Origin of the sequence: Flavobacterium xinjiangense, from assembly GCF_900142885.1 — a bacterium.
In the GTDB taxonomy this organism is placed as follows: Bacteria; Bacteroidota; Bacteroidia; order Flavobacteriales; family Flavobacteriaceae; genus Flavobacterium; species Flavobacterium xinjiangense.
Genome location: NZ_FRCL01000007.1, coordinates 57,672 through 173,014 on the forward strand (window position 1 = coordinate 57,672; position 115,343 = coordinate 173,014).

Sequence of the window (115,343 nt, forward strand, 5' to 3'; positions counted from 1 at the left end):
ATCCCCCATTTCGATACTATTCAAATAGACTTCCATGATGCGTTTTTTTCCCCAAATGGTCTCTATCAAAACGGTGAAATACGCTTCCAGTCCTTTTCTTAAGTAACTTCTTCCTTGCCAAAGAAATACATTTTTGGCAGTTTGCTGCGATATAGTACTTCCCCCTTTTATTCTTCGACCTCGTTCGTTGCTTTTATATGCTTTTTGCATTGCTGTAAAATCAAAACCATTATGTTTCAGAAAAGTTCCATCCTCACTGGCAATTACCGCTTTTTGCAGATTAATTGAAATATTTTCAAGAGGTTCCCAATCATGGCTGAAATAAACTTCTTTCCCTGCAGCTTTATTCTCAATGGCACGAATGACCATCAAAGGAGTAAGCGGCACAGGTAAAAATTTAAAAAGAACTACGAAGAAAATTGAAAACCCAATGAACCATAATAAAATTTTGAATAGAAATCTACTTAGTTTACTCATAAAAGGAGTTGTGTCTTTTTTTACGGGTTGTTTTGATCTTTTGGGTGTTATTTTCGTTGCCATTATACTAAATCTGCTAATTCTGTTCCTATTAAACTTCCTATTGCCACTCCCATTCCTCCTAATCGTACCCCACAATATACATTTTCAGTCAATTGAGAAACAATTGGATTCTTGCTGTTACCAATACCCATGATTCCACTCCAGCGGTGCGCAATTTCAAATTTTTGATTTGGCAAAATTACTTCTTTTAATAGTTGTTCCAATCTATTTTGTATAATTTCTGTTTGTCCAAATTCGGTTGTGGTTTCCGTATCAAAATCAAGGTTTCTGCCACCACCTAGTAAAATTCGATCACCAATATTTCTAAAATAATAATAACCTCTATCTAAGTGAAAAGTCCCTTTTATATCTAAATTTTCTATCGGTTCCGTAATCAAAACTTGAGCCCTAGCTGGTTTTACTGCTCCATTTGTCAATGCATTTGCAAATCCGTTGGTCGCAAATAATATTTTTTTTGTAATGAAACTAAAGTCACCAAGCGTTACTTCAACCCCATTTCCTTTATCCAAATACGATGTCACCGTTTGCCGATTTAAAATCAAAATATTCTCCGAAAATGCCTGTTTCAATAAAGCCTGCATCATATTACCCGTGTCAATCTGGGCTTCAAATGGATTAAAAATAAGGTATTCACGAATGCCACCAAATCCAAAACGATCTACTTCTTTAGCAAAAACATCGGCTTTAAAAAGGGGCTTTAGGATCTCATTTATAAAAGGTAATTTTCCAACACATTCGGAATAAGCACTTTCATCATCTGCTAAAAACAATTCATAACCACCATAAGGTTTAAAATCAATCGCAGCATCACCAAGCCTTTTTCTTAATAATTGTAAACCACTCCAACGTTTTTGGACAAGATTTACAACTTCCTCTTCCGAATGGGATTTTAAATCATCTATAATTTCTGAAAGACTTCCAAAACAGGCGAAGCCAGCATTTTTAGTGCTCGCTCCTTGTGGCAACATCCCCTTCTCTAAAACCAGAATTTTGCTTTCAGGGAATTTTTCGCGCAAGCGAAGTGCAGCATGCAGTCCCACAATACCACTTCCTACTATAGTGTAATCTACATTTGTAAACCAATTTTTTAATTCCCAATAGCTTAAATCCATGTCGCAATATTTTTTATAAAAATAATATTTTTTACCTCTGATAAACTAACCAATAAAAATAATTATTAGAGATTAGGCAAAGAGTTCTATTCCTAAAACGCTACGAAACTCATTTTAATGCTAGTAACATAAAATTTATATTAAAACCAGCGTTTTACACATATAAATAGGATTTTGTTATAAAATTTCGTTAAAATGATAAATTAATTATATATTTGAAATGTTAAAATACAACCAAAACCCAAATCATTTATGAAAAAAAATCTACTTTCAATTGCAATGATTGCAATTACAAGTTTTTCCTTTGCCCAGGGAGGAACTTTATGGAAATCAACCATTAAAAAAAATACCTCAGCTGTTTTTGAAAACAAATCACAGTTATTGAATGCTAAAATATTCGAATTGGATGTCACTGAATTAAACAAATCTCTTTTAAATTCTCCAAAAAGAAGTGCTCTCACTTCAAAATCTAACACAATTATTTCTTTTCCAAATGCAGATGGGAAACTAGAACGTTACAGAATTTTCGAATCTTCTAATATGGATCCTGCTTTAGCTGCAAAATATCCTGAAATCAAGTCCTACGTAGGAAATGGAATTGACAATCCTACATCTTCAATCTATTTCAGCACCTCTCCTCTTGGTATACAAACGATGGCTATTAATGCAGATAAATCAGCCGTATTTATAGAACCTTACACAAAAGACCTAAGCGCTTATGTTGTGTATAAAAAATCGGACACAGTAGCTTCATTATCTAAATTTGAATGTACGATAATAGCAAATGCTAAAAAAGATTTAAAGAACAATAGTCTTTTAAACAGACCTAACGCAGATGATGGAAATCTAAGAACTTTTAGATTAGCACAGTCTGTGACTGGAGAATATACTACCTATTTTGGCGGTACAAAAGCATTGGCTTTAGCAGCAATAAACAATACTATGACCCGCGTAAATGGAGTCTTTGAAAAAGATTTTGGTGTTCACATGAATCTTATTGCTAATAATGATTTATTAATTTACACAACCGCTTCTACAGATCCTTACTCTGCTTCAGCATCTAAAGCAAATTGGAATCAAGAGCTACAAACTAACCTTACAAATGTAATCGGTAGTGCTAATTATGATATTGGTCACTTATTTGGTGGTGATGGCGGTGGTGGTAACGCAGGCTGTATAGGTTGTGTTTGTAAAAACCCTACTACAGCTGTACCATTAGGAAAAGGAAGTGGATATACTTCTCCCGGTGACGGAATCCCTCAAGGAGATAATTTCGACATTGATTATGTTGCTCACGAAATGGGGCATCAATTTGGTGGAAACCATACGTTTACACAAAGTAATGAGGGAACTGGAGCACAAATGGAACCTGGTTCAGGGTCAACAATTATGGGCTATGCGGGAATTACTGCCTTAGATGTGCAACCACATTCTGATCCTTTTTTCCATGCAATAAGCATCCAACAAGTTACTAATTATGTAAAAACAACTACTTGTCAGACTACTACCCTAACCGGAAATGCAGTCCCAACAGCTAGTGCCGGTTTAGATTACACAATTCCAAAAAGTACTCCGTTTATGTTAACAGGCGCTGGAACTGATGCAAATGGAGACATAATTACTTACCAATGGGAAGAAATGGACAACGGTACTACTTCTGCTGCTCCAAGTGCAACTAAAACAACAGGACCAAATTTCAGATCTTACAATCCTAGTACTTCAACAGTTCGTTATTTTCCTAAAATGTCATCCGTATTGACAGGAGCAACTACTACTGCGGGAACTGAACTTACTGTAGAAGCTTTATCTTCTGTGGCTCGTACATTAAACTTTAGATTAACCGTACGTGATAATCATGCTGGCGGACCTGCAAACAATAGTGACGATGCTATAATTACTGTAAATGCTACAGCTGGACCTTTCACCGTTAGTGCTCCTAACACAGCTGTTTCTTATGTTGGCGGATCATCTCAAACTATAACTTGGAATGTTGCTGGTACAACTGCAAATGGCGTTAACACAGCAAATGTCGATATTCTATTATCTACAGATGGCGGAACTACTTTTCCTGTTACGCTACTTGCTGCAACTCCAAATGACGGTACACAAGCTGTAACAATTCCGAATACTGCCGGAACACTAAATAGAATAATGGTAAAAGGAACTAATCATATTTTCTTTGACGTTTCAAACACAAACTTTACAATTACAGCAGGTTCTACTGATACCGTTGTACCTTCAGCTCCGACCACTTTAGCAGCTTCTGGAACAACACAAACGACTACAAATTTATCTTGGACTGCTTCAACAGATAATGTAGCCGTGACAGGTTATGACGTATATCAAGGGACTACCTTAAAAGCTACTGTAACAGGAACGACTTATAGCGCAACCGGATTAACTGCTTCTACTGCTTATGATTTTTCTGTTAAAGCAAAAGATGCTGCTGGAAATATCTCTGCCGCAAGTAATGTAGCGACCGTTACAACTTTAGCTCCTGTTGCTGATACAACTGCTCCTACAGCCCCTACGGCTTTAACAGCTTCAGGAACAACAACCACAACTACCAGTTTATCATGGACAGCTTCTACTGATAACGTTGGGGTAACAGGCTATGATGTGTACCAAGGTGCTACATTGAAAGCAACTGTTACAACTACTACTTATAGCGTAACTGGATTAACAGCTGCGACTGCCTATACTTTCTCTGTAAAAGCAAAAGATGCTGCCGGAAACATTTCTGCATCAAGTAATGTAGTCAATGTTACAACTGCAACTACTGCAATTGTTTATTGTACTTCGCAAGGTAACAGCGTAGCCGACGAAAAAATTGGAAAAGTACAACTTGGAACAATAATCAATACTTCAACTGGAGGAACTGGCTACACTGATTTCACAGCTATTTCAACTAATCTAACTCTAGGAACGGCAAACACAATTACAATTACTCCGGCTTGGACCAGTACGGTTTACAGCGAAGGCTATTCCGTTTGGATTGATTATAATAAAGATGGTGATTTTATTGATGCAGGAGAACAAGTCTATACAAAAGCAGCTTCAACCGCAACTCCAGCAAGTGGTTCATTCACTATTCCTGCTACCGCTACTTTAGGAGCAACAAGAATGAGAGTTTCAATGAAATACAATGGAATTCCTACTGCTTGTGAAGCTTTCTCTTATGGACAAGTAGAAGATTATACGGTAAATATTGTATCGGCTGCAAAAGAATCTGTAACATCCAGAAACACGATAGCAGAAATTAATTTATATCCAAATCCTGCGTCTTCAGTTATAAATTTAACTTCAGTTTCTGACAATGCCACTTTTAAAGTTTATAACTTATTAGGACAAACGGTTATTAATGGTAAATTATCAAACGGTTCAATTAATGTTTCAAGTATAAATGCCGGTAATTATATTTTAGAAATTACTGATAAAGAAACAACTACCGTAAAACGTTTTATAAAACAATAACAAATAAAAATCATTGCTCCAGTCTCTTCTTGAGAGCTAAGGTGACGACAATTAAAACTAAAAACTATCTCAATTGAGGTAGTTTTTTTTTGGACTTAAATGAGTAATTTTAGCCTTCATAAAAAATCAATTTTTACAATGAAAAAAATACTGTTTACAACCTTAATAATGATGAGTATAAATGCTATGGCACAAAACGTAATGACCCCAGAATTACTTTGGAAACTAGGACGAGTAACTCCATTAGGCCTTTCCAAAGATGGAAAAAATATAGTTTACAAAGTTTCTACTCCTTCTATTGAGGAAAATAAATCAAATTCTAAATTTTACACCCTACCTGTAAATGGTGGAAATCCTACTGAAGTAAAAGATACAAAAGAAGTATTAAAAGACAAGAATATTTCTCCTAACGGAAAGTATATTGTTTATAATGAAGAAGTAAAAATCGACAAGGTCCTTGGAAAAGATTATTATCCTGAATTGGAAAAATCTCAAGTTCAAATCTACAACGGACTTGATTACCGTCACTGGGATACTTGGAATGAAGGTAAATTCAATCATGTTTTTTATAAAGAAAACAAAGAGGGCGCCGTTGGAATCGACATTCTTAAAGGCGAGAGTTTTGATAGCCCACAAAAACCTTTTGGTGGTGACGAAGATTATATCTGGTCGCCTGACAGCAAAAGCATTCTTTACGTAAGTAAGAAAAAAGCAGGAACACAATATGCTATTTCAACAAATACCAATATTTTCGAGTATACCCTGGAAACTGGAAAAACCATAAACAGAACCGAAGAAAATCTTGGATATGACATGGCACCTCAATTTTCACCAACAGGAAATCTGACTTGGCTGCAAATGAAACGTGATGGTTACGAAGCCGATAAAAATGACCTTATTGTCAGTTTCAAAGGAATGAACTTGAATCTAACCGCTGCTTGGGATGGAACGGTAGATCATTTCATGTGGAGTAAAGATGGTGAAAAAATCTATTTTGTTGCACCAATCGATGGAACGAAACAATTATTTGAAGTCAATTTTCCAGGGTTAACAAAAATTGCCATTAATGTTCATCAAATTACTAATGGCGATTTTGACGTAAATGATTTAGTTGGATTTTCTGGAGACAACATTATCGTAACCAGAACCGACATGAATCATGCTGCGGAAATTTTTTCTTACAATCTAAAGAAAAATAGCTGGAAACAATTATCAAATGTGAATACGACAACATATAAATCTTTGGCGTTAAGCAAAACCGAAAGAAGATATGTTACTACAACCGATGGTAAAAAAATGTTGGTTTGGGTAATTCTTCCTCCAAATTTTGATGCTTCAAAAAAATACCCAACGCTTTTATATTGCCAAGGAGGACCACAATCCCCGTTAACACAAAGCTATTCTTTTCGTTGGAATTTCCAATTAATGGCAGCAAATGGTTATGTTGTTGTAGCGCCAAACCGTCGTGGAATGCAAGGTCATGGCGTAGCTTGGAACGAACAAATAAGCAAAGATTGGGGCGGACAAGTCATCAATGATTATCTATCTGCAATTGATGACGTGGCTAAAGAAAACTATGTAGACAAAACAAGATTAGGATGTGTAGGAGCTAGTTATGGTGGTTATTCTGTATTTTACTTAGCCGGAATTCACAACAACAGGTTTAAAACTTTCATCGCTCATGATGGCGTTTACAATACTCAAAGTATGTTTGGGACCACTGAAGAAGTATTCTTTAACAACTGGGATTTTGGCGGTGCGTATTGGGAAAAAGATAATGCAGTTGCCCAAAAAACCTATACAACTTTTAATCCGATGACTATGGTCGAAAAATGGAACACACCTATCTTGATTATCCAAGGAGGAAAAGACTTCCGTGTACCAATAGGACAAGGACAAGAAGCTTTTCAAGCTGCACAATTACGAGGAATAAAAAGCAGATTTTTGTATTTCCCGGAAGAAAACCATTGGGTACTAAAACCACAGAATGCTCAAGTTTGGCAAAAAGAGTTTTACAATTGGTTAAACGAAACATTGTAAGTTATATTTAATTTAAATCCTGAAAAACCTCACTGAAAAGTGAGGTTTTTTGCTTTATTCTAAAACATTCTCAATAACTTAACTTTAAACACTTTTGTAATTTTTACCTTTGAGAAATGAATAGCAAAAAAAATTACATTCCAATCAAAATTTTAATCAGCTACCTGATTCTCGCGACAATGTTTGTTGGAGTAGGTTGGTTTTTATATTCTGAAAGCAACTTTTTTTCGAATACAGAAGGTAAGATTGGAAAAGAAAATAGCAAAATTTTGAAAGTAAGCAATTTACTTTCTAACGTTTATAAGACGGAAAGTTTGGCAAGAATAACAATTCAATCTAATTCAAAAAAAGATTTCCAGAACTACCTCATTAAAACGGACTCTCTAAAGTTGGATATAGACTCTCTAAAACTATTAGTATCCACTCGATATCAAATTACATTGTTAGATAGTGTGAAATTTTTATTATCTAAGAAAACTCAAAACATAAAGGAGCTAAAAGCTATAAAAAACAAAACTGATGATGAATCTTCAGTAAAAAACGCAATCGCCGATTTAACGAAAATGGAAGCTTCATTAAGAAAACTTCAATTAGAAGATTTTGTACAGTATCCTGCGGCGATGGGCGACTACCAAAGAAATATACTTAAAAAATACGTGTCTTACCTGAATGAAAACATTCCTGACGACAGTACAAATACGTTAACTAAAGAAGCTTCAGACTCGATTTTATTGGCTTCTAAAACATTATTGAATCAAGTTAAAAAAGAGACGGCAAAGAAGAAAGAATCACTAAATATTGAAGAAGATAAATTGTTACAAAATGAACTTTCAATATCGGAACAATTGAGAAAGGTACTAAGCATTGTTGAAAACGAAATCATCAAAAACACGGCAAAAAATTATAACGAAAGAGAAAATTCATTAAATAAAACTAACAAAATAGTAACTATCGCTGCTGGAATAGGAACATTATCAACCTTGTTTTTTTTAATTCTGATATTGAATGATTTTTCGAAAAGTCAATCCTATAAAAGGCAACTTGAAGCTGCAAATACAAAAACAAAATCACTGTTAAAAAATAGAGAACAACTCATTACCACAGTCAGCCATGACTTAAAAACACCACTAAGCACCATCTTAGGCTATACAGAACTTTTAGAAAATTCAAATCTAAATAAAAGACAACTCTATTTTGCAAAAAACATAAAAACTTCATCCGAATATATTTCAAAACTGGTTCAGGACTTACTGGATTTCACGCAGATAGAAGCCGGTAAATTAACAATTGAAAATATTCCATTTTCATTAAATGATGTCATTTCTGAAGTTGGAACAAGCATTCAATCAATTTATGAACAGAAACCGATAGCGCTTTTGATTGAAACTGGCAGGGAATTTAATGATTCTCTAATGGGAGATCCGTTCAGACTGAGACAAATTTTGACTAATCTAATAGGGAACGCTTATAAATTTACGGAAAAAGGATTCATAAAAATCAAAGCAAAAGTTGCTGAAAACAATAAAATTCTAATCACCGTTGAGGATTCCGGAATTGGGATAGCAGAAACAAAACAACAAGTAATTTTTGAAGAATTCACACAAGCGAATAAAAACATAGAAAAAAAATATGGAGGAACTGGTTTAGGACTTACTATTTCTAAAAGTATTGCGGAAATTTTAGGAGGAAAACTAAGCCTGAAAAGCACACTAGGAAAAGGAAGCGTTTTTGAAATTGAACTTCCACTAGAATTTGCAACAAGTTTTCCGAAAAAACTATTAAACAATAATCTAAAAACCGAATTAACTGCGATTATTATTGATGATGACATCAATTTATTAAAACTGACTACTGAAATTTTAAAGCAAAACAACTACAAAGTCATTCCGTTTGATAATGCCGCTGCTGCGCTTGAAGCTGCAAGGACAAATCCATTTGATTTTATAATAACCGATATTCAAATGCCGGAAATTGATGGCTTCTTATTTTTAGAAAAATTAAAAAATCCTACAGCATTAAATTATAAAAATCAACCCATAATAGCTGTTACGGGAAAAGCCAATATAGATTTACAAGTATATAAAAAAGCTGGATTCACCCAAGTCGTAAAAAAACCTTATGCTCCAAAAACGCTACTTGCCGCAGTTAATTCCCTTTTTAATACCCTTGAAAATCCAGACACTTCAAATTGTGTAGCTAATCAAATTGAGCAAACAAAACCATATTCTTTAAAATCATTACTGTCTTTTATGGCCGACGATGAAGCCTTGAAAAAATTTTTAATTTCTTTCACGAAAAATACAGCGGAGGATTTAATCCAATTAGAAAATGCCGTTGCTGAACATAATGTTTTTGAAATTAAAGAAATTTCACATCGAATGTGCCCCATGTTTAAACAAATTCAAGCCCACACAGTTAGCGTAATATTAGATGATTTAGAATCGAAAGATCTTACAGTAGAAATAATCATAGCTAATGTTACAGAATTAAAAAAAAGGTTAACAGCTCTTTTTATTCTTATAGAAAAAGAACAAAACTAATCAATATCATATAATTTTAATTTATTATACAGTGTCTTTCTATTGATATTAAGCAGTCTGGCCGCTTCAGATTTATTGTTTTTAGATTGACGCAAAGCCTCAAGAATAGTTCCCTTCTCATTCTCAGACAATGAAAAATCAGTTTCCTTTTTACCTGCTTTTTGAAAGAACTCGACTGGAAGCGCTCCTTTTTCAATAAAATCTCCTTGCGATAAAAGTGTTGCTCTTTTGATACAATTTTGAAGTTCTCTTAAATTTCCAGGCCAGCTGTAGTTTTGAAAAATGGCTATTACTTCAGGAGAAAACCCTATTAATTCTTTGTTCAATTCTTGATTTGCTTTTTCTATAAAAAAATCAGCAAAAATCATCAAATCTTGTTCTCTATCTACCAAAGAAGGCGAATGAATAGAAAATTCATTGATTCTATGATACAGATCCTCTCTAAAATCACCATTCTTTACTGCTTCACGCAAATCCTCATTTGTAGCTGTAATTATTCTAATATCAACATCGATTTCTTTATTACTCCCTACCGGTTTTATCTTTCTTTCCTGCAAAGCTCTCAACAACTGGATTTGATTTTCATACGATAAGTTTCCTATTTCGTCAAGAAAAATTGTCCCTCCATTCGCGGCCTGAAAATAACCCATTTTATCCGCAATAGCTCCTGTAAACGAACCTTTCACATGACCAAAAAATTCGCTTGCAGCCAATTCCTTTGGTATTGCTCCACAGTCAACGGCAATAAAATTATTATCTTTTCTGGAACTTTTTTCATGGATACTTTTTGCAATGACTTCTTTACCTGTACCGCTTTCGCCAATGATCAGAACCGACATATTCGTTGGACTAACCAACTGAATGTATTCCGCAAGTTTTTTTGAAGCTGCAGAAATACCGGAAACAAATTTATTTTTCGATAATATGTTGTTATTTTTAATTTTTGCAACCTTGTTTTTAATGGGGTTTTCAGATGAGGTATGAAGTGCATTGGAAATAACCAATAAAACTTCTTCAGGATTAAATGGCTTAGAAATATAATCTGACGCTCCCTTTTTTATTGCTTTTACCGCAGTATTCACATCAGAATATCCCGTCATAAGAATAACAGGAACTGTTGGATGCGATTCCTTGAATTCTGTCATTAATTCGATTCCATCATAGTTAGGAAGTCTTAAATCTGTTATTATCAGGTCGAATTCTTCATTGGTAATTTTAACTTTTGCATCTTCAGCCGTAAAAGAAGTTGTAACGAGAAATGATTTCTTTAAGAGAAATTGCTCTAACAACTTGCAAAAAGACACATCATCTTCTATCAATAAAATTTTCGACATGGTTTTTTAAACTTTAAATGCTAATGTAAAATTATTAAACTCTAATTTTCATAAAAAATTCGTAAAAAAAAGAGAGATTGTAAAAACAATCTCTCTTTTTAAAAATAATCCACTAAATCCCTCAAACTTATTTATTAATCCATTTTCCATTAGCATCCGCATAGACAGTAGCTTTTTGGTCTCCTGTTTTGATTTCTAGTTTGAATTCCTTCTTTTCATTGACGAAAGCTTTCTCAATTACTGCCTCTGGATACTCTGTTTTCAAAGCTATTTGTATAGGCTCCGGAACTTCCTCCGCCTTAATTTCTGTAAACTTTTCTTCAACCACATTCGTTGCAGTTTCTAATTTATCTACTTTTTTGACTTTTGAAGACTGGGCAAAAGTTGACAAACTACCCAGAACGATTGCTACTGATAAAATTAATTTCTTCATCCTAATTGTATGTTTTAATAATTTAAATTCCCTATTAATATCTAAGATTGTTTTGTGATCCATTTCCCTGCTGCGTCCGAATAAAGCGCACCAACTTTTTCACCTACAGTAACTTGTAATTTATACTCTTTCTTTTCATTTATAAATGCCTTATCAAGGATTGCTGTTGGAAAAGCTTTTTTCAAAGCACTTTTAACAGCTTCTGGAATATCTGCAGCTTGAATTTCGGTGTATTTTTCCTCAACTGCTTGTGTAGTTTGAGTATTCTGGGTTGTTTCTTCCGTTTTTGTAGCAGTAGTTGCTTGCGCAAATGATGATAAACTTCCTAAAAAGATCGCTGCTGATAAGATTAATTTTTTCATAATGTTTTAATTTAATTTAGTACTAATTGTATTGATCATTGGATTTATTTAATCAACTTCCCTGTTGCATCTGCAAAGACAGTATTTGATTTTTTTCCGGCTTTAACTTCCATTTTATATTCTTTTTTGTCATTTACAAATGCTTTTTCAAGTTTACTTCCAGGAAGTGTTTTTAACAATGACACTTTTACTTCAGTAGGTACTTCACCTAATCTTACCTCTGTATAACTATCTTGAGCGTTTGCAGTTGGCATTTCCGTTTTGACGCTAGATGCAATTTTTGTGTTGCTTTCTGTTTCTCCCACCGCAATAGTTGTACTTGCTTGTGCAAATGTTGATATACTTCCTAATAGTATTGCCGTTGATAATAGTAACTTTTTCATATTAATAGATTTTAAATGTTATAATGTTATTTAAACTAAAGAGATAATTATACCAAAGCAATTAACACTCAACGCTAAACACATAATTACCTATATTACAATAAATTATGATTTTCAAAATACAACTTAACGTTTAATAAAGTGTATAACTACAATAGCCAGCTGTATAATAATTATACACTTTTAGACACATTAATGATTTTTTAAAAAATATAACACACAAAAAAACCTTGCATCACTGCAAGGTTTTAAATAAAATTTTTTTTTACTATTCTGGATCATTCATTTTGAAGGTGTCCATAAAAGCAGTTGTATAATTACCTGCTATATATCGAGGGTCATCCATCAACTGTCTGTGGAATGGAATCGTTGTTTTTATTCCTTCAATTACAAACTCGTCTAAGGCTCTTCTCATTTTTGAAATTGCTTCTTCTCTTGATTGTGCAGTAGTAATTAACTTCGCAATCATCGAATCGTAATTTGGAGGAATCGTATATCCTGAGTAAACGTGAGTATCTAATCGAACACCATGTCCACCTGGCATATGAAGTGTCGTAATTTTCCCTGGAGAAGGACGGAAATCATTGTAAGGATCTTCCGCATTAATTCTACATTCGATGGCGTGCAATTGTGGTAAATAGTTTTTACCTGAAATAGGTATTCCTGCGGCAACCATAATTTGTTCCCGGATCAAGTCGTAATCGATAACTTGCTCCGTAATAGGATGCTCCACTTGAATACGTGTATTCATTTCCATGAAGTAAAAATTACGATTTTTATCAACCAAAAATTCTACTGTTCCAGCACCTTCATATTTGATATATTCAGCAGCTTTAACAGCAGCTTCTCCCATTTTTTGACGTAATTCGTCAGTCATGAACGGAGATGGAGTCTCTTCAGTTAATTTTTGATGACGTCTTTGAACAGAACAATCTCTTTCTGAAAGGTGACATGCTTTACCATAAGAATCACCCACAACCTGAATTTCAATATGACGAGGCTCCTCAATTAATTTTTCAAGATACATCCCATCATTTCCAAAAGCAGCAGCTGATTCCTGACGGGCATCTTCCCAAGCTTTCAATAGATCTTCTTCTTTCCACACAGCACGCATTCCTTTTCCACCACCACCAGCAGTCGCTTTCAACATTACTGGAAAACCAAAGTCTCTTGACAACTGTAAAGCCTGCTCATACGATTCTAAAATTCCTACTGAACCTGGAACACAAGGCACGCCAGCTTCAATCATAGTCGATTTTGCGGAAGCTTTATCACCCATTCTATCAATCATTTCAGGAGATGCTCCAATGAATTTGATACCATGTTCCTGACAAATTTTAGAAAATTTTGAATTTTCAGAAAGGAAACCATAACCTGGATGTATCGCATCTGCGTTAGTAATTTCGGCAGCGGCAATAATATTTGACATTTTTAAATAAGACAAGTTACTTGGAGGCGGTCCTATACAAACTGCTTCGTCAGCAAACTTTACATGAAGACTTTCAGCATCAGCAGTAGAATAAACGGCTACTGTTTTGATACCCATTTCCTTGCATGTCCTAATTACGCGAAGCGCAATTTCTCCCCTATTTGCAATTAATATTTTTTTAAACATCTTGTTGAAATTATAAATTTTAAATTTTAAATTTTAAATTATTTGAAGGACACTTAAAATTGCATCATACAAATTCATTATTCAAAATTTCTTATGATGGGTCTACTAAGAATAAAGGTTGGTCAAATTCTACAGGCGACATGTCATCAACCAATATTTTTACAATTTTACCAGATACTTCAGATTCAATTTCATTAAACAATTTCATAGCTTCAATAACACAAAGCACATCTCCTTTAGCAATAGTTTTACCTACTTCAACAAACATTGGTTTGTCTGGTGACGGTTTTCTATAGAAAGTCCCAATAATTGGAGATTTTATAGTAATGTAATGAGCATTTTCTACAACTGGAGCTTCAGCAACTGGAGCAACCGCAGCGATTTGTTGAGGAGCTACTGCTTGTTGAAGCGGAGTATGATTTGGCATTTGCTGTACATACGTCGTCTCAGTTACATTTCCTTCTAAAGTTGTTCTAATAGTGATTTTAACATCATCCATTTCTAATTTAACTTCTGCAACTCCAGAATTAGCTACAAACTTGATTAAATTTTGAATTTCTTTTAAATCCATAATTGTTTATTTTTAGTTTAAATTTATTTTTTGTCGTAAGCCCATTTTAGATAAATGGATCCCCAAGTAAATCCTCCTCCAAAAGCTGCTAAAATAATTGTATCCCCTTTTTTGAATAAATGTTCAAAATCGCTGAGTACTAATGGTAAAGTCGCTGAGGTGGTATTCCCGTATTTTTCAATATTCATTAAAACTTTCGAGTCATCCAAATTCATTCTATTTGCGGTAGCATCAATAATACGTTTATTAGCTTGATGAGGAACTAGCCAATCTACATCTTCATTAGTAAGATTATTTTTTTTCAAAATTAGCTCACTAGCATCGGCCATATTAGTAACCGCATATTTGAAAACAGTTTTACCGTCTTGGATAATATTGTGTCTGTTCTCTGTTACTGTTTCAAAAGAGGTGGGATTAAGAGATCCACCAGCATCAATTTTTAAAAAATCTCTTCCTACTCCATCACTACGTAAATACTCATCTTGCAGTCCTAATCCTTCGTAATTAGGTTCAAATAATACTGCACCAGCACCATCCCCAAAAATAATACAGGTAGATCGATCCGTATAATCAACTATTGAAGACATTTTGTCTGCTCCAATTAAAAGTACTTTTTTATAACGTCCTGATTCTATATAAGCTGCAGCAGTAGACATTCCGAATAAAAAGCTGGAACATGCTGCCTGTAAATCGTATGCAAATGCATTTGTTGCGCCTATTTGTGTGGCTACATATACTCCTGTTGCTGCTACTGGCATATCTGGTGTAGCAGTTGCCATTATCAATAAATCTATTTCTAAAGGATCTATATTTGCTTTAGCTAATAAATCTTGTGCTGCTTTTATAGCTAGATAGGAAGTTCCTTTATCTTTATCTTTAAGAATTCTTCTTTCTTTTATTCCTGTACGAGAAGTAATCCACTCGTCATTTGTGTCAACCATTGTTTCCAGAACTTTGTTTGAAAGCACAAATTCTGGCACATAGGCTCCAACAGCGGTAATTGCGGCCGTAATTGTATTCATTGTATTCGATTATTTCTTATCAAATGTTGCCATTTGAAAATTTTTTAAAAGACTTGAAAATTACAAAAAAAATTTCATTTGCATTGATTTGTAACCTCTTATTTAACGAAAATTATAGACAACAAAAAAACTCTCACATAGTGAGAGTTCTAATATCATTTACAAAAACATATTAAGCAACAGCTACAGATTTATCTATAACAACTTGCCCTCTGTAATACATTTTTCCTTCATGCCAGTAAGCTCTGTGATACAAGTGTGCTTCCCCAGTTATTGGGCAAGTAGCGATTTGTGCTACAGTAGCTTTGTAATGTGTTCTTCTCTTATCTCTTCTTGTTTTGGAGATTTTTCTCTTAGGATGCGCCATTTTACTATATTATTTATCCGTTAATAGTTGCTTTAATTTGTCCCAACGCGGGTCAATATTTTCTTCTTTTTGTACTTCTTTTTTATGCTCTTTTTTCTGTTCTTTTATTGTCAGTTCCTTCAGTTTGGTCAAAGCTTCCGTATTTAAACTTCCATCTTTCACTCCTGGATGAACCCTTCTTAGAGGAACTGAGAGCACTACCATTTCATAAATAGACTGAGAAACATCTATTTCAAATTCACCAAACGGTAAAATTAGCAAATCTTCATTGTCATTATTATACGTTTCACCAAAACGAACTATCAATTTCATCTTACCTTTAATTGGCAAATCAAAATCTTCGCTTGTAAGATCACAAGGTACATTTACAGTACCATAGTGCTTGAAACTTAACTCCAGCATGTTGCTTTTTTTCTCTAAAGCCACATTAACTTTGATATTTGAATTTTGAAATTCATTATAATCAAAGATTTCAAAGAACGCATTATTAATTTGAAATTCAAATTGGTGTTTGCCTAGCTTTAATCCTACGAAAGGAATTAAATATTCTTTTGTCTTGTTCATTTCAACAACAATTTACCCTAAACTTCGGGAGTGCAAAGATATAAAATTATTGCAAATCTAATAATCTTATTCACCTTTTTTTGTTTATAACTGTTTTTCTTTTGTTTTTAGCGGTTTCTCACTGATTTCCTTATATTGATTTCTAGAATTATAAATATCAATCGCCAGATAAACTGCTTCTTTAAATGAATTATAATCTGCCATGCCTTTTCCTGCAATGTCATAAGCAGTCCCGTGATCAGGAGATGTTCTAATTTTATTTAATCCAGCCGTATAATTGACTCCTTTGCCAAAAGACAGTGTTTTAAAGGGGATTAATCCTTGATCATGATACGCAGCAATAATTGCATCATATTTTTCATATTGGCTACTACCAAAAAAACCATCAGCAGCAAAAGGACCAAATACCAAGGTTCCCTTTTCAAATAATTTTTTCAATGCTGGTTTGATCACCAAATCATCTTCTTTACCAATGACTCCGCCATCACCGCAATGTGGATTCAAACCTAAAACAGCAATTTTGGGTTTATTTATACTGAAATCTTGAATTAACGATTGTCTTACCGTTTCAATTTTCTTTATAATCAACTCTTCAGTAAGCTTCGATGCCACTTCGCTTAAGGGAATATGATCCGTCAACAACCCAACTCTTAAATTATCCTGAACCATTAACATTAAGGCATTACCCTCTAATTCCTGATCCAAATAATCTGTATGCCCCGGAAACTTAAATGTTTCTGATTGTATATTATATTTATTTATGGGTGCAGTTACCAACACATCAATAACACCTTCTTTCAAAGCTTTAGTGGCAGCAACAAATGATTTTATCGCATATTGCCCAATTTTCTCATCGTTTGTTCCCGGATTCAAATCAACCCCTTCTTTCCAAAGATTAAAAACATTAATTTTCCCTATAACAATTTGATCTAATTTATCAATTCCATGTAGCATTGAAGTTGATTCAAAACTCTTTTTTACAAACGACAATATTTTCACATTCGCAAAAATAACCGGCGTACAAAGCTCTAACATTCGTGAATCTTCGAATGTTTTTAAAACAACTTCGCTTCCAATACCGTTTAAATCTCCAATTGAAATCCCAACGATTATATTTTCTGCTTTTTTCATCATGATCTAACGTTATTTATTGCTAATTTTGAAGTGCAAATTTAGTAAAATAAAACAAGAAATGTTTACAGGAATAATAGAAACCCTTGGCATAATCCAAGAAATAAAAAAAGAGAAAGACAATATTCATATTACAATAGATTCTTCTATTACAAGCGAACTTAAAATTGACCAAAGCGTTGCTCATAATGGAATCTGTTTGACTGTTGTAGCTTTAAAAGACACTCTTTATACAGTAACGGCCATTGACGAAACAATTAAAAAAACAAATTTATCGTCTTGGAAAACAGGGGACAGTGTGAATCTTGAAAGAGCCATGAAGCTTGGAGACCGACTTGACGGTCATATCGTACAAGGTCATGTCGATCAAACAGGAACCTGCATTGCTACCGAAGAAACCAACGGAAGCTGGTCGTACACTTTTGAATACGATGAAAAACTAAATAATATCACAATCGAAAAAGGCTCAATCACTGTAAACGGTGTTAGCCTAACGGTCGTAAACTCAAAGAAGAATCAATTTAGTGTAGCCATCATTCCCTACACTCACGAGCACACCAATTTTAAATCATTTGAACTTGGCACAAAAATAAATCTTGAATTTGATGTTATTGGCAAATATGTCTCCAGATTGTATGCTAATAAATAAAAAACAAAAACTTTATAAAAACAAAAACTCCAATTTAAACTGGAGTTTTTGTTTTTAATCTATGACTATAAATAATATAAATTCCAAAAAGCAATGCAATTATTATTAGTATAAAAATATTTTCATCGATAGGCAAACCCGGCGGAGGAGGCGGTTTTTTTCTTCCGAAAGGATTCGGAGCAGGAGGCGCTGGATTCCCTGCCATAGTATACAACGTCCCAAACAGGAAGGCAATAAAAAGATAAAATTTGTTTGGCAAAATATTCATAATTTCCAAAAATAGTAAATCAATCGTTTAAAAAAAGTAATTTCAACTATTTATTATCAATCTTTATTGTTAATCCTTATTAATTTACGCAAAAAAAGCAAACAAAAACTAATTTTTTCACAAAAACTACTTCCTACAACACAAAGATATGAATTTTAATGAATTCTTATTTTAATATATACCCCAAAACAAAACCCCTCAAAATATTAATTTTGAGGGGTTTTTCGTGGTCCCACCTGGGCTCGAACCAGGGACCACCTGATTATGAGTCAGGTGCTCTAACCAGCTGAGCTATAGGACCGGTTTAGAGTTTGCAATATTACTACTATTTTTCGTTTGCTCCAAATATTTTTCGCTTAGATTTTCAATTAACCCCAATATTTAAAACCATCTAACAGAAAACCATTGATTATTAGATTTCTAAACTTTACGATTAAATTATTTAATTTCTTGACACAACTCTATCAAAACACCATTTGTACTTTTAGGATGCAAAAAGACAACTAATTTATTATCGGCTCCCTTTTTTGGTACTTCATTCAAAACGACAAAGCCCTCACTTTTCAGACGTTCTATTTCCGATAAGATATCCTCCACTTCAAAAGCAATATGATGTATTCCCTCTCCTTTTTTTTCTATAAATTTAGCAATCGGACTGTCCGGATTAGTCGCTGCCAAAAGTTCTATCTTGTTTGGTCCAACAGCAAAGAAAGAAGTACTTACCCCTTCACTTTCTACATCTTCAAATTTATAAGCGGGAGCACCTAATAGCTTTTCGAAAATTAAATTCGAAACTTCTAAATTTTTAACCGCGATTCCTATATGTTCAATTTTTTTCATTTCTTATTTATCATCTAAAATTACAATCTTTATATCGAGGTAAATTTACACATTAAAAGACAAAAAGAAAATACAGAATCTCAAAAGTAAGCCCAATCAAATACCTACAATAAAACATTAAAAAGTTTCAATTCCATTAATTATAATTGTTATTTTGTAATTCTAATACAAATTTGATATGTTGAAAACCAATTTAAGATATATTTCCCTGCTATTACTCTTAGTAATGATAGGTTGTGCAAAAAGAGGAACCATAACCGGAGGTTCGAAAGATACTCTTGCACCCGTTTTAAAAATGAGCTTTCCTAAGAATTTTAGCACCAACTTTAAAGGAAACGAAATAAAATTGGTCTTCGACGAAAACATCATATTAAAGAATTTAAACAAGCAATTGATCATTTCTCCACCAATGAAACAGGAGCCTTTGATTTTACCAACAACTGCCAGTAAGTTTATTACCATTCAAATAAAAGATACCCTTCAGCCTAATACCACATACAGTTTCAACTTTGGTCAAAGTATCTCCGACAATAATGAAGGAAACCCTTATAACCAGTTTAAATATGTATTCTCAACTGGCGACCACATTGATTCTCTTTCGCTTAATGGAAAAGTGAAGGATGCCTATGACAAAGAAGCAGAATCATTTGTATCTGTAATGCTTTATGAGATAAATGACACTTTTAAAGACTCTATAGTATACTCTGATAATCCCAGATACATCACCAACACACTCGATAGCTTGAAAACTTTTAAATTAGAGAATTTAAAAGCCGGTAAATATCTTCTCGTGGCTATGAAAGATTACAACAATAACAACAAATTTAATCCAAAAAAAGACAAAATTGGGTTTAACAAACAATATATTACTATACCAAATGACACGGTTTACGAACTGGAATTATTCAAAGAAGTTTTACCATTTAAAGCTTACAAGCCAAGTCAAGTATCCGGCAACAGATTAATCATTGGTTATGAAGGAAAAGCAAATTCATTAAACGAAAGGCCTAAAATAATCTTAAAAAGCAAAAATGACATACTCCCTTCTATCGTTACTCGCTTTCCAAAAAAGGATTCGCTGCAAATCTGGTTTAAACCTTTAAAAACTGATTCATTAGCTTTAATGGTTAATAGGGAAAAGTACCAAGAGGATTTTACTTTTAAAATAAAAGAACAGAAAAAAGACACTCTAAATATTATTGCTATGCAAAATGGCGTTTTAAATTTTAGAGATCGTTTGGCTTTTGAAACCGCTACTCCATTAGTAAAATTTGATAATGCAAAAATTAAATTAGTCAATAAAGCGGGAACAGCAGTTCCTTTCACTACTGAATACGACCAATTTAATCAAAAATTATACTTCGACTTCAAGAAGGAACCTTCTGAAGAATATGCTTTTACAATTCAACCGGGTGCATTAACTGATTTTTTCGAAAAATCAAATGACACCTTGACTTATAAAGCAATCACGAAAACTGCCGCTGAGTACGGAAATCTTAGCATTTCATTACAAAATGCGAAACAATTTCCTGTCATTGTGGAATTAACTAATGAAAAAGGAGACGTTTTAGCCACTGAGTACTCAGAAAAAAACGCCACAATAGACTTTAACTTAATTGAACCCGCTTTATATTCTCTTCGAGCAATTTATGATGTGAATCAAAATAAGGAATGGGATTCAGGAAATTATTTAGAAAAACGCCAAGCTGAAGAAGTTATCTATTATTCAAAAGAAATTGATGTTCGTGCAAATTGGGATGTAAACCAGATTTTTGATTTAAGTATTCCATATAGTCCGGAACCAAAAAAGAAAGTGGTAAAAAAGTAGGGATTTAAGTCCCGAAACTTCTGGAGATATTAAATCACAAAATTTTATTCATTTATTTTAAACTCATCTCTATCATTAAGAAAACCTAATTTTTGTCTGGTCAACATCATTTTTTGTCTGTCTAATTCAACTGAAAAAACGGCTTCAGATTCATTAGGCTCAACCAAATATTCCCCAAGATAATCGACAACTTGTGAATGTCCCGTATACTGATATCCATTATCGTCCTCGCCTATTCTATTAACACCAATCGCATAACTCAAGTTTTCTATTGCGCGAGCTTTAAGTAACGCATCCCAGGCATTTATTCTTATTTTTGGCCAACTTGCAACATAAATTAATAGATCATAATCTTCTGAATTCCTTGAGAACACAGGAAATCGCAAATCATAACATACTTGGAGACAAATTTTCCAATCTAAATAATTGACAATAACTTTTTGCGTTCCGCTAGTATAGACTTTGTCTTCTCCGGCTAAAGTAAATAAATGTTTCTTATCGTAAAACTGAATTTCTCCTGACGGAAAAACAAATAACATCCTGTTATAGAAATTACCATTTTCTTTAATAACAACACTTCCCGTAATGGCGCTTTTTTTAGCTTTTGCCAATGTTTTAAGCCAACTAATCGTTTCTCCCTGCATTGTTTCCGCTACGACCTCTGCTTTCATTGTAAAACCCGATGTAAACATTTCAGGCAGCACAATCAATTCCGTACTTCCGAAAATTGAATTAATTTTGGTTTCGAAATAGCTTCGGTTTTCTTTTGGACTTTCCCAGATTAAAGGCGATTGGATAAGCGTTACTTTCATTTTAAATCATTTTTATAAAGATAAAAAAAACGCATTCAACTTTTACATCGAATGCGTTTAATAATTTAAATTATTAGGTTTTATCCTTTCAAGCTTGCTGACATATATTCTCTGTTCATACGAGCAATGTTTTCAAGAGAAATCCCTTTTGGACATTCAACTTCACAAGCTCCAGTATTAGTACAGTTTCCAAAACCTTCCGCATCCATTTGGCTAACCATATTTAGAACTCTATCGGTAGCTTCAATTTTTCCTTGAGGCAACAAAGCATATTGAGACACTTTTGCAGCAACAAATAACATAGCTGATGAGTTTTTACAACTTGCCACACAAGCTCCACAACCAATACAAGCAGCTGCATCAAATGCATCGTCAGCATCTTTCTTGTTAACTGGAATCGTATTCGCATCAATTGTATTTCCTGATGTATTTACAGATATAAATCCACCTGCATGTTGAATTCTGTCAAAAGAACTTCTATCAACAACTAAGTCTTTAATTACAGGAAATGCTTTCGCTCTGAATGGTTCGATAAAAATCGTATCACCATCCTTAAACATTCTCATGTGCAATTGACAAGTAGTTACTCCTCTATCCGGTCCATGAGCTTCACCATTGATATACAAAGAACACATTCCGCAAATTCCTTCGCGACAATCGTGGTCAAAAGCTACAGGCTCATCCCCTTTCATGATTAATTCATCATTTAAAATGTCAAGCATTTCAAGGAACGACATGTCTGGTTCAATGTGATCTATAGGGTATTCAACTATTTTTCCTTCTGCAGCGGCATTTTTTTGACGCCATATTTTTAATGTAAGTTTCATATTTTTAGTTTAAAAGTCATAAAGTCGAAAGTCGAAAGTCGATTGACATGGAGTCATTTGACTTGAAGACGTTAGACATTTGACTAAATTATTTATAACTTCTTTGAACTAATTTCACGTTATCAAATACCAACGGCTCTTTATGCAAAACAGCTTCACTTGGTTTTCCAGTGTATTCCCACGCAGCTACATATGCGAAATTCTCATCATCACGTTGCGCTTCACCTTCTTCGGTTTGGTATTCTTCACGGAAATGTCCTCCACAAGATTCATTACGATGTAAAGCATCTTTAGCGAACAATTCTCCTAACTCAAGGAAATCAGCAACACGAGTCGCTTTTTCTAATTCTTGATTCAAGCCATTTGCGTCTCCAGGAACTTTTACTTCTTTGTAAAATTGATCACGTAAAACGGCAATTTCTGCAATCGCTTCATTCAATCCTTTTGCGTTACGAGCCATTCCAACTTTGTCCCACATGATTTTCCCTAATTTCTTATGGAAATAATCAACAGAATGCGTTCCTTTATTGTTGATAAATCTTTCGATTTGCTCTTTCACCGCTTTTTCAGCTGCTGCAAATTCAGGTAAATCTGTAGATATTGTTCCCATTTTAATGTCTGGTGATAAATAATCACCAATAGTATATGGCAATACAAAATATCCATCAGCTAAACCTTGCATCAATGCTGATGCTCCAAGTCTGTTTGCTCCGTGATCAGAGAAATTAGATTCTCCAATAGAGAAACATCCTGGAATTGTAGTTTGCAAGTTATAATCAACCCATGTTCCACCCATTGTATAATGTACAGCAGGGTAAATCATCATTGGCGTTGAATATGGATTTTCATCAACGATTTTTTCATACATCTGAAACAAGTTACCGTATTTATTAGCAACAACTTCTGTCCCTAATTTAATAACTAAAGCAGTGTCTTTTTCATCTAAATGTTTGATTTTAGCTTGATCAACTCCATATCTTTGGATAGCTGCTGCGAAATCTAAATAAACAGCTTCTCCTGTTTTGTTTACTCCAAAACCTGCATCACATCTTTCTTTAGCAGCACGAGATGCAATATCTCTAGGCACTAAATTTCCAAAAGCTGGATACCTTCTTTCCAAGTAATAATCCCTATCAGCTTCAGACAAATCTGTTGGTTTCTTTTTACCTTCACGAATTGCTTTTGCATCTTCTAGTTTTGCTGGCACCCAGATACGTCCGTCATTACGCAATGATTCTGACATCAATGTTAATTTCGATTGGTGATCTCCAGAAACAGGGATACACGTTGGGTGAATTTGCGTGTAGCAAGGATTTGCGAAGAATGCTCCTTTTTTGTGAATTTTCCAAGCTGCAGTAGCATTACTTCCCATTGCATTTGTAGAAAGGAAAAATACATTTCCATAACCACCCGAAGCAATAACAACTGCATGAGCTGAATGTCTTTCTATTTCACCAGTAACTAAGTTACGAGCGATAATCCCTCTCGCTTTTCCGTTCACGATTACTAAATCCAGCATTTCGTGACGGTTGTGCATTTTTATTTTTCCACGACCTATCTGGCGGTTCATTGCCGAATATGCCCCTAATAATAATTGTTGACCGGTCTGACCTTTTGCATAAAAAGTTCTTGAAACTAATGTTCCACCAAAAGAACGATTATCTAATAAACCTCCGTACTCACGTGCTAATGGCACACCTTGAGCAACGCATTGGTCAATAATATTTCCTGACACTTCAGCAAGACGGTGAACGTTTGCTTCACGCGCACGGTAATCTCCCCCTTTTACAGTATCATAAAACAAACGAAAAACGGAATCTCCGTCACCTTGATAATTTTTGGCAGCATTGATTCCCCCTTGTGCAGCAATAGAGTGCGCACGACGTGGTGAATCCTGAAAGCAAAATGCTTTTACGTTATATCCTAATTCTGCCAATGTTGCAGCAGCAGAACCTCCAGCTAAACCTGTACCAACGACAATTATATCTAAATTACGTTTGTTAGCCGGGTTTACTAAATTAATATGATCTTTATAATTTGTCCATTTGTCCGAAATTGGACCGCTAGGAATTTTTGAATCTAATGCCATTTATAATTTAATATTAATGATTAAAATGATGAAATAATGCAATGAAAATGAAACCAAAAGGAACTACAATTGCAAAAGCATATCCCAATTTATGTAATGATCTTGAATATTTGTTGTTGAATCCTACTGATTGAAAAGAGGAGTTGAAACCATGCCATAAGTGCAATGACAATAATAAAAAAGAAATACTGTATAAAGCCGTACGGACTGGACTTTCAAACTTTTCAGCTAATTCATGGAAATATCTAGTTTCATTTAATGGATTAACATCTACATATTTGTAAACCATTTCAGGAAACCAAAAATCATAAAAGTGTAATGCAATGAAAGCCAAAACAACTGAACCTGAAACAATCATGTTTCTTGAAGCCCAAGAAGAATTTGCAGCTCCGTTATTCTTTGCGTAAGAAATTGGTCTTGCGCTGCGGTTTTTGAAATCTAAAACAAAACCCATGATAAAGTGAAAAACTACTCCAACGATTAAAATTGGCTGGATAACGAATTGAACTAATGGATTATTTCCCATGAAATGGGATATTGAGTTGAATGTATCGGCACTAAAGACCGATGTCATATTGATAAAAAAATGCTGTGCTAGAAACAACATCAAAAAAAGTCCTGAAAGTGCCATAGCTACTTTTTTTGCTATTGACGATTTCAATAATGCAGATTTTGCCATAAGATTTATATAATTTGTTTTAAAAAATTCTACAAAAATAAAGCAATTAGACAGGAACTACAACCTTTTCGTTGTTATTTATAATGAATTTAAAGTGTTTTACACAAAACACCAAGAAATCTCTAAAAATCAAACAAAATTCAAAAAATGTTTAAACAAAAAAGAAAGAAATCTTAAATAAGAGGCAACAGAATGCATCAAAAAACACGCTAGAAAAAGACTAAAATTACCAATTCAATAATTTTAATTATTGTTTATTTATAAATTAATAAAAACATCTCCTACGTTGAATTTATATCAGAAAAACGATTGCATCAAGACAATGCGTTTTTAACTTTACAAGTTAAAAATTGAATAATGAAAACAGGAATTGATTCCATCTCTTTTGATGTTGCTAAGATCCATTTACCTATTAAAACTTTGGCGAAAGCCAGAAATATCGAACCTGAAAAATTAGAAAAAGGTTTAGGCTTAATAAAAATGACATTACCCGATTTACATCAAGATTCGGTAGTTTTTGCCGCAAACGCTTTGACAAAACTGATTCAAGAAAACAACCTCAATTTTAGTGAAATTGCAAGAATTTATGTTGGAACAGAAAGTTCGATTGATAGTTCAAAACCGATAAGTTCTTTTCTAATCGCATTGATGGAACAAAAATTTGGCGAAAACATTTTGTCAGAATGCGATGTGGTTGATTTTACATTTGCTTGCATTGGTGGTGTTGACGCATTGCAAAACTGCTTGGATTACGTTAAATTAAATTCTACCAAGAAAGCAATTGTTGTCACAACTGATTTTGCTAAATACGATTTAAACTCTACGGGTGAATATACCCAAGGTGCCGGAGCATTAGCAATGTTAATTACCTCAGACCCTAGAATCATTGCATTTGACAACAATTGGGCAACAAGTACAAAAGGGGTTTTTGACTTTTTTAAACCGTACCGCACTATTTCAAAAAAAGCAATTACAGGAAATTCAACTAACGAACCTTGGTTTGATAACCTTGAAGACGAAATAGAAATCCACAAAGACCAACCCGTTTTTGACGGACAATATTCCAACCAATGTTATATGGATCGCATCAGAAATGCTTATTTTTCATTAAAAAAATTAAAAAACACAAACGAAACAATCTACAAATCATGGGAAAGCATCATTATGCATTTGCCTTACGCGTTTCAGGGGCGTCGCATGTTATCTGAGATTTACGCTTTGGATGCCGAAAATAAAATGATCAGTGGTGACGAAGACGCAACCGAATATCAAAATAAATTGAAAGGAATCAGTAAATCTGAAGACTTCCAAAATTTTGTACATAATAAATTGATGCCTGCCGAACTCGCTTCTTCATTAATCGGTAATTTATACACGGGCTCCATTTTTATGGGACTGCTATCGACCTTGTCTCATTTTTATGATACTGCAAAAGAAATAACCGATAGTAAATTTGGGTTTCTTGCTTATGGAAGTGGCTCTAAATCGAAAGTTTTTGAAGGAACTATTCAACCAGATTGGAGAGCAGCAATAGCTGGTATTAAACTATTTGAAACATTAGAAGAAAGTTTTGAAATTGATTTTCCAACATACGAAAAACTTCATAAAAAAGAACAAAAACAAAGCATTCAGCTCCCTAAAAAAGAATGGGTTTTAGACCGAATAGAAAAAGAAATCCCCAATCTATTAGGAGCTCGTTACTACAAATGGATCGACTAATTTTTCAAGCGAGTAAAAAAAGCACCGAGAATTCTTAATCGAACTTTCGGTGCTTTTCTTAAATAAAATGCACGTCTAACTAAATTTAGCCATATACTGTTGTACGATTAAATCTGTATTTTCATTTCGGATTTTCTGTTGCAATTGAATTGGCGGAGAAGCTCTTTCCAAGCAGTTTTTAACTGCACAAGTCTCACATGTAACCCCTACAATTTGTTTTTGGAGCGATTTATTGTCAATAAATTTGAATTTTTTCTTTACACTAGGCGTAATTAATATTCCCACAGAAATACTTCTAAAACAATCTTTTTTAAACGGATCCAATGTTGCTGACGAGAAAACCAAATACTCATTACTACTGTTATCATAGCGAGAAATTTGTGCATCAAAAAAGTGATTTTTGTTTTGTTTCATAGCATTTTCAATCGTTTTGATTGACACCCATCTTCGACAATAATGCTCATTCATTTCATTAGCATGTGGTTCTTGCTGATTGGTAATGTGCAACTCTTTTTTTATTTGGTATGTATCCGCACCAATTTTATGTGACAATCGCAGAAAGAAGAGATTCTTTAACTGAAAATCCTTTGGTAAAATATTGGTCAGTCTTTGATAAAAAGATTCAGGAGAAACATTGAATTTACCCATCAGCTGGACCATCTCTTGTGGTTTTGGATCTGTTTTAGACAAAAACAAATTCAACTCATCAATAAGTTGTTGTCTAGGTATAAGTAATGCTCCGGCAAAATATGAAGCATAAAAGTTATTAAGAACCTGATCAAAATTATCAAATTTTATCCAACTAAAAGTGAACAACCTTTCTGTAATTTCCAGATAATTATAAGCGATTTCTTTGGCCAAAATAAATGCTTTTTGGGGCTCATCAATATCCAATGAAAGCAACAAAGTTTTACTTTTAGGAACAAATATCGACCTTAAATCCCCTAATTCTTCTTGCTCAGAAAAAACAATTTCTTGAATAGTATAACCATATTCCTCTATTAAGATGGCCGACAATTCCTCAATGGAGATTTTAGTATCAATATTAATATGAAATGCTTTAGAGAATTGCAATACTTTCAATTCTAAATCTTCAAAATAATTATTGTGAGCTTCTTGATAAGAACGCAAGGCAGCCAAGAAAAAACTTTCGCGTGTTAAATTGTAATGCTGGGCTATCTCAATAATCGTACTAATGAAAGCATTTACTTTTGCAGGAGCATTAGCAATGATATCGATAAGATCATTTTCCTGAATTCCAAAAATATCCAAAGGAATCTCTTTTAAAATACCCGATTTTAAAATTTCACCAATAGGCGCCAAATTATTATCCAGTTTTAAGGAAACCATATGATCGTAAGAAACATCCAGTTTTTCTGACAGAAGAATAATCTTATCTGTTTTTGGATATTTTTTTCCTTTCTCGATTTCGTTTAAGTACGATTTTGAAAGGTCTGTAATTTTAGCCAAGCCAAATAAAGACAGGTTCTTATTGGTGCGCGCCTGCTTGAGTTTTAACCCGAAAATCAACTTTATATAATCCTTTTCTATATTCATAAATCAAAGATACGCTAAAAAATAAAAAAGACAAAAAAATATTTTTTTCATTTTTAGCGTACGTTCGCTTGTTTTGTAAAAAATTTTTTGTACTATTGTCATGTAAAACGAATTAGCCATGATACACCAAAACGAAACAACCGAAAAATTACTTCAGTTATCAACTGAAACGAATCACCATTATCCAGAAATATTGACGAATGAAGCCATTGATTTTTTAACAGACTTACATCAAAAATTTAATGACAAAAGACTTGCGTTATTAGAAGACCGAAAAAAACAACAGGTCTTATTTGACCAAGGAACATTACCAAGTTTTCCTGCAGAAACAAAAAGCGTCAGAGAAAGCAATTGGCAAGCCGGAAAAACTCCAAAAGATTTATTAGACAGAAGAGTGGAAATAACCGGTCCCGTTGACAGAAAGATGGTCATCAATGCACTTAACTCGGGAGCAAAAACTTTCATGGCCGATTTCGAAGACAGCACTTCACCAACCTGGAGTAACTTAATGAGCGGGCAACAAAATTTGAAAGACGCAGTAAATAGAACCATCACTTTAGAAGACACTAAAAAAAATAAAAAATACAGCCTAAATGAAAAGACCGCGGTTTTAATAGTTCGCCCTAGAGGATTGCATTTGCCGGAAAAAAATATTTTGATTGATGGTGAGCAAGCTTCAGGATCACTTATTGATTTTGGATTGTATGCTTTCCATAATTACAAACAGCTTATTGAAGATGGAACTTCTCCCTATTTTTATATTCCAAAATTGGAACATTATTTAGAAGCAAGATGGTGGAATGAAGTTTTCGAATTTACACAGGAATATTTGGGAGTGCCAAACGGAACATTCAAAGCAACTGTTTTAATCGAAACCATAACAGCCAGTTTTCAATTGGACGAAATCATTTTTGAACTAAAGGATCATATTGTTGGTCTTAATTGCGGAAGATGGGATTACATTTTTTCTTACATCAAAAAATTAAGAAATAATCCGGCTTTTATTGTTCCAAATAGAGATCAAGTGACAATGACTTCTCCTTTCATGAGCGCTTATTCACAATTGGTTATTCAAAGATGTCACAAAAGAAACATACATGCTATAGGCGGAATGGCCGCTCAAATTCCGATAAAAAATGACGACGAAGCTAACGCAATTGCTTTCAACAAAGTAATAGCCGACAAAGAACGTGAAGTAAAAAATGGACATGACGGAACTTGGGTTGCGCATCCGGATTTGGTTTCATTAGCCATGACCGTTTTCGACAAATACATGCCAACAGCAAACCAAATTCATGTAAAAAGAGAAGATGTACACGTTACCGAAAAAGATTTATTAGAAATTCCAAAAGGAACAATCACCGAAGAAGGAGTTCGAAAAAATATCAGTATTTCTGTTTTGTATATCGCATCCTGGCTAAACGGACAAGGCGCTGCAGCTTTACACCATTTGATGGAAGACGCTGCAACTGCCGAAATATCAAGATCACAGTTGTGGCAATGGCTTAAAAACGAAGTGGTTTTAGACAATCAAAAAGTATTAAACGAAAAATACTACCATCGAATGGCCATGGAAGAATTTGAAAAAATCAGAAAACTTGTTGGAGATGAAAATCATGAAAAACAAAAATACAGATTGGCAGAACAACTCTTAGACATCTTAGTGGTAAACGATAATTTCATCGAATTTTTGACCATCCCAGGATACAAATACATTTAAAAAAACTATTAACAAACAACCATAAAAACGCAGAAAAATGAAAACAACAGAAACAAGAATTCAAGAATTAGTTGCAGACTGGATCACTAACCCAAGATGGAAAGGAGTAGAACGCCCTTATACTGCTGAGGAAGTTATCAAATTACAAGGGTCTTACATCATAGAACACAGCGTCGCAAAAATTGGAGCTAACAACCTATGGAACAAACTTAATTCTCAAGATTTTGTAGCTGGACTTGGAGCATTAACCGGTAATCAGGCGATTCAAGAAGTTGAGGCGGGTCTTGACGCAATCTACTTAAGTGGATGGCAAGTTGCCGCTGATGCAAATGTTGCCGGCGAAATGTACCCAGACCAATCTTTATACCCTGCAAACAGTGTTCCGCTTGTAGTAAAACGAATCAATAACGCACTTTTACGTGCCGATCAAATACAAGTTGTAAACGGAACGACTGATAAAAAACATTATTTAGTTCCTATAGTTGCTGATGCCGAAGCTGGTTTTGGAGGTAATCTAAACGCTTTCGAATTAATGAAATCTATGATTGAAGCTGGTGCAGCAGGAGTTCACTTTGAAGACCAATTGAGTTCAGCTAAAAAATGCGGTCACTTGGGCGGAAAAGTATTAGTGCCTACACAAGAAGCAATCAACAAACTGATCGCAGCAAGATTAGCGGCTGATGTTATGGGAACTCCAACTTTAATCGTGGCTCGTACTGATGCTGATGCGGCCAATTTATTGACAAGCGACATCGATCCTAGAGACGCCAAATTCATTACAGGCGAGAAAACAGGAGAAGGATTCTTCTATGTAAATTGCGGAGTTGAACAAGGAATTGACAGAGGATTGAGCTACGCACCCTATGCTGATTTGATTTGGATGGAAACCAGTAACCCTGATTTGGCTTACGCCAAACAATTTGCAGATGCCATTCATAAAGAATTCCCAGGCAAAATGTTAGCGTACAATTGCTCACCATCTTTTAACTGGGCTGCAAAATTATCTGTTGCTGAAATGGAAACATTCAGAGAAGACCTTGCTGCAATGGGATACAAATTTCAATTCATCACATTAGCTGGATTTCACGCCTTAAACACTAGTATGTTCGAATTATCAAAAGCGTACAAAGAAAGAGGAATGGCCGGTTATTCTGAATTACAGGAAAGAGAATTTGCTTTGCAAAAACACGGTTTCAAAGCGGTAAAACACCAAGGTTTTGTTGGGACATCTTACTTTGATGCCGTACAAAATACGGTTACTACAGGAAAATCTTCAACGACGGCCATGAAAGATTCTACTGAAGTAGCACAGTTTTAATAAAAAAAGTAGTTAAGAACACAAAATGTATTTGGTCTGAAAAACAAATTTCAACCTCTTACGTTTTGTGTTTTTTTATATAATTTTGCCAAATTCGTAACTAAAATGATTTAAACTTACTATTTTTGAGTAATTAAAAGTTTAAACACAATTGTTATGAAATACCATCAAATTGACCGTGACTTATTTATAAAAAATCGTGCTAAATTCATGGCTCAAATGAAGCCAAAAAGTGTAGCAGTATTTAATTCCAACGATATTTACCCCGTTTCTGCGGACAGTACTTTACCTTTTGCACAACACCGCGATATTTTTTATTTAAGCGGAGTAGATCAAGAAGAAAGTATTTTATTGCTTTTCCCCGATGCGCCTTACGAAAACCAAAGAGAGATGTTATTCCTGAAAGAAACCAGCGAACACATTGCAATTTGGGAAGGTGAAAAACTGACTAAAGAGCGCGCTCTGGAAGTTTCAGGAATCAGAACGGTTTATTGGTTACAGGATTTCGAAAAAATTTTATTCGAAATGATGACACATTCCGATACAATTTACATCAACACAAATGAGCATTATCGTGCAACGGTTGAAACTGAAACTCGCGAAGCCCGTTTTGTAAAATGGTGGAAAGAGAAATATCCTGCACACGCTGTCGCAAAAAGTAATCCTATATTGCAACGCCTTCGTTCTGTGAAAGAAACCGAAGAATTGGATTTAATCCAAAAAGCCTGTAATATTACCGAACTTGGTTTTAGAAGATTATTGCCTTTCGTGAAACCAAACGTTACAGAATATGAAATTGAAGCCGAATTGATTCACGAATTCGTTCGCAATCGTTCCAAAGGTTTTGCTTACACACCTATTATCGCTTCGGGAAACAATGCTAATGTTTTGCATTACATCGAAAACAACCAACAATGTAAAGCCGGTGATTTGATTTTACTGGATGTTGCAGCTGAATATGCGAATTATTCCAGTGACATGACGCGTACCATTCCAGTTTCAGGAAAATATACCAAAAGACAAAAAGAAGTATACAATGCCGTTTTACATGTAAAAAACGAAGCGACCAAAATGCTTGCTCCGGGAACGCTTTGGAAACAATACCATATCGAAGTGGGGAAAATCATGACTTCTGAGTTGCTAGGTTTGGGATTAATCGACAAAGCCGATGTGCAAAACGAAAACCCAGACTGGCCTGCCTATAAAAAATATTTCATGCACGGAACCTCCCACCACATGGGATTGGACACGCACGATTACGGAATTCTAACGGAACCTATGCAAGCTAACATGGTGTTCACCGTAGAGCCTGGAATTTACATTCCTGCCGAAGGTTTCGGAATCCGTCTGGAGGACAACATTATTGTTCAGGAAAGCGGCGAACCATTCAACATGATGCGCAACATCCCAATTGAAGTGGACGAAATCGAAGACTTAATGAACAGTTAATTCCTTAAATACATACAACCAAATCGGTTTACAGCAATGTGAACCGATTTTTTTTTGGGCGCAACCCAGCTTCCGCAAACTCCAGCTGCGTCGGGCTATCCGCTATAAGTCCTCGTCTCGTCCAAAAAGACGAGACTGTGGGCTTTCCGCTCTTATCCCTTGCGCGCTTCAACGAGAAAATCTGTAATTCCAAAATTCATCTTAAAGCTGTAACTTTATTATCACCCTTCCGACTTATTTAAAACAATACATATTTTGTAAAATATTCTATATGTAATTTCAACCATTAAGAAATTAAGAAAAATTAAGCTCTAATTCTTAATGAAACTTAATTTCTTAATGGTAAAAAAAATTAATTAAAAAAATTAAAACACAGAAATCATGCAAGCACACGAAATAGACTACCACATATATGGCGAGGAAATGCAATATGTGGAAATAGAATTAGATCCACAGGAAATCGTAATTGCCGAAGCCGGAAGTTTTATGATGATGGATAACAACATCCAAATGGAGACCATTTTTGGAGATGGATCAGAACAACAATCCGGATTGTTTGGCAAACTTTTGAATGCCGGAAAAAGAGTGCTGACCGGCGAAAGTCTTTTTATGACAGCGTTCATCAATCAAAATAATAGTAAAAGCAAAGTTTCATTTGCAGCTCCCTATCCTGGAAAAATAATTCCAATAGACTTGACCCAATTTGGTGGTAAATTCATTTGCCAGAAAGATTCCTTTCTTTGTGCCGCCAAAGGCGTTTCTATAGGAATTGAATTCTCTAAAAAACTAGGACGTGGATTGTTTGGTGGCGAAGGTTTCATCATGCAAAAAATCGAAGGTGACGGAATGGCGTTTGTACATACCGGAGGAACGTTGGCCAAAAAAGAATTAGCAGCTGGCGAAATTCTAAAAGTCGATACGGGCTGTATCGTTGGTTTCACCAAAGATGTTGATTACGACATTGAGTTTATTGGCGGTATAAAGAATTCTATTTTTGGTGGCGAAGGATTGTTTTACGCCACCCTTCGCGGTCCGGGAACCGTATATGTGCAATCTTTACCATTTAGCAGATTAGCAGATAGAATCATCGCATCTGCTCCAAAAGCTGGAGGAAGCAGCCGTGACGAAGGCAGTTTACTGGGTGGATTAGGAAGTTTGCTCGATGGCGACAGACGATTTTAGTCTAAATTTAAACTTTCCATTTGTCATTTCGACAAAGGAGAAATCGCATCACCATGCATTATGTAATTTCTTCTTCGTCGAAATGACAATAACGATTTTCAGAAATGGAGGTCATTTTTATTTTAAAGGAAGCTGAATTTGAGGCAAAGGCTGACAAAGTGTTTTGTTTACAATTTTCTCTCTCATTAATTTTTTCTTATTAAAATGTCTTGAGATATTTTGAATAATTTCTGTCTAATTATCTTTAATAACTTTGCCATTATCATCCTTTGTCTCATGATAAAAAACCTTTATTGAACGACAATTATTGTGCTCAAAAACAGTATTAAGTAATGTCCTATCAGACAACCCACAAGAATGTCCCATAACTAAAATCTGGAATTTATTACTGTCAATAAAATCAAGTAAATTTTTATAATTAGAATTTTGTAAATATTTAAATGATTTAAAATTCTCTAAATATTCATTGTCATCTAAATTTTCAATTATCTTATAGTCGTCGTCCATTTCATCACCGAAACCAAAATTAATTTTATACTCATTTTCATTTCCTATTATCCCATGTATAGGAATATGAGTTTTTGCCAAATCATCATTTAAATTTTGAACTCTTAAATATCTAAGTGCTGTTGGAGTATAATTAAAATTTAGAATTCTAAATAATCCTTTTGAATCTTCTACATTTCTTGTTTCAAAGTCATTTTCAATTTCTTTATAATCATCACTAGAAAATTCCTTATCAAGATTTAATTCTTTATTAAGAATAGAAATAGGCCTTAGAATATCACAAAACTTAAATTGATCATAATCTGAACCCTTAATTAATCCTGAATTAAAGGAATCAACAACTTTTTCTTTTAAATATTTTTCCAAAAGACATTTAACTTGTTCAAAATCTGCATTAAGTTTTACTAACTTTTCTTTTCTCGAAATTTCAAAATCATCTTTATCTACTGATATATTTACTACCTTTAAATTAACAATATCTTTTAATTCTTTATAATATTCGTTTTCAATATCAACCCAATTTCTAAACGCTTTTTGGTTTATTAATCTAAAAAAAATATTTTTATAATTAATTATATGGTGTCTTGGATATTTTCCACTTCTATTATTTCCATATTCACGATAAATTTCTGCGTCAGAAAATTTTATTTTTTCATCATGTTGCATAATAAAATTTGCCAATCCTTCTAAATTTTCAACTTGATCAAATTTAAAATCGTGTCCCAAATTTTGAAATGAAACAAAATCATCGTCGTGACTTGCACAAGTTACTCCCTTCCAATAATCATCAATAAAATGTTTATAAGAAGTTGGCAACCCATGCGCCAGATCAAAACCGTTTCCAACAATCACAAGTCTGTTCATAATTACAAATGCTTTCCTCAAATATACTATTTTTATTACAAACCTATTCATGAATTACTTCTATGACCTTATATTTCTTAAATGGTTAAAAAAATAAAATGTTACTTTTGCACTTTAAACTAAAAACTTTGAAACAAATTCTCTTTAAAAATACCAACATTTCCTATTCCGATACCGGGAAAGGCACCGCTATCGTCTTGCTTCATGGTTTCTTGGAAAACAAAACAATGTGGGATTTTTACATTCCGGAGTTGGCCAAAAAAAACCGAGTAATTGCCATTGATTTATTAGGTCATGGCGAAACCGAATGTTTAGGATATGTGCAAACGATGGAGGAAAATGCCGATGCGGTTCACGAAGTTTTATCAGCATTGCGCATTCGTAAGGCCATTTTCGTTGGACATTCTATGGGCGGTTATGTTGCGTTAGCTTTCGCAGAATTGTATCCTGAAAAGGTAAAAGGATTAGTTTTATTGAATTCAACATCAAAAGCAGATAGCGAAGAACGAAAAATAAATCGCGATCGCGCTATTAAAGCGGTGAAACAATCTTTTATAAATTTTGTATCATTATCCATTGCTAACTTATTTAGCGAAGATAACAGAGAAAGACTTTCATCAGAAATAGAAAGTGTAAAAATCAAAGCTTTAAAAACTCCACTTCAAGGAATTGTAGCTTCATTGGAAGGAATGAAAATAAGAAAAGACCGAGAAGTTTTATTGCACCTTACGCCTTATCCTAAACTGCTAATTTTAGGAGAAAAAGACCCTGTTTTAAATTATTCAGAAACCAAAGAACAAATAGAAAACACCGAAGTTAAACTCTTTACTTTTCCTGATGGACACATGAGCCACATTGAAAATCAAGAAGAATTATTGAAAGTGCTATTGTTGTTTTTTAAAAGAGTTTAAATCATTCCTACTTTCAAATATCCTTTTTCCACCAATTCACTTCTATCTCTTAAATGATGCATTTTCCCTTCTTTCATTAAGACGAGTTCCGTCGAGATTTTGATTATATTTTCATAATTATGATCAGTAATGATAATTCCTTTTATATTTGAATATTTAGTAACTAATACATTTATTTTGTCAATCATAATTGGCGACAAACCATTGTAAGGTTCGTCTAGCAGCACAAATTTAGAGTTTTTGTTCAATATTAATTTAATTTCTAAATACCGCAATTCTCCACCTGACAATTGGTTTATTTTTTTATTGAGAATCGTTTGAATTATTTCATCTTCATAAAACTCCTGAAGTTTATCATTAGCAACAGACAATCCAATAGCTTTTTTTACAAAAAACAAATTGGGAATAAAATTTTCTTGAGGCAAATAACTGATTTCGTTTAGCAAATCGCTGGTTTTTGATTTCACTACGCCATCTACGCGAACAAATTTAAAATCGGCAGTAACAATTCCAAAAATGATTTTTAACAATGTTGATTTTCCGGAACCGTTTCTTCCCAAAATACCAATAATATCTTTAGTTTCACACTTCAAATACACATCGGAAACTATGATTTTCCCATCATGTTTTTTTTGCACACTGTCAACTTCTAAAATGCTTTTAGTCATATAAATTACACTATTTGATTAATGACCAAAATCAAAATTACAGCAAAAACGAAATTCATTAGAAAGCTAAAAACTAACAGATTCAATTTTGACATTCCATTGTTTAAATAAAATAAATATTCATTTTTAGAATTTACTTCTTTTATTAATATACTAATACAGAAACCGTAAATAATAATTCCTAATTTGAATATTTCAAATCCTCCAAAAACCCATAATAAAATACTTATTGACAAAGTAATAGTCAAAGTGCTTTTGTAAAACTCAAAAATATTGGCTAATTTTTTAATTGGGACGTATTTAAATTATTATCTCTTCAAAAGGAATCTTTACCTCTAAAATTTCATTCAATAACACAACAATTTGCTCCAAATAATTGGATAAAACCTCCTCGTTTATAATTGAATTCATTTCTTTTTCTTCTTTGAAAGCAAATGGAAGAAAACCTGCTTTTAAATTCTTAAACGAAATAATCCCTGCTTCTATTGGTTTCCCTTTTGCTTCTTGTTCGTACATATACGCATAGGCCAAAACCTGAATAATTTTATCGCTTTTGATATCTTCTGTTAAACCTTTCCAAGTTTTAAGAATAACATTTACTTTATCAACTTTGCCCGTTTTATAATCAATGATTCGAATCGTTCCGTTGCGTTCTTCGATTCTATCTACATTTCCTTTTATCAATACCGGAAAAGGCAAACTAGGATGATTTAATGTTCTTTCAAAAGTTTGTTCCAAAGCCAAGATTTTAATTGCATCGCCACTTTTGATACTTTCCAATTCTACTTTCAGGAAATTAGAAACATTGCGTTTCGCAACTTCAAAAGCCAAAAGATTACGTCCTTTTTTAATTTCACCTTCTTTATAAACCAATTTGAACTGTTTCAAGACTTCAGCGTCTATTTGTTTGAAACAGTTTAAAATATCATTTTCCGAAATAAATTTACCAATGAATGGTTCGTATAAAACTTTCAAAGTTTCATGTATAATGGTTCCCAAAGTATTCAAAGCTATGTTTTCTTCGACTTCTTCGACTTCTCTGATCCGCAATATCTTTTGGAAATAAAACTGAATCGGATTACGGATATAACTCGTCAGTGCCGATGGTGAAAACCCCTTCTCAGCAATTTCCTTCAATCGCAACATCACACTTTCCGATTTTGGAATTACCATTGGCTGATATGCCGTTTCGGGTAAAACAGCATTATAAATCTCGTGCGTAAGCGTATGATTTTTTTGCTTTTCGACTTCCAGTTGGGTAATGAATCGACTTTTTTCACCCGCATCTAATCCCTCACTTTCGGTATTATAAAGCAAATAAATATTTTTGGCCCGTTGTAACAAGTGATAAAAATGATAGGTATAAATGGCATCTTTCTCTTTGAAAGTTGGCAGACCCAATTCGCGTTTCACATCATACGGAATAAAAGAATTCTGGGATTTGCCGGCAGGAAATTTCCCTTCATTCATTGAAGTAACGATTACGGTATCAAAATCTAAAACTCGGCTTTCCAATACACCCATAATTTGCAAACCATTCAAAGGTTCTCCTTCAAAAGAAACCTCAGCTAAATCAATTACTTGTTTGTAAATAGCATAAAGCGTTTCAATTTTATCGATGTGTTTGTGTTGAGAATAATAATTGATCAGTTTATTAATCGTTTTAAAAATAGCAAAGACAAAAGCTTTGGTAATTTTTTCTTCCTCGTTATCATTACTCAAATTTTCTTTTATTCTTTGTAACAGTTTAGAAATAGTCTCTAATACGGGAATGGAGCCATTTTCCCATTTTTTAAACAGCAATAAAAATAAATCAGTTGGATCTGAATGGAGTTCAAGCAGCTTTTTATGAGTGATAAATGTATAATTATTTTTATTAATTGTGTTAACCAGTGCGCTGGTTTTCGCATAAGGTTCTACTAACGGATGTGTTAAAATATCCAGTACATCTTTGTAATACAAGACATAATCTTGGGCATTTCTGGACAAAGCATTGGTATGCATCTTGAACAATTTAGCAATCAAAATCTGAGCTGGATTATTTTTACTCGAATAACCCATTGTTATATTTAAAGCACCGACGCTTGATGGTAACGAATACAAAAGGGGCACCAATAGATTCTCTTCCCCCAAAACAATCGCTACTTTATCTAACGACGCATCAGTCCCGAGGCTTCGGGATTCATTGATAATATTTTCTATTATACTTCCGGTGATTTTGGTTTGACCAATTGACTTTGGTGTACCTATGACATGAATGTTTTTTGTTTGTGAAAAATCATTTACAATCCATTCAAAAGGATTGGATTTATAATGCTTCCAACTTTCTTTAAAACGCCTTACAAACAATCCTGCATCGTGATATGGGTCATTGAGAAAGGTTTGGTCCACATCCCAATATATCTTGGCGCAGTCAGAAGCGATTAAATGTTGTATGATTTTTTCTTCAGCGGCATTAAGCGCATTGAATCCAGCAAAAACAAATTGTTTGTTTGAAATTGAATTAGAAAAATGACTTAAATTATTTACTGCCTCGCGATAAATTAAACCTTGATAACCGATTCCTTTATTTGATAAATGTGTATAAAGTGAATTGTAGTAATTGGGCAATAATTTCCAAAAATCAATATATTTTTCCAGTAATGCAGTTTTATTTTCAACTTCAATTCCCCATTTTTTTATGTCTTCAATGTCTTTCAGATATGACAAAACATAAGAAGGATCTAATAAATACCGATCGATTTCATTAAAATCCTGCAACAATGTTTTTGCCCAATTAGCAAAGAGTTCAAAAGATTGTTGGTTTGATTTTTCAGTAATTGACAAATAAACTTTAAAAAATTCGAACAATAATTCGATTGGGTCTATGGAACGGATACCGGAAATATCCTGAATAAAATCTTCAATACTAATAATTTCGGGCGAAAGTATGTTAGTTGATACTTTATTCTTCAAAGCTTCTATCAAAAATATTTTGGCTCGTTTATTTGGTAAAACAACTATTACATTGGATAACTCATTTGAATAATTTTCAATTAAAACGGCGGCTATTTTATCTAAAAAAGAAGTATTTGTCATTTTATAAAAATAAAAAAAACGCCCCGATAAATCGAGGCGTTTTCCATAAATATTTTAGAAAAATTTATTCTTTTATTAAAGAAATTTCAGTTCTTCTGTTGTGTGCTTTTCCTTTAGCAGTTTTATTAGTATCAATTGGTTTAGTTTCACCAAAACCTGTAGATTTTAATCTATCAGCAGCAATACCATTCTCAATTAAGTAATTTTTAACTGCTGCAGCTCTGTTTTCAGATAATGTTTGGTTCATTGCGTTAGAACCATCGCTATCAGTATGACCTTCAACTAAGAATCTTGAATAAGGATATTCTTTTAAGATTGCAGTAATTGATTGTAAAGTTGGGTAAGTTTGTTTTTTGAAAGTAGATTTTCCAGAATCAAACAAGATTGTTCTACTGTACTCATTCAATTTCATCATAACTTCCTCAGAAACTTCAGGACAACCTTGATTAGCAACTGTACCTTTTACATCGATACATTTATCATCTTTGTCTAAAACACCATCTCCGTCAGTATCTGGCCAAGGACAACCTGCGTTTTCTTTAGGACCTGCAACTGTAGGACATTTGTCATCTTTATCAGCAACACCATCTCCGTCAGCATCTGGACAACCATTTAATGCAGCTAAACCAGCAACTTCTGGACAAGCATCATCTTTATCAGCTATACCATCGCCGTCAGTATCAGGACAACCTTTTAATGCAGCTAAACCAGCAACATCAGGACAAGCATCCTCACTATCTTGGATACCATCGCCGTCTGTGTCAGGACATCCGTTGAATTGTTTTAAACCAGCAACTTCTGGACAAGCATCATCTTTGTCATAAATTCCATCACCATCTGTATCTTTACCACCAAATTTGAAAGTAAGTCCAGCAGTATGTTGGAAATGTGATGGAGCATCAGGTTTTCCAGCAGCATCTTCTCTATCACCAAATGATTTTTTGTATGCTGTAGCAAAAGATAAACCTATGTTATCAGTAAACCAAAAAGTTAAACCAGCACCTGGGTTAACAGTTCCGTAGCTACTGTCTCCAAAGAAAGTATATCCACCACCAACAGATAGGGAAGGATCAATTACTTTAGATTTAAGTAAATTCATAAAACTATATCTAATAGTTCCATCAATACCATAATACATTAAGTCACCAGGGTTAGTTACGATGTAACCACGAGAATCATGACCAACAGCATTTGGAGCAAATTGAACATATTTAGTAATTTTGTTTACAGAACCTTGAACTCCAAAAGTGAAACCATCTCCTATAAATCTTGATACAGAAAGATAAGATACTGAAGGAAGAATATTCCAGTTGTCTTTTACAGCGAATGGTTGAGAAAAATGACGATCTGCCCAATTTTTTCCGCCACCAGCACTTGTTCTGGTGTCAACAGCATTAACTCCAAAAGAGATTGCCCATGGGTTGTTACTGTCTTGTGCGTGAGAGCTTAATCCCATCACCATCATTACAGCAAATAAAAGTTTGTTAAGATGTTTCATACTTATTTTTTTTAATTAAATAATTAGTTAATTACAAACAAAAGTAATGCGTAATTTTATAAATACAAAATGAAATGTTAAAATAAACCTACAAATTATACCAAAAGTGGAAATTATATAACTTCAAATGAAAATTATATAACTTTTAACATCTTACCCACTTCAATAAAAGCATTAATTGCTTTGTCCAAGTGAGCAGTAGTGTGAGCCGCTGATAATTGAACTCTAATTCTAGCCTTATCTTTCGGAACCACTGGAAAAAAGAACCCAATTACGTAAATTCCCTTTTTTAACAGTTCATTGGCCATATTTTGGGATAATTTGGCATCATATAACATTACCGGAACGATTGCTGAATCGCCATCAATAATATCAAAACCGGCTTTTTTCATTCCTTCCTTGAAATAATTAGTATTCCATTCTAATTTATCACGTAAAACGGTATCTCTTTCTAATATTTCAAAAACTTTTATGGAAGCTCCAACAATGGCAGGAGCCAATGAATTTGAAAATAAATAAGGTCTGGATCGTTGACGTAATATTTCAATAATCTCTTTTTTTGCTGTTGTATAACCGCCCATAGCTCCTCCAAGTGCTTTTCCTAAAGTTCCTGTAATGATATCTACACGACCCATCACCCCTTTTGCCTCGAGCGTTCCTTTTCCGGTTGCACCAATAAATCCGGCCGCGTGGCATTCGTCAACCATGACCATAGCATCATATTTATCTGCTAAGTCACAAATTTTATCTAAGGGCGCCACTACTCCGTCCATAGAGAAAACACCGTCCGTAACAATTAATTTGAATCTAGTTCCAGCGGCTGTAGCTTTAATCAGTTGTTGTTCCAAATCTTCCATATTGCTATTTTCATAACGGTAACGCGCCGCTTTACACAAACGAACCCCATCGATAATAGAAGCATGATTTAAACTATCCGAAATAATGCAGTCTTGTTCTCCTAACAACGGCTCAAAAACACCTCCATTAGCGTCAAAAGCCGCCGCATAAAGAATCGTATCTTCGGTTCGGTAAAATTCAGAAATCTTTTTTTCCAATGTCTTGTGGATATCCTGAGTTCCACAAATAAAACGCACGGATGACATTCCGAAACCATGTGTATCTAGAGCATCTTTGGCAGCCTGAATCACTTCTGGGTGCGATGATAATCCAAGATAATTATTGGCACAAAAATTTAAAACTTTCTCTCCGGTAGAAATCGTGATTTCGGCTCCTTGTGGCGAAGTGATGATTCTTTCTGATTTAAAAATTCCGTTATCTACAATAGTTTGAAGTTCTGATTGCAGGTGTTGTTGTATTTTTCCGTACATGATTTTGTAAAAGTTTAAGATTTAAAGCTATTGTCCTAATGACATAAAGGCTCAAAGTTTATAATTTAGGTTACAAATGTACTACATCGATTGCTGAACCTATATACACAAGTGCTTTTTTTACCACTTTATACCCCATTAATTCAATTGCCTGTTGATAATTTTCCAATTGTAATTGGTATTTTGAATTGTGCGTTCCTGTTTTATAATCCAATAAAAACACCTCATTATCTTTGTTTATCGTCATTCGGTCAGGCTTGATGGTTTTTCCTTGTTTTTGGATTATGGTTTGTTCGTTTAAAACCTGATTCCCCTCAGAAAAATAACTTTCTAATTCACTATGATTAACAATTTCCTGAATACTTTTATAAACCGTTTCTTTTTGTCCAAAAGTGATTAATCCACTTTCAATGGATTTTGTAATCGCTAAATCAACATCGGCTTTTGTTTTTACGAAAGATAAAATCTCATGAACTAAATTACCGTATTCTATAGCTTCCTGCTGGTGCGTTCCCCACATAATAGCTTCGCGTTGTGCAATTTTTATGTTTTTGGGGTTGAGAATTTCTGTCACCAAAGGAATCGTTTTAGAAGTATCGACATGCTTCTTTTCTTCTGATAATTTGGTTGAATTCCCAAATTCATACTCCAATTTACTTTCGTCAAATTCTCCTTTGCTCATCAAATAATTAATAAAAAAAGTACACATGTTATTTTTTGGAACCTCGCCTTTTCGGGACAAATTCATATTGGAAATGACATATAATTGTTCTTCGGCACGAGTTAAAGCCACATACAAAACATTGATATTATCCAACAATTCTTCCTGCTTTTTTTGATTATAAACCAAAGATGCTTCCTCACCAAATCCTTCTACCGCACTACTATTATCAATTAAAACTTTAGGCAAACCTATAGTTTCCTCTTCGGCGTTGAGCCATAGTTTATCTTTGGGTTTCCTGTTGTAATCTTCCTCAGCAAAAGGAAAAATAACGACCGGAAATTCCAAGCCTTTCGATTTGTGAATGGTCATAATTCGCACTGCATTATTCCCTTCTGGTGAAGGAATGCTAAATTTATCAGCATTTTTGTCCCAGAAATTCAGAAAGTCCGAAATTCCTGCTTGATTGCGAATGTCACGTTCCAAAACAATATCCAGAAAATATTGGACGTAAGCGTTACTTATTTTTGGATTTAGGAATTTCGAAATAATAACCTCAACAGACTCATACAATGATTTTTTTCTAATATTTTGGAACGAAAGTGAGATATCAAAACTCATCAGCCAATTTTCGAAATCAGTTTCATGAAATAAAGCCATTCCTTGCGCAATGAAATCATGAACTGGCATTTTACCTTGAATATGCTCTCCAACATAATGCAAGAAATAAGCCTTCGCTTCTAAATCGGCGTTGTTTTTTAAGTATTTTAATAAATGAATAATCAAGCGGACTTCAGTGGCGTTTTGTATCATCAAAGTTTCTGATGATAAAAGCGGGATTTTTTGTTCGGTCAAATAATTGGCAATCGCAATTCCTTGGCTTCGTTTTCTGGTCAGAATCACAATATCTTTGTATTCAAAACCTTCCCGAATTACTTTTTGAATCGTGTTCAATGTCGCTAAAACAAATAATTCTGTTTTATCCAAGGATTCTTCCTCATCTTCTGAAGTTTCCACTTTTGGAATAAACGAAATATTTACATAACCACCCGTTTTATGATTTGTCTTTTGGTGACTGTGATTTTCGTATAAGTCTTTATAATCTAAATGTTCGAATTCATTCGATACTAATTGAAAGAAATCATTGTTGAATTGAATTACCTGCGAATAACTTCTGTAGTTTTTATCTAAATGTTCCAAAACTTTCTCCGGATTATTGAACGGATTTTGTTCTTTACTCAAGTCGATAAATTGCTCGGCTTTTCCGCCACGCCATCTGTAAATGGATTGTTTTGGATCACCCACAATCATCAAAGTTCCTTTTTCGCCATCAATTTCGCTGGACGTAGCATTATCTATAAGCGGAATTAAATTCTGCCATTGCATTTCGGATGTATCCTGGAATTCGTCAATAAAAAAATGTCGGTATCGTTCTCCCAATCTTTCATATATAAAAGGCGCTGGCTGGTTTTGAATTTCCGTGTGAATAATTGCATTAAATTCAGAAATGGAAAGCACGTTTTGTTCGCTTTGAATTTTGGCTAATTCATTACTAACGGTATTCAGCAATGATAATGGCGTAATGTTTTTCAGAAAAGCTTTGTAGAAATCTCTTTTTTCGAAAGTTTTATAAATTCGGTCCAAAATCTGTAATAAATCCGGGATTATGTTCTCAATAATCGCGCGGTCTTTTGCCGTTTTATTGATTTTTATATCATCGAATTCGTGATAGGTTTTATTTTTTGGATTGAATTTTCCTTCTTGGATACTCAACAAATGTTTTGGAAAATGTCCTGCCGAAAATGATTTATTATCAATTCCGTTTTTGTCTATTAACAATAATGCTTCTTCTGCAAAAACCACAGTTTCTTTTTCTAAAACTTTGCAGGCTTCGCCTAATTTCTTTTTTATTTCAACAAATTCACCGATGGATTTATCTTGAAAATGCGTGATTTCGTTTCTATTGTTTTCGTTTAAAACCAAACGACCGGTATCGAGAATTTCCCTAGAAATATCCCACGATTTATCATCGTCAGTTTTTTCCATTGTGAAATCAATTAACAGCTTTGTTAATGTTTCATCTTCACCGGCTTGTGCAATAATGGCATCAACAGCTTCAACAAGCAGATTTTCGGTATCCAAAGTGACCTCAAAAGTCATAGGCAAACCTAAATCATGCGCAAAAGCCCGAATCACTTTATGCGTAAATTTATCAATCGTAGAAATATCAAAAGCGGCATAATTGTGAATAATATGCTTGATGATTTGTTGCGCTTTGGTTTTGATTTGAATGATCGATAATTCCGTATCTATTGACAGATCCTGCATTAAATCCTGCGCTTTTGAACTTGGTTCGTCTTTGGCAAATTCAGAAAGGCTGCCTACAATTCGGGATTTCATTTCGTGTACCGCTTTGTTGGTAAACGTTATGGCGAGAATGTTGCGATAGGCATCATTTTTCTTGGCAACAAGAATAATTTTTAAATACTCTTTCACTAGCGCATACGTTTTTCCGGAACCGGCTGATGCGTCATATATGGAGAAGGAAGGTCTTTGCATGTAGTTTTATATTTTCCCCTCCCCAACCCTCCCCAAAGGGAAGGGAGACAGGATGGAATTAGTTTCTCTTTAATCTGAATTTGATAGTTTCCGAATGTCCTAGCCCTGATTACTTCACTTAGCTTTTATTTCCATCGGAGTTCAGTGAACTTCGTTTGAAGTGGAAATTCTTTTATAAAGCTAGAAGCCTTCAAAAGGCTTCCAGCTTTATAAAAGATTGCAACGAATAGCAGGAAATAGCTCCTAAAAATACAACTATTGCTAGGTTGTTTTTAAAAATTGTCTCGAAACTTCGGGATAAAACTTAAAAGTAGTATTTTTGCAGCATGGAAACAAATAGACAGAAAAAAATAGGTGGGGTTATCCAAAAAGATTTGGTTGATATTCTGCAAGGTGAAGTGAGAAAAAACGGATTGGCTAATTTAATCATTTCGGTATCCAAGGTTACTGTAACTACAGATTTATCAGTAGCTACAGTGCATTTAAGCGTTTTCCCTCAGGACAAAGCAAAAGAGATTTTAGAAGCGGTTAAGTCCAATTCTAAAACAATAAAACATGATTTATCACAACGTGTTCGTTTACAATTAAGAAAAGTTCCAAATTTGGTTTTCTTTATTGACGATTCTTTAGATTACATTGAAAAGATTGATAATGCGCTAGCCAATAGAGATAATCCTATAGAAAACAGAGATCTTTTGGATAAACGCAGATTTCAATAAAATTTGAATTTTCCTCTTTACATAGCCAAACGCTACATTCTTAGCAACAGTAAAAACAACGCTATAAATATTATCAATCGCATTGCCAGCATGGGAATTATTGCTGGTGCAATGGCTTTGTTTGTCGTTTTATCTGTTTTTAGCGGACTGAAAGTTTTTAGTCTTTCGTTTACCAATGACATTGATCCTGATTTAAAAATTAGTAGCACTTTAGGCAAATCATTGCTTATTTCTCCCGACCAGGAAAACCAAATCAAGAAAATTGACGGTCTTGCTTCTTATACCAAAATAATTGAAGAACGGGTCTTATTTACTTATGACGGAAAACAAGAAGTTACTTACTTGAAAGGTGTTGATGCTAATTTCAGTAAAGTTAATGCCATCGAAAAAAAGCTTTTCAACGGTCAATGGCTGAAACCGGATACGTATCAAGTGGTCGTTGGTTATGGAATTGCCCAGAAATTTTCAATGGGTTTACTTGATTTTAATAATCAGTTAGAAGTGATGGTGCCAAAGGCAGGAAAAGGCAGCATTGAAAATGAAGAGCAAGCGTTTAACAAAACGGACATTATTCCTGTTGGGATTTATGCCATCAGCGAAGATTTAGATTCAAAATATGTTTTTGCCGATTTAGGTTTAGCGCAGGAACTATTGGAATACAAAACTAATCAGGTTTCTGGAATTGAAATTAAAGTAAAATCCGGTGCTGATGAAAATTCCATCATCAGCAAACTTCAAACTATTTTCAAGGATAAAATTACCATAAAAAATAGGGCTCAACTTAACGAGTCGCTCTACAAAATGTTGAATACCGAGAATATTGCCGTGTATTTAATTTTTACTTTAGTTATCGTCGTAGCACTTTTTAATTTGATTGGCGCGCTGATTATGATGATTTTAGACAAAAAAGGAAATCTTAAAACCCTCTTCAATCTAGGAACTGAAATCAAGGATTTGCGAAAAATATTCTTGCTTCAAGGGACTTTACTGAGTGTTTTTGGAGGAACTATCGGTTTGATTTTAGGAATTATTATTGTGTTATTACAACAACAATTTGAACTTATTATGATAACCCCAACACTGGCTTATCCTGTGGTTTTCAATGTAGAAAATGTATTGATTGTTATGGGAACCATAGTTACGCTCGGTTTTGTAGCTTCGCTGATTGCGAGTAGTCGTGTGAGTAAAAAGTTATTGGAGTAAGATTTTTGACTTCAAATTAACGATTTTTGATTTCGGATTTAAAAAAAATAAAACACAAATTCCACTAATTTACATGAGCTCATTTGTGCAAATTAGTGGAATTGCTTCGCCTGTTCACTATAGCTCGGGTTGTGTTTGAAATATTTAGTTAAACAACCTCATAACCAGCATAAGCATCTTCGATCTCGTTCAAAGCGGCGAACAACTCTTCAGGGCGATCTAAGGTTACTAATTGTTGTTTGAATGGTTTAAAAGAATGAATTCCTTTAAAATAATTGGTATAATGTGGGCGTGTTTCTACAATTCCTAGTCTTTCACCTTTCCATTCCATAGCCCAAGTCAGGTGATTTCGCACTGCTTCAACTCTATCAATAACTGTAGGTTTTGGCAAATGTTCACCAGTTTTAAAGTAATGTTTGATTTCGTCAAAAATCCAAGGATAACCAATAGCAGCGCGACCGATCATAATTCCGTCGATACCGTATTCGTTTTTATACTGTAACGCTTTTTCCGGAGAATCGATATCGCCATTTCCAAAAATAGGCATCGTGATTCTAGGATTATTTTTTACTCGGGCAATATGCGACCAGTCGGAATGGCCTTTGTACATTTGGGCACGGGTTCTGGCGTGTATGCTCAAAGCGGCAACACCAATGTCTTGCAAACGTTCCGCAACCTCATCAATATTTATCGAATTATCATCCCAACCCAAACGCGTTTTTACCGTTACAGGCAAATGCGTACTGTCGATAACAGCTTGAGTCAAACGAATCATTAAATCAACGTCTTTCAAAACGCCGGCTCCAGCACCTTTGCAAACGACTTTTTTTACAGGGCAACCAAAATTAATATCTATTAAATCCGGGTTTACGGTAGATACAATTCTTGAAGATAGTGCCATTGCTTCTTCATCACCACCAAAAATCTGGATTCCTACAGGTCTTTCGTAATCGAAAATGTCTAATTTCATTCGGCTTTTAATGGCGTCACGAATTAATCCTTCGGAAGAAATAAATTCAGAATACATCATATCAGCTCCATGGGCTTTACACAATCTGCGGAAAGGCGGATCGCTCACATCTTCCATAGGTGCGAGAAGTAAAGGGAAATCAGGTAATATTATGTTGCCAATCTTGATCATCAATTTATTTTTTTGCAAAGATAGTTAAGAAAGTTCGGTTATGAAATTTAATCTTATGTGTGACAATCATTTAAAATTAATAATTATTTTTACGAAAACTTAGCAATGCTTTTTCAATTTGGATTTTATAGTTCTGTTTTACTTATTTCCTTTACACAAGGAATAGTTTATAGCGCTTTAATACTCGCAAAGGCAATAAAGACTCAAAACAAATCCAATTATTTATTGAGTCTTTTTATTTTTTTGTGCTGTCTTTATATTGCGCCCTGGATGCTAGGTTTTGCTGGTTGGTATGACAATCAACCATACAGGGATTTTTTATTTTATACGCCTTTTCAGCATTTGCTATTTGTTGGTCCGATTATCTTTTTTTACACGCAAAGCCTGTTAAATCCATCTTTCAAATTTTCAAAAAAAGAAGCACTTCATTTACTTCCTGGATTCATTTATCTCCTATACATTACTGCAATTTGGGTTTATGACAAGTTTATTTTTGGAGATTACTATTTCTATAAAAACGGCATGGATAAAGATTTTGATTATTGGTATCAAAAGCTGGGTTTAGTTTCCATGATTGTTTATTTTATTTTGAGTATTCAATATTATAATATTTACAAAAAACTAATGCTTCAAGTAGTTAGTTATGCCGATACTATTTTGTTTAAATGGATAAAAACGTATTTAATTGCTTTTTTAGTCATGCTGCTTTTACCAATTTTTTTTGATATTACAGGCGTTTTTTATCCCGAAATGAAATCCTACCAAGGCAGCTGGTGGTTTTTTCTTTTCTTTTCAATTGTTATGTATTATATAGCAATTACTGGATATTCAAACCCTCTAAACACTACAATTCCGTTTAAGATGTCTTTTTTTGATAAAAATCCGATACTCTTATTGAATGAAAATCAGACCAATGAAACAGAAAACAGTATTGACATTCAGTACGAAACATTTGAAGAATCAAATTCACCTGAAATTGAACATTGGAAATCCAAAATTGAAACATTAATTCAAGATGAAAAATGGTATCAAAATTCTGAATTGACACTTCTAGATTTAGCAAAAAAACTAGGGACAAATGTTTCTGTAATTTCTAAAACCATCAATCAAGGATTTGAAATGAATTTTAATGATTGTATTAATAGCTACCGAATTAAAGCGGTGAAAAACAGTCTTGCAGACGGTGAACATAAAAATTCTACCTTATTAGGAATAGCTTTTGATAGTGGTTTTAACTCAAAAGCAACTTTCAACCGAGCTTTCAAAAAAAATACCGGAAAAACTCCAAAAGAATATATTGAAACTTTGTAACTTCAACATTCACAACACTTCTCAAATAATATTTAGTTAGTCTCAAATCATAATTTGAAGCGATTGACTATGATTTATGGCGCAATTTTGCCCTGTTAATAATCATTAAAAATTCAAATTATGAAATTACTTATTACATTATTCGCTATTTTATTACTTGTTACCTCTTGTGGAGTATTTGGTTCGCTAACTTCTAACACAACCATTAAACCAAACGAAAGTTTTGTTTTAGGAAATAATGAACACGGAACCTTTAAAGTAAAACTTAAAAACGTTTCCAATCACGATTTACAAATAATTAAGGCTCCTATTACTGGAGGAACGCATTCGCCGATTATTGTTAGTCCAAATGAAACTATTAAAGTAAAAGCAGAAAGCAGTACCGCTTTAGTTATTGAAAACAAATCCAATGAAATTGCGTCGGTTGATTTGTATGTAACTGGAGATACCGGATTATCGATGGGATATAAGAAATAAACGAGTTTCAATCAACAATGAATCATTAAAAAACTTATTATGACAAAATTAATCATCGCAATGGTATTGGCTTTATCGTCAACTTTTGTAAACGCACAACTAAGAGGTTCAGGAAAAACGATTACCAAAACTTACAATTATAAAAATTTCAGTAAAGTAATTTTTAACGATTTAGACGGAAAATAACCATGCCTTTTATACTAGAAGCAAGCAATAATGGCAATTCTGGACTAACTGTTACTAGTATAAACAGCAAAAATTTCAAATCCGTAAATCCAGTAAATGGAAGCACTACACTGTCAGGAATTATTGATAATCTTGAGATAGTTTGTCGAGGGAATGGAAATCTTAACGCCGAAAAACTAATCGCAAAAAAGGCTAAAATAACTTGTAGTGGCAATGGAAATGCAAGAGTAAATGCAACTAATATTAATGAATCAATCAAATCTGGAAACGGAAATATTGTGAATATTAACAAATAGTAATATAATTTGAAATCTTAATACTTTTTTTATGAAGCTACTAACTAAAATCACTAAACCCATTTTGTTGACACATTGGTCGCAAGATTTATTTATAACTATTCCACGAATTGTTTGTGGCTACTTGTTAGCCTTTAATTTTGGAGCGGCAAAATTCGGAATGCCTTGGTCGCCAACCGACAATAATTTAGGATTGTTTGAAGTCGCTTTTTGGTTTCCAAATGATGTTGCTAATTATGGTGGTGTTTTTGCAATTGCTCCGGGATTTTTTGCTTGGATGGGCGCATTTGGAGAAGCCATTGGCGGATTATTGTTATTGTTCGGATTTCAAACTAGAATAGCCTCTTTTCTTATTATTTGCACCATGTTAGTAGCTATTTTTATGCAACAAATCAACAACGGATTATGGAATTGTCTAGCTGCAATGGGATTTTTGTGGATTGCGATGTTTTATTTAATTCTAGGTTCGGGGAGATTTGGAATCGATTATTTATTAATCCTAAAAAAGCATAATTATGAAAACTAAAGTAGCTATAAGTGTTTGCATACTCTCTTTATTTTTAACAAGTTGTGTGCAAAAAACTTTTAAAAAAACAGTTGTTTTTAGATTAAACACTTCTGAAATAAAAGAGGTGAAAAAGGTTGGGATTAGAGGAAAAGACAAACCATTATCTTGGGATTATGACACCGAAATGAAAACGATACAAAAAGACAGTCTTTATGAAATAACCGTAACTTTTGAAACTGGATATAAATTTACCGAAGTAAAATTTGTAGTGAATGACGACTTCGAATTCAAAAATGAAGACAACAGAAGGGTAGTTTTTTCAGAAAAAGACACCACTTTTTACAATGCAAAATATAATATGAGGTAAAATATAATTTTTTAAAATACCTGAAAATTAATTCCAATTCAACTGTCAAACTTTTACCCTATATTTGCAGATTAAATGCCAAAGCATTAGTAAAATTGACAGATACAGAAGATGAAGCATATTAGAAATTTTTGCATTATTGCACATATTGACCACGGAAAAAGTACGCTTGCTGATAGACTTCTTGGCGCAACACAAACTGTTACCGCTCGTGAAGAAAAAGCGCAATTGCTTGATAACATGGACTTGGAACGCGAACGTGGGATTACGATTAAGAGTCACGCGATTCAGATGGAATACACGTATAAAGGACAAGAATACATCCTGAATTTGATTGATACTCCGGGACACGTGGATTTTTCATATGAGGTTTCTCGTTCGATTGCAGCTTGTGAAGGCGCACTTTTGATTGTAGATGCAGCGCAAAGTATTCAGGCACAAACGATTTCGAATTTATATTTGGCTCTAGAGAATGACTTGGAAATTATTCCGGTTTTAAATAAAGTAGATTTACCAAGCGCCAATCCAGAGGAAGTAAGTGACGATATAATTGATTTACTTGGATGTAAATTGGAAGATATTATACACGCTTCGGGTAAAACTGGTTTTGGTGTGGAAAATATATTGGCAGCAATTATCGAAAAAATTCCGCCTCCATCAGGAAATGTGGATGAGCCGCTACAGGCATTGATTTTTGACTCCCATTACAATCCGTTTCGTGGAATTGAAGTTATTTTCCGTGTCAAAAACGGACAGATTAAAAAAGGCCAGAAAATCAAGTTCATGGCCACCGGTAATGAATATTTTGCAGACGAAATTGGTACTTTGAAACTAAACCAGGTTCCGAAACAAGTCATTTCAGCAGGTGATGTTGGTTATTTGATTTCTGGAATTAAGGAAGCGAAAGAAGTAAAAGTAGGAGATACGTTGACGGATGCAAAAACACCAACAACGAATATAATTAAAGGTTTTGAAGACGTGAAACCAATGGTTTTTGCTGGGATTTATCCTGTAGATACCGAAGATTATGAGGAGTTGAGAAACTCTATGGAAAAACTGCAGTTGAATGACGCTTCGCTGGTTTTTTTACCGGAAAGCTCAGCAGCTTTAGGATTTGGTTTCCGTTGCGGATTCTTAGGAATGTTACACATGGAAATTATCCAGGAACGTTTGGAGAGAGAGTTTAACATGACTGTGATTACTACCGTCCCCAACGTTTCGTATTTGGCTTACACCAAAAAAGACCCTACAACACCGCTTATAGTAAATAATCCTTCGGACTTACCGGAGCCTTCTCGTTTAGACCATGTTGAAGAGCCTTTTATAAAAGCAACAATCATTACCAAATCTGATTATGTTGGAAATGTAATGAGTTTGTGTATCGAAAAACGTGGATTGATTACCAATCAAACGTACTTGACTACGGAACGTGTAGAGTTGACTTTTGATATGCCGTTAGCAGAGATTGTATTTGATTTTTATGACCGTTTGAAAACAGTTTCTAAAGGATATGCTTCCTTTGATTACACGCCAATTGGGATGCGAACTTCTAATTTGGTTAAAGTTGATATCTTGTTAAACGCTACGATTGTGGATGCTTTATCATCCTTGATGCATGCCGATAATGCGTATTCTATTGGTAAAAAAATGTGTGAGAAGTTGAAAGAATTAATTCCACGCCAACAATTTGATATTCCTGTTCAAGCAGCTATCGGGGTAAAAGTAATTTCGCGTGAAACGATAAAAGCATTGCGTAAAGATGTTACCGCCAAATGTTATGGTGGAGATATTTCCCGTAAACGAAAACTATTGGAAAAACAGAAAAAAGGTAAAAAACGTATGAGATTGGTTGGAAATGTTGAAATTCCTCAAGAAGCGTTTATGGCTGTTTTGAAATTGAATGATTAATTTATTTTTTAGAAGAAAGAATAAAGAGAATAGAATATAGAGAAAAACCTGATGATGTAAAAATTATCAGGTTTTTTTGTTTTTATTTATTCTTCAACCATTCAAACAATCGTTTAGCATCTTCGGATTTAAACAATTGGGTTCCCTCGTTCATGGTCGCTGCCGATCCGCAAGCAACTCCCCAACGAATGACTTCTTTCAGACTTTTATTTTGCGAAAGTGCCCAAACCATTCCTCCCACCATGCTGTCTCCGGCACCTACAGTACTTTTTTTGGCCACATTGGGAGCAGGAACAAACTCGTAAACATCTTTTGCAACCAACACCGCACCTTGTGGACCAAGAGAAACGACTACGATTTCGGCGCCACCTTTAGCTATGATTTGTTTTGCGGCTTCATTTACTTCCTCCAGCTCCAATCGCTCTACGCCAATCAGTTTTGCAAGTTCACCAACATTGGGTTTTATCATATAAACACCTACTTCTAACGCCTTTTTTAATGCTTCGCCTGACGTGTCCACAATTAATTTAGCCTTTGATTTTTTTGTGATTTCTGCAATTTTCGAATAAAAATTAACAGATAAACCTTCATTCAAACTGCCGCTGGCTACTAAAAATTTTGGTTTTAAAGCTGCTATGGTTTCTAGTATTCTGTCGCTTTCTTCATCGGAAATTTTTCCGCCGGTAAATCCAAAACGGTATTGAGAATTGGTATTGTCATCCACGGCAACAAAACTTTCTCTGGTCCAACTCTCAACGGCAACAGCTTCAAAGGCAATTCCTTCCTTAGCAACCAATTCTTCAAGCATTTTACCTGTTGCCCCCCCAGAAGTAAAGACAGCTAAAGAAGTTCCGCCTAGACGCGAGATTGCCTTAGATACGTTGATTCCCCCTCCACCAGCATCAAACCGCGGTTCATCACAGCGTATTTTCTGTTCTGGAACCAAACCTCTAAAGTGAGTACTTTTGTCTAAAGCCGAGTTAACTGTAATAGTAACGATATCAAATGATTTCATTTTTTTAAGTTTAATAATTTAAAGATGCGAAAAAATCGGCAAAAATTGATGCAATTCAGCGCGAAAATTTCTTTGTATATTTGCAACCTCAAAACAATAAAAAATAATGATCGAAGATAAAACCCCACAACGTACAAGTATTGCTCAATTAGGTGAATTTGGATTGATAGACCATTTGACAAAAAACTTTGAAATCAATCAGCCTTCTACTCTAAAAGGGATTGGCGATGATGCTGCAGTTTTGGATTTCAAAGATAAAAAGGTCGTTATCTCTACGGATTTATTGATTGAAGGTGTACATTTTGATTTGGCTTATATGCCTTTAAAACATTTAGGATACAAGGCAGTCGTTGTAAACATCTCAGACATTTGTGCGATGAATGCCAAAGCAACACAAATCACGGTTTCTGTTGCAGTTTCCAATCGTTTCCCGTTAGAAGCCTTAGACGAATTATTTGCAGGAATTACACATGCGGCCAACGAATACAAAGTAGACGTTATTGGTGGAGATACTACCTCATCACAAAAAGGATTAATAATTAGTATTACTGCTATTGGCGAAGCTGATAAGGAAGAGATCGTTTATAGAAATGGCGCAAAACAAACTGATTTATTAGTGGTAACAGGTGATCTTGGTGCTGCATACATGGGTTTACAGGTTTTAGAAAGAGAAAAGCAAGTTTTTCAGGTGAATCCAAATTCACAACCTGATTTGGATGCTTATACTTATTTGATAGAACGTCAATTAAAACCAGAAGCACGAAAAGATGTGCGCACTTTGTTGCATGCTTTAGAAATAAAACCAACTTCAATGATTGATATTTCGGATGGATTATCATCAGAGATTATGCATTTATGCAGGCAATCTAAAGTGGGATGTAATTTATATGAAGACAAATTACCTATCGACCCTCAGTTTATAAATGTTTGCGAGGAATTCAATATCGATAGCACCACTGTTGCAATAAATGGAGGTGAAGATTATGAATTGCTTTTCACTATTGCTATGGAGGATTTTGAAAAAATAAAAGGAAATCCAAATTTCACTATCATTGGACACATGACACAAGAAAGTGAAGGAATTCATTTAGTAACTCGAGCCAACACAAGAATTGCATTAAAAGCTCGTGGTTGGGATGCAATCCGAGAAGAATAAATTTTTTTATTAAACAAAAAAGACACGTATTCAGTGTCTTTTTTGTTTAATTATTTTCAAAAGCTAAAAAAGCAATCCTCTATTTTTAGCTTCGCGAACTAATTCGATATCGCTACCTTCTTCTACCTTCAATAATTCTTTCAAATTTATTTTTCTCCGTTCAATTGCACCTAACGATATTGGGATGTACTGCGGTATATCATTCAACTTTGTCCCTTTCGATAAATGAAATAAAATTTGTTTGTCAAATTGATCTATTTCTATAGTATCTTCTTCAGACAAGCTCAACATTTTCAAAACTGATTCACTATAATATGTTTTGCCTTTAATTACCTTATCAAAAGCAAAAATCAATTCATCAAATGTCAAATCATTTTTTATAACCAATCCACTAGGGTTAATTGTTTTGATGATAGTCTTTATTTTTAGTAATTCGGTATACATGGTAAGTAAAATAATTTTACAGCTGGGCATATATTCCGAAATCAATTTTGCCAAATCCTCGCCATTATAAATCCCTTTTTCTTCATAAGGAGGCATACTAATATCTAAAAAAGCAATATCAAAAACAGTCGTATCGGGGTCAGTAATAATATTATATGCCGATTCGCAATCTTTGGCCTGACTAATTAAAAACTCAAAGTCTTTAGGATTATACCTTGTAATTGCATTTTTGTATCCCTCAATAATAAAAGGGTGATCATCAACGATTAGTATATTGTTTTTTATTGTAGTCTTTAGATTTGAGGCAATTGTCATTCCTGTGTTAGTATTTGTTTGTTTTCAAAAGGAACTGCAATCGTTATGATTGTCCCATTCCCTTTTTTTGATTGTATGTCAACAGTTCCATTGCATTCTGTGGTTCGGGATTGTATATTTTGCAAGCCTATCCCTTTTTTTGATTTCCTTACATCAAATCCCTTTCCGTCATCAGTTATGGTTAAAAATAAATCCCCATCCCTTTTTTTTATTTCTACTTTAATATTATTCGCTTCAGCATATTTATTAATATTTTGAAGTGATTCTTGGATAATCCTATACAAATTTATTTTAACGGAATTGCTAATTAATTCCCATTTGATAGTTCTGTCAATCGTTGCAATTAATTTGGGCTTGAACGTCTTTTTTTGATCTTCGAGCAAATTATCTACAATGGCAACGAAGTTATTAATTAATTCTGATTTTTCTCTATTCAAATCATGGGAAATTTCACGAATATCTTGTTCTATATTTTTTAATTCAGACAGATAACTAATTCGCTGTTTAATGGCTGGCTCATCATTGAATTTATTCAAACCGTCCAGATTCATCCGTACGCCAAACATTCTCCCCAAAACCCCATCATGCAATTCTTGCGCAACTCTTTTTTTCTCTTGCACCCTATTGGTTTCAATGGTGCTTTGCTGCGAAATCATAAGATTATATATTTCTTCATTGACCTTTTGTTGTTCCTGTTTGAAGAGTAATTCTCTATTTTTAGTTTTTTGAGCTTTTAGGATATATAAAAATAATCCTAAGACAGCAAAAGCACTGAACCCAAATAACAAATTTCGATTTTTAGTTTCCAGATCAGTATTCTCGTCTTTTATCTGATCAGTTTCATATTCGATGCGGGAGAATTTGTCGCCCATTTTTCGATCAGCTTTTTGCAAATCTTCATTGATTCGAATATATTCTTTGTTATAGGAGGATGCTTTTTCCGGCTCAATAATAGCCAATTGTTTAAGAGCTACCAAAACATCTCTGGAAACACTAGTGTTTGTGGCTAGAAGAAGTGCTTGTTTAGAAAATTGAATCGCCTTAACAGTATCGCTTTTTGACGCAAAATATTCTGATAAATGTATTTTACTAACAAATATTCCTGAAGTCAATTTTAAACTTGCTCTCAGTTTCAATGACTGGTAAAATAAATCAGGGAGACCATCGGTTTCGTTAAGTTTAAATTTAGAATATGCTAAATTATCAGATAGAACCGCAAATAAAGCTGGCTTATATTTTAGCAAGTTTTTCTGATACAATCCTTTTTCAAAATATTTTTTTGCAAGCAAGTAATTTTGAGAATTGAGATAAATAAATCCTATATTATTATAAGAACTAGCTCTAGACTGAAATTCCTTAGGTATTGTTTCATCATCACTAATTGCTAATGCCTTATTTGAATATATTATAGCATTATCATATTCGCCAAGTTCATTATATATTAATCCCAGAAGATTATAAGCATCGTATAAGATATTATTCACTTGCTTTTCTTCTTTAATTTTCCGCAACACATTGAAAACTGAGTTTTGTGCTCCTAAAAAACCACCTATCTTATACTGTAAATTAGCCTTGCTAATTAATATTTTACTTAAAACAATATTATCACTAGGTTGGGTGTACATCTTTTCTGCTTTATTGTAAAACATAAAAGCACTGTCCGAAATAGATTGAGAATCATAATAATCCCCCAAATAAGTGTAAGCCTTTGTTAAATGAAAAGTATCCTTGGTACTTTCTGCCTTATCAAGAACCAAGTGGACCGTTTTATTAAATTCTTTCCAATTGTTTATATTATAATAACGGTTGGCTACTTTGAATAGATTTACTCTATTTAGAGAATCATTCTCCTGATTAATAACGATATTAAAAGCTTTCTGAGTAAATACTAGCCTCTTATCTGTGGACAAGCTAAAATCATTTGCTAATGAAAAATAAGTAGAAAGACTATCTTCAGATGAAGTTATTACGATAGCTTCTGCCTTCTTTTTGGAACATCCAAAAAAAATAAATAACAGAAAAAATATTTGATATAAAAAAATTTTATTTTTCAATTGTCAATAATGAATTTTATCAAAAATAGTAAAATAAAACTACTGACATAAAAAAAGGCTACCAAATAAATGATAGCCTACTGCTATTTATGTAAATTATATTTTAGAATTAGTCAAGTTTTACATTTCCTGCCGAAGTAGAACCTTGACCGATAATATCCAATTTCACGTTCCCAGCCGAAGTAGAGCCTTGACCGATAATATCCAATTTCACGTTCCCTGCTGAAGTGGAACCTTGACCAATAATATCTAACTTCACGTTTCCTGCTGAAGTAGAACCTTGACCAATAATGCTTACATTATCTGATTTAGATGTAGTAAATGATGTCAATATCATTACTAAAGAGAATAAACCGATTGTTAAGATTGCTTTTTTCATAATAGGGGATTTTTATGTTTTTATTTGATTTTACGTTAATTACCATTCTTTTAGCAAGAATTTCTTTAGTAAAACTACATAAGGAACTTCAATTTTTCCTACAGAAAAAGGCGTATATGGTGGAATATAGCCATCTGATAGTGAATGACATTCAAATGAGGGTAAATGACTATTTTTTAAATTTCCAGATAATTCCCGTTAGAGAAATCAGAGATAATTTGGTCGACATTTGCCTTATAGGATTTAGAAAAAGGTAGTTTAACTGTAGTATTTTTAATATAACATACCGTATTTCCAGTATGAATTCTGGAAATATAATTGCGATTTACGATATAACTGTTGTGAATTCTAATAAAAGGAAAAGATAAAATTCCTTCAAAATGCTTCAATGTTTTGAACGCAGTGATCATTTCACCATTATTAAGATGTATATCGGTTGAATTATTATCTGCCTGAAGATAACAAATATCTTTGGCATCAATGTATCTATAGTCACCATAGGATTTTATACATAATATCAGTGGTTTTTCATCAACTATAGGCAGCTGTTGTGTATTAGAAACTGGTTTTTCATCAAGGATAATTGTTTGCTCTTTTGGTGGCTGAAATGAAGCATGGGATTTATTCAATTTCAAAATCAATTTTACCAAATCAATATTTACCAAAGGCTTCAACAAGTAATCCGTCACTTCATATTGTATTGCGTCAAAAGCTAAATCCTTACTTGTAGTTGTTACAATGATTTTCGGAACTACATTCAAGAACCTATATAATTCATTGATAAGAGCTAATGATAAATTGCTTTCTTTATTAATTGGATCAATTTCGAGAAAAATTAAATCCGGCTTACATTCTAATATGAGATTTAAACCATCATTATAGTTGTTTGCTGCTGCCACAAAAATAAGCTCCGAAAAACCATCGGCAACGGCTTTCGTATTCAAAAAACTTTCCTGATTATCGTCAATAATAATGTACGAATAATTCATCAATTGTTTTTCCTGCTATGGTTAGGCATTTTATCAGCGCTCCAAAGTAAATTACACTTCAAATTATTAAATTATGTGAGTAGTTCGGTTACACTAATTAAACTAAAAAAGAAATTTTTTAGTTTAATATTCTCGTTAACTTTCTAAAAATAAGCATTTAACAATTTTTCAATAGATCTTGTTAATATGTTTTAAACAAATGTTAATACATTAAGATGAAGTGCAAATAAATCCGATAAAGTACATGATTCTATTTTCAGAAAGAAACTCTAAATTAAATTCATCATAATCATTCCTTAAAAAACATTTCGTGCAGCAACAAAAAACTTTCCGCTTAGGAACACTTAAGATGAAGACAAAAGTAAATTATTTGAGCAGCACTTTATCTGAACTAACCAACATTAAATAAAATGAGAAAAGCATTATTTTTACAAATTTATCTTACTTTTAAACAAAAAACTAATTCTATGAAAAAACTATTTATTACAATGTGCTTATCTTCTTTTTTATCCGGTTTTGCCCAAGAAAAAGGAACAATCGATTTTAATCGAAATGAATTAAAAGGAAATGCGCTTTTCTTAGTATTAGGAGCTGCTGAAATTACTTACGAAAGATTAATAAATGAAGATTCTGGAGTAGGCGTTTCATTATTTTTTGTTAAAGAGGAAGATTTTGACACACAATTTAGTTTAACACCATACTACCGATCTTATTTTGGCAAAAAAACAGCAGCTGGCTTTTTTGTAGAAGGGTTCGGAATGATTAATTCAGGAAACACCGGAAGTTATTCAGAATACGATTCCGTAAATCAAAACTATTATACTGTAGAAGGAAAAAATTTCACAGATGTTGCTTTGGGTTTTGGTTTGGGTGCAAAATGGGTACAAAAAAGAGGATTTGTTTTTGAAATAAACGCAGGAATCGGCAGGAATTTATTAAACAGTAATAGCCCTGAAGTTGTAGGTCGCGGCGGAATAACGTTAGGCTACCGATTTTAAACAAAAAATGCTTCTCGATTGAGAAGCATTTTTTTATAAGTGCGATAGTTTGCTTACATTTTCATTAACCAATTTTTTACCGAAACTTCATTTTCGATAATTGATTTCAAATCGGCAATATTTACACGGTCCTGTTTCATTGAATCTCTGTGGCGAATTGTTACCGTTTGATCTTCGATAGTTTGATGATCTACAGTAATACAAAACGGAGTCCCAAGAGCATCTTGTCTTCTATAACGTCTTCCTACAGCATCTTTTTCGTCATAAGCCACATTGAAATCCCATCTTAAATCGTCAACAATTTTATGTGCGATATCTGGCAACCCATCTTTTTTAACTAACGGCAAAATTGCTGCTTTGGTTGGTGCCAGAACGGATGGTAATTTCAGAACTGTTCTTGTAGAACCATCTTCTAATGTTTCTTCTTTTAAAGAAGTTGCAAAAACAGCCAAGAACATTCTATCTAATCCTACTGAAGTTTCCACTACATAAGGAACATAATTCTGATTCAATTCAGCATCAAAATATTGTAATTTTCTACCTGAAAACTGTTCGTGTGCCTTCAAGTCAAAATCAGTACGAGAGTGAATTCCTTCTAATTCTTTGAATCCAAAAGGGAAATTAAACTCAATATCAGCCGCAGCATTGGCATAATGCGCTAATTTTTCATGATCGTGGAAACGGTAATTTTCTTTACCAAGTCCTAATGACAAATGCCAATTTAGTCTAGATGTTTTCCAATGTTCGTACCATCTCATTTCATCGCCCGGACGCACAAAAAATTGCATTTCCATTTGTTCAAATTCCCGCATACGGAAAATAAATTGTCTTGCAACGATTTCATTTCTAAACGCTTTTCCGGTTTGTGCAATTCCAAAAGGAACTTTCATTCGTCCTGATTTTTGTACATTCAGGAAATTTACAAAAATACCTTGAGCGGTTTCTGGACGTAAGTATAAATCCATCGCTGTATCAGCTGACGCTCCTAATTTTGTACCAAACATCAAGTTAAATTGACGCACTTCTGTCCAATTTCTAGAACCAGTTTCCGGATCAGCAATTTCTAATTCTTCAATCAAGGCTTTTACATCTTCAAGATCTTCGTTACCGAGTGAACGAGCCATTCTTTCCAGAATTTCTCTTTCCTTAGCTTTATACTCAATCACTCGAGCATTTGTAGTTACAAATTCCTGTTCGTTGAAAGCATCACCAAAACGAGCTCTTGCTTTTTCGATTTCTTTGATTGCTTTCTGATTCAGCTTTTCAGCGTAATCTTCAATCAAAACATCGGCTCTATATCTTCTTTTCGAATCTTTGTTATCTATCAATGGATCGTTGAAGGCATCTACGTGACCTGATGCTTTCCATGTGGTTGGATGCATCAATATTGCCGCGTCAAGACCCACGATGTTATCGTTCATTTGAACCATCGCTTTCCACCAATATTCGCGTATATTCTTTTTTAATTCTACTCCGTTTTGTGCATAATCATAGACTGCACTTAAACCATCGTAAATTTCGCTTGACGGAAAAATAAATCCGTATTCTTTTGCGTGCGAAATTACATTCTTAAATAAATCTTCTTGTTTTGCCATAATACTGCAAAAATATAAAAAGTGAACTTAAAAAAAAGAAAATTGTTAAAGATTGAAGCATTGATTTGTCTATTTTTATAAATAAATCCTTGATTACATGTTTGAAAGCATTATAAATCTCTTTTTTCCAAAAGTCTGTTCCGGTTGCAGCTCCTTTTTATTATCTAATGAAAATGTGATTTGTACGGTTTGCCGACACGATATTCCGTTGACCAATCATCACTTGAACCCTGAAAATGATGCCTTCAAAAAGTTTTATGGACGAATTCCTGTAATTCACACTTCGGCATTGTTTTATTTTCATAAAAAAGGAATTGTACAAGAACTGATTCATAATTTGAAATATAAAGGACATGAGGAAATAGGAACTATTTTAGGCGAATGGTACGCTGAAGATTTAAAAACAATTGCTTTATTACAATCCGTGGACGAAATTATTCCTGTGCCATTGCATCCAAAAAAATTAAAACAAAGAGGGTACAATCAAGTAACCGCTTTTGGCGAAGGGCTTTCCTCTAGTTTAAATTTGGATTATAACGACTCGCTTTTAATTCGAAATGTATATTCAAAAACCCAATCCAAAAAAAACTTATTAGGTAGAACGGAAGGGATTGAAACTATTTTTGATGTTGTGTTTACAGAAAAAAATTACAATAAACATTTCCTTTTAATCGATGATGTGATTACAACTGGATCTACTTTAGAAGCATGTTCTCGTGCCTTAATGAAAATTCCAGGAGCTAAAATTAGTATCGTGTGCATGGCTATGGCACAATCCTGATAAAAAAATTCTAACTCTAATGTTTTATTAAAAATAATGTGGCTATCCTTAACCAACGCCAATACTGTTTTTTGCCACAGATTTAAAGGATTTTCACTGATTTCTCAAATAGACCCAATTCATTTTTTCTTTAATCTGTTATAATCTGTGGCCAAAAAAAAATAAAGTTAGTCCGCAAAGTCACAGTGATAAAAAACAAAACAGTATTGTAAAGCACAATCGTTTTTAGCCTTGATTACTTCACCCAACTTTTATTCCCATAGGAGTTCAGTGAACTTCGTTTGAAGTGAAAATCCTTTCTAGTCCCGAACTTATTTCCGGATCCTGAAACAAGTTCGGGACTAGAAAGATTGCAGTGGAAAGCAGGAAATAGCTCCTAAAAATAAGCACGTTACAATTACTTATCGAATTAAAAAGAGCATACTATCAATTAATTTAATGAAATTATAACGAAATAGAATTTCCGATTACAAAGTTAAATGTATAAATTTGAATAAAATATTATTATAAATCAATTTAAACAATCATATTATGGCTTTTGAATTACCACAATTACCTTATGCGTATGACGCATTAGAACCTTATATTGATGCACGCACGATGGAAATTCATCATACAAAACATCATAACGCCTACATTACAAATGTCAATGCAGCGATTGCCGGAACAGATTTAGAAGGCAAAACTATTGAAAATATCTTGATTAATCTTGACATGAAAAACATGCCAGTTCGTAACAATGGTGGTGGATTTTACAACCACAATTTGTATTGGACTGTAATGACTCCAAACGGTGGCGGACTTCCAACAGGTGATTTGTTGGCAGCAATAGAAGCTGCTTTTGGAACTTTTGAAGAGTTTAAAGCAAAATTCAGCAAAGCAGGAGCAACACAATTTGGTTCTGGTTGGGCATGGTTATGTGTTCATAAAGGTGGGAAATTAGATGTTTGCGGAACTCCTAACCAAGACAATCCATTAATGCCGGGCGTAGGTTGCGGCGGAACTCCAATTTTAGGAATGGACGTTTGGGAACATGCTTATTACTTGCATTACCAAAACAGAAGACCTGATTATATTGAAGCATTTTTTAATGTAATTAATTGGACGGAAGTTTCAAGAAGATATGCTTTAGAGAAATAAAAACAGAATAAAGATGAAGGAATAAAGACTTCGAAAACTTATTTTTTTCATCTTAAAAACAAAAAGCGCCGATTTCAAATTTTGAAGTCGGCGCTTTTATTTATGTCATTTCTAGACTTTATTTCAATAAAAAAGGTGGAATTGCTCCCACCCTTTTTGCCCCAAATCTACCATAAACTTAACCTACTAATGTTATATGGTGGAGTAAATTTATAGTAGTTATATCTTCTAAACAAATAAATTAGATGAATAACAGATAAAAACGTTTAATTACTGAATTACAATCGTTTATCAGTAAGCTCTCACATCTTTTCCCTCGTAAAAGTTCATAAACGCACGATTCACCACTCGATTACCACCCGGTGTTGGATAGTCACCCGTAAAATACCAGTCCCCTAAGTTCTTTGGGCAAGCAATATGTAAATCTTCTACCGTTTGGAATATTATTTTTACTTCAGCATTTATTTCAGGAGAACTCAACATTTCAGCAATTTTATCTGAAACTTCCTGTGGATGAAAAGGTTCATATATAGCCGTAACATAATTTACTACGTCGTGGTCTTTATAATTTTCCTGAGCTTTACATTTTAAATACACTTCATCAACAATATGATATAAGTTTCTTTCTTTAAGCAATTCTAGCGCTGCCTTAAATGCAACTAAACCTTCCAGTTTAGCCATGTCAATTCCATAACAGTCAGGATATCTAATTTGTGGCGCCGATGAAACGATTACAATTCGTTTTGGATTCAAACGATCCATCATTTTAATGATACTCATTTTAAGTGTCGTTCCACGTACTATACTATCGTCAATAATAACCAAATTATCTGTTGGTTTTATCACACCATAAGTAACATCATATACGTGAGCCACTAAATCATCACGACTACTGTCTTCTGTGATAAAGGTTCTTAGTTTTGCATCTTTAATAGCTACTTTCTCGGTACGGATTTTCACTGAAAGCAATTCTTGTAAAGAATCCTTAGTCAATGTATTCCTGTTTTCAAGAATGTAATTATTTTTTCTTTGGTTCAAGAAATCCTGAGCCGCTTCAACCAATCCGTAGAATGAGGTTTCGGCAGTATTTGGAATGTAAGAAAAAACGGTATTGTCTGTGTCTTCGTCAATTGATTCTAAAACAGCAGGCAAGATAAGTTTTCCTAACATTTTTCTTTCTTGATATATTTCAGCATCACTTCCTCTAGAAAAATAAATACGTTCAAACGAACAAGCTTTTTTAACCGTTGGCGGAAGAATTTCCTGCATAGTAACAGTTCCGTTTTTCTTTATTATTAAAGCGTTTCCTGGCTCAATTTCCTGTACCTTTTCAAAAGGAACATTGAATACGGTTTGTATAACCGGTCTTTCAGAAGCTACTACTACAATTTCATCATCTTGATAGAAATAAGCGGGACGTATTCCTGCCGGATCTCTAAAGACAAAAGAATCACCATGCCCAAGAAGTCCTGCCATAGCATAACCTCCATCTAGATTTTTAGAAGCTCTGGTCAAGATTCGTGCTACATCTAATTTTTCTGCGATTACTGCTGACGCTTCTCTTTTGGTTAATCCGTCATTTTTACATTCCTGGTACAAATCAGTTACAGCGCCATCAAGAAAATGACCGATTTTTTCCATTACAGTAACCGTATCCGCCATCTCTTTTGGATGCTGTCCTAATTCCACCAAACTTTGAAAAAGTTCTTTTACGTTAGTCATGTTGAAATTACCCGCCAAAATCAGGTTTCTGTGCATCCAGTTATTCTGACGCAAAAATGGATGAACGCTTTCGATACTATTTTTACCAAAAGTCCCGTAACGAACATGTCCCAAAAACAATTCACCGATGTAAGGAATATTTTCTTTTTGAAGAGCTACATCATCCGCATATTCAGGATGTGCCGCCATTTCTTCATTTATTCTATCATTTATTTGTGCAAAAACATCTTGAATAGGTTGTGCATGGTTAGAACGTACTCTGCTAATGTATCGTTCTCCTGGCTCCATGTCTAATTTTATACTTGCAAAACCTGCACCATCTTGTCCACGATTGTGTTGTTTTTCCATAAGGAGATACATTTTTTGTATTCCGTAGAAAGCAGTTCCGTATTTCTCTTTGTAAAATTCAAGCGGTTTGAGTAGTCTAACTAGTGCTATTCCACATTCGTGTTGTAAAGCGTCGCTCATTGTGTTGTTGTTTGTAGTTGTGTTTTAGTTTGCAATGAATTTCATTATTCAAAACTAAACTGTTTAATCTAAAAAATTATAAATATGCTTAACCCATGCTTTAACAAAAAAACCTCGTTTCCGAGGTTTCAAAACATTATAATTCTATATCAAATTGAGTTAGAGATTTAAATTGTTGCAATCTTGACAACACTTCTTTTTTCTCTAAACCAACCATTCTTTCAGTTCCAAATTTCTCCACACAAAATGAAGCTAAATTCGAACCGTGTATAATTGCATTTTTCATGTTCTCGAAAGAGACGTTTTCACTTTGAGTTATAAACCCAGAGAATCCCCCTGCGAAAGTGTCTCCTGCTCCTGTTGGATCAAAGACTTCTTCTAATGGTAATGCCGGAGCAAAGAATACTTCTTTGTTATGAAACAAAAGCGCACCGTGTTCTCCCTTTTTTATTACCACGTATTTTGGTCCCATAGCTTGAATTAATGCAGCAGCTTTAACTAATGAATATTCACCGGAAAGCTGTCTGGCTTCTTCGTCATTAATGGTTATAACATCCACACGTTTTATTACTTCCAATAACTCTGCCAAAGCGCAATCCATCCAAAAATTCATAGTATCTAATACTACTAATTTTGGTTTGGTTTCCATTTGATCCAAAACACTGCTCTGTACTAAAGGATGCAAGTTTCCTAACATCACTACATCAGCATTTTTAAAATCTTGAGGTACTTTAGGTTGAAAATCAGCCAAAACATTTAGTTCTGTTACCAATGTATCTCTTGAATTTAAATCATTGTGATATAAACCACTCCAAAAGAATGTTTTCCCGCCTTTGACTACTTCAATACCAGAAATATCAATGTTTCTATCCGTTAATAAATCTAAATATTCTTGAGGGAAGTCATCGCCAACGACAGAAACTATTGCAGATTGTAAATTAAAAAAAGAAGCAGATAAACCGATGTAAGTTGCAGCACCACCTAAAATTTTATCAGTTTTACCAAAAGGTGTTTCAATGGCGTCGAAAGCTACGGTTCCAACAATCAATAATTTATTCATTTTATGAGATTCGAATTAAGGCGCAAAGATAGTTCATAAGTTGTAAAATTGCAAAGACTAATAATTGTAAAGTTTTGCCAATTTATATACCTGAAAATTCGACACTTACAGTAGCTTATTCGCTTCTATTTCATAAAATTCATCAACAGAAAGTTGCTTTTGCATCGAAGCCATAACAGCTAACTCGTCACACCTTTCGTTTTGAATATGGTTATTGTGACCTTTTATCCACTTGAAGTTTACTTTGTGCTTTCTGTAAACAACCAAAAATCGTTTCCACAAATCAGCGTTTTTCCGGTCAACAAACCCCTTTTTTTCCCAACCCAAAACCCACTTTTTCTCCACTGAATCGACCACATATTTTGAATCTGAAACTACTAAAACTCTAGTATTGGGATTTTTAAGTTTTTCTAATCCTACAATTACAGCTAATAATTCCATTCTGTTATTTGTGGTAAGGCGAAAACCTTCATAGAATTCCTTTTTATAGGGCTTTCCTACCCATTCCATAACAACACCATAACCACCACGCCCCGGATTTCCTTTGGCTGCGCCATCAGTATATATATGTACGTCGTGTTCCATTTTAGATTTTTAGACTTGGTGCCCTTTTTGATTGTTAGATTTTGTGTTATAAAACAGTAGTTTTTTGAAGAAGTCTAATTTTCTAACAATCGCTCAATAACCTGTGGAAAATGTTCTTGTTCTAATTCATGTATTTTATGAGCCACTTCCTCAGCAGTTTCATTACCAGACAAGATTATATTTTTTTGAAAAAGAATATTCCCTTCATCATAATTTTCATTGACAAAATGAATGGTAATACCGGTTTCTTTTTCTTTGTTTTCCACTATTGTTCTGTGAATATTCATCCCGTACATTCCTTTGCCTCCATATTTAGGCAACAATGCCGGATGTATATTTATTATTTTATCCGGGTAGGCTTCAATGATATCCTGTGGGAATTTTAATAAAAAACCAGCTAAAACTATTAGATCAGGACGAAATGTATTTATTTTTTGTAATATTTTACTTTCATTTAAGTCGTCTTTTGAAAAAACTACCGCAGGCACTTGATAATTTTGTGCTCTTTCAATTACTTTTGCGTCCGAGCGGTTTGTAAATACAGCAACAACGGTTCCTATTTTTGTTTCAGCAAAATATTTTATAATATTTTCAGCATTAGTCCCCGATCCAGAAGCGAAAATGACAATTTTTTTCATAATTCAACCCATTTATATTATGCAAAAAAAGGAATAAAAAATGAAAATAAATAACATTCAGAAGCCTTTGTCAAATATATTTTATAAATTAGTTGTCACATTTATTAACTTATTCGTTGTTTTAAAATAAAGTTTTTTATTTTTGCCAACAAATTAAATTCTAAAATTAAAGATTATGTCAGACATTGCATCAAGAGTAAAAGCGATTATCGTAGACAAATTAGGTGTTGACGAAAACGAAGTTGTAACAGAAGCAAGCTTCACTAATGATTTAGGAGCTGACTCATTAGACACTGTTGAGCTTATTATGGAATTCGAAAAAGAATTTGACATTCAAATTCCAGACGATCAAGCAGAAAACATCGCTACTGTAGGTCAAGCAATCTCTTACATCGAGGAAGCTAAAAAATAATAAAGTACACACCCGTTTGCAATCTTGTATACGGGTGTTATTATTTTTTTTAAAATTAAATTCGCGATTGAATTTCAATCAAAAAAGATATTTATTGTAATACCCATGGCTCTTTTGTACTATTACTACAGCGAAGAAAGCGTGGGTTTTATTTGTTTAAAGATAACAAAATAAAAAATTATGGTATTAAGAAGAGTTGTTGTTACAGGTTTAGGTGCGCTTACTCCTATTGGAAATAACATTCAAGAATATTGGAATGGGCTTATTAACGGTGTTAGCGGTGCTGCGCCAATAACTTATTTTGACGCTTCAAAGTTTAAAACTAAGTTCGCTTGCGAATTGAAAAATTTTAACGCTGAAGATTTCTTAGACAGAAAAGAAGCCAGAAAAATGGACCGCTATGCACAATATGCAATGGTTGCATCTGACGAAGCTGTACTGGATGCTGGTTTCAATTTTGAAAAAATAGACAAAGACAGAGTTGGTGTTATATGGGGATCTGGAATTGGTGGATTAGAAACGTTTCAAATCGAAATGTTAAATTTTGCTGCTGGCGATGGTACTCCAAAATTCAATCCGTTCTTTATTCCCAAAATGATTTCAGATATTGCATGTGGTCATATTTCCATAAAATACGGATTTAGAGGACCCAATTTTGCAACTGTTTCCGCTTGTGCTTCTTCTACAAATGCAATTATCGATGCTTTCAACTATATCCGTTTAGGACATGCTGATGCCATGGTAACTGGAGGATCTGAAGCGGCTGTAACGATTGCAGGTATGGGTGGTTTTAACGCCATGCATGCTTTATCGACAAGAAACGATGATCCAAAAACAGCTTCAAGACCAATGGATAAAGACAGAGATGGCTTTATTCTGGGTGAAGGTGCAGGAGCGTTAATTCTAGAAGAATACGAACATGCTGTTTCCCGTGGAGCAAAAATCTATTGCGAAATAGGTGGCGGAGGTATGTCAGCTGATGCTTACCATATTACTGCACCACATCCTGAAGGATTAGGTGCTAAAAATGTGATGTTGAATTGTTTGAGAGATGCAGGATTAAACGCAACTGATGTCGATGGTGTAAATATGCACGGGACATCAACACCTCTTGGAGACATTGCGGAATCTAAAGCAATATTACATGTTTTCGGCGAACATGCTTACACAATGAATTTGAATTCAACAAAATCGATGACTGGTCACCTACTTGGTGCAGCTGGAGCGATAGAGACAATTTCATCTATACTTTCACTAAAATACGGTATCGTACCTCCTACGATAAATCATTTTACAGATGACGAAAACATAGATCCTAAATTAAACTTTACTTTCAATGTTCCTCAAAAAAGAGAAATGAACGTTGTGATGAGTAATACCTTTGGTTTTGGAGGACATAATGCTTGTGTATTAGTAAAAAAATTAGATATCTAATTTAGATGCGTATAATTAGAAAAATATTTTCAAAATCCCGTTCTCTAGAAGACGGGATTTTTTTTGATTCTATCCAGAAAATCCTGGGTTTTGCTCCAATAAATTTAGATTTTTACAAAAAGGCATTCACGCACCGTTCCTCTAATCGATTGGACGTTTTAGGTAATCCAATTAATTACGAACGCTTAGAATTTTTAGGAGATGCCATGCTAAGTTCCGTAATCGCTGCGCACCTTTTCAGCAAAGCACCTGCCGGTGATGAAGGTTACCTAACCAAAATGCGTTCTAAAATTGTCAGCAGAGAACATCTCAATGAATTAGGAAAGGATCTAAATTTAGTCCAGTATATAGAAAGCAAAGTGCCTTTACAACATTTTGGCGAAAATATACATGGCAACATATTTGAATCATTAATTGGAGCAATCTACCTCGATCGAGGTTATGTTTATTGCGAAAAATTTATTCAAAAAAGAGTTATCGTTCCTTACGTTGACATTACCAGACTGGAAGGAAAAGTTATCAGTTACAAAAGTTTAGTTATAGAATGGTGTCAAAAAGAGAAAAAAATATTTCATTATGATATTTTTGAAGACAATGCAATTGACGGGCAACGCTTGTTTGGGGTTAAACTCAGCATCGATGATAAAGTAATTGCAAAAGCTAGAGCCACCTCTAAAAAGAAAGCAGAAGAAAAAGCATCTCAACGCGCCTATTTTGCATTCCAAGAAAAAATGGATAGAAAATAATATCAATTTTCTTAAAACTATAACGTTTTCGTTTATAAATTAACGCAAACATCTCATTTGAAGAGGATAAAACTTCGATAGAAATACTATATTTACATCATATTTTGCAAGAAATGGGTATTCATAAATTGGATCTTGGCGAATTTGACGAAATAGATTATTATCTTATTGCTATTCACACTTCATTAGAAGACTATCGTCTGGCTTATTTTATTAATCAAAATCTTCCGATTAATCTAAGTAAAAACGAGACTGAAATTCAAATTAATATAAAAGAAGGAGAAACAAATTTCTCAAGATTTTATTACTACGACATTGAAAATGCTATTTCGTGGAATTTGATTCAAAATAAAAGTGAAGTTATCCAGCAGAGAGAGGGAAATAACCAAAATTTATTTTCAAATATAGTCATGGAAGTGGCGACCAAAGTTTTTTTACTTCCTGAGTTGAAAAAAGTTGATTATTTCTTAAAAATAGAAAATACCGATGATATTATAAACATATCTAAAATACAGACCATACTAAACAAAATTGATTCTATTTCGGCCATTTACACGGTTGAAACAAATCAAATAAAATCAAAAAACAATTTAATTTTTTAATACAAATGCTTACAAACAAAAAAACGAAAATTGTAGCCACACTTGGGCCTGCATGTAGTACAAGAGAGATCATAAAAGACATGATTGACGCAGGTGTAAATGTTTTTAGAGTGAATTTTTCCCATGCGGACTACGAAGATGTAAAAAATAAGATAAATTTAATACGTGGTCTAAACGAAGAATTTGGTTATACCACAGCAATTCTTGGAGATTTGCAAGGTCCTAAACTTCGTGTAGGTGTTATGGAAGAAGGTGTTGTTGTAAATGATGGAGACTTAATTACATTTACTACTGCCGAAGATATCATTGGAACTGCAAAAAAAGTTTTCATGAAATACCAAAACTTTCCAAACGATGTAAATCCAGGGGAAAGAATTTTGCTAGATGACGGAAAACTTATTTTCGAAATTGTAGAGACTGACAAGAAGACAGAAGTTATAGCGCGAGTAATTCAAGGTGGTGAATTGAAATCTAAAAAAGGAGTAAATCTTCCTAACACTAAAATATCTCTTCCTGCGATGACAGAAAAAGATATTGCAGATGCTATTTTTGCCATTGGGCAGAACGTAGATTGGATTGCCTTATCATTTGTAAAAACACCTCGAGATTTACAAGACTTACAAGAATTAATTGCCGAACATTCAGAATATAAAATTCCAATTATTGCCAAAATCGAAATGCCGGAAGCATTAGAAAATATTGACAAAATTGTTGCTTATTGCGATGCTTTGATGGTTGCTCGTGGAGATTTGGGAGTTGAACTTCCTGCACATGAAGTACCTTTAGTTCAAAAAGAATTAATTCGTAGAGCTAAAACAGCTCGTATTCCGGTTATCGTTGCTACGCAAATGATGGAAACAATGATCACTTCTCTTACACCAACACGTGCAGAGGTAAATGACGTTGCCAATTCAGTGATGGATGGTGCAGATGCCGTAATGCTTTCTGGTGAAACGGCTACTGGAAACTATCCTGTTCAGGTAATCCAGAAAATGACTCAAATCATAGAAGCTGTTGAGGATTCTCCTTTAATTCACGTACCACAAGATACGCCACAGATAAAAACAAAACGTTTTATTACAAAAACAATTTGTCATCATGCTGCAACTATGGCTAATGTAATCAAAGCAAAAGCGATTTGTACGTTGACTAATAGTGGATATACTGCCTTTCAAATCTCAGCTTGGAGACCTAACGCGCATATATTAGTTTTTACATCAAATAAAAGAATTCTTACCCAACTTAATTTATTGTGGGGAGTGAAATCTTTCATGTACACTAAAGATGTAAGTACTGATGATACAGTAACTGACATCAACGAAATTGTAAAACAAAAAGGTTTTGTACAAAAAGGCGATTTCCTTATCAACTTAGCAGCAATGCCTATTAAAGATAAAGGAATGGTAAACACCTTAAGAGTATCTGAAATAGAATAGTTAAACTATCTAAACAAATATGAAAACCCGTCTCATTAGAAAAATGAGACGGGTTTTTTGTATAAAAAATTAAGAATAAATAAACATTCTTCTGTAAAATAAAATTTATATTTGATGCATAAAATCTTATCAACTATGAGTTTCAATTCGAAAAATCCATTTTTAAATAATAAATCTTTTTCGTCAGCGTTATCCAGAAAAGACGAAGTTCACAATGCCACATTAATTGATTACAATCAAGAAATGACTTTGGCAGGAACAATCAACAAAAGTATCATCCTGTTTTTAATTCTTACTGCCTCCGCAATGGTGATTTGGTGGATGGCTTTTAATGGCCTAAATCCAATAGTTCCTGCAATAGGTGGAGCTATTGTAGGTCTAGTTTTGGTTCTTATTTCTGCTTTCAAACCACAATATTCCCCTTATTTAGCTCCCGGTTATGCCTTGTTTGAAGGGTTATTTATTGGCGGAATTTCAGCAATTTTCGAGACTATGTATCCAGGAATCGTTATACAGGCAGTTGGAGCCACTTTTGTAACTTTCATGGTGTGTCTGGGCTTGTATAAATATAAAATTGTAAAAGTAACAGAGCAGTTCAAATCAGTTGTTGTAGCTGCTACACTTGCTATTGCGACTTACTACCTAATATCTTGGTTGTTTTCTATGTTTACCAGTTTTGTACCCGTTCATTATGGTAATTCAATGATGAGTATTGGAATCAGTGTTTTTGTGATTGTAATCGCAGCTTTAAATTTGTTTTTAGATTTTGACCGTATTGAAAAAGGGACAGAACAAAAAATGCCAAAATACATGGAATGGTATGGTGCAATGGGCTTAATGATAACCTTAGTATGGTTATATATTGAGTTTTTAAGATTACTGTCAAAACTGAACAGCAAAAACTAATTGTAACATCATTATCAAAATACTAAAAAACCTTTCTCTTCAGAAAGGTTTTTTATGCTGCTTTCTCAAAAGCAATATAATGACTGAGTTGTCCTTTCAAATTAAAAACGGGATATCCTTTTATCAGACAAGCGTATATGTCTCCGTTCTTTTTATAGTTTAACACCGTTTTCTCGAAAGACTGCTGCGAACGTATTGCACTACTTATCTCATTCGATACGATTCTATCGGTGACTTCACCTTGAAACATTTTCGGGCTTTTACCCAAAACTTCTGCTTCTACGTAGCCATTCATTTTGATCATGTTGTGTGAAGCAAAAACAATAGTTAGTTTGGCATCTGTAACGATTATTACTTCTTCTTTTATTGGCGAAGAAATATCCCAATCCGGCGAAAGTTTCCACCTGTTTTGATACGCAATTTCTTTGAGGCTTTTTAAGTCGAGAAACGATTGTTTTACTTCTTTTAAAAACTCATAATGAAAATCTACACAAACGATAGGAAGCGATTTAATTCGTAAATCATTGTGATAGTTTACAATAGCTCCTTCATATTGATTTAAATTGCTCATGATTTTTTGATTACTTTAGTCAAATGTAATTTTATTTCTAAAAATAAAATAGTAAATATTTAATTTTAACCATTGTTGAACGATCCTTTTATCAAATTAAAAAGCAAATTTTAACTGTACTACGAGGAATTTTTTTTCTTCCGTATTCAAATTACTCAAAGAAATTCCCAATAACCGTACGGAATCTTTCATTCGTTCTTGAAACAATAGTTCTTTCACGATTTCTAAAATTAATCCTTTATCAGAAATAAAATAGGGCACCGTTTTACTGCGGGTTTGCTGAGTAAAATCGCTAAACTTTATTTTCAACGTGACGGTTTTACCAGCGACATCATATTTTTTCAATCTTTTCTCCAGAGAAATCGCAATACTTTCCAGTTTTTCCATCATAAATATTTCTGACGAAAGATTAATATCAAAAGTGTGCTCCGCTGCAACTGATTTAGTAATCCGATCTGATTTTACCTCACTATTATGAATCCCTCGTACCACATCAAAGTAAAAATTTCCCGATTTTCCAAAATGTTTCTCCAGAAAATCCAATGTTTTACTTTTTAAATCTACACCGGTAAAAATCCCTAACTGATACATTTTTTCGGTAGTAACTTTCCCTACTCCATAAAATTTTCTGATAGGCAATTCCTCCAGAAAAGGAATAACTTCATCTGGACTAACTGTCTTTTGACCGTTAGGTTTATTATAATCACTGGCTATTTTTGCCACAAACTTATTAATTGATATTCCCGCCGAAGCAGTTAGGCCTGTTTCATTAAGTATCCGCAATCTTATTTCTTGTGCCAATAAAGACGCACTTGGATTTCCTTTCTTGTTTTTAGTAACGTCTAAATAGGCTTCATCAAGGGACAGCGGCTCCACCAAATCCGTATATTCATAAAAAATCTTTCTAATTTTATTGGAGATTTCCTTGTACCTGTCAAATCGCGGTTGGACAAAAATAAGTTCCGGGCAGTACTTTTTTGCCAATGCACCACTTATAGCACTGCGAACGCCAAATTTTCTGGCTTCGTAACTTGCCGCAGCTACCACCCCTCTATTTTCAGAACCACCAACAGCGACGGGCTTGCCTCTCAACAAAGGATTATCCATTTGCTCTACCGAAGCATAGAAAGCATCCATATCGATGTGTATGATTTTCCTATTTGGATTTAAACCTTGCATAGTATAACAATTGTATAAATAATCTCTTGAAAATGAATTAAAATTATTCTTTTTCCGCTACACTCAAATAGTTTTCAACCGTTACTGATTTATTTTTATTTTCTGTCGGAAAAAAGAAACTGATAGGCCTTGACTTAAAATGCTTCCAAATGGAGGTTCCAACAAATTTCAACTCAAATAATGAAATGGCTCTTGAACGAAATGCTAAGCCCAAAGATAGACTGAAACTTACCATAAAATTGACCAATCCAATAATCCCAATTCCAAAAATTCCCCAAAATAGCATTGAATTACTGACCGCGTAATTTGCTCCATACAATCCTAATGCCAAATTCCCGCTAGCAAAAGTAATATGTCTAATATCCAGATTCAGCCCTAAAAATAAGCCAATTGAACTAATACTCCCCATAAAAATACCAAACCAGAAATTAGATATAATTCCTGCCCATCTTTTTTCGTACAGCTTTGCTAATTTCAGTGCCCTCACTTTCCCTAAACTCCTTTTCAGTCCCGGATGTTCCGCTATTCGAAAATAAACCTGATTGTGTTTATCCCTGTTGGCTACACTTCCAGAAATGATTCCGGATAAAAATAAAAATAAGCCGGCAATAGCAGAATGAAGAACAGCTAAGGAATGAATAGGACTTAGGTCAATGAGTAAATTTTCCCATTTAGTAGCTGCAATATTATAATCGAAAGTATAATCAATCAGCCATATTCCAAGTAATGAAATAGGAAAAGCCATAATCACATTCCCCACAAAAGCGATAAACTGCGAGCGAAAAACGCGTGCAAAAAGAATCGCAAAGGCTTGGTATTTTTCAGAATCTTTTCCTTGTTTAACTTCTCCTTCTTCCAATGCTTTTATTAAAGCAGAAGCAGTCATGGCTGGCTGCTTAGTTGCCAAAGTAAAACCTAACAGATATATGGCAATGAACCCAAAAGCATAGTTCATACTATATAAAAAAGCGTGTCCAAAAAAACTAGTGTCCGCTTTAGAAAGCAAAACTTTAATGATGCATAAAATCCCCACGATAAACCCGCCTCCAAGCGCTGTTCGAAACATTTTAAAATATTCACTTCGAGTTTCTGTAATATAATGTTCCCCTGTTTTTGCGGTATGTTGCGTTATTTCATAAGAAATCAATTGTGTACTTTCGCCAATGAATTTTCTAACATTATTTTTATAACAATTATATCTGATTAGTTGCAAAGCCAAAGCTATTCCATTGGTCTTTTCATCTGCTTTTTTCTCAATAATCAATAGTGGAATTAAATGTTTTAATCTATCTAATTGTTGTCTGATTTTTAATAAATTCTGATTTACTCGCAGCGAAATTCCATATTTAGAACTATTATGAAATGCCTTATTAACAAACTCCTCACATTGCCTATGCAAAACCAGCACTTGTGCATAAGACAAATCATCCGCTTTTATATAATGCAAATCGGAATTTCTGATTTTATCTCCTATTTGCAGTATTTCTTTTTCAAAAGCGCCAAACGGACTTTCAAAATCATCAAATTCCGGAACCATTTTTAGAACGTCTGTTTCCATGGCCCTCCCGCTAATTCTTTGCGTAATTAAAGACATTGCGATTAACAATTCAGACAAACTAGAATTAGCTTCTACAGTTTCATAAATTGATTTAAATTCTAAAAGAGTATATAATTCAGCCAATTGACCGGACCGTATCCTATTTATCCAAAGCGCATCATTCCGATTGTAAAACACCTGATTCAGCACATATTCTAAAGTGTTTTTTTGTGGCTGATAGGGCAAAAATTTAGAAAATATTCTTTTTTTTACTTCAAAAATAAAATCAACGTCTTGCAGTATCGCAGCGTCGGACAAAATTTTGTTGAATTTTTTATCTTTTAGAATCTCTTTTATATAAACAGAAAACTGACCACGACAAGACTCATTTTCTTTTAAAAAAGAAATAATTTCGCGTAAGTCTATTGTTTGTAATTTCTTGATTTTTGACGGTCGAAGAAGTTCAACCAACCTAACCAAAGCTTCTAAATCATCTTCTTTATTGCGCCAAGATTGGTTCTCATCAAAATAACAAATTAATAATTCCGATAGAGTAGGTTTGGATTTCGTTTTGAAAAATAATCTCATTATAATAGTCTCCTTTTTGTAAAAGTACAATTTGACCAATTAACTTTCATTAACTTAATCACAAAAAAAGATTTTGATAGCGGAAATAGTGAATAAAAAAATTGTCAAAATCTATTAAACAGTCCTAATTTTACATTTAATTTTAACCTATCATCGCGAGATTATTTAATACCTTTGAAATACTACTGTAGCCACAATGGATTTACAATAATTTTTAATATGAATACCGTAATTCTTGGGATAGAAATTTAAGCGGCAACACTTCAAGATATCAAAATAGGTTTAGTATGAAAATGATCGAAATAGAAAAAAAATTTATGGTTTTAAATGATTCATTTAAAGCAGCAGCTTTCACTCAAAATCATATTGCGCAGGGTTATTTAAGCTCCGTACCAGAACGTACGGTAAGAGTACGCATAAAAGGAGAAAAAAGCTATCTAACAATTAAAGGCTTGACTAACGACACCGGCATGTCTCGTTTTGAATGGGAGAAAGAAATCCCTGTTAATGAAGCCAAAAAGTTACTGCTTTTGTGTGAAAAAGGAATCATCGACAAAACCCGCTTTGAAATAAAAGTAGGCAATCACATTTTTGAAGTAGATGAATTCCATGGAGAAAACCAAGGTTTGATTATTGCTGAAATTGAACTTGATTCTGAAACTGAAACTTTCGAAAAACCAAATTGGCTAGGAGCAGAAGTCACAAATGATAAACGTTATTATAATTCCTATTTAAGCAATCATCCATACAAAAACTGGTAATTTAGTTATTTAAAACTGCGATAGTAACCTGCATTGAACCATCGTCTCTACGAGATGCAATATCATTGAAGGCTCTCTTAGATAAATCAATTTCTCTTGATTTTACAAATGGACCTCGATCCGTAATTTCAACAATCACTGACTTCCCATTAGCTTCATTAGTCACCTTCACTTTTGTTCCAAAAGGCAGTTTTTTGTGTGCTGCAGTATATTTATTATTATCGAATTTTCTGCCGCTTGTTGTTCTTCGGCCGTTAAATTTATCAGCATAATAGGAAGCGTGAGCGTTCGTTTTATAAGTTTTAAATTTTCCTGTTTCTATTAATGTATCTGAAATAATTTCTTGACGACCAAGAGCCATTTTACTTTTCTTAATCGAATCCTTTTGTACTGCAGCTTTTTGTTTATTTAAACCACGGCTTTGACTGCTGACTAAACCTATAATTGCTAGCAAAAAAAATAATGTAATTAATTTTCTCATTTAATCTTCTTTTTTAGTTAATCCTGTTTACAAAAACCATACCCAGATAAAAAAAGCTCTATTTCTAGAGCTTCAATAGATTTTTTAAAACCACATAGACCATGGAATTCTACTCAAAATAAGGAGTAATCCTAAACCATAAAAAATAGAAAAAGTTTTAAATTTTGATTCACTTGTCACCAACTTTTTATGCTTAGACCACCCTATTGTAATCAACGCAATCCCAATAATATTGATTAATGGATGTTCTAATGAAGTCAATCTTAACGCTTTATCTGACATTTGACCAAAAGATGCAAAACCCAGCGGGGAAACAAAATATAAAATCAATCCTATCAATAGTTGTGTGTGTATTCCTATTAATCCAAACAAAGCGATTTTTCTATCTTTTGCAGTAAATTCTTTTTTGGAAAACATTCCAATAAGTGAATTAACCACCGCAACCACTAATAAAAAAAGTGCTAAATAAGCCCAACCAGAATGAAATCTTTGAATAAATTCGTACATATAACTTGTTTTTGTTTTAACAAATATAAGAAAAAAAGGCATAAAAAAACCACGCTTTAAAGCGTGGTTTTAATATTAAATATTTCTTTTGATATTATTTACCAAAAATATATCTAAGTGTAAATTGTGCTTGCCAAACATCGAAAGTTGAAGCATTTTTTTGGAAGGTATCTTTAATTAAAGTTTTTGTTCCTGCAACATCTGTTTGAGTTGTTAATTGGTAAAAAGGCACATTTGCAGTTGTAGTTACGTAGCTCAAAACATTTGAATTTGTAACTCTTTGTGTAACACCCCAATCTTTATTTAACATATTGGTAAAGTTTAAGATATCAGCTCTGAATTGGAAAGCATTCTTTTTTCCAGATATTTTCAAGAAAAAATCTTGAGTAACTGATAAATCTAATCTATGTAACATAGGGATGATAGCTCCATTTCTCTGAGCATACTGGCCTCTTCTTGTAGAAAGATATTTATCTTGATTAATGTATGAATCAAAAGCTTGTTGTTGTTGTGCTTCAGTATATACTGTTACTACATTTGCTCCATTTACTACATTTGTAACTGATAATGGTTGAAAACGAATTTGATTCGCATTATTTGGCACAAATAATAAATCATTTCCATTTACTCTATCACCATTCATATCGCCATTATAAGCATAAGAGATTCCTCCTGATTGTTCTCCAATGTAACCTAAGTTAATTGAAGTAGCAGCTCCAAGTTTATCACCGTACTCAATTTTATATCCTAATATACCAACAATTCTATGCGGAGTATTATTACTAGATAAAGATAAAGGTAAGTCATTATTACCATTTACTGATCTAGCACCAGTCCAAGAACCAGAAGCAATAGAACCTGCTGATAATAAATCATTAGCACTTGAATGCGTGTAAGCTACTGAACCCCAAAGACCTTTTTTGTATGGATACTCTAATTTAAATGTTGTAGAGTAAAAATATCCTTTATTCGTATTTGTTAACACAACTGCACTTGAAACATTGTCATTAATTCTAACTCCATTGTCATTACGGGCATATCTTGGTCTAGTATCAGGACCACTGAAGTTTCCAACTGGAGTTTCAAAATTTGCATTGTAGTAATGAATCGCATTAATGTTTGATTGGAAAATACCTTCTATAGTTCCTACAAAACCTAAAGGAAGTTTTTGATCAACTGCCATATTTGTTTTCCAAACTTGTGGAAACTTAAATTTTTTGTCTGTAAACGCTAATTCAAACGTAGAAGGAAGCGTAGGTGTAGCAGGAATGAAATAATTGTTTGGATTTGGTGTAAAACCGTATCCACCTGCAGCAATCGCAGCACCACTAACATCAACAAAACCTGTAAGAACACCGTTATTACCAATCGCATTAGATAAGAAAACCGATGGAGCTCTTCCTGTAAATACACCACTACCTCCACGAACCTGTGTTGTAGCATCTCCAGTTACATCTAAATTAAAACCGATTCTAGGCTCAAACAAATACTGAGTATTTGGCATATCACCAGTGTTGAATTTTTCTCCGTTAGCAAAAGTCATTGCTGTAACTTTAGGATTCTCAAGTGCTGTATCAGCAAACCAAACAGCTGAAGCACGAAGACCTAAAGTAACTCTAAATTGATCCGAAACTTTAATTTCATCTTGAGTATACAAGTCAAATTTATTTGACTTCAAAATTTGCAAAGGTTCTACCGCACCTGGTAAAGCAGAATATCTGAACTGTACACGATCAATACCCGAAACAATTGTAGATGGTGCACCACCATTAAGAGCTGATTGATTAGCTGCATTATAAAATTGATCCAATGAATTAAAAACATATACTCCATTAGAACCAGAGAAAAACAAATTACTTGATTTAAAGTACTCAAAGTTAGCACCAAATAATAAAGAGTGTTTTCCTATTGTTTTAGTTAAATTGTCAGTAAAGTGTAAAGTCGAATACGATAATTTATTTCCTTGAGTAAAAGGATCTAATCCTGCAGAAATAAGATTAGATGTTCCTGCTGTAATAACACCAGTAACAGGATTAACTGATCCGTTTTTTATATCAATTGTAGGAAACAAACCTCCACCTTGTAAGGCTCTATCTTCAATTTGCTTGTCATAACCTCCGATAAAACTATTGTACCATGAATTACTTAATTTACTGTTCAATTCAACAACTATCGATCTCGTATTATCTTGAATAACATAACCGCTATTTTGAAAAGACATTGCAAGTGCGCTAGTTCTTCTATTACCAAATCCTAAAGAGTTAGAGTTTGACGTTAACTCATCTGATGAAGAGTTATGAAACACGTAACGAGCCGTAAATTTATGATTGTCGTTGATATTCCAATCTAATCTTGTAAGGAATTTTTTCGAAACTTTTGCAGCATCATAGTTTTCCCAAGGACCTGTTGTATAATTAAATTTGTCTTTCAAAAAAGTTGAAAGTGTTTGCATTTGAGCAAATGTAGGTGCAGAAACTTGAGCACTTGGCTGTGGTGAACCTGTCGAAGTCCAAGTCGTAGCCGGGCTAGTATTCTCTATTGTTTCAAAATTTCCAAAAAAGAATAATTTGTCTTTAATGATTGGAGCTCCAATTCTAGCTCCCCAAATTTTTTCATTAAATTTACCTGGTACTATTACAGTATTTCCTGCTTTAGTCCCTATAAAATCCTTCTTGTTACTTCTAAATGAATTATAAACTGAACCTTCAATTTCATTTGTTCCACTTTTTGTAACTGCATTTATTCCAGAACCTAGAAAACCTGATTGACGTACATCATAAGGCGCAATATTAACCTGTAATTGTTCAATAGCATCTAAAGATATAGCTGTTGAACCAGTTCTACCTCCAGCTTGTGAATCATTTCCAAGACCGAAACCATTATTGAACACTGAACCATCAATCGTAAAGTTGTTTAATCTTGAATCTTGACCTCCAAAACTACCATTAGCTCCTGCATTTGCATTGTACTTAGTGATTGCATTAATCGATCTTGCACCTGTAACAGGAACAGCTGTTAATTCTCTATTTGAAAATTGTTGTGAAGCTCCAGTTCTTCCTTTATTAAAAGTTCCTTTTGATTTTGTAGAAACTACAACTTCACTTAAAACATTTGACTCTTCACCAACAACAATATTTATTGTTATATTATTTCCTAAAGGTGCATTAATCTCTGTAATTTCAGTTGTTTTGTACCCAACATAAGTAACTTTTACAGTGTAGGGACCTCCTGGTCTGATTCCTTGAACGGCATATCCTCCGTTAGAACCAGTAGTTGAAAAATATTTTGTTCCTGTAGGCTTATGAACAACCTCTACAGAAGCACCAGGCAGCGTTTCGCCAGTGCTTGATTTAACAGTACCAGACATTGCAGAACTAGTAACCTGCGAATGACCAACAGCTGATAAAAAAATAATCAAAATAAAAATAATTCTTTTCATTTTTGTTTTTTGTTTAATTTATTAATTATTGGCAAAAATATAACATTTTTACTTTGAAAAGTTAACATAACGTTAAGAAAGCATGCTTTTAATATCTGTATACGGCTATTAAATATATTAATTATATAAATAGTTAAAAACTTACACTTACGTAAATTATTTTTTGTTTTTATTGCTTTTTTCATAAAAAAATAACACTTAAAAAAAAATAAAAATCAGAAACTTTAATTAATCAAAAATCTATCATTTAGCTACTTATAAACAGAAAACTCCGATTTCCTAATGAAATCGGGGTTTTCCAGTCAATTAGTTTAAAATAAGAAATAGGGCCTATTTATTCCTCAAAAAATGATTCAATAAAAAAGCAGTTGAACTATCGTGATCTTTTACTTTTTTGGTATTAATTTCCTCTAAAATAGAGTTTGCTAATTGTTTTCCAAGTTCAACTCCCCATTGATCAAAACTAAAAATATTCCACACAATCCCCTGGACAAAAATCTTGTGTTCATATAATGCAATTAGAGAACCTAATGTTTTTGGACTCAGTTTTTGTATTAAGATAGTATTTGTGGGCTTGTTGCCTGTAAAAACTTTAAACGGTAAAAGAAATTTTGATTTATCAGCCGGCAGCCCCTGCTTTTCAAATTCTGTTTGAACCTGCTCTTTTGATTTTCCTTGCATTAAAGCTTCTGTTTGAGCAAAAAAATTAGACATCAATTTATCATGATGATTTTCGTCTCCGTACAATGGATTTACGAATCCAATAAAATCAGTTGGAATCAACTTAGTTCCCTGATGAATTAATTGAAAAAAGGCATGCTGAGAATTAGTTCCCGGCTCTCCCCAAATAATAGTTCCCGTTTGATAGTTTACCGGATTACCATCTCTACCCACACTTTTACCATTACTCTCCATCGTACCTTGCTGTAAGTAAGGCGCTAATTTTTGTAAATATTGGGTGTATGGAATCAAGGCTTCGCTCTCAGCTCCAAAAAAATTATTGTACCAAATACTTAATAAAGCCAAAATGACTGGCGCATTTTGATCGAAATCAGTAGTTTTGAAATGTTCGTCCATTTCATTTGCACCGCTCAATAATTCGTCAAAATTTTCAAATCCTACAGCCAAGCTTATCGAAAGACCAACTGCACTCCACAAAGAAAAACGGCCACCAACCCAATCCCACATAGGAAATATATTATCAGGATTTATTCCAAATTCAGTTACTTTTTCAATATTGGTAGAAACCGCAACAAAATGTTTAGCAACATCTTCTTGAGCTGTCCCGAAGTCTCGAGATAAAAACCATTTTTTAATAGTTTCAGAATTAGTAAGCGTTTCTTGTGTGGTAAATGTTTTGGAAACAACAACAAAAAGAGTAGTCTCTGGATTTAATTTTTTGATAATTTCATTTACATGATCCCCATCAACATTCGATACAAAATGTACGTTTAAATGGTTTCTATAAAATTGTAATGCTTCAACTGCCATAGCTGGACCTAAGTCTGATCCACCAATACCAATGTTTACAATATCAGTAAAAGATTTCCCCGTAAATCCGGTTCTTTTACCAGAAGTAACTTCATTTGTAAATACCTTTATTTTGTTTTTTACATCATAAATTTCAGGAACAACATTTTTACCATCAACCTTTACAACAGCTGATTCTTTGGCTCTTAAAGCCGTATGAAGTACCGCTCTATTTTCTGTTTGGTTGATAATCCCTCCATCAAAATAATCTTTGATTGCGCTTTTAAGCCCCACTTCATTGGCCAATTCCAGCAACAATGCAATCGTTTCCTGAGTTATGATATTTTTTGAATAATCAATTAAAAAATCATTCCATTTCAAATTGAATTTTTCTGTTCTTGCAGTATCGGATAGAAACATTTCATGCATCGAAGCTTTTTGCATTTCTTTATAATGCAATTCAAGTTTCTTCCAAGCTCTTGTTTCTGTTGGGTTTATCGTATTTAATGCCATCTCTATTTGGATTGTAGTTCTATTTAGTTTTTGGCAAAAATACTGAAATTAGTTTTAATGAAAAATGTGTTTACAATTATATAACAATTTATCACTAAAATGCTGAATACCTATAGCTTTGAATTGATAATCAAGATTTTTAGGAAAATCTATAATTCAATAAATAGAACAAAATTATAAATTAGAAACACTATCTAATTCCCATTTTAGAGGAGCAATCGTCTTTAAAAATCGACTTTTATCTCTACCGCTCATAGGTTCACCGTTAGGTAGTTTAAGTCTTAAAGCATCAACTTGAACTCCATTTTTCCAAAATCTATAACACACATGGGGACCTGTTGCTAAACCTGTACTTCCCACTCTCCCTATGACTTGCCCTTGATTGACATGTTGTCCGCGTCGAACCAAAATTCTCGACATATGCAAATATTGAGTTGAATAGGTCCCATTGTGTTTCACTTTGACAAAATTTCCGTTACCAGCAGTAAAACCTGTTTGCTCTACAGTACCGGCAGCTGTGGTCGTAATAGGCGTTCCATAGGGCGCAGCATAATCTGTTCCTTTATGCGCTTTCCAGGTATGTTGCACAGGATGAAATCGATTAGAAGAAAATCGGGATGAAATTCTGCTAAATTTTATTGGTGTTTTGAGAAAGAAGTTTTTTAGTGTTTTTCCTTCCTCATCATAATATTCTATTTTACCTGATGACGGATTTTGAGCATAAGGAAAGGCATAAATAATTTTTCCTTTATATTCAAAAAAAGCTGCCTCAAGATCTTCTACACCGTCATAAACCGTGTCATTTATAAATCGCTCTTTGAAAGTAATTCCAAATCGATCCCCTTTTTTTAGTTTAAAAAAGTCTATTGACCACGCATATATTTTAGATATTTTACTCGCTAACGAACCTTCTACTTTAGCATTTTCTAACGTTTCAGACAAAGATCCTTTAAGTAACCCGCCAATCGTTCTATTCTTAAAAGTAAGCGGATAGGTTTTTTCATAAGCGACTACGGCCGTATCACGTAGATCAACGACATAATAATGTAACGCGTCCGGCTGGTAAATAAAAACCTGTAGTTTGTTTGTTTTATTTTTGGATCTAAGCAAGGTATAAGGCTTGTTCTTTCTTATAATCCTGACATCAAACGAGTCCTTTACTTTTTTAACAATATCAAATACTTCTCTGTTGCCAATATTTTGTTTTTCTATAATAGTACTAAAAGTGTCTCCCTTTTTTATACTGTCCTTAATGACGTTGAAATCAGAATATTTAAATCCAAATTCAACTTTTTTGGACACCGGTCTCACAATTTCATCCTCAAAAGTAACCTCGGATTTCTTGCACGATATAAATGAAAATAAAATTACGATACTAATTAATACTTTCTTCAAACTGTAATTCATTTGTAATTTAATTATTTTTCTTCCCCCCAATTTGCCAACTCATCAGCTGACCATAATTCAGGAAAAAATATTCTTCTTTGATACTTAGGATGCATGTATTTCTTCCAATCGCTTCCACCAGTTGCTTCTCCACTTCCTTTCCCGCTTTGATCAATGTATTTCTTTGCTGTATTAAGATGTTGCATCACCCAAGTAATATTTACTGTATGATCATAATGGCGCATTGCTTTAATCAATTCAGGATTTTTTTGATCCAAATCAGGCAGCTGCTTGAATTTTTGCCAAATATTTATGGTATTGTATTCTTGCATATGACTCAAGAACATTTTTTTGTATTTTCTTTCAAACTCCTCTAACAAAAATGATTTTTTCCCGGTTTTATAATCTTTACCGGCAGCTTGCCAATACAAATGTTCGAAAGCAAATTCAAAAGGAGTGTTTCTGTCAATCGTATCTCTAAAACGGTGATCTATTAGATTTATTAGATCTGTAGACGAAAATTCTATTAATCGGTATTGCGCACTTTGAAAACCACTTGCTGGTGTAAGTGTATTTCTAAATTTCATGTATTGCTCAACTTCCATTCCATCTCCCATAATACTGAAAGAAGTGGTCAGCATATCAAAGTACCGACTGATTCTCATTAACCTTTCTGTAAAAAAATCAGTTTCAATGTTTTGTGCGTACGAAATTTGGTTCATCTCCCAAAGTATCATTTTAAAGATCAACTCATTAACCTGATGATACATGATGAAAACCATTTCGTCCGGAAGAGTTGTTCTTTGAATTTGAAGATTTAATAACGCATCCGTTTGAATATAATCCCAATAAGTAATTGGTTTAGACCAAAGTAATCCTTCTAGTTGCGTCTCCGTTTTTTGGTTTATTGCTTGGTATTTAAGCTCAATTTCTTTTAAAATTTCTTCCGAATTACTGTTATCAGTCATTATTTTTTTATTTTAAACGGACTCTTCAATCCTTTGAATGCGTCCAAATCTGCTTTGATTGACCCTACAGCCAGACTTGCTTTGATTCGCAATGGTAATTTATTATCGTCGTCTGAAACCCAAACGGTTAGACTTTCCTGCTCCTTAAAAACACGTCCTGATTGAACAAGAGGTCTAAAAATCATCGCGGAAACAGCGCCAAATTTAGTTGTAATATCCTCACGTCCAATAAATTTTAACTTAAACTTTGTAGTTTCATTATCAAAAAACATATCAATTGCTATTGATTCCCCTACCTTTAATTTATCAATACTTGGGTAATTTCTTAAATAATAAAAAGTAGACAATATATCCTGAGTGTTTTTTGGAATCATAAGCGTTTTTTCCTCTTTGTGCTTATAATCCTTGACAAGAACTCTGTTTGATATTTGATTAAAAAAACCCTCTTGATTTTTAGTATAACCTCCTTCGTTTATCTTTCTCACAAATTGATGAGGGTTCCCTGTTTCTTTATCAATGTAGCTTTCATATAAGTCATCTACTTTGAAAAAAAAACGAGACATTCCAGTAGTATAGCCTTTCCCGATTACATGAAAAGATTTTTTGCTGTTTACAGTTGCGTCCTTAACTTCTAAAGTTGCGTAACCTGCATTCACTATGCCGTAATGAATTCTGAATTTAAACCATTCACCCACATCGTATGCGTCTTCCTTTTTAGAATCGAAACTTACAGTTGTAACAAATATTAGGAGTAGTAGTATTTTTTTCATTGCTTTTTTTGTCAGATTATTGACCGTTACTGCAAATTTTGTTCCAAATATATTAAAACAAAAAAACTCAGTCAAATAATGACTGAGTTTTTATGCTATTAACTAACCAAAAAACTATAAATTATGAAATTTATATCAATTTCGGAAGGAAACCACCCCTTCCTGTTTTGCGAGTGCAAAGGTAATTAACAAACCCAGTATTTTTTAGTAAAAAATACACTTTAACACAAATTACTCAAAAATACAGGTAGTTCGTCGGTTAAAATTTCACATTATATAAAAATATCTCGTTTCTATAGTGTTCCTCGCAATGCCTGTTCTCTCTCAATTGATTCAAAAAGCGCTTTAAAGTTACCTGCACCAAAACCTTTAGCTCCCATTCTTTGAATAATTTCAAAAAACAAGGTTGGTCGGTCTTGTACCGGTTTTGTAAAGATTTGTAATAGATATCCTTCTTCGTCGGCATCTACCATAATAGCCAGTTTTTCGATTTCGTTCAAATCTTCTTTCATCATTTTCATATGCTCTCCCAATCGTTCCGGAATAGCCTCATAATAAGTATGTGGTGGAGCAGATAAGAATTCGATTCCTCTTGCCTTCAATTGAGACACGGTTTTGATAATATCATCCGTTGCAATGGCGATGTGCTGAATTCCAGGTCCGCCGTAAAAATCTAAATATTCCTCGATTTGTGATTTTTTCTTTCCTTCGGCAGGTTCGTTGATTGGAAATTTGATTCTTCCGTTTCCGTTTGACATTACTTTACTCATCAACGCCGAATATTCCGTATTGATTTGTTTGTCATCAAAAGAAAGGAAATTCACGAATCCCATTACTTCTTCATAGAACTTTACCCAAGTATTCATTTCGTTCCAACCGACATTCCCAACCATGTGGTCAATGTATTTTAATCCTGTTGGTTCCGGATTGTAATCTGATTTCCATTCTTTATATCCAGGTAAGAAAACACCATTATAATTTTTTCTTTCGACAAAAATATGAACGGTTTCTCCATAAGTATAAATTCCAGAACGTACTACTTCTCCAAATTCATCTTTCTCGACTGTTGGCTCCATAAATGAACGGGCACCACGTTTCATTGTTTCTTCGTAAGCACTTGTTGCATCTTCTACCCAAAGTGCAGCCACTTTCACACCGTCACCATGTTTTCTTAAATGGTCGTGTATTGGCGAATCTTGAGTCAATGGAGTGGTCAACACGATGCGGATCTTATCTTGTTTTAGTACATAAGATGTTCTGTCTCTTACTCCAGTTTCTAATCCAGCATAGGCTAATGATTGGTAACCAAAAGCGGTTTTATAATAATGTGCGGATTGTTTTGCATTTCCTACGTAGAATTCTACATAATCGGTTCCTAATAAAGGAAGGAAATCTTGTGCTCCTTCAAATATTTTTTCTAGTCCGTATTCTACTGATTTTACTTCTTTGCTCATTGTGATTTATTTTTTGATTCTCTATTTCTAGTTTTGGAACGCGGTTGAAGCGGATTAAACTGATGGACACAGATTTTATTAATTTTAAATTATGTTGTTGTTTATTCTAAAGCCCTAGCCCTGATGGAAGCGGCATCCTTTTTCTGGTCTCGTTTTTTTAACGAGACCAGGAAAAGATAAAGCGTACAGCAGGAAATAGCTCCTTATATTACTCTACCCAAGATTTATAATATTGTCCATCGTCTAGTCCCATAGCTTCTTCGGTTACCATTAACGGACGGAAAGTATCTACCATTACCGCTAATTCATGTGTTTCAGTATGTCCAATACTACGTTCCATAGCGCCTGGTGCCGGTCCATGAGGAATTCCTTTTGGGTGCAATGTGATATGACCCTGCTCAATATTATTACGTGACATGAAATCGCCATCTACATAATACAAAACCTCATCACTGTCTATATTACTGTGATTATAGGGCGCAGGAATGGCTTTTGGATGGTAATCGTACAGCCTTGGAACAAAAGAACAAACCACGAAAGTCGAAGTTTCAAAAGTTTGGTGTACTGGTGGTGGTTGATGAACTCTACCTGTTATAGGTTCAAAATTGTGAATACTAAATCCATAAGGAAAGTTGTAGCCGTCCCAACCCACAACATCAAAAGGATGTGTTGCATAGATAATTTCATGCATCATTCCCTCTTTTTTGATTTTGATCAGGAAATCGCCTTTTTCGTCATGCGTTTCTAACTCTGTTGGCAAAATAAAATCACGTTCGCAAAACGGCGAGTGTTCTAAATGTTGTCCCGACTCATTTTTATAACGCTTTGGTGTATAAAATGGAGCAAAAGATTCCACATAAAAAAGTCTGTTTTCTGATGTGTCAAAATCAATTTGATAAATCATTCCGCGCGGAATAATAAGGTAATCCCCGTATTCAAAAGGAATATTTCCCATCATGGTGCGCAATTTTCCTTTTCCTTTGTGAATGAAAATCATTTCATCAGCATCGGCATTTTTATAGAAATAATTACGCAAAGATTGCCTTGGCGCAGCTAATCCTATCGTACAGTCTTTATTTACAAGCATCGCTTTGCGGCTGTCTAAGAAATCATCTTCTGGTTTTAATTCAAAACCTTTCAATAACAACGATTTTATGTTTTTTCCAATGGCGATTTTTGGTTCAACCGAATACGATTTTGTAATTTCTTTTATTTGGGTTGGCCTATGAACATGGTAAAGCAAAGAAGAATGACCATGAAAACCCTCTGTTCCAAATAGTTGTTCGTAATACAAACCGCCATTTGGTTTTTCGAATTGTGTGTGTCTTTTTTGGGGAAAATTTCCCAATTTATGGTATAAAGGCATGACTTTTTAAATTAGATAATTATACAATGAGATAAAAAAAGTATTTAGATAATGATAGAATTAGATTGATTCAAGTGAATCTCTATTTAAATTTCTATTATCTAATTAATTTCTCATTCAGGATTTCTCTTGATAAGAAATTGCAGATATCCTAATAAACCGGTCCAAGTTGTTTTCATAATAACAAATATCGGAATTATTATTGAAATAAATTACAATTAAAATACAAACCCAATACTAAACCAGGTATATCCTTTTTTAGTTTCAGGTGACCAGGAATGTTTAATTTCTATAGGTCCAATTATCGTTTCTAATCCATATCCTACTGCATAACCAGTGTATTTGGGTATTGAAATCCAGTTTACCGTTTCAAAAAGCCTGTCGCCAATGTTAGCGACATTTAGTGAAAAATTGAAATGATTGTTTTTATAAAACTCATAATCGATGGTTCCCGTAGACTTAATATAGCTATTTCCTGCAATACTTAAGAAATCATATCCATAAAAATGCCTGAAATTATTTATCATATTATACCCATATCCCCCTAAAATAAAATCAAAGAAAGCAATACTTTCAGGACCAAAAGAAAAGCCTGCTTCCGTTTGAAATTTAAATGTAGCATTCTTGAAAAGGGTTGCTGCTATTCCAAAATCACCTTTTGCAATAGAGAAGGGATGAAAATCCCCAGTATGATTGGAAGAAAATAAATAAGACTGAATGTCACCTGAAAAATACCATCCTTTTGTAGGGAAATATTTGTTGTCAAAAGAATCATATTTCATGTATCCAAAAAGGCTGGTGTAAGTACTCTTGTCGATTAAAGGATTTATATTTGATAAAGTTTCAGAATTGATTTTCAAAAATTTATATTCTATTCCACCTCCTATTAAAAACTTTTGCACAAACAATGACTGAAAATAGAGCTGATTTGTAACATCTGAAAAATCGATATTTATAGAGCTGATTCCCAACGGTGATAAATCTATACTACTGATATCACTGGTAACATTCCTATTGAACTGATTAAATTGTGATTTAAAACCTAAACTTAAATTAAATCCATTCTCAATATAATAATCAAAATTATATCTGAAGTTATCCCCCAAAACTAAATCCAAAGACGCAATATCATTTTTGAACAACGTTTTTTTACGGCTCAGATTTATTAATACGGCACTTTTAAATAATCCGTCATAATGCAATCCAAATTTCAAGTAGGATTTAGTCGCATTCTCTTTTAAACTAAGATTCAACTCATCCCCATTCTTGTTGGGGTCTAAACTGTATGATATTGTACTAAAGTTCTGCGTGGCATTAATGTTATTTATTCCCATTAGCAAACCCTTATAATCCGTTTTGACTCCGGGCTTAAATCTTAATTTTCCTATGACATACGCTTTTGTATAATTATCCAACTCATTACAATTTATATCATTAATTTGTAAACTGTCGGATTCAATTTTTAGTTTCGGCTTCTTATATGGATTTGACTCATCAACAAGCATTTTTATCTTTTCGTAAACAGAGAATGTTGCGTCTTCCCCTGTTCTAATAATATCTTTCCCTTTGTCAAAAGAAATCACTCCGAATCCTTTAATATCTGGTTTTACGTAAATATCCGTTTCTTTTATATTTTGCTTCATTCGTTCTATTGAATGAAGGTTTGTAATTTGGACTAAAATTCGCGTAGCATTTTTAAGCTGTGTTCTGTCTGCTAAATCATCTTGAACATCGACACCAATTATAATATCAGCCCCCAATTCCCTTACGTGCTCAATTGGATAATTATTGGAAACGCCTCCGTCAACTAATAATTTTCCATCAATTTCAACCGGAGAAAAAAGAGATGGAAATGCGGAACTAGCCATCATTGCTTGTGCCAAATTACCTTTATTTAAGAGCACCTCGCGTCCTGTTTCTATATCAGTACCAATACATAAAAAAGGAATTGGAAGCTGACTGAAGTCTCTCACATGCCTAACATGCTTTGTCAGTCTGCTCATTAAATTATAATTGTACATCCCCTTTGATAATGCTTCCGGGATTCCAATTTTAAATTTATTAAATGGCAACACTAATGCATATAATTCATCATTACGCTTTTCATAGAAATTTTTTGATGTCCTTGGAATGAAATCGTTTAATAATTCATCGAAATTTGTTGCCTGAAAAATAGAATCAATCTGACTTGCATTGTATCCAGAGGCATACAATCCGCCCACAACCGCTCCCATACTGGTACCGCCTATATAATCAATCTTGATTCCCGATTCTTCTAAAACTTTCAAAACACCAATATGTGCAAATCCTTTAGCGCCACCGCCACTCAGAACCAAACCAACCTTAGGTCTTTTTTGCTCTTGTGAAAACAAAGTGAAACTCATAGAAAAAAAAATGAATAATAGAGCAATCTTCTTCATAAGCAGCAATTTGGTAGGTAATAGATTTGGGCTGTATTAATTATTCATTTGTTGTCTTGTAAAATTCGACAATTTTTTTGGCTTTTGATATACCTATAAGGTCAGAAATTTCTTTTTCTGCAGCCAACTTCAATCTTTTAACACTTTTAAAGTGCTGAATCAAAGTCAACATCGTTTTTTCTCCAATGCCAGGAATGCTTTCTATCGAGGAATTTAGTGCAGCTTTACTCCTTTTATCTCTGTGATGAGTGATCCCAAATCGATGCGCCTCATTTCTTAATTGTTGAATCACTTTCAAGGTTTCTGATCTTTTATCCAAATACAACGGAATGGAATCTCCGGGATAAAATAACTCCTCCAATCGTTTTGCAATTCCTATTATCGTAATTTTTCCTCTCAAACCCAATTCATCGATACTTTTCAATGCCGATGACAGTTGTCCTTTTCCACCGTCAATGATAATTAAATTCGGTAGCGGTTCATTTTCATCCAGCAATCGTTTGTATCTTCTATAAACCACTTCGGTCATCGAAGCAAAATCATCCGGCCCTTCGACTGTTTTTATATTAAAATGGCGATAGTCTTTCTTACTCGGTTTTCCATCCTTAAAAACCACACAAGCCGCTACAGGATTTGTTCCTTGAATATTCGAGTTATCAAAACATTCAATATGTCGTGGCTCGACTGGCAATCGCAAGTCTTTTTGCATTTGGGCCATAATCCTTTTCGTGTGGCGATCAGGATCTACAATTTGTAGTTGTTTTAATTGTTCGATTCTGTAAAACTTAGCATTTCGAATTGACAAATCCAAAATTTGCTTTTTATCTCCCAATTGCGGAACGGTGATTTTTATGTTTTCTCCCAAGTCAACGTGAAAAGGAACGATTACCTCTCGAGACAGCAGTTGAAAACGCTCTCTCAATTCGATAATAGCCAATTCTAATAATTCTTCATCGGATTCATCGAGTTTCTTTTTGATTTCCATGGTATGCGAACGAATAATCGAACCATGAGAAATTTGGAGAAAATTCACATAGGCTGCACTTTCATCCGAAACAATCGAAAACACATCGATATTGGTTATTTTTGGATTTACAATCGTAGAGCGTGATTGGTAATTTTCCAGTATTTCTATTTTTTCTTTGATTTTTTGCGCTTCTTCAAAATGCATTTCAGCAGCAAGATTGGTCATGACACGCTTGAAATCTTTCATACTTTCCTTGAAATTCCCTTTTAGAATTTCTCGAATTGCATCTACTTGCTTTTGGTAATTTTCTAAAGTTTCATGGCCTTCACAAGGTCCCATGCAATTCCCAATATGATATTCGAGACAAACTTTAAATTTCCCGCTTTCGATATTGCTTTTACTTAAATCATAATTGCAGGTTCTAAGCGGATACAATTCTTTGATTAGCTCCAGAATAGTGCTCACCGTTTTGAAACTCGTATAAGGTCCAAAATATTCCGACCCGTCTTTGACCATCCGTCTGGTGGCAAAAATACGCGAAAAAGGCTCTTTCTTAATACACAACCAAGGATAACTCTTGTCATCGCGCAACAACACATTGTATCGTGGCTGCAAGGTTTTTATTAGGTTATTTTCCAGTAAAAGTGCATCAGTTTCCGTAGGAACAACAATGTGCTTTATGGTTACAATCTTCTTTACTAGTACATTAGTTTTGGCTGTATCATGAATTTTATTAAAATAAGAAGAGACCCTTTTTTTTAAATTTTTGGCTTTACCAACATACAAAATTTTCCCTTCCTTGTCATAATATTGATAAACACCGGGACTATCAGGCAAGGTTTGGATTTGAAGGGCTAAAGTTGCTAAATTCATGTAACAAAGTTAATCTCAAAAATCCCGAAATACAAATCAATGCTATTGAAATCTTTCTGTTGAAATTTTTGTCGGAATTTTTGTTTCTAATTCGTTATTATCCTTATTTTTATGGTTTCAAGAACTTATGATAAAAAATAATTCCGCACCAATAATAATTTTTGGCGAAAGCATTATCCCAGGTGAAAGCAAAACAATCAATGTGGAAATCGCCCGATTGCATACCACAACCAAATTAAATATCCCCGTTATTGTTCGTCGTTCTAAAATTGACGGACCGGTTGTACTGTTTTCAGCAGGAATTCATGGTGACGAAATTAATGGAGTAGAAATCGTTCGACAACTCATCAGTAAAAAAATAAACAGGCCAAAAAAAGGAACTATTATCTGTATTCCAATTATCAACGTATATGGATTCGTCAATAAATCAAGAGAATTTCCTGATGGCCGAGATTTAAACAGAGTGTTTCCAGGAAGTAAAACCGGTTCTTTAGCTAGCCGATTTGCTTTTCATATTTTGACTGAAATCATGCCCGTTGTAAATTACGCAGTAGATTTTCATGCCGGAGGAGCCAGCCGATTCAATGCACCACAAATTCGCCTCGCACAACATAATGAAGAATTAAAAATATTAGCTGACGTTTTCAATGCTCCATTTACTTTGTATTCTAAAAATATTGCAGGTTCTTTCAGGAGTGCCAGCGAAAAATTAAATGTGAAAATGCTGCTTTTTGAAGGCGGAAAATCCCTGGATATCAATAATCATATTGCTGATGAAGGGGTAAATGGAGTTAAAAGATTGCTTTCACATCTTGACATGTTAGATCCAAAACACAATGTAATGGAACAAAAAATACCAACGATTTACATTGAAAAAAGTGGCTGGGTCAGAGCTAAATGTTCCGGCTTATTGCACGATTACAACACCATAGGTACTTTTTTGAAAAAAGGATCCATACTTGCTACCATAACGGATCCTTATGGAAAATTTGAACGAAAAGTAAAAGCTCCAAATGACGGTTATGTAATAAATGCTAATCTTTCGCCTATTGTATATGAAGGCGATGCCATTTATCATATGTCAAATACTGCTGAAAATGGAGACGAATAAAATCTCTTTTCAGTAACCACTTATTTTAAAAATCAAAATCATTTCAGGGAAACCAAAACCTAACAATTATCATATTTTTTATAGTTTTATACCAGTAGTTTTGACTAAAACTATTAGGTATGCAATTCTGGAAAAAATTATCCCAAAAAGAAAGACAAGAGCGCATTCAAAAAGCGTTGAACGAAAACGTGAATTTTGCACATGATGCTTCATTGGGTTATCCCGCATCTAAATTAGACGAAAAAGTATTCAATAGTGACGCTCCTTTCCTGAAAGATGCACCAACTCTTCAAACCTATGTAGCTAATCCTAATCATATTGGATGCCATACCCTTGGTACTTCCGAAAAAGCATTCAAAGGGACACAGGAAATGGAACGTGAGGTCTTGAATGTTCTTGCCGTGGATATTTTCAAAGCGCAACCCGATTCTTTTGACGGCTACATTGCTCCTGGCGGAACGGAAGCAAACATACAAGCCATCTGGATGTATCGCAATTATTTCCTGTATAAACTGAATGCAAAACCTGCTGAAATAGCAATTATTGCCTCAGAAGACACGCATTATTCCATTCCGAAAGCCGCTAATTTATTGATGCTCGATTGGTTAAAAATCCCCGTTGATTTCAAAACCCGTGTCATAGATGTTTTTTCTCTCGAAAATATCATTATCAATGCAAAAGAGCGGGGTAAAAAATATTTCATCATAATTTCAAATATGGGAACTACCATGTTTGGAGCAGTAGACAATCCGGACGATTATATCCAGATACTCGAAAAACATCAGCTAATATATAAACTGCACATTGATGGAGCCTATGGCGGATTTGTTTATCCTTTTAGCAATAAAGACTGCAACATCAATTTTGAGAATCCAAAAATCAGCTCCATAACCATTGACGCACACAAAATGCTTCAGGCCCCCTACGGAACCGGCGTGTTCATTTGCCGAAAAGGTTTGATCGAAAACGTACTGACCAAAGAAGCAGAATATGTTGAAGGAATGGATTTGACCCTTTGCGGAAGCCGCTCGGGGGCAAATGCCATAGCGGTCTGGATGATATTATTTACCTATGGTCCTTTTGGGTGGTGCGAAAAAATACGCATTTTACAAATGCGAACCGAGTGGTTATGTGAACAGTTAGACCAATTGAATCTGACTTATTTCAGGGAACCTTATATGAACATTGTAACAATTCCATCCGAACACATCACTAAAGCATTGGAAGAAAAATACGATTTGGTTCCTCAAAAACACGGTAATGGCAATCAATGGTATAAAATTGTGATTATGAACCACGTTGAAGTAGATCATTTGAGTACTTTTATAACCGATTTAAAAGCGACTATTCATGCTAAAAAAGGAATTACGACAAAAATACAAAGCGTTACGGAAACAACTTTCTGAAAACGAATTGGAGGAAATGAGTTTGGCCATTGCCAATAAACTACTGAAACTTCCCATTTGGGAGAAAAGCTATTTTCATATTTTCCTACCCATAACAGAACATCTGGAGGTAAATACCGAATTTATTCTGCATTTGCTTTCCGGCAAAGACAAAGAAATCATTATTTCTAAAAGTGATTTTGAAACTAGAAAAATGACCCATTTCTTACTTACAGACAACACCAAAATCAAGAAGAACGAATACAACATCCCGGAACCTGTTGATGGAATTGAAGTTCCTCCCAATAAAATTGAGGTTGTTTTTGTTCCGCTTTTAGCTTTCGACAAAAAAGGACATCGCGTGGGTTACGGCAAAGGATTTTATGACAATTTTTTATCTGAATGCAAATCGGAAACCATTAAAATTGGCCTATCTTTTTTTGAAGCCGAAGAATCAATTACAGATATCTTCAAAAGTGACATACAATTGGATTTTTGCGTTACGCCAAATTCAATCTATTCCTTTTAATTTTTTTAATCCGTACTTTCGCAAAGGATAAAACCAAAACAAACTATGAAAATATTTAAAAATTCAAGATTCGCAGTAACTATTTTAGTTGCAATATTTGCGATTTCGCTATCTAACTGTGCAGTTAGGGTGGGAACAACATCAAGCAGAGCCTCTTATAAGTCTAAGCAACTTCCTCCTGGACAGGCAAAAAAAATATATGGTGGAAAAAGCGCTAAACGTTACGCCCCAGGACAAAACAAATAAAAAAAAGACCTAATTTCATAATTTGAAATTAGGTCTTTTTTATTTTATAAAAGAGGGTTCAATCTATTTGTGATGAAATGCTTTTTTATTGAAAAAAATTAAGATCCCAACACCTGTTGAAATAGCCATATCGGCAATATTGAAAATCGCGTTAAAAAATGTAAAATTTCTCCCTCCCCATATTGGCACCCAAGAAGGCAAATCTCCCTGCCAAAAAGGAAAATAAAACATATCGACTACTTTACCGTGAAACCATGTTCCGTAAGGTCTGTCTGTAAACAATGTGGCCAATTGCTGGTGACTGTCGTCAAATATAACTCCGTAAAAAACAGAATCAATAATATTTCCAAAAGCTCCTGCAAGGATTAATGCAATAGCCACAATTAAGTAATTAGAACTGTGTTTTCTCTCCACAGAATCCCATAACCAATATCCAATTCCACCCACGGCTACTAATCTAAAAAGAGTCAGGAATAATTTTCCGTAAGCTCCCGGAATTACAGTTCCCCAAGCCATTCCTTCATTTTCTATGAAAAGAATTTTAAACCATTTAAAGACTTCGACTTCTTCCCCTAAAATAAAATTAGTTTTGATGTATATTTTTGAAACTTGATCAACAAGTAATATAATAAAAATAAGGAGATACGCTTTTCGTAATGACATTTTATAAATTTTAATGGCGCAAAAGTAACAATTTAATCAAAAAAAACGCCCCATTAGGAGCGTTAAATATTACACAACAAGTAGTTTATCTTTGCAAATTTTTTGCTTCGATACTCATTGTAGCGTGAGGAACGATTTTCAATCTTTCTTTCCCAATTAATTTGCCGGTAACTTTACATACACCGTATGTTTTATTTTCTACACGGAAGAGCGCATTCTTTAAATCACGAATAAACTTTTCCTGACGAATCGCCAGTTGCGAGTTTGCTTCTTTAGACATAGTTTCGCTTCCTTCTTCGAATGCTTTAAATGTTGGAGACGTATCGTCAGTACCATTATTCAAATCATTCATATACGCACTTTTTATCAAATCTAGATCTGCTTGCGCTTTCTGTATTTTGTTAAGTATTATCTCTTTAAACTCTGCTAAATCTGCGTCAGAGTATCTTGTAGCTTCATCTACCATTTTTATATTATTTTGAAATTAATAGCATTGTTTTTATTTCGTCAAATTCAATTTCCGTTCCGTTTTCTATTTCATCCACAAAAACCAAATCACGGGTTAATGTTTCTGATTTAATATAGTCTACATTTTTAAGAATTGCTTGTTCCAAAAGTCCATTTCTTTTCAATTGAACTTTAATTTTATCAGTAACTTCAAATCCTGAATCTTTACGGATATTCTGAATTCTGTTTACCAATTCTCTTGCAATCCCCTCTTGTTTCAACTCCTCAGAAATTGTAATATCAAGCGCAACCGTTATTCCGTTAGCATTTGCAACCAGCCAACCTTCAATATCTTGTGATGTTATTTCTACATCTTCTAAAGTTAAAATTACGTTATTTCCTGCAATAACAATATTCAGACTCCCTTCCTTATCCAACTGAGCGATTTGCTCTTTAGAAAACCCTTGTATCTCTTTGGAAATCAATCCCATATCTTTTCCAAAACGAGGTCCAAGTGTCTTAAAATTGGGTTTAATTTGTTTCACTAAAACACCCGAAGCAACGTCCAAAAGTACGATTTCTTTTACGTTAACCTCTGCTTTTATAAGATCAGAAACAGCCTCGATTTCAGCCCTCTGATTCTCGTCAAGTACTGGTATCATTACCTTTTGCAAAGGTTGACGCACCTTTATCATTTCCTTTTTTCGGAGTGATAAAACCAGTGATGAGATGGTCTGTGCCTTCTGCATTTTGCTCTCTAACATTTTATTAACATAGTTTTCAACCGAAATTGGGAACTCCGCCAAATGTACACTGTCGTATTTTTCCGACTGTGTTGCTACAGTTAAGTCTCTGTAAAGTTTGTCCATAAAGAACGGAGCGATTGGTGCGCCCAGTTTACTTATGGTTAACAAGCAAGTATATAAAGTTTGATAAGCTGCGATTTTATCTTGCGCATATTCCCCTTTCCAGAAGCGTCTTCTGCACAAACGAACGTACCAGTTGCTCAAGTTTTCCTGAACAAATTCGGAGATTGCACGAGCTGCTTTCGTTGGTTCGTAATCCGCATAAAATCCATCCACATCTTTCACCAAAGTATTCAATTCCGAGATAATCCATTGATCTATTTCCGGTCTTTCATTTACTGGAATTTCAGCTTCCGCAAAAGTAAAACCATCAATATTTGCATACAAACTAAAGAACGAGTAGGTATTGTATAATGTCCCAAAGAATTTTCTACGAACCTCAGCGATTCCCTCTAAGTCAAACTTCAAGTTATCCCAAGGATTCGCATTCGATATCATGTACCAACGCGTAGCATCAGGTCCATATTCTTTTAATGTTTCAAATGGATCTGCGGCATTTCCTAAACGCTTGGACATTTTTTGTCCGTTTTTGTCTAAAACCAATCCGTTTGAAACTACATTTTTATAGGCTACTTTGTCAAAAACTAAAGTTCCGATAGCATGCAATGTATAAAACCAGCCACGTGTTTGATCTACTCCTTCTGCAATGAAATCAGCAGGAAAATCTTTGTTTTGGTCAATTTTATCTTTGTTTTCAAAAGGATAATGCCATTGTGCATAAGGCATTGAACCCGAATCAAACCAAACGTCAATCAAATCAGCTTCACGCTTCATCGATTTTCCCGAAGCGGAAACCAACGTAATTTCATCAACCACATTTTTGTGCAAATCAATCAAATCATAATTGGATTCCTCCATATTTCCAATTTCAAAACCTTTGAAAGGATTTTCTTTTTGGAAACCTGCAGCGATTGATTTTTCTATTTCGTTGTATAATTCTTCTACAGAACCAATCAGAATCTCTTCCGTTCCTTCTTCAGTTCTCCAAATTGGCAATGGAATTCCCCAATATCTTGAACGCGATAAATTCCAGTCATTGGCGTTTTTCAACCAATTCCCAAAACGACCTTCTCCCGTAGCTTTTGGCTTCCAGTTGATGGTTTCGTTCAAGTCAAACATCCTGTCTCTAACCTCCGTGATTTTTATAAACCAGGAATCTAAAGGATAATATAAAATAGGCTTATCTGTTCTCCAACAATGTGGATAACTGTGCACGTATTTCTCAACTTTGAATGCTTTATTTTCTTCTTTTAATCGAATGGCAAGTTCCACATCTATAGAACGTTCCGGGGCTTCACCTTCGTTGTAATATTCGTTTTTTACATATTTACCGGCATATTCACCCACATGCGACGTGAATTTTCCCTGTAAATCTACTAACGGAACCGGAGTTCCATTTTCGTCCAAAACTAACATTGGCGGAACCTCTGGTATAGCTTCTTTGGCCACTTTTGCATCATCAGCACCAAATGTTGGTGCCGTATGTACAATTCCAGTTCCGTCTTCGGTAGTTACAAAATCACCTGAAATTACTCTAAAAGCATTTTCTGGATTTTGATAAGGCAATGCAAATCGCAGCAATTGTTCGTATTTTATTCCAACTAAATCCGAACCTTTGCATTCAGCGAGAACTTGGTAAGGAATTTTCTTATCGCCTTCTTTGAAATTTTCAAAATCAGTCGGCTCAGCACTTTCGAAGAAACCTTTTCCGAATTGTTTTCCAACTAAATTCTTAGCCAAAATCAAAGTTGCCGGACGGAAAGTATATTGGTTAAATGTCTTTACTAAAGCATATTCAATTTTTGGACCTACAGTCAAAGCCGTATTACTTGGCAATGTCCAAGGCGTTGTCGTCCAAGCCAAGAAATAGATTTCGTCTAAATCCAAAGCTTCTAATTTGTAATGCTGTAAATTTTTTGAAGTGATATAATCGTAAAACTTAGAAAACAATAATTCCTTGTGTTCCTCAATCACTTTAAATTGCGCTACAACTGTCGTGTCTGTTACATCACGGTAACTTCCCGGTTGATTCACTTCATGCGAACTCAATCCTGTTCCTGCTTTTGGAGAATACGGTTGGATTGTGTATCCTTTGTACATCAAATCCTTGTTGTAGATTTGTTTCAAAATCCACCAAACCGTTTCCATATATTTGGATTTGTACGTCACATATGGATCTTCCATATCAACCCAATATCCCATTTTTTCAGTCAAATCATTCCATACGTCCGTATAACGCATCACGGTTTTTTTACACGCTTCGTTGTATTCTTCGATGGAAATGGTTTTCCCAATATCTTCTTTGGTAATACCTAATTCTTTTTCAGTACCTAATTCCACAGGCAAACCATGAGTATCCCAACCAGCTTTACGCTTTACTTGGAACCCTTTTTGAGTTTTATATCTGCAAAAAATATCTTTAATCGCACGCGCCATTACGTGGTGAATTCCAGGCAATCCATTTGCCGAAGGCGGTCCTTCAAAAAATACAAATGGTGGGTTCCCTTCACGAGTGGTTACGCTTTTCTCGAATATGTTTTCTTTCTTCCAAAAATCCAGAACTTCTGACGCCACTGTAGGTAAGTCAAGTCCTTTGTATTCAGTAAATTTTGTGCTCATTTTATCCTTTTCTAAATCGAGGTGCGAAAGTAAGGAATTTTGAATAAAAGAAAGAAAAGATGAGAGAAAATAGACAAAATTGAATAGAGAATTCGATAAAATTCATCATAAGTCCGACAATAGTACATTCTAGGAGAAAACTTCTTTTAAGACGTCGAGTGATTTTGGTTTTCTTGAAACTTTTATTGCCTTGCAATTTTCTAAAGTGTCTTTGTTTTCAGAAAATTTGAATTGAATGCAATTTCTTATGAATTTAAAGCATTTAAGCCCTATTTATCATCATCTTCCAGTTCAAAAAAATCGTTGACTGATTTTCCAAACAACCTTGATAATTTTAACGCCAGAACTGTTGATGGCACAAAACGATTGGTTTCTATTGAATTTATCGTTTGCCTAGAAACACCTATTTTCTCTGCTAATTCCTCTTGAGTTAAATTTAAAATGGCGCGTTCTACTTTTAGTCTATTCTTCATTATATGCTCTTTTTAACTTCCTGAAAGTAAGAATTTGTGTAAAAAGCAAAAATCCTAATACAGAAATGTCCTTACTACCCTCCATCTTTGGCATTTTTGAAAAAACGGACATAAAGATATAGTTAATAAAGGGGAATGTTAAATACAACAATACCGCACTTATAACAGCATAATTATAAGATTGAGTGCGAATTTTTGTCATTAACTCATCTTCAATTTTTTCTTTCGAAATTGAAATTATAAGTAATCCCAAAATAGTACCTGACAAAGCGATTCTTTTAAATAAATCGTAATGTTTTTCTTCTAATATATAGGTATCAAGAGAGGTCACAATTGACAAAAACGATACGATAATTATCACTAAACCCACAATTTTAAATTTATTGGGAAGTTGATAGCCTGTGAATTTATTTATTTTTTCAATATCTCCTTTTTGTTTTGCTTTTAATTCCATAAAGTTAATTAGTTAAAGTCTGCTTTCCATAAAGAACAACATACTTGATTAAAAGACAAATATACTTTACTTTTAAACGCAAAACTTTATTTTCTCAAAAAATTTAAGTTTAAGAAAAAACTTCTTTTAAAACGTCCAGACATTTTGGTTTTTTGAACCCATCAAGGCGATAACTATAATAATCAATTAATATCTTTAAAAACAACCTGTCTTTCAATGATATGAAATGTTTTTTGATCATTATCAAATTTTAAATTGATCAGAAAAATTTTTATTTCATTCCGAAAAATGATACGGACATTAATAAAAAAAGTATCCTGAATTTTAAATTTAAGGATACTTTTTTACAAAATTTATAATTTGATATAATTACAGAATCAAGCTTTATTTGAGCGCTTTTTTTATTTCAGAAGCGGCCTGCAACAAAGCTGATTTTGTTCCGGAAACTGTACTTATTGGATTTAACAAACCCCAGTCGTGAATCATTCCATTATAACGTGTTGCAGTAACTTTTACTCCTGCTTCATCTAATTTACGGGCATAAGCTTCACCTTCATCTCTTAAAATATCGTTTTGTGCAGTTTGCACCAATGCTGGCGGCAATCCTTTCAACTGACTGCTTGTCGCCCGCAACGGTGAAGCATAAATTTCTGCACGTTGTTTCGGGTCGGTTGTATAATTATCCCACATCCACATCATTAAATTTTTAGTCAGAAACCGATCTTTGGCAAACAAGTTATAGGATTCGGTTTCAAAATTAGCATCGGTAACGGGCCAAAATAGAATCTGTAATTTAATATCTGGTCCTTTTTTTTCTTTAGCCATCATTGCAACCACGGTAGCCATGTTTCCTCCCACACTGTTTCCCGCAACCGCTAAGCGCCCACCATCAACTCCAATTTCTTTTCCGTGTTCAGCCACCCATTTTGTAGCATTGTACGCTTGATTAATAGCGACCGGGTAGTGAACTTCGGGAGACGGAGAATAATTAACAAAAACCGCTGCTGCTCCAGATTCTACCACTAAATCCCTAACCATTCGTTGATGAGTAGGAAAATCTCCAAGCACCCAACCTCCGCCATGAAAAAACATAAATACCGGCAATGTACCTTTTGCACTTACAGGTTTGACGATGTTTAGTTTAATGTTTTGGCCATCCACACTAATCGTTTTCTCTGTAACAATTACACCGGACATATCAACTTTTACTGATGACTGTAAGCCACTCAATACTAATCGACCTTCTTTAGCTGGCAATTGTTCTATAGGTTTGCCAGTTCCTGAATTAAGAACCTTCAAAAAACCTCTGATATTGCTTTCAATGTTCTCATCCTGTGAGCCGTCTTTTGTTTGTCCAGCTACTTCACCAGAAAAAACAATCGCTAACAATAATGTTCCAACTTTTTTTAGTTTTGATTTCATTTTGTGTGTTTTAAATTTAATGATAGAAATATAATCTGTAAATAAATTCAATGAGATAAATAAAATCGGGGCTTATTGCTGCAATAACTTTTTTTTTGAGAATTGGCGCTTTAAATGTTGATTAACAATCTACGTAGGTTTGCCCAAAAAGGCCGCATGTTATTCAAAATTATGATTTTCAATAGGAGACACCAAAACAAATAATCCTATCAAAGATACCAAATAATTATCTGTTCTATGAATGTCGTGATTGTAAAATTAAAACCAGAGAAAAAAGCAGCAATGGATTATTGATTATTTGAAGAAGCCACCTAATTTAATCAGGAGAAAACTTCTTTTAAAACGTCCAGGGATTTTGGTTTTTTGAAGCCATCAAGGTGATAACTGTAATAATCAATTAATATCTTCAAAACAATTTGCCTTTCAATGACATGAAATATTTTTTGATCATTATCGAATTTTAAATTGATCAGTTTTTTAAACAAATTAGTTTCATGTTCCGTAAGCGAACTGATCGCATGGAAAGGCGTAAAAACACCTTCGGTCATTTCGAAAAAAGGCATATCAATATCAGAAATATCGGGATAGAAACCCAAGTATTTTGTGGTTTCCAACATTAAAATCAAATGAAAATTAGCAATTTCGTCGTGATTATCCAACCAATGCAAGGCGGTTTCCAAAAACGTAAATAAATGTTCGTTTTTTTCTTCTTCGTGAATAGAATGGTGCAAAATTTCGGAAATAAACATTACAATAGTACTTTTATAAATATCCGAATGTATCGAATGAAAAGGCGCCGCTATTTTAATCTCTTTGAAATTTTCTAAAGTGCCTTTGTTTTTATGAACAGCTTCTATTTCAAGAATAGTCATCGGCTGAAAATAAGCAATCTTTTGATTGGATTTTCGACTCGAAAAAGCATCCCGAACAAAATAGGATTTCAAACCATGAGAAAGTGTAAAACACTTCACAATCAAGCTTTTCTCTTGGAATTTTAAAGACGAAATGACGATAGCTTTGGTTTTAACCTGCATATTAATTACGAATTATTAATTACGAAATTACGATTTGGAATTCATAATTTGGAATTCGTAATTTATCTGATTATCATTACTTTTTTGACTTTGGTTTCTACTCCGTCCTGTGCCGAAATAAAAATCATGTACACTCCTGAAGCCACTTTGTATTTTCCAAAAGCAGTCGTATCCCATTCTATTGTTCCTCCTTCTGATATTTTTTCGAAAACAAGATTTCCCTCAATATCCGTGATTTTTATATTGGCTTTATCCAGTAATCCGGCAATTTTTATGGTTCCTTCATATTCTGGTCGTACCGGATTTGGGTACACAAATACATTGTTTAGATCATCACTCGCTGCTGTTGCCAAACCTTTGAAAGAAACTAAACCTTTTGAAGTAGCGATAAAAACTTCTCCCGTCGTACTATTGATATCAATATCATTTATAACATTGCTTGGCAAAGGCGAATTGCTGGTCGTAAAATGATATTTGGTTACCTGACCATTTGGCGAGACTAAAAAAACACCCGAATCAGCAGTTCCAATCCATTTATTATTGGCTCCGTCAACAACAATATCCGTAATAAATTGTTCGTAAAGTAATTCTTGTGCCAGATTATCTTCTAAAATAATGATGGGATTGGTCGTTAATTTATCATCGGATAAGAAACTACCAACATTAGGCAAAATTCGCAAGCCTTTTGTAGTCCCTATCCAAAGTTGGTTTCTGGTATCTACCGCAACAACCCTTGCATCCGAAATAGGTAAATTACCCATATCAGAACCCACCGTAATTTTTTTGAATTTATTGATGCTTTCGTTAAAACCAATTACCCCATCTCTATTTGTAGTCAGCCATTTGGTCCCATTTTTATCGATTGTCATTCTTCCAAAACTATTGTCAATCGCTGAATTCAGAATATTATCCATAGCGTAACTCTGCCATTGACCAGTCGATTTCAAAACCTTAAGTCCATTTTTTATTCTGCTATTCGTAACCCAAAGATTCCCCGATTTATCAAATGCTGCTCCATTTATTCGAACATCAATATAAGTTGGGCCAAGAAAGGTCAATGATTCCAAACCGCTATTGGTTTGGTTGTATAAAATTGTGGGTTCATCATCTACAATTTTCAGCAATCCTGAGAAAAAAGAACTCGCATATACTTCGTTTTCATTTGCTGGATTAACGGTGATTCTAGAAATTGATTTTGCGCCTAAAACTTTTTCGTAAGGGATATTTAACCATCCCGAAGCATTGTATTTACTTATCCCATAACTGTCTAAGCCATATGGATTATAATCTACGGTATAGTCGCCATAAACCGTCCAAAGGGCATCTGAAGTTGTTTGAAGGGCAAATATATTATTCCTTAAAGGTCCAATTGGAGTACTGTTTTCAAAAATTGCAGCTGAAGAAAGTGAAGTTGTTATCATCCCGTCTTCTTTAGTTCCAATAAAAATGGTGTCCCCTATAATTGTTGCGCAAGTAAAATTAGGATTCGTTTCGGTGATTTGGTTTGAATTAATTTGACGAACGAGCTCCATTTGTTTGTTGTAAACATAAATACTGTTCAAAGTGGTTATTATCAAGTAATCCGCTGTAGCTCTCATGTCTAATGAAGGTTGAGCAAGAGCTTTATATCCTACAAAAGAATTGGAGTTGAAATCATATTTATGAACATATCCCGAAGAATTAATGGCATATAAATCTGGACCAAAGCTTGACACACAGAACCAATTCCCTGAAGCAATCAACTCCCATTGATTATAATCCACTAAGTTCTTATTGGTAATAGCAGCTCTTCTTATCCCTGTATTTGACGAGGCATATATAAATCCATTGTATATTGTGGTTTGTGATATGCTTATTTCTGCACCATTCGCACCAATAAAATAGGTATCCCCAAACTGCAAAGTGGCCAAGTTAAACTGAACGATTCCAAAATCACAAGAGACATAAACAATCCCTTCAAATTCCATGAAATGATTGATTTTTTTTGTGTTTGGAGGAAGTTGTTTGTTAATGATATCAACTACATTCAACATGCTTCCATCGACTTCGTTTATGACTATCATCAACCCATTTTCATATCCAACCAATGTTTTATTGAATGTCTCGCTATGATATAATGTTGAAATGGTCTGCCCGGAAAGCCCGTCAATAGTATTGGTGGTTTTTATTTGACCTGTCGCAGTATTTTTAGAAAATAATGCATTTTCTGAAGCCGCATAAATTGTGGTGGAAGATTGAGAAAGATCTGTGATTTCATTATAAGAAAAATAGCCTTGCCACAAGAAATTGCTTTGGGCAAAACCCAACTGTACTGTAATTAACACTACAAAATGTAAAAGCCTATTTTTCATTATTTGCCTAAATATCGGTATACAAATATAGAACAAACGAAAGTATTAGAATTTTGTTACACAAAAAAAATGCCTTCTATCCTTAATATAGGTAGAAGGCATTTTAAATTATAATGAAAACGGATTTATACTACTCCTTGAGCTAGCATAGCATCAGCTACTTTTACAAATCCTGCAATGTTTGCTCCTTTTACATAGTCAACATATCCAGTTGCATCAGAACCATATTTCACACAAGAAGCGTGAATATTCAACATAATTCCTTTCAATCTTTCGTCTACTTCTTCAGAACTCCAACTCAATCGTAATGAGTTTTGAGACATTTCTAAACCTGAAGTTGCAACACCACCAGCATTTGAAGCTTTTCCTGGAGCGAATAATAATTTTGCTTTCTGGAAAACAATTACTGCATCGGGTGTAGTTGGCATATTTGCTCCTTCAGCAACACAAATACATCCGTGAGCTACTAAAGCTTTTGCTTCGTCTTCATTCAATTCGTTTTGAGTAGCACATGGTAATGCAATATCACATTTCACATCCCAAGGACGTTTCCCTGCAACATATTTTGCATTTGGGTACTTAGTAACATAGTCACTAATTCTGCCTCTTAATTCATTTTTGATTACCATTACGTGAGCTAGTTTCTCTGCATCAATTCCATCAGCATCATAAATATATCCTGCAGAATCCGACATAGTAACTACTTTTCCACCTAATTGAGTTGCTTTTTCAGTAGCGTATTGTGCCACATTTCCTGAACCGGAAACTACAACTGTTTTTCCTGTAAAACTATCTCCTTTTGTAGCCAACATACTTTGAGCAAAATATACTGCTCCGTAACCTGTAGCTTCTGGTCTGATTAATGAACCACCGAAAGAAATTCCTTTTCCAGTTAAAACACCTGTAAATTCATTTCTGATTCTTTTGTATTGACCAAACATATAACCTACTTCTCTTCCTCCAACACCAATGTCTCCAGCAGGCACATCTGTATCAGCACCAATATGTTTACACAATTCTGTCATGAAACTTTGGCAAAAACGCATTACTTCATTATCTGATTTTCCTTTTGGATCAAAATCAGCTCCACCTTTTCCACCACCCATTGGCAATGTGGTCAAACTATTCTTGAAAGTTTGTTCAAAAGCTAAAAACTTCAAAATACTTAAATTTACTGAAGGGTGAAAACGAAGCCCTCCTTTATATGGTCCAATAGCTGAATTCATCTGAATACGATACCCTCTATTTACTTGAGTTTCACCTTTATCATCAATCCAAGTTACACGGAACATAATGATACGATCTGACTCGACCATTCTCTCCAAAAGCATTTTGTTTTGGTATTTTTTATTTTCTTCTATAAAAGGAATTACTGTTTCAGCAACTTCTAAAACTGCCTGCATAAATTCCGGCTCGTTCGGATTCTTTTTAGCAACCGATTCGATAAAAGTAGTAATACTTTGTGACATGATTAATAGATTATTAACGTTTAAGAAAACGTTTTCGTTAGTGACTACAAATATACATCTTCTAGGAATATCGCCCTCTTTTTTTTCGTTTTATCAATAGAATTATCTTTTTATTAAGCAAATACCAAGAAATCCTCTTCTAAACCATCATTTATCCCGAAATCGTTATGTTTTTCGTAATCAAATAAGAATATGTTCACCTATTTTAAATTTTTATTTTTTTAATTAATGAGTGATGTTTTTATATATTTGTGAAGATTTGAAAATTTAACTTATAATGATCAAACGAATACTACTAACTTTATTTATCCTGTTGGGTTTTTCACATCATTCAAATGCACAGTTTGGATTTTCCCATGAAATAGGAGTTATTGCTGGGCCCATAGCCTTTCAATCTGACTATGGGGAACGCCACGATTTAAAAACCAATTCTGGAAATACTGGAATGGGAATTGGTATTATTCATTATTTAAATTTTTCTTACAGAGCTGATTGTAATTGTTATACTCCTGAAACTTATTTTAACGATCATTTTAAATTAAGAAGCGAGCTTTCTTATAACAAAACAGAATTGAAACATTTTGGACGATGGGTAGAAGGCAAGCCATCTGTAGGCAAAGAACAATTAAAAGCTATGTACGGAAGCACGGCAGTGACAAATATAGGAATGCAATTAGAATATTTCCCTTTAAGCATCCGAGATTTCACCGCTTCAATTGGAAAGATAGGACCTTTTGTAAGTCTTGGAGCTCAATTCAGTTATTACAATGCCAAAGCATATTCAACCATGGGACCTTTAGGAACACCTTTGACTACTTTCCCTAAATATTTAACTCCAACCGATGGCCGACCTTACGGTTTTTCTACCGAAGGAGGCTCTGTATGGTCAGTTGTTTCAAGTGTAGGAACTCGTTATAAATTAAGCCCCCTAAGGGACTTAATGGTTGATTTAAGATTTCAGTATTTTTTCTCTAATTGGGTGGATGGTTTAAATCCTAATCCGGCTATTTACAAAGAGAACAAAGCAAACGACTGGTTAGTTTGGTTTAATTTTGGCTACATTTATTATTTACAATAGTAGAAAACAAATCCTATTATAACGAACAAACCCCCAACTCTGAAAAATTTCAAAGTCGGGGGTTTTTTATTCTCTCCAAAACATTTCTAAAGGAGAGAAAACTAAATTATAAATTATGCCAAAGCTTGCTTCAAATCTTCAATTAAATCCTCGGCGTCTTCTATCCCTACGCTCAATCGAACCAGATCATCCGTAATTCCAATTTCTTTTCTTTTATCTTCCGGAATCGATGCATGTGTCATCAAAGCTGGGTGATTTGCTAAAGATTCTACTCCGCCTAAAGATTCTGCCAAAGTGAAAACTTTTAATTTTTCAAGAAAATCAATAGCATCCTCTTTTTTGCCTGAAACAAAAGTAAAGGAAACCATTCCTCCAAAACCGCTCATTTGCTTTTTTGCAATTTCATGGTACGGATGACTTTTCAGTCCTGGATAATAAACTCTTTTAATCTTTGGATGATTGTCTAAAAATTCAACTACTTTTTCTCCATTTTCACAATGTCTTTGCACGCGTAAATGCAATGTTTTAATTCCTCTCAGCACTAAGAAACTATCCATGGGTCCTAGTGTAGCTCCCGTTGCAAATTGTTGAAAATGCAACTGTTCTCCAAGCGCTTCGTCCTTTACAATCAAAGCACCAGCAATAACATCAGAATGCCCACCAAGATATTTCGTAGCAGAATGCATCACAATATCAGCCCCTAAATCTAATGGTTTTTGCAAATATGGAGTCGCAAAGGTATTATCTACAGCAAAAAGGATTTTCTTTGCTTTGGTGATTTTGGCAATTTCTTGAATGTCTGCCAATTTCATCAGCGGGTTTGTTGGGGTTTCTACCCAAACTAATTTTGTGTTTTCATTGATTAATGACTGGAATTTCTCCAAATCGTTCATATCAACAAAATGAAATTTAATTCCCGAATCTTTATAAATACGGGTAAACATTCTGTAAGTACCTCCGTATAAATCGTCCATGGCGATGATCTCATCACCAGATTTAAAAGAACGTAAAATACAATCCGTCGCCGCTAATCCTGACGAAAAAGCCAGACCTCGCGTCCCGTTTTCAATACTTGCTAATGCATTTTCTAATGCTGTTCTAGTAGGATTCGCGGCCCTGCTATATTCATAATCCGGATTTACCGGTTTTCCAGGACTTGTTTGCACAAATGTTGACGTCTGATAAACTGGAGGCATAACGGCTCCTGTACTTGGATCATGGTGTTGACCACCGTGAATAGCTTTAGTATTGAATTTCATATATTTATTTTAAAGTGCGAAAATGTTTCACAAATTTACCCTTTAATTTATTCTATCCAAGCCACAAGTTGATACCTTTGTATTTAATTAACATTTTTGAGATGAAACATATTATAATTTTTGCCGTATTGCTTTTTTCAATGACTCGTTGTTCTAAAGAATTAGCTTTTGAGGACCAATCTTTTCAGAAAAAAACAACTTTGCCTTGCAAAAACGATTGTCCTCAAATCAGTGTGCGAATTCCAATTGCAAAAGATGTCCCGGTTGTAGCTGACAGCATCAATAAAAAAGTATTTTCTGTCTTGAAAGAGATTATTTATTTTGGCGAAAAGCCATATACATCAACCGACTATAAAGGATTATTGGCTTCATTTATTGGTTCCTACGAAAAACTGCAAAAAGAATATCCAAAGGACGTTTTTGGTTGGGAAGCAAAAATTGAAGGAAGTGTAAAATACCAGTCGGACAGTATTTTAAACATAGAAATCAAGCATTATACTTATACTGGCGGTGCTCATGGATATCAAGGTTTACGCTCTTTGATTTTTGATCCCGAAACCGGAAAATCTATTCCAAATAATAAATTATTTAAGGATAGAAATGCGTTCAAGGCTTTCGCCGAAAAGAAATTCAGAGCTAAATATAAAATCCCTGAAAACCAACCTATAAACACAACAGGATACCAATTTGAAGATGAAAAATTCGAACTTCCTCAAAATATTTTTTATACAGACAAAGGACTGCTTTTACACTACAATCCTTATGAAGCTGCCTCATACTCAGATGGCCCTAAGGAATTATTGTTGTCATATAAAGATGTAAACGAATATTTGGCAATTAAATAAATTATCATAAATTCTTATCTAATGCATAAACAAGATACCATTTTTTGCCCATTAACTTAAACCCGAATTCTGAACTAAATCCCGATTCTTTAATAATACATTTTTCAAAAAATGATGTTTTTGTCCTTTTAAAATCTATTTTAAATTCAGTTGTATCAATATCATAAATCTTAGTTCTCAACATATTCCAATTTTCTTTTGTCCAATTTGTTTTTTCTAATCCATCAACATTTTGTCCTTTCAACGGAAATTTAATTCTGCCCATTTGAAATAAACTGTCGGAATGAAACTTATTATAAAAAAAATCGAAATTTTCTACAATTATTTTTTCTGGTAAAATTTCGACCGTGTT

The 115,343-nt window shown here is 33.9% G+C and carries 98 protein-coding genes, 1 tRNA gene and 1 pseudogene (1 of these 100 only partly in view); 37 read left to right on the forward strand and 63 right to left on the reverse strand.

Annotation, left to right across the window (positions count from 1 at the left end; genetic code table 11):
* Positions 1 to 540, reverse strand: partial view of a monofunctional biosynthetic peptidoglycan transglycosylase gene (mtgA, locus tag BUC23_RS09870; protein WP_073209012.1) — the 5' portion only. Its footprint begins 201 nt before the window's first position; the window shows 540 of its 741 coding nt (coding positions 1-540); it begins with the start codon at positions 538 to 540; its stop codon lies beyond the left edge, outside the window.
* A complete protein-coding gene (locus BUC23_RS09875) occupies positions 540 to 1,652 on the reverse strand; it encodes an NAD(P)/FAD-dependent oxidoreductase (protein WP_073209014.1) in 1,113 nt (370 codons plus the stop codon). Before BUC23_RS09875 ends, mtgA begins: the two co-directional genes overlap by 1 nt.
* 252 nt (positions 1,653 to 1,904) lie before the next feature.
* On the opposite strand from BUC23_RS09875, the gene BUC23_RS09880 reads away from it, so the two are divergent.
* From BUC23_RS09880 to BUC23_RS09890, 3 genes are all read left to right on the forward strand, one after another.
* Positions 1,905 to 5,126 (forward strand): reprolysin-like metallopeptidase, encoded by a 3,222-nt coding sequence (locus tag BUC23_RS09880; RefSeq protein ID WP_073209015.1) that lies wholly within the window; start codon positions 1,905 to 1,907, stop codon positions 5,124 to 5,126.
* Between the two features lie 138 nt (positions 5,127 to 5,264).
* Entirely contained in the window at positions 5,265 to 7,166 is a 1,902-nt protein-coding gene (locus BUC23_RS09885) for a S9 family peptidase (RefSeq protein ID WP_073209249.1), read from the forward strand.
* Between the two features lie 116 nt (positions 7,167 to 7,282).
* Positions 7,283 to 9,706 carry an ATP-binding response regulator gene (locus BUC23_RS09890; RefSeq protein WP_073209017.1) on the forward strand — a complete coding sequence of 808 codons (2,424 nt, stop codon included), beginning with the start codon at positions 7,283 to 7,285 and terminating at the stop codon, positions 9,704 to 9,706.
* Here the strand turns inward: BUC23_RS09890 and BUC23_RS09895 are convergent.
* The 10 genes from BUC23_RS09895 to pdxA all read right to left on the reverse strand — a co-directional run bounded on the left by BUC23_RS09895 (position 9,703) and on the right by pdxA (position 17,491).
* The gene (locus BUC23_RS09895; RefSeq protein ID WP_073209019.1) at positions 9,703 to 11,040 is read right to left on the reverse strand and encodes a sigma-54-dependent transcriptional regulator; all 1,338 of its coding nucleotides are present in this window, start codon (positions 11,038 to 11,040) and stop codon (positions 9,703 to 9,705) included. The genes BUC23_RS09890 and BUC23_RS09895 overlap by 4 nt on opposite strands.
* Before the next feature lie 127 nt (positions 11,041 to 11,167).
* A complete protein-coding gene (locus tag BUC23_RS09900; RefSeq protein ID WP_073209021.1) occupies positions 11,168 to 11,473 on the reverse strand; it encodes a hypothetical protein in 306 nt (101 codons plus the stop codon).
* 41 nt (positions 11,474 to 11,514) lie between these two features.
* Positions 11,515 to 11,835 (reverse strand): hypothetical protein, encoded by a 321-nt coding sequence (locus BUC23_RS09905; protein WP_073209022.1) that lies wholly within the window; start codon positions 11,833 to 11,835, stop codon positions 11,515 to 11,517.
* A 44-nt stretch (positions 11,836 to 11,879) separates the two neighbouring features.
* Entirely contained in the window at positions 11,880 to 12,218 is a 339-nt protein-coding gene (locus BUC23_RS09910; protein WP_073209024.1) for a hypothetical protein, read from the reverse strand.
* A 268-nt stretch (positions 12,219 to 12,486) separates the two neighbouring features.
* Positions 12,487 to 13,833, reverse strand: coding sequence for an acetyl-CoA carboxylase biotin carboxylase subunit (accC, locus tag BUC23_RS09915; protein WP_073209026.1), 1,347 nt, complete (start codon positions 13,831 to 13,833; stop codon positions 12,487 to 12,489).
* Positions 13,834 to 13,924: 91 nt separating this feature from the next.
* Positions 13,925 to 14,404 carry an acetyl-CoA carboxylase biotin carboxyl carrier protein gene (gene accB / locus BUC23_RS09920; protein ID WP_073209027.1) on the reverse strand — a complete coding sequence of 160 codons (480 nt, stop codon included), beginning with the start codon at positions 14,402 to 14,404 and terminating at the stop codon, positions 13,925 to 13,927.
* Positions 14,405 to 14,427: 23 nt separating this feature from the next.
* Positions 14,428 to 15,426 carry a beta-ketoacyl-ACP synthase III gene (locus tag BUC23_RS09925; RefSeq protein WP_073209029.1) on the reverse strand — a complete coding sequence of 333 codons (999 nt, stop codon included), beginning with the start codon at positions 15,424 to 15,426 and terminating at the stop codon, positions 14,428 to 14,430.
* 172 nt (positions 15,427 to 15,598) lie between these two features.
* Positions 15,599 to 15,793, reverse strand: coding sequence for a 50S ribosomal protein L32 (gene rpmF, locus BUC23_RS09930; RefSeq protein ID WP_007137315.1), 195 nt, complete (start codon positions 15,791 to 15,793; stop codon positions 15,599 to 15,601).
* A gap of 9 nt (positions 15,794 to 15,802) precedes the next feature.
* Positions 15,803 to 16,357 carry a YceD family protein gene (locus BUC23_RS09935; RefSeq protein WP_073209031.1) on the reverse strand — a complete coding sequence of 185 codons (555 nt, stop codon included), beginning with the start codon at positions 16,355 to 16,357 and terminating at the stop codon, positions 15,803 to 15,805.
* Between the two features lie 84 nt (positions 16,358 to 16,441).
* Positions 16,442 to 17,491: a 4-hydroxythreonine-4-phosphate dehydrogenase PdxA gene (gene pdxA, locus BUC23_RS09940; protein WP_073209033.1), complete on the reverse strand. Its 1,050-nt coding sequence runs from the start codon at positions 17,489 to 17,491 to the stop codon at positions 16,442 to 16,444.
* Positions 17,492 to 17,549: 58 nt separating this feature from the next.
* Between pdxA and BUC23_RS09945 the strand changes: the two genes are divergently transcribed.
* A complete protein-coding gene (locus BUC23_RS09945; RefSeq protein ID WP_073209035.1) occupies positions 17,550 to 18,137 on the forward strand; it encodes a riboflavin synthase in 588 nt (195 codons plus the stop codon).
* A 34-nt stretch (positions 18,138 to 18,171) separates the two neighbouring features.
* On the opposite strand, the gene BUC23_RS09950 is transcribed toward BUC23_RS09945, so the two are convergent.
* From BUC23_RS09950 to mce, 3 genes are all read right to left on the reverse strand, one after another.
* A complete protein-coding gene (locus tag BUC23_RS09950) occupies positions 18,172 to 18,405 on the reverse strand; it encodes a hypothetical protein (RefSeq protein WP_073209037.1) in 234 nt (77 codons plus the stop codon).
* 227 nt (positions 18,406 to 18,632) lie between these two features.
* Positions 18,633 to 18,706 (reverse strand) — tRNA-Ile (locus tag BUC23_RS09955).
* 137 nt (positions 18,707 to 18,843) lie between these two features.
* Positions 18,844 to 19,245: a methylmalonyl-CoA epimerase gene (gene mce / locus BUC23_RS09960; protein ID WP_073209039.1), complete on the reverse strand. Its 402-nt coding sequence runs from the start codon at positions 19,243 to 19,245 to the stop codon at positions 18,844 to 18,846.
* 178 nt (positions 19,246 to 19,423) lie between these two features.
* Between mce and BUC23_RS09965 the strand changes: the two genes are divergently transcribed.
* The gene (locus BUC23_RS09965) at positions 19,424 to 21,073 is read left to right on the forward strand and encodes an Ig-like domain-containing domain (protein WP_073209041.1); all 1,650 of its coding nucleotides are present in this window, start codon (positions 19,424 to 19,426) and stop codon (positions 21,071 to 21,073) included.
* Positions 21,074 to 21,117: 44 nt separating this feature from the next.
* Here the strand turns inward: BUC23_RS09965 and BUC23_RS09970 are convergent, their stop codons facing one another.
* The 4 genes from BUC23_RS09970 to BUC23_RS09985 all read right to left on the reverse strand — a co-directional run bounded on the left by BUC23_RS09970 (position 21,118) and on the right by BUC23_RS09985 (position 25,480).
* On the reverse strand, positions 21,118 to 21,885 hold the full coding sequence (locus BUC23_RS09970) for an amidohydrolase (RefSeq protein WP_073209043.1): 768 nt from the start codon (positions 21,883 to 21,885) through the stop codon (positions 21,118 to 21,120).
* 80 nt (positions 21,886 to 21,965) lie between these two features.
* Entirely contained in the window at positions 21,966 to 22,712 is a 747-nt protein-coding gene (locus BUC23_RS09975; protein WP_073209045.1) for a succinate dehydrogenase/fumarate reductase iron-sulfur subunit, read from the reverse strand.
* 88 nt (positions 22,713 to 22,800) lie between these two features.
* A complete protein-coding gene (locus tag BUC23_RS09980; protein ID WP_073209047.1) occupies positions 22,801 to 24,801 on the reverse strand; it encodes a fumarate reductase/succinate dehydrogenase flavoprotein subunit in 2,001 nt (666 codons plus the stop codon).
* A gap of 13 nt (positions 24,802 to 24,814) precedes the next feature.
* Positions 24,815 to 25,480: a succinate dehydrogenase cytochrome b subunit gene (locus BUC23_RS09985; RefSeq protein ID WP_073209049.1), complete on the reverse strand. Its 666-nt coding sequence runs from the start codon at positions 25,478 to 25,480 to the stop codon at positions 24,815 to 24,817.
* 357 nt (positions 25,481 to 25,837) lie between these two features.
* Here BUC23_RS09985 and BUC23_RS09990 point away from each other — a divergent pair, with 357 nt between their 5' ends.
* Positions 25,838 to 27,199: a hydroxymethylglutaryl-CoA synthase family protein gene (locus BUC23_RS09990; protein ID WP_073209050.1), complete on the forward strand. Its 1,362-nt coding sequence runs from the start codon at positions 25,838 to 25,840 to the stop codon at positions 27,197 to 27,199.
* 75 nt (positions 27,200 to 27,274) lie between these two features.
* Here the strand turns inward: BUC23_RS09990 and BUC23_RS09995 are convergent, their stop codons facing one another.
* Positions 27,275 to 28,756, reverse strand: coding sequence for a helix-turn-helix domain-containing protein (locus BUC23_RS09995; protein ID WP_073209052.1), 1,482 nt, complete (start codon positions 28,754 to 28,756; stop codon positions 27,275 to 27,277).
* Between the two features lie 118 nt (positions 28,757 to 28,874).
* Between BUC23_RS09995 and aceB the strand changes: the two genes are divergently transcribed.
* The 4 genes from aceB (at position 28,875) to BUC23_RS10015 (ending at position 34,425) form a co-directional block, all read left to right on the forward strand.
* On the forward strand, positions 28,875 to 30,476 hold the full coding sequence (aceB, locus tag BUC23_RS10000; protein WP_073209054.1) for a malate synthase A: 1,602 nt from the start codon (positions 28,875 to 28,877) through the stop codon (positions 30,474 to 30,476).
* A 37-nt stretch (positions 30,477 to 30,513) separates the two neighbouring features.
* On the forward strand, positions 30,514 to 31,794 hold the full coding sequence (gene aceA / locus BUC23_RS10005) for an isocitrate lyase (protein ID WP_073209056.1): 1,281 nt from the start codon (positions 30,514 to 30,516) through the stop codon (positions 31,792 to 31,794).
* A gap of 156 nt (positions 31,795 to 31,950) precedes the next feature.
* Positions 31,951 to 33,243 carry an aminopeptidase P family protein gene (locus BUC23_RS10010; RefSeq protein WP_073209058.1) on the forward strand — a complete coding sequence of 431 codons (1,293 nt, stop codon included), beginning with the start codon at positions 31,951 to 31,953 and terminating at the stop codon, positions 33,241 to 33,243.
* 381 nt (positions 33,244 to 33,624) lie between these two features.
* Positions 33,625 to 34,425 (forward strand): TIGR00266 family protein, encoded by an 801-nt coding sequence (locus BUC23_RS10015; protein WP_073209060.1) that lies wholly within the window; start codon positions 33,625 to 33,627, stop codon positions 34,423 to 34,425.
* A 234-nt stretch (positions 34,426 to 34,659) separates the two neighbouring features.
* Here the strand turns inward: BUC23_RS10015 and BUC23_RS10020 are convergent, their stop codons facing one another.
* Positions 34,660 to 35,817: an AbiH family protein gene (locus BUC23_RS10020; RefSeq protein WP_167365572.1), complete on the reverse strand. Its 1,158-nt coding sequence runs from the start codon at positions 35,815 to 35,817 to the stop codon at positions 34,660 to 34,662.
* A 107-nt stretch (positions 35,818 to 35,924) separates the two neighbouring features.
* On the opposite strand from BUC23_RS10020, the gene BUC23_RS10025 reads away from it, so the two are divergent.
* Positions 35,925 to 36,707, forward strand: coding sequence for an alpha/beta fold hydrolase (locus BUC23_RS10025; RefSeq protein WP_073209250.1), 783 nt, complete (start codon positions 35,925 to 35,927; stop codon positions 36,705 to 36,707).
* Here BUC23_RS10025 and BUC23_RS10030 read toward each other — a convergent pair.
* The 5 genes from BUC23_RS10030 to BUC23_RS10055 form a co-directional block, all read right to left on the reverse strand.
* The gene (locus tag BUC23_RS10030; protein ID WP_073209062.1) at positions 36,704 to 37,375 is read right to left on the reverse strand and encodes an ATP-binding cassette domain-containing protein; all 672 of its coding nucleotides are present in this window, start codon (positions 37,373 to 37,375) and stop codon (positions 36,704 to 36,706) included. The two genes, BUC23_RS10025 and BUC23_RS10030, sit on opposite strands and share 4 nt — an antisense overlap.
* A 300-nt stretch (positions 37,376 to 37,675) precedes the next feature.
* The gene (locus tag BUC23_RS10040; RefSeq protein WP_073209065.1) at positions 37,676 to 40,453 is read right to left on the reverse strand and encodes a PD-(D/E)XK nuclease family protein; all 2,778 of its coding nucleotides are present in this window, start codon (positions 40,451 to 40,453) and stop codon (positions 37,676 to 37,678) included.
* A 64-nt stretch (positions 40,454 to 40,517) separates the two neighbouring features.
* Positions 40,518 to 41,951, reverse strand: a complete 1,434-nt coding sequence (locus BUC23_RS10045; protein ID WP_073209067.1) for an OmpA family protein — start codon at positions 41,949 to 41,951, stop codon at positions 40,518 to 40,520.
* Positions 41,952 to 42,085: 134 nt separating this feature from the next.
* On the reverse strand, positions 42,086 to 43,279 hold the full coding sequence (gene kbl / locus BUC23_RS10050; protein WP_073209069.1) for a glycine C-acetyltransferase: 1,194 nt from the start codon (positions 43,277 to 43,279) through the stop codon (positions 42,086 to 42,088).
* Between the two features lie 70 nt (positions 43,280 to 43,349).
* A complete protein-coding gene (locus tag BUC23_RS10055) occupies positions 43,350 to 46,499 on the reverse strand; it encodes a UvrD-helicase domain-containing protein (RefSeq protein WP_073209070.1) in 3,150 nt (1,049 codons plus the stop codon).
* 326 nt (positions 46,500 to 46,825) lie between these two features.
* Between BUC23_RS10055 and rbfA the strand changes: the two genes are divergently transcribed.
* Positions 46,826 to 47,218 (forward strand): 30S ribosome-binding factor RbfA, encoded by a 393-nt coding sequence (gene rbfA, locus BUC23_RS10060; RefSeq protein WP_073209072.1) that lies wholly within the window; start codon positions 46,826 to 46,828, stop codon positions 47,216 to 47,218.
* A gap of 3 nt (positions 47,219 to 47,221) precedes the next feature.
* On the forward strand, positions 47,222 to 48,421 hold the full coding sequence (locus BUC23_RS10065) for an ABC transporter permease (RefSeq protein ID WP_073209074.1): 1,200 nt from the start codon (positions 47,222 to 47,224) through the stop codon (positions 48,419 to 48,421).
* Between the two features lie 148 nt (positions 48,422 to 48,569).
* Here the strand turns inward: BUC23_RS10065 and dusB are convergent, their stop codons facing one another.
* Positions 48,570 to 49,562 (reverse strand): tRNA dihydrouridine synthase DusB, encoded by a 993-nt coding sequence (gene dusB, locus BUC23_RS10070; protein ID WP_073209076.1) that lies wholly within the window; start codon positions 49,560 to 49,562, stop codon positions 48,570 to 48,572.
* A 270-nt stretch (positions 49,563 to 49,832) separates the two neighbouring features.
* On the opposite strand from dusB, the gene BUC23_RS10075 reads away from it, so the two are divergent.
* The 7 genes from BUC23_RS10075 to lepA all read left to right on the forward strand — a co-directional run bounded on the left by BUC23_RS10075 (position 49,833) and on the right by lepA (position 54,615).
* The gene (locus tag BUC23_RS10075) at positions 49,833 to 50,873 is read left to right on the forward strand and encodes a helix-turn-helix domain-containing protein (protein WP_244153794.1); all 1,041 of its coding nucleotides are present in this window, start codon (positions 49,833 to 49,835) and stop codon (positions 50,871 to 50,873) included.
* Between the two features lie 120 nt (positions 50,874 to 50,993).
* Complete coding sequence (locus BUC23_RS10080) at positions 50,994 to 51,350, forward strand: hypothetical protein (protein WP_073209080.1); 357 nt, start codon at positions 50,994 to 50,996, stop codon at positions 51,348 to 51,350.
* A gap of 39 nt (positions 51,351 to 51,389) precedes the next feature.
* Positions 51,390 to 51,536, forward strand: a complete 147-nt coding sequence (locus tag BUC23_RS17510; protein WP_167365573.1) for a hypothetical protein — start codon at positions 51,390 to 51,392, stop codon at positions 51,534 to 51,536.
* A gap of 2 nt (positions 51,537 to 51,538) precedes the next feature.
* Positions 51,539 to 51,832 carry a GIN domain-containing protein gene (locus BUC23_RS10085; protein WP_073209082.1) on the forward strand — a complete coding sequence of 98 codons (294 nt, stop codon included), beginning with the start codon at positions 51,539 to 51,541 and terminating at the stop codon, positions 51,830 to 51,832.
* Between the two features lie 31 nt (positions 51,833 to 51,863).
* Complete coding sequence (locus tag BUC23_RS10090; protein WP_073209084.1) at positions 51,864 to 52,358, forward strand: DoxX family protein; 495 nt, start codon at positions 51,864 to 51,866, stop codon at positions 52,356 to 52,358.
* The gene (locus BUC23_RS10095) at positions 52,348 to 52,707 is read left to right on the forward strand and encodes a hypothetical protein (protein ID WP_073209086.1); all 360 of its coding nucleotides are present in this window, start codon (positions 52,348 to 52,350) and stop codon (positions 52,705 to 52,707) included. The genes BUC23_RS10090 and BUC23_RS10095 overlap by 11 nt, the downstream gene beginning before the upstream one ends.
* Before the next feature lie 111 nt (positions 52,708 to 52,818).
* Positions 52,819 to 54,615 carry a translation elongation factor 4 gene (lepA, locus tag BUC23_RS10100; RefSeq protein ID WP_073209088.1) on the forward strand — a complete coding sequence of 599 codons (1,797 nt, stop codon included), beginning with the start codon at positions 52,819 to 52,821 and terminating at the stop codon, positions 54,613 to 54,615.
* 82 nt (positions 54,616 to 54,697) lie between these two features.
* Here lepA and BUC23_RS10105 read toward each other — a convergent pair whose 3' ends face one another.
* Entirely contained in the window at positions 54,698 to 55,630 is a 933-nt protein-coding gene (locus tag BUC23_RS10105; RefSeq protein ID WP_073209090.1) for a 1-phosphofructokinase family hexose kinase, read from the reverse strand.
* A gap of 106 nt (positions 55,631 to 55,736) precedes the next feature.
* Between BUC23_RS10105 and thiL the strand changes: the two genes are divergently transcribed.
* Positions 55,737 to 56,786 (forward strand): thiamine-phosphate kinase, encoded by a 1,050-nt coding sequence (gene thiL, locus BUC23_RS10110; protein ID WP_073209092.1) that lies wholly within the window; start codon positions 55,737 to 55,739, stop codon positions 56,784 to 56,786.
* Positions 56,787 to 56,849: 63 nt separating this feature from the next.
* On the opposite strand, the gene BUC23_RS10115 is transcribed toward thiL, so the two are convergent.
* The 4 genes from BUC23_RS10115 to BUC23_RS10130 form a co-directional block, all read right to left on the reverse strand.
* Entirely contained in the window at positions 56,850 to 57,545 is a 696-nt protein-coding gene (locus BUC23_RS10115) for a response regulator (protein WP_073209094.1), read from the reverse strand.
* Positions 57,542 to 59,599: a tetratricopeptide repeat-containing sensor histidine kinase gene (locus BUC23_RS10120; protein WP_073209096.1), complete on the reverse strand. Its 2,058-nt coding sequence runs from the start codon at positions 59,597 to 59,599 to the stop codon at positions 57,542 to 57,544. The genes BUC23_RS10115 and BUC23_RS10120 overlap by 4 nt, the downstream gene beginning before the upstream one ends.
* Before the next feature lie 109 nt (positions 59,600 to 59,708).
* Positions 59,709 to 59,978 (reverse strand): 3-oxoacyl-ACP reductase, encoded by a 270-nt coding sequence (locus tag BUC23_RS10125; protein WP_073209098.1) that lies wholly within the window; start codon positions 59,976 to 59,978, stop codon positions 59,709 to 59,711.
* A gap of 176 nt (positions 59,979 to 60,154) precedes the next feature.
* Positions 60,155 to 60,967, reverse strand: a complete 813-nt coding sequence (locus BUC23_RS10130) for a LytR/AlgR family response regulator transcription factor (RefSeq protein WP_073209100.1) — start codon at positions 60,965 to 60,967, stop codon at positions 60,155 to 60,157.
* 467 nt (positions 60,968 to 61,434) lie between these two features.
* Here BUC23_RS10130 and BUC23_RS10135 point away from each other — a divergent pair, with 467 nt between their 5' ends.
* Positions 61,435 to 61,965 carry a hypothetical protein gene (locus tag BUC23_RS10135; RefSeq protein WP_073209251.1) on the forward strand — a complete coding sequence of 177 codons (531 nt, stop codon included), beginning with the start codon at positions 61,435 to 61,437 and terminating at the stop codon, positions 61,963 to 61,965.
* Positions 61,966 to 62,018: 53 nt separating this feature from the next.
* Here the strand turns inward: BUC23_RS10135 and BUC23_RS10140 are convergent, their stop codons facing one another.
* A complete protein-coding gene (locus BUC23_RS10140) occupies positions 62,019 to 63,560 on the reverse strand; it encodes a glycine--tRNA ligase (RefSeq protein WP_073209102.1) in 1,542 nt (513 codons plus the stop codon).
* Positions 63,561 to 63,657: 97 nt separating this feature from the next.
* Here BUC23_RS10140 and BUC23_RS10145 point away from each other — a divergent pair, with 97 nt between their 5' ends.
* Entirely contained in the window at positions 63,658 to 64,341 is a 684-nt protein-coding gene (locus tag BUC23_RS10145) for a ComF family protein (RefSeq protein WP_073209103.1), read from the forward strand.
* 531 nt (positions 64,342 to 64,872) lie between these two features.
* Positions 64,873 to 65,481, forward strand: a complete 609-nt coding sequence (locus tag BUC23_RS10150; RefSeq protein WP_073209105.1) for a superoxide dismutase — start codon at positions 64,873 to 64,875, stop codon at positions 65,479 to 65,481.
* 291 nt (positions 65,482 to 65,772) lie between these two features.
* Here the strand turns inward: BUC23_RS10150 and BUC23_RS10155 are convergent, their stop codons facing one another.
* The 4 genes from BUC23_RS10155 to purN all read right to left on the reverse strand — a co-directional run bounded on the left by BUC23_RS10155 (position 65,773) and on the right by purN (position 69,954).
* Positions 65,773 to 67,671 (reverse strand): amidophosphoribosyltransferase, encoded by a 1,899-nt coding sequence (locus BUC23_RS10155; protein ID WP_073209107.1) that lies wholly within the window; start codon positions 67,669 to 67,671, stop codon positions 65,773 to 65,775.
* A gap of 136 nt (positions 67,672 to 67,807) precedes the next feature.
* Complete coding sequence (locus BUC23_RS10160; RefSeq protein ID WP_073209108.1) at positions 67,808 to 68,731, reverse strand: PfkB family carbohydrate kinase; 924 nt, start codon at positions 68,729 to 68,731, stop codon at positions 67,808 to 67,810.
* Positions 68,732 to 68,836: 105 nt separating this feature from the next.
* The gene (gene rnhA, locus BUC23_RS10165) at positions 68,837 to 69,316 is read right to left on the reverse strand and encodes a ribonuclease HI (protein ID WP_073209110.1); all 480 of its coding nucleotides are present in this window, start codon (positions 69,314 to 69,316) and stop codon (positions 68,837 to 68,839) included.
* Between the two features lie 74 nt (positions 69,317 to 69,390).
* Positions 69,391 to 69,954 carry a phosphoribosylglycinamide formyltransferase gene (gene purN / locus BUC23_RS10170; RefSeq protein ID WP_073209112.1) on the reverse strand — a complete coding sequence of 188 codons (564 nt, stop codon included), beginning with the start codon at positions 69,952 to 69,954 and terminating at the stop codon, positions 69,391 to 69,393.
* Positions 69,955 to 70,129: 175 nt separating this feature from the next.
* Between purN and BUC23_RS10175 the strand changes: the two genes are divergently transcribed.
* The 6 genes from BUC23_RS10175 (at position 70,130) to BUC23_RS10200 (ending at position 75,490) form a co-directional block, all read left to right on the forward strand.
* Positions 70,130 to 70,366 carry an acyl carrier protein gene (locus tag BUC23_RS10175; protein ID WP_007137004.1) on the forward strand — a complete coding sequence of 79 codons (237 nt, stop codon included), beginning with the start codon at positions 70,130 to 70,132 and terminating at the stop codon, positions 70,364 to 70,366.
* A gap of 180 nt (positions 70,367 to 70,546) precedes the next feature.
* Positions 70,547 to 71,800, forward strand: a complete 1,254-nt coding sequence (gene fabF, locus BUC23_RS10180; RefSeq protein ID WP_073209114.1) for a beta-ketoacyl-ACP synthase II — start codon at positions 70,547 to 70,549, stop codon at positions 71,798 to 71,800.
* Between the two features lie 5 nt (positions 71,801 to 71,805).
* Positions 71,806 to 72,546: a ribonuclease III family protein gene (locus BUC23_RS10185; protein ID WP_073209115.1), complete on the forward strand. Its 741-nt coding sequence runs from the start codon at positions 71,806 to 71,808 to the stop codon at positions 72,544 to 72,546.
* 113 nt (positions 72,547 to 72,659) lie between these two features.
* On the forward strand, positions 72,660 to 73,148 hold the full coding sequence (locus BUC23_RS10190) for an IPExxxVDY family protein (protein WP_073209117.1): 489 nt from the start codon (positions 72,660 to 72,662) through the stop codon (positions 73,146 to 73,148).
* A gap of 5 nt (positions 73,149 to 73,153) precedes the next feature.
* The gene (gene pyk, locus BUC23_RS10195) at positions 73,154 to 74,584 is read left to right on the forward strand and encodes a pyruvate kinase (protein ID WP_073209119.1); all 1,431 of its coding nucleotides are present in this window, start codon (positions 73,154 to 73,156) and stop codon (positions 74,582 to 74,584) included.
* Between the two features lie 135 nt (positions 74,585 to 74,719).
* Entirely contained in the window at positions 74,720 to 75,490 is a 771-nt protein-coding gene (locus BUC23_RS10200) for a Bax inhibitor-1/YccA family protein (RefSeq protein ID WP_073209121.1), read from the forward strand.
* Between the two features lie 52 nt (positions 75,491 to 75,542).
* Here BUC23_RS10200 and BUC23_RS10205 read toward each other — a convergent pair whose 3' ends face one another.
* The 3 genes from BUC23_RS10205 to BUC23_RS10215 form a co-directional block, all read right to left on the reverse strand.
* The gene (locus BUC23_RS10205) at positions 75,543 to 76,061 is read right to left on the reverse strand and encodes a PAS domain-containing protein (protein WP_073209123.1); all 519 of its coding nucleotides are present in this window, start codon (positions 76,059 to 76,061) and stop codon (positions 75,543 to 75,545) included.
* Positions 76,062 to 76,157: 96 nt separating this feature from the next.
* Complete coding sequence (dinB, locus tag BUC23_RS10210) at positions 76,158 to 77,240, reverse strand: DNA polymerase IV (protein ID WP_073209125.1); 1,083 nt, start codon at positions 77,238 to 77,240, stop codon at positions 76,158 to 76,160.
* A 43-nt stretch (positions 77,241 to 77,283) separates the two neighbouring features.
* The gene (locus BUC23_RS10215) at positions 77,284 to 79,365 is read right to left on the reverse strand and encodes a recombinase (protein ID WP_073209127.1); all 2,082 of its coding nucleotides are present in this window, start codon (positions 79,363 to 79,365) and stop codon (positions 77,284 to 77,286) included.
* 293 nt (positions 79,366 to 79,658) lie between these two features.
* On the opposite strand from BUC23_RS10215, the gene BUC23_RS10220 reads away from it, so the two are divergent.
* Positions 79,659 to 80,126 (forward strand): CYTH domain-containing protein, encoded by a 468-nt coding sequence (locus tag BUC23_RS10220; RefSeq protein ID WP_073209252.1) that lies wholly within the window; start codon positions 79,659 to 79,661, stop codon positions 80,124 to 80,126.
* Between the two features lies 1 nt (position 80,127).
* Here BUC23_RS10220 and BUC23_RS10225 read toward each other — a convergent pair whose 3' ends face one another.
* The 11 genes from BUC23_RS10225 to uvrC form a co-directional block, all read right to left on the reverse strand.
* A complete protein-coding gene (locus BUC23_RS10225; RefSeq protein ID WP_073209128.1) occupies positions 80,128 to 80,607 on the reverse strand; it encodes a septal ring lytic transglycosylase RlpA family protein in 480 nt (159 codons plus the stop codon).
* Between the two features lie 84 nt (positions 80,608 to 80,691).
* Positions 80,692 to 81,114 (reverse strand): hypothetical protein, encoded by a 423-nt coding sequence (locus BUC23_RS10230; RefSeq protein WP_073209253.1) that lies wholly within the window; start codon positions 81,112 to 81,114, stop codon positions 80,692 to 80,694.
* 94 nt (positions 81,115 to 81,208) lie between these two features.
* Entirely contained in the window at positions 81,209 to 84,553 is a 3,345-nt protein-coding gene (locus tag BUC23_RS10235; RefSeq protein WP_073209130.1) for a TonB-dependent receptor, read from the reverse strand.
* Between the two features lie 330 nt (positions 84,554 to 84,883).
* Positions 84,884 to 86,536: a glucose-6-phosphate isomerase gene (gene pgi, locus BUC23_RS10245; RefSeq protein ID WP_073209134.1), complete on the reverse strand. Its 1,653-nt coding sequence runs from the start codon at positions 86,534 to 86,536 to the stop codon at positions 84,884 to 84,886.
* A gap of 174 nt (positions 86,537 to 86,710) precedes the next feature.
* Positions 86,711 to 87,931 carry a M23 family metallopeptidase gene (locus tag BUC23_RS10250; RefSeq protein ID WP_084538329.1) on the reverse strand — a complete coding sequence of 407 codons (1,221 nt, stop codon included), beginning with the start codon at positions 87,929 to 87,931 and terminating at the stop codon, positions 86,711 to 86,713.
* Positions 87,932 to 87,954: 23 nt separating this feature from the next.
* Complete coding sequence (locus tag BUC23_RS10255) at positions 87,955 to 88,890, reverse strand: tryptophan 2,3-dioxygenase family protein (protein WP_073209136.1); 936 nt, start codon at positions 88,888 to 88,890, stop codon at positions 87,955 to 87,957.
* Complete coding sequence (locus tag BUC23_RS10260) at positions 88,890 to 89,660, reverse strand: DUF3108 domain-containing protein (RefSeq protein ID WP_073209255.1); 771 nt, start codon at positions 89,658 to 89,660, stop codon at positions 88,890 to 88,892. The genes BUC23_RS10255 and BUC23_RS10260 overlap by 1 nt, the downstream gene beginning before the upstream one ends.
* A gap of 293 nt (positions 89,661 to 89,953) precedes the next feature.
* A complete protein-coding gene (hppD, locus tag BUC23_RS10265) occupies positions 89,954 to 91,114 on the reverse strand; it encodes a 4-hydroxyphenylpyruvate dioxygenase (protein WP_073209138.1) in 1,161 nt (386 codons plus the stop codon).
* A 208-nt stretch (positions 91,115 to 91,322) separates the two neighbouring features.
* On the reverse strand, positions 91,323 to 92,480 hold the full coding sequence (locus tag BUC23_RS10270) for a homogentisate 1,2-dioxygenase (RefSeq protein ID WP_073209140.1): 1,158 nt from the start codon (positions 92,478 to 92,480) through the stop codon (positions 91,323 to 91,325).
* 218 nt (positions 92,481 to 92,698) lie between these two features.
* Positions 92,699 to 94,900, reverse strand: a complete 2,202-nt coding sequence (locus tag BUC23_RS10275) for a patatin-like phospholipase family protein (protein ID WP_073209142.1) — start codon at positions 94,898 to 94,900, stop codon at positions 92,699 to 92,701.
* 40 nt (positions 94,901 to 94,940) lie between these two features.
* A complete protein-coding gene (gene uvrC, locus BUC23_RS10280) occupies positions 94,941 to 96,740 on the reverse strand; it encodes an excinuclease ABC subunit UvrC (protein WP_073209144.1) in 1,800 nt (599 codons plus the stop codon).
* 127 nt (positions 96,741 to 96,867) lie between these two features.
* Here uvrC and BUC23_RS10285 point away from each other — a divergent pair, with 127 nt between their 5' ends.
* From BUC23_RS10285 to BUC23_RS10300, 4 genes are all read left to right on the forward strand, one after another.
* The gene (locus tag BUC23_RS10285; protein WP_084538328.1) at positions 96,868 to 97,851 is read left to right on the forward strand and encodes a succinylglutamate desuccinylase/aspartoacylase family protein; all 984 of its coding nucleotides are present in this window, start codon (positions 96,868 to 96,870) and stop codon (positions 97,849 to 97,851) included.
* 119 nt (positions 97,852 to 97,970) lie between these two features.
* Positions 97,971 to 99,257: a pyridoxal phosphate-dependent decarboxylase family protein gene (locus BUC23_RS10290; RefSeq protein WP_073209146.1), complete on the forward strand. Its 1,287-nt coding sequence runs from the start codon at positions 97,971 to 97,973 to the stop codon at positions 99,255 to 99,257.
* The gene (locus tag BUC23_RS10295) at positions 99,202 to 99,765 is read left to right on the forward strand and encodes a 5-formyltetrahydrofolate cyclo-ligase (RefSeq protein WP_073209148.1); all 564 of its coding nucleotides are present in this window, start codon (positions 99,202 to 99,204) and stop codon (positions 99,763 to 99,765) included. The genes BUC23_RS10290 and BUC23_RS10295 overlap by 56 nt, the downstream gene beginning before the upstream one ends.
* Positions 99,766 to 99,810: 45 nt before the next feature.
* The gene (locus tag BUC23_RS10300) at positions 99,811 to 100,011 is read left to right on the forward strand and encodes a hypothetical protein (protein ID WP_073209150.1); all 201 of its coding nucleotides are present in this window, start codon (positions 99,811 to 99,813) and stop codon (positions 100,009 to 100,011) included.
* 63 nt (positions 100,012 to 100,074) lie between these two features.
* Here BUC23_RS10300 and BUC23_RS10305 read toward each other — a convergent pair whose 3' ends face one another.
* From BUC23_RS10305 to gdhA, 10 genes and pseudogenes are all read right to left on the reverse strand, one after another.
* A complete protein-coding gene (locus tag BUC23_RS10305; protein WP_073209152.1) occupies positions 100,075 to 100,674 on the reverse strand; it encodes a lipoprotein signal peptidase in 600 nt (199 codons plus the stop codon).
* An 85-nt stretch (positions 100,675 to 100,759) separates the two neighbouring features.
* Positions 100,760 to 101,140: a TraR/DksA family transcriptional regulator gene (locus BUC23_RS10310; protein WP_073209154.1), complete on the reverse strand. Its 381-nt coding sequence runs from the start codon at positions 101,138 to 101,140 to the stop codon at positions 100,760 to 100,762.
* A gap of 7 nt (positions 101,141 to 101,147) precedes the next feature.
* Positions 101,148 to 104,606 (reverse strand): isoleucine--tRNA ligase, encoded by a 3,459-nt coding sequence (gene ileS, locus BUC23_RS10315; protein ID WP_073209155.1) that lies wholly within the window; start codon positions 104,604 to 104,606, stop codon positions 101,148 to 101,150.
* Positions 104,607 to 104,875: 269 nt separating this feature from the next.
* Complete coding sequence (locus BUC23_RS10320; RefSeq protein ID WP_073209157.1) at positions 104,876 to 105,079, reverse strand: helix-turn-helix transcriptional regulator; 204 nt, start codon at positions 105,077 to 105,079, stop codon at positions 104,876 to 104,878.
* Entirely contained in the window at positions 105,069 to 105,533 is a 465-nt protein-coding gene (locus BUC23_RS10325; protein ID WP_073209159.1) for a hypothetical protein, read from the reverse strand. The genes BUC23_RS10320 and BUC23_RS10325 overlap by 11 nt, the downstream gene beginning before the upstream one ends.
* Positions 105,534 to 105,642: 109 nt before the next feature.
* A pseudogene (locus BUC23_RS17715) lies at positions 105,643 to 105,799 on the reverse strand (DNA repair protein RecO); the annotation flags it as partial.
* Between the two features lie 118 nt (positions 105,800 to 105,917).
* Positions 105,918 to 106,955 carry an alpha/beta hydrolase gene (locus tag BUC23_RS10330; RefSeq protein WP_073209257.1) on the reverse strand — a complete coding sequence of 346 codons (1,038 nt, stop codon included), beginning with the start codon at positions 106,953 to 106,955 and terminating at the stop codon, positions 105,918 to 105,920.
* A gap of 320 nt (positions 106,956 to 107,275) precedes the next feature.
* Entirely contained in the window at positions 107,276 to 107,989 is a 714-nt protein-coding gene (gene recO / locus BUC23_RS10335) for a DNA repair protein RecO (protein WP_073209161.1), read from the reverse strand.
* A gap of 62 nt (positions 107,990 to 108,051) precedes the next feature.
* The gene (porZ, locus tag BUC23_RS10340; protein ID WP_073209162.1) at positions 108,052 to 110,340 is read right to left on the reverse strand and encodes a type IX secretion system anionic LPS delivery protein PorZ; all 2,289 of its coding nucleotides are present in this window, start codon (positions 110,338 to 110,340) and stop codon (positions 108,052 to 108,054) included.
* A 125-nt stretch (positions 110,341 to 110,465) separates the two neighbouring features.
* A complete protein-coding gene (gene gdhA, locus BUC23_RS10345) occupies positions 110,466 to 111,809 on the reverse strand; it encodes an NADP-specific glutamate dehydrogenase (protein ID WP_073209164.1) in 1,344 nt (447 codons plus the stop codon).
* Between the two features lie 277 nt (positions 111,810 to 112,086).
* Between gdhA and BUC23_RS10350 the strand changes: the two genes are divergently transcribed.
* Positions 112,087 to 112,887, forward strand: coding sequence for a THC0290_0291 family protein (locus BUC23_RS10350; RefSeq protein WP_073209166.1), 801 nt, complete (start codon positions 112,087 to 112,089; stop codon positions 112,885 to 112,887).
* Positions 112,888 to 113,000: 113 nt separating this feature from the next.
* Here the strand turns inward: BUC23_RS10350 and BUC23_RS10355 are convergent, their stop codons facing one another.
* The gene (locus tag BUC23_RS10355) at positions 113,001 to 114,146 is read right to left on the reverse strand and encodes a cystathionine gamma-synthase (RefSeq protein ID WP_073209168.1); all 1,146 of its coding nucleotides are present in this window, start codon (positions 114,144 to 114,146) and stop codon (positions 113,001 to 113,003) included.
* 101 nt (positions 114,147 to 114,247) lie between these two features.
* Here BUC23_RS10355 and BUC23_RS10360 point away from each other — a divergent pair, with 101 nt between their 5' ends.
* Entirely contained in the window at positions 114,248 to 114,991 is a 744-nt protein-coding gene (locus BUC23_RS10360) for a DUF3298 and DUF4163 domain-containing protein (protein ID WP_073209170.1), read from the forward strand.
* Between the two features lie 4 nt (positions 114,992 to 114,995).
* On the opposite strand, the gene BUC23_RS17515 is transcribed toward BUC23_RS10360, so the two are convergent.
* Positions 114,996 to 115,256 carry a hypothetical protein gene (locus BUC23_RS17515; RefSeq protein WP_167365574.1) on the reverse strand — a complete coding sequence of 87 codons (261 nt, stop codon included), beginning with the start codon at positions 115,254 to 115,256 and terminating at the stop codon, positions 114,996 to 114,998.
* Positions 115,257 to 115,343 lie beyond the last annotated feature (87 nt).

Coding starts and splice junctions, on each gene's coding strand:
- BUC23_RS09875 (WP_073209014.1), bottom strand. CDS start 1,652: ATGGATTTAAGCTATTGGGAATTAAAAAATTGGTTTACAAATGTAGAT.
- BUC23_RS09880 (WP_073209015.1), top strand. CDS start 1,905: ATGAAAAAAAATCTACTTTCAATTGCAATGATTGCAATTACAAGTTTT.
- BUC23_RS09885 (WP_073209249.1), top strand. CDS start 5,265: ATGAAAAAAATACTGTTTACAACCTTAATAATGATGAGTATAAATGCT.
- BUC23_RS09890 (WP_073209017.1), top strand. CDS start 7,283: ATGAATAGCAAAAAAAATTACATTCCAATCAAAATTTTAATCAGCTAC.
- BUC23_RS09895 (WP_073209019.1), bottom strand. CDS start 11,040: ATGTCGAAAATTTTATTGATAGAAGATGATGTGTCTTTTTGCAAGTTG.
- BUC23_RS09900 (WP_073209021.1), bottom strand. CDS start 11,473: ATGAAGAAATTAATTTTATCAGTAGCAATCGTTCTGGGTAGTTTGTCA.
- BUC23_RS09905 (WP_073209022.1), bottom strand. CDS start 11,835: ATGAAAAAATTAATCTTATCAGCAGCGATCTTTTTAGGAAGTTTATCA.
- BUC23_RS09910 (WP_073209024.1), bottom strand. CDS start 12,218: ATGAAAAAGTTACTATTATCAACGGCAATACTATTAGGAAGTATATCA.
- accC (WP_073209026.1), bottom strand. CDS start 13,833: ATGTTTAAAAAAATATTAATTGCAAATAGGGGAGAAATTGCGCTTCGC.
- accB (WP_073209027.1), bottom strand. CDS start 14,404: ATGGATTTAAAAGAAATTCAAAATTTAATCAAGTTTGTAGCTAATTCT.
- BUC23_RS09925 (WP_073209029.1), bottom strand. CDS start 15,426: ATGAATACAATTACGGCCGCAATTACCGCTGTTGGAGCCTATGTGCCA.
- rpmF (WP_007137315.1), bottom strand. CDS start 15,793: ATGGCGCATCCTAAGAGAAAAATCTCCAAAACAAGAAGAGATAAGAGA.
- BUC23_RS09935 (WP_073209031.1), bottom strand. CDS start 16,357: ATGAACAAGACAAAAGAATATTTAATTCCTTTCGTAGGATTAAAGCTA.
- pdxA (WP_073209033.1), bottom strand. CDS start 17,491: ATGATGAAAAAAGCAGAAAATATAATCGTTGGGATTTCAATTGGAGAT.
- BUC23_RS09945 (WP_073209035.1), top strand. CDS start 17,550: ATGTTTACAGGAATAATAGAAACCCTTGGCATAATCCAAGAAATAAAA.
- BUC23_RS09950 (WP_073209037.1), bottom strand. CDS start 18,405: ATGAATATTTTGCCAAACAAATTTTATCTTTTTATTGCCTTCCTGTTT.
- mce (WP_073209039.1), bottom strand. CDS start 19,245: ATGAAAAAAATTGAACATATAGGAATCGCGGTTAAAAATTTAGAAGTT.
- BUC23_RS09965 (WP_073209041.1), top strand. CDS start 19,424: ATGTTGAAAACCAATTTAAGATATATTTCCCTGCTATTACTCTTAGTA.
- BUC23_RS09970 (WP_073209043.1), bottom strand. CDS start 21,885: ATGAAAGTAACGCTTATCCAATCGCCTTTAATCTGGGAAAGTCCAAAA.
- BUC23_RS09975 (WP_073209045.1), bottom strand. CDS start 22,712: ATGAAACTTACATTAAAAATATGGCGTCAAAAAAATGCCGCTGCAGAA.
- BUC23_RS09980 (WP_073209047.1), bottom strand. CDS start 24,801: ATGGCATTAGATTCAAAAATTCCTAGCGGTCCAATTTCGGACAAATGG.
- BUC23_RS09985 (WP_073209049.1), bottom strand. CDS start 25,480: ATGGCAAAATCTGCATTATTGAAATCGTCAATAGCAAAAAAAGTAGCT.
- BUC23_RS09990 (WP_073209050.1), top strand. CDS start 25,838: ATGAAAACAGGAATTGATTCCATCTCTTTTGATGTTGCTAAGATCCAT.
- BUC23_RS09995 (WP_073209052.1), bottom strand. CDS start 28,756: ATGAATATAGAAAAGGATTATATAAAGTTGATTTTCGGGTTAAAACTC.
- aceB (WP_073209054.1), top strand. CDS start 28,875: ATGATACACCAAAACGAAACAACCGAAAAATTACTTCAGTTATCAACT.
- aceA (WP_073209056.1), top strand. CDS start 30,514: ATGAAAACAACAGAAACAAGAATTCAAGAATTAGTTGCAGACTGGATC.
- BUC23_RS10010 (WP_073209058.1), top strand. CDS start 31,951: ATGAAATACCATCAAATTGACCGTGACTTATTTATAAAAAATCGTGCT.
- BUC23_RS10015 (WP_073209060.1), top strand. CDS start 33,625: ATGCAAGCACACGAAATAGACTACCACATATATGGCGAGGAAATGCAA.
- BUC23_RS10030 (WP_073209062.1), bottom strand. CDS start 37,375: ATGACTAAAAGCATTTTAGAAGTTGACAGTGTGCAAAAAAAACATGAT.
- BUC23_RS10040 (WP_073209065.1), bottom strand. CDS start 40,453: ATGACAAATACTTCTTTTTTAGATAAAATAGCCGCCGTTTTAATTGAA.
- BUC23_RS10045 (WP_073209067.1), bottom strand. CDS start 41,951: ATGAAACATCTTAACAAACTTTTATTTGCTGTAATGATGGTGATGGGA.
- kbl (WP_073209069.1), bottom strand. CDS start 43,279: ATGTACGGAAAAATACAACAACACCTGCAATCAGAACTTCAAACTATT.
- BUC23_RS10055 (WP_073209070.1), bottom strand. CDS start 46,499: ATGCAAAGACCTTCCTTCTCCATATATGACGCATCAGCCGGTTCCGGA.
- rbfA (WP_073209072.1), top strand. CDS start 46,826: ATGGAAACAAATAGACAGAAAAAAATAGGTGGGGTTATCCAAAAAGAT.
- dusB (WP_073209076.1), bottom strand. CDS start 49,562: ATGATCAAGATTGGCAACATAATATTACCTGATTTCCCTTTACTTCTC.
- BUC23_RS10075 (WP_244153794.1), top strand. CDS start 49,833: ATGCTAGGTTTTGCTGGTTGGTATGACAATCAACCATACAGGGATTTT.
- BUC23_RS10080 (WP_073209080.1), top strand. CDS start 50,994: ATGAAATTACTTATTACATTATTCGCTATTTTATTACTTGTTACCTCT.
- BUC23_RS17510 (WP_167365573.1), top strand. CDS start 51,390: ATGACAAAATTAATCATCGCAATGGTATTGGCTTTATCGTCAACTTTT.
- BUC23_RS10085 (WP_073209082.1), top strand. CDS start 51,539: ATGCCTTTTATACTAGAAGCAAGCAATAATGGCAATTCTGGACTAACT.
- BUC23_RS10090 (WP_073209084.1), top strand. CDS start 51,864: ATGAAGCTACTAACTAAAATCACTAAACCCATTTTGTTGACACATTGG.
- BUC23_RS10095 (WP_073209086.1), top strand. CDS start 52,348: ATGAAAACTAAAGTAGCTATAAGTGTTTGCATACTCTCTTTATTTTTA.
- lepA (WP_073209088.1), top strand. CDS start 52,819: ATGAAGCATATTAGAAATTTTTGCATTATTGCACATATTGACCACGGA.
- BUC23_RS10105 (WP_073209090.1), bottom strand. CDS start 55,630: ATGAAATCATTTGATATCGTTACTATTACAGTTAACTCGGCTTTAGAC.
- thiL (WP_073209092.1), top strand. CDS start 55,737: ATGATCGAAGATAAAACCCCACAACGTACAAGTATTGCTCAATTAGGT.
- BUC23_RS10115 (WP_073209094.1), bottom strand. CDS start 57,545: ATGACAATTGCCTCAAATCTAAAGACTACAATAAAAAACAATATACTA.
- BUC23_RS10125 (WP_073209098.1), bottom strand. CDS start 59,978: ATGAAAAAAGCAATCTTAACAATCGGTTTATTCTCTTTAGTAATGATA.
- BUC23_RS10130 (WP_073209100.1), bottom strand. CDS start 60,967: ATGAATTATTCGTACATTATTATTGACGATAATCAGGAAAGTTTTTTG.
- BUC23_RS10135 (WP_073209251.1), top strand. CDS start 61,435: ATGAAAAAACTATTTATTACAATGTGCTTATCTTCTTTTTTATCCGGT.
- BUC23_RS10140 (WP_073209102.1), bottom strand. CDS start 63,560: ATGGCAAAACAAGAAGATTTATTTAAGAATGTAATTTCGCACGCAAAA.
- BUC23_RS10145 (WP_073209103.1), top strand. CDS start 63,658: ATGTTTGAAAGCATTATAAATCTCTTTTTTCCAAAAGTCTGTTCCGGT.
- BUC23_RS10150 (WP_073209105.1), top strand. CDS start 64,873: ATGGCTTTTGAATTACCACAATTACCTTATGCGTATGACGCATTAGAA.
- BUC23_RS10155 (WP_073209107.1), bottom strand. CDS start 67,671: ATGAGCGACGCTTTACAACACGAATGTGGAATAGCACTAGTTAGACTA.
- BUC23_RS10160 (WP_073209108.1), bottom strand. CDS start 68,731: ATGAATAAATTATTGATTGTTGGAACCGTAGCTTTCGACGCCATTGAA.
- rnhA (WP_073209110.1), bottom strand. CDS start 69,316: ATGGAACACGACGTACATATATATACTGATGGCGCAGCCAAAGGAAAT.
- purN (WP_073209112.1), bottom strand. CDS start 69,954: ATGAAAAAAATTGTCATTTTCGCTTCTGGATCGGGGACTAATGCTGAA.
- BUC23_RS10175 (WP_007137004.1), top strand. CDS start 70,130: ATGTCAGACATTGCATCAAGAGTAAAAGCGATTATCGTAGACAAATTA.
- fabF (WP_073209114.1), top strand. CDS start 70,547: ATGGTATTAAGAAGAGTTGTTGTTACAGGTTTAGGTGCGCTTACTCCT.
- BUC23_RS10185 (WP_073209115.1), top strand. CDS start 71,806: ATGCGTATAATTAGAAAAATATTTTCAAAATCCCGTTCTCTAGAAGAC.
- BUC23_RS10190 (WP_073209117.1), top strand. CDS start 72,660: ATGGGTATTCATAAATTGGATCTTGGCGAATTTGACGAAATAGATTAT.
- pyk (WP_073209119.1), top strand. CDS start 73,154: ATGCTTACAAACAAAAAAACGAAAATTGTAGCCACACTTGGGCCTGCA.
- BUC23_RS10200 (WP_073209121.1), top strand. CDS start 74,720: ATGAGTTTCAATTCGAAAAATCCATTTTTAAATAATAAATCTTTTTCG.
- BUC23_RS10205 (WP_073209123.1), bottom strand. CDS start 76,061: ATGAGCAATTTAAATCAATATGAAGGAGCTATTGTAAACTATCACAAT.
- dinB (WP_073209125.1), bottom strand. CDS start 77,240: ATGCAAGGTTTAAATCCAAATAGGAAAATCATACACATCGATATGGAT.
- BUC23_RS10215 (WP_073209127.1), bottom strand. CDS start 79,365: ATGAGATTATTTTTCAAAACGAAATCCAAACCTACTCTATCGGAATTA.
- BUC23_RS10220 (WP_073209252.1), top strand. CDS start 79,659: ATGATCGAAATAGAAAAAAAATTTATGGTTTTAAATGATTCATTTAAA.
- BUC23_RS10225 (WP_073209128.1), bottom strand. CDS start 80,607: ATGAGAAAATTAATTACATTATTTTTTTTGCTAGCAATTATAGGTTTA.
- BUC23_RS10230 (WP_073209253.1), bottom strand. CDS start 81,114: ATGTACGAATTTATTCAAAGATTTCATTCTGGTTGGGCTTATTTAGCA.
- BUC23_RS10235 (WP_073209130.1), bottom strand. CDS start 84,553: ATGAAAAGAATTATTTTTATTTTGATTATTTTTTTATCAGCTGTTGGT.
- pgi (WP_073209134.1), bottom strand. CDS start 86,536: ATGGCATTAAATACGATAAACCCAACAGAAACAAGAGCTTGGAAGAAA.
- BUC23_RS10255 (WP_073209136.1), bottom strand. CDS start 88,890: ATGACTGATAACAGTAATTCGGAAGAAATTTTAAAAGAAATTGAGCTT.
- BUC23_RS10260 (WP_073209255.1), bottom strand. CDS start 89,660: ATGAAAAAAATACTACTACTCCTAATATTTGTTACAACTGTAAGTTTC.
- hppD (WP_073209138.1), bottom strand. CDS start 91,114: ATGAGCAAAGAAGTAAAATCAGTAGAATACGGACTAGAAAAAATATTT.
- BUC23_RS10270 (WP_073209140.1), bottom strand. CDS start 92,480: ATGCCTTTATACCATAAATTGGGAAATTTTCCCCAAAAAAGACACACA.
- BUC23_RS10275 (WP_073209142.1), bottom strand. CDS start 94,900: ATGAAGAAGATTGCTCTATTATTCATTTTTTTTTCTATGAGTTTCACT.
- uvrC (WP_073209144.1), bottom strand. CDS start 96,740: ATGAATTTAGCAACTTTAGCCCTTCAAATCCAAACCTTGCCTGATAGT.
- BUC23_RS10285 (WP_084538328.1), top strand. CDS start 96,868: ATGATAAAAAATAATTCCGCACCAATAATAATTTTTGGCGAAAGCATT.
- BUC23_RS10290 (WP_073209146.1), top strand. CDS start 97,971: ATGCAATTCTGGAAAAAATTATCCCAAAAAGAAAGACAAGAGCGCATT.
- BUC23_RS10295 (WP_073209148.1), top strand. CDS start 99,202: ATGCTAAAAAAGGAATTACGACAAAAATACAAAGCGTTACGGAAACAA.
- BUC23_RS10300 (WP_073209150.1), top strand. CDS start 99,811: ATGAAAATATTTAAAAATTCAAGATTCGCAGTAACTATTTTAGTTGCA.
- BUC23_RS10305 (WP_073209152.1), bottom strand. CDS start 100,674: ATGTCATTACGAAAAGCGTATCTCCTTATTTTTATTATATTACTTGTT.
- BUC23_RS10310 (WP_073209154.1), bottom strand. CDS start 101,140: ATGGTAGATGAAGCTACAAGATACTCTGACGCAGATTTAGCAGAGTTT.
- ileS (WP_073209155.1), bottom strand. CDS start 104,606: ATGAGCACAAAATTTACTGAATACAAAGGACTTGACTTACCTACAGTG.
- BUC23_RS10320 (WP_073209157.1), bottom strand. CDS start 105,079: ATGAAGAATAGACTAAAAGTAGAACGCGCCATTTTAAATTTAACTCAA.
- BUC23_RS10325 (WP_073209159.1), bottom strand. CDS start 105,533: ATGGAATTAAAAGCAAAACAAAAAGGAGATATTGAAAAAATAAATAAA.
- BUC23_RS10330 (WP_073209257.1), bottom strand. CDS start 106,955: ATGAAATCAAAACTAAAAAAAGTTGGAACATTATTGTTAGCGATTGTT.
- recO (WP_073209161.1), bottom strand. CDS start 107,989: ATGCAGGTTAAAACCAAAGCTATCGTCATTTCGTCTTTAAAATTCCAA.
- porZ (WP_073209162.1), bottom strand. CDS start 110,340: ATGAAAAATAGGCTTTTACATTTTGTAGTGTTAATTACAGTACAGTTG.
- gdhA (WP_073209164.1), bottom strand. CDS start 111,809: ATGTCACAAAGTATTACTACTTTTATCGAATCGGTTGCTAAAAAGAAT.
- BUC23_RS10350 (WP_073209166.1), top strand. CDS start 112,087: ATGATCAAACGAATACTACTAACTTTATTTATCCTGTTGGGTTTTTCA.
- BUC23_RS10355 (WP_073209168.1), bottom strand. CDS start 114,146: ATGAAATTCAATACTAAAGCTATTCACGGTGGTCAACACCATGATCCA.
- BUC23_RS10360 (WP_073209170.1), top strand. CDS start 114,248: ATGAAACATATTATAATTTTTGCCGTATTGCTTTTTTCAATGACTCGT.
- BUC23_RS17515 (WP_167365574.1), bottom strand. CDS start 115,256: ATGGGCAGAATTAAATTTCCGTTGAAAGGACAAAATGTTGATGGATTA.